Source organism: Pseudomonas sp. gcc21, assembly GCF_012844345.1.
Lineage (GTDB): Bacteria > Pseudomonadota > Gammaproteobacteria > Pseudomonadales > Pseudomonadaceae > Halopseudomonas.
Genome location: NZ_CP051625.1, coordinates 3556972 through 3669372, shown reverse-complemented (window position 1 = coordinate 3669372; position 112401 = coordinate 3556972). Strand labels below are relative to the sequence as shown.

Genomic DNA, 112401 nt, shown 5'->3' with positions numbered 1-112401 from the left:
GCAATCACGTATTTGAGCGGGTCGACACCGATCATTTCCAGACTGGACAACTGCTCGGTAGCCTTCATCAAGCCGATTTCTGCTGTCAGGGCCGAGCCGGCACGCCCGGCAAACAGAAGCGCGGTGACCACCGGGCCGAGCTCGCGCAGCAAGGTCAGTGCGACCATCTGGCCAACCGCCTGTTCTGACCCGTAACCCGACAGAATGTTGTAACCCTGCAACGCCAGGACCATGCCGATGAACAGCCCTGACACCACGATGATCACAAGTGACAACACGCCCACAGCGTACAACTGGCGTACCAGCAGGCCCAGCGCATTGCCGAACCGGGAACGGCCCGCCAACGACTGAAACAGAAAAATACCGGAGCGCCCCAGCGCAGCAACCACGTCCAGGCCAGACCGGCCCAACAGGGCAATCCGGTCAGTCATCGAAGCTTTCATCGGCTCTCCCTGCCCAACAGATCGTCGACGTAGCCATTCGCCGGATAATGGAAGGGCACCGGCCCGTCCGGCTCGCCCTGCATGAACTGGCGGATGCGTGGATTATCCGAGTTCATCAGATCCTCGGGCTTGCCATGCCCCAGCACCTGGCCGTCGCCTACCACATATAAATAGTCGGCAATGCCGGCGGTCTCGGCCAGGTCATGCGACACAACAATGCTGGTCAATCCCAGTGCATCATTCAACAGGCGTATCAAGCGGACCAGTACGCCCATCGAAATCGGGTCCTGCCCTACGAATGGCTCGTCGTACATCATCAACTGAGGATCCAGTGCGATAGCCCGGGCCAACGCAACGCGGCGCTGCATCCCGCCGGACAGCTCGTCGGGCATCAACTGATAAGCGCCACGCAGCCCTACCGCCTGAAGCTTGAGCAAAACAATGTCGCGCACCATGTCTTCCGGCAGTTCGGTGTGAACACGCAGCGGAAAGGCGACATTTTCGAACACACTCAGATCGGTAAATAACGCGCCGCTCTGAAACAGCATGCCCATCTGCTGGCGCGCCTCGAATAATTCGTTGCGGCCCAGCCTGGGGATATTCTGATCATTGACCATGATCGCGCCGCTGTCGGGCCGCAGCTGCGCGCCTATCAGGCGCAACAGCGTGGTCTTGCCACAACCGGATGGCCCCATGATCCCGGTGACTTTGCCCCGGGGAATACGAATGTCGACGTTATCAAAGATCAGGCGTTCTCCCCGCGAGAAGGAAACCTTTTGCATATCAACGATGTAGTCCGGCGATACGGCCATATGAACAAACCTGATCCTGGGATGCCGCAGAGGGTGCGGCAAAAATGAACGCGTTAATATACCAGTTCAACCAGCTCGCCCCAAGCTGCGCGAAAACGGTGTCAATCAGCCCCCTGGTTTCCGGCGCGCACCGCAGTCACCTTATTAGCAACCGTTAACGCGGCGTTATTCAGAAACCGATTTCGGCCGGGGTGAGTTGGGCGAGACAAGGCGTTATACTCGCGGCCTGACCACACCAAGACGCAAACCATATGTCCGAATTCGACTTCATCGCCTCAGCACAGCGCACCATCAGCATGGAGCGCGACGCCGTAAATAGCCTGCTGGGTAGACTGGACCAGCATTTCAGCCGCGCCTGCCAGACTCTGTTGGACTGCAAGGCGCGCATAGTCGTCACAGGCATGGGCAAATCCGGCCACGTCGGCCGAAAGATGGCCGCCACGCTTGCCAGTACCGGCTCGCCGGCTTTTTTCGTGCACCCAGGCGAAGCCAGCCACGGCGACATGGGCATGATCACCCGTGAAGATGTGGTCATAGCTCTGTCGAATTCAGGCAACACCGCCGAGCTGGTTACCCTGCTGCCACTGATCAAGCGCCTCGGCGTGCCCATGATCAGCATTACCGGCAATCCAGATTCCACACTGGCACGCGCCGCAGTGGCCAACCTGCATACCGGTGTGGAGATGGAAGCCTGTCCACTCAATCTGGCACCGACCTCGAGCACCACCACTGCCTTGGTAATGGGTGATGCGCTGGCGATTGCCATGCTTGAAGCGCGCGGCTTCAGCGCTGAAGATTTCGCCTTCTCTCACCCCGGCGGCGCACTTGGGCGACGCCTGTTGCTCCTGGTCGACGACATCATGCACGCTGGTGAGCGTATGCCGATGGTCACACCGGATACACGCCTACGTGATGCGCTTCTGGAAATGACCCGCAAGGGCCTCGGCCTGACCGGCGTCGCCGATGAGAGTGGTGCGCTGATCGGGATATTCACCGACGGCGATCTGCGTCGCACACTCGATCACAACGTGGACATACACAGCGCCAGTATCGCCAGCGTCATGACCCCACGGGCCAAAACCGTGACACAGGGCGCGCTGGCTGCCGAGGCGCTGAAAGTAATGGAGGACGCCAAGATCAACGGGCTGTTCGTCGTCGACGAGGCAGGCAAACCGGTTGGCGCTCTGAACATGCATGACCTGTTACGTGCAGGAGTCGTATGAATCAGCCCCCTGAAATGCATTTGTTTGAACGGGCCCAGGCCATACGCCTGGCGATCTTTGATGTCGACGGCGTATTGACCGATGGACGGCTGTACTTCATGCCGGACGGCACCGAGTTCAAATCCTTCAACACGCTGGATGGCCACGGCATCAAAATGCTCATCGCCTCGGGTGTCGAGACTGCAATCATCAGCGGACGCAACTCCCCTTTGGTACAAAAGCGCGCCGCCAACCTCGGCATTCAGTATCTTATTCAGGGGCGTGAAGACAAGCTCAACGCCCTGGAAGAACTGCGCCAGCAGGTGCAGCTCAAATATCAGCAGATCGCCTTTCTTGGTGATGACCTTCCTGATCTGCCGGTCATGCGTCAGGTCGGGCTCGGCATGGCGGTAGCCAGCGCCGACTCTTTCGTACGCGAGCACGCACACGGTGTTACGCGCAATGCCGGCGGGATGGGCGCTGCGCGCGAATTTTGCGAATTCATCATGCGCGCCCAGGGCACGCTCGATGCCGCGCAGGCTGCTTACCTGTGAGCTTCAATCCGCCTCGTTATCTGGTAGTAGGCGCCATCGTCGGCCTGGCGCTGGCGATCGCCCTGGCGATGGGCTACTGGAACATTCGACCCGGCAGCTTCACTGAAACGGTGCTGGTGGATGATCCAAACCAACCCGACTTTTTCATGGAAAACAGCCAGATCACCATGCTCAATCCCGATGGCACGGTGCGCTATGAACTGACCAGCCAGCGCGCCACGCACCTTGCCAACGAGGACAGCACCCGACTGGAAGCGCCAAATCTCCTGTATTTCCGTGCAGACGAACAAGAGCCCTGGTTAGTAACCTCACGAACCGGGTGGATCACCGAAGGCGGTGACCGGGTTCAGCTGAACGACGATGTATTGCTCAAACAGGACATACCCGATGAGCCGATATCGCAAATGACCACATCGGCGCTGACGGTATTTCCTGCGAGGGATTACGCCGAGACCGATCAGGACGTTAGAATCGAAGCAGTCAGCGGCGTTACTACCGCCACTGGCATGCATGTCTATTTCCAAGACGGCCGCATGCAGCTGCTGTCCAACGTAAGAGGCCTACATGAGGTGCGTTAAACCCCTGGCGCTTGTTGCCCTGTTGCTTGGCCCCTGTTTTCAGGCAGCTGCCCTACCTGAAGACAGCAGCCAGCCCATTCGCATTCAGGCCAATACTGCCAACCTCGATGACCGGCAAAACGTCGCTGTGTATACCGGTGACGTCATCGTGACCCAGGGCAGCATGCGGCTGACCGGTAATGAAGTAACCCTGACCACTGACGCCGAGGGCGAGGTCCGCAAGATTGTCAGTGTGGGCAACCCCGCGACGTTCAAGCAGACGCCCAACCCCGGCAAAGGCCCAGTCAATGCACGCAGCCGCACCATTGAATACTTTGCTGCCGAGGAACGGGTGGTGCTGATCACCAATGCTCATCTCGACCAGGACGGCAACACCTTCGAAGGCGAGTACGTGACCTACAACGTCGCGGAAGAAGTAGTCGATGCCGGGCGTCCTGGCGGCGATGCCGAACAGCCCGAGCGCATCGAAATGGTGATTCAACCGCGCAATCGCAAGCCCGCGCCGGAGCCGGCCACCGATGATTAAGCTACAGGCGCACCATCTGGCCAAAGCCTACAAATCGCGCAAAGTGGTGCGGGATGTCTCCCTGTCGATCACCAGCGGCGAAGTCGTGGGTCTGCTGGGGCCTAACGGTGCAGGCAAAACGACCTGCTTCTACATGATCGTTGGGCTAGTGAAAGCCGACGAAGGAAAGATCCAGATCAATGGAGTAGATGTAACGGGCCTGCCCATGCATGGCCGCGCCCGCCAGGGCATCGGCTATTTGCCTCAGGAAGCGTCGATCTTTCGCAAACTGACCGTGGGCGAAAATATCATGGCAATTCTCGAGACCCGCAAGGACCTCAATCGCAAGGGTCGCGAAGGCAAACTGGAAGCCCTCTTGCGTGAGTTCCATATCCATCACCTGAAGGACAGCAAGGGTATGAGCCTGTCCGGCGGTGAGCGCAGACGAGCCGAAATTGCCCGGGCGTTGGCCACCGAGCCCCGTTTCATTCTGCTTGATGAACCGTTTGCAGGGGTCGACCCGATATCGGTCAACGATATCAAGCAAATCATCCAGCACCTCAAGGACAAGGACATAGGCGTTCTGATCACGGATCACAACGTCCGTGAAACGCTGGATATTTGTGACAAGGCATACATCGTCAACGACGGACACATCATCGCCGAAGGAGATGCGGAAACCGTGCTATCCAATCAATTGGTGAGGGACGTCTACCTCGGTCACGCCTTCCGTCTATAAAAGCCGCTTGGCTTCAGGCATGATCTTAAAGGCAAAGCGCCACGGCGCTTTCACGGTTCTGATTCAGCGCACAAGGTAGTTCACCGGAAAATGAAACCAACGCTCGTCCTCAAGATGGGGCAGCAGCTGACCATGACGCCTCAGCTGCAGCAGGCCATCCGTTTGCTTCAACTTTCCAGCCTGGATCTTCAGCAGGAGGTTCAGGAAGCGCTCGAAGCCAATCCGTTGCTTGAAATGGCGGATGATGGCGATGACGATTTTTCTGGCGATACCAGCAATAACGCGTCCGATCACGATGACGCCCCGGCGGTCACCCTGCCCGAGCCCGTCGCGCTTGATGCCATCGAACAGCACGGCCAGGCGCAGGAAGAAGGTAGCTGGAACGAGCAGATACCCAACGAACTGCCCGTCGACACCCAATGGGAAGACGTTTATCAGACCTCAGCCAGCTCGCTGCCCAGTAACGATGACGAAGACTGGGACTTCACCTCGCGCACCGGCACCGGCGAAACCCTGCAAAGCCACCTTGAATGGCAGCTGAACCTGATTCCCATGTCCGAAACGGATTATCAGATCGCCGTAGCGCTGATCGATGGGATCAACGCTGACGGCTATCTGCAGGAATCGCTGGAGGACATCCTTTCCTCCCTCGACCCTGAGCTGGAAGCAGATCTCGACGAAGTCGAAATGGTGCTTCACAGACTCCAGCAGTTCGAGCCGGTTGGCGTGGCTGCCCGTGACTTGCGCGAATGCCTGCTGCTACAACTACGCCAGTTACCAGCTGACACCCCCATGCTCGAGCAGGCCCGGCGGGTGGTCGACAATCACCTTGAACTGCTCGGAAGCCGCGACTTCACCCAACTGATGCGCCGTTCGAAGCTGAAAGAAGATCAGCTGCGCGACGCCATTGCGCTGATTCAGACGCTCAATCCCAGGCCCGGTTCGGAAATCGCCTCCGGTGAGGCCGAGTACGTTATTCCGGACGTCATCGTGCGCCGCGACAGCAACCGCTGGGTGGTCGAGCTGAACCAGGAATCGGTACCCAAGGTGCGGGTCAATAACACTTACGCCTCCATGGTGCGCCGCGCCGATAGCAGTAACGACAACACCTACCTGCGTAATCATCTGCAGGAGGCGCGCTGGTTCATCAAGAGCCTGCAGAGCCGCAACGAGACGCTGATGAAGGTCGCTACGCAGATCGTCGAGCATCAACGCGGATTCCTCGAGCATGGCGAAGAGGCGATGAAGCCACTCGTGCTGCATGACATTGCCGAGGCAGTCGGCATGCATGAATCGACAATATCGCGCGTCACCACGCAGAAGTTCATGCACACCCCGCGCGGAATATTCGAACTCAAATACTTTTTCTCGAGCCACGTAAGCACCAGCGAAGGTGGCGAGTTTTCATCAACCGCCATCCGCGCGCTGATCAGAAAACTGGTTGCGGCTGAAAACCCGAAGAAACCATTGAGCGATAGCAAGATCGCTGGTTTACTGGAGGAACAGGGTATTCACGTGGCCCGCCGGACTATTGCCAAATACCGGGAATCACTCAACATCGCTCCTTCGAGCGAACGCAAGCGACTGGTTTGACAGTATAAGGAATCAAAGTGGCACCACCGGGTGATCGGGTTCACCCAGTAACATAAAGCCAATCAGGAGAAGCCGTATGCAACTCAATATCAGCGGTCACCAACTCGAGCTCACTGACGGATTACGTGATTACGTCACTGAAAAAATGGCACGCATCGAGCGGCATTTCGACAAGATTACGAACGTCCAGGTCATCCTTGAAGTTGAAAAACTGCGCCAGAAGGCCGAAGCCATTCTTCATGTTTCCGGGGGGGAGGTGGTCGCCAATGCAGAACATACTGACATGTATGCGGCAATTGACATGCTGATCGACAAGCTTGATCGCCAGCTGATCAAGTACAAGGAAAAGAACCTCAATCGCCTACAAGGCGTCAACGACCGCTAAGGCCAACAACGCCGCGTGACCATGCAAATAAACCATATCCTGACCCCCGAGCGCACCTTTGCAGGTGTGCAGGGGGCATCCAAGAAACGTGTGCTGGAGCTGATCGGCAAATTGGTCTCCCAGCACACCAACCTGGATCCCGACGCGATTTTCGAAAGCCTGGTTGCCCGGGAGAAACTCGGCTCGACCGGATTCGGACATGGCATAGCCATTCCCCACTGCCGCATGCCTGGATGCACGCAAGCGATAGGCTCACTGTTACAGCTCGACAGCAAGATCGATTTCGACGCCCTGGATGGCGAACCGGTCGACCTGATATTTGTGCTGCTGGTGCCGCAGGAAGCGACTGAAGAACATTTGCAGATTCTCAAGATGCTTGCAGAGAAGCTCGACCAGCAAGCGCTGCGAGAAGCCCTGCGCCAATCACCCGATGCCCAGACTCTCTATGAAGTGATGGTCGGCACCGACGAGGGGAGTTAACGAACCATGCGCCTGGTTGTGGTCAGTGGCCGGTCCGGCTCCGGCAAAAGTACCGCACTGCATCTGTTGGAAGACAACGGTTTCTACTGCATCGACAACCTGCCCGCCGGGTTGCTTCCCGAACTGGCCAGACAGGCCAACGACACCGACCAACATCTGCCGAAGGTAGCGATCAGTATTGATGCGCGTAACCTGGCGAGCGACCTCGAGCGCTTTCCCGAGATATTACAGAGGGTACGCGATACCGGTATTCGCTGTGATGTGCTGTTTCTCGCGGCTACCGACGAAGTGCTTATCAAGCGCTTCTCGGAAACGCGCCGCAAACACCCGCTGACCGATGAAAGCAAATCCTTGGGCGAAGCCATTGCGGCGGAGCTGCGCCTGCTCGAGCCGATCATCGACCTGGCCAATCTCAAGATCGATACCAGTCATCTGACCTTGTACCAGCTGCGCGATCTGCTTAAACAACGTCTACTCAGCAGCGACGGTAATGCCCCCTCGGTACTGATCCAGTCGTTCGGATTCAAACGTGGCGTACCGGTCGATGCTGACCTGGTGTTCGATGTGCGCTGCCTGCCCAACCCTTACTGGAAAGCCGAGTTACGCCCGTTTTGTGGCAAGGACAAGGAAATCTGTGATTACCTTGAAGGGGAGCAGGAAGTTCAGGAGATGTATCAGGACATTTACAATTTTCTGGCGAAGTGGCTACCCCGCTACGCTGCCGGCGAACGCAGCTATATGAGCGTCGGCATTGGCTGTACCGGCGGGCATCACCGCTCCGTTTATATTGCCGAGCGCCTGGTCCGGGAGCTGAGCGCGCATACCCCCAACCTGCAAATACGACACCGCGACCTGCCCTGACATGCCAAAAGCCAACCTCGAGATCATCAACAAGTTAGGTCTGCACGCACGGGCAGCCGCTAAATTCGTCGGTATAGCGAACCGTTATGACTGCGATATCCGCATCGGTTGCAACGAGGATCAGATGGTCAATGGCAAAAGCATCATGCAGGTGATGATGCTGGCTGCTAGCAAGGGTACCGAGATCTGCATCGCCTGCGAGGGCCAGCAGGCTGACCAGGCCATGCAAGAGCTGACGGCACTGGTCAACAACTACTTTGAGGAAGGCGAGTAGCCGAAACGCGTACTACTCACCACCCACTGTCATGCCATCCACTAGCCAGCTGCCGGTCAGATAATTACCGCGCCGTTCTTCATCCGCACCAACACAGCGCAAATTGGCGAACATGTCCCGCAGATTGCCGGCAATAGTCACTTCCTTCACCGGGAAAGCGATCTCACCGTTTTCGACCCAGAACCCACCGGCGCCGCGGGAATAGTCGCCTGTCACGCCATTCACGCCCTGCCCCATCAGCTCGGTGACCAGCAAACCGGTGCCCATTTCCTTGAGCAAGACATCCATACCACCCGGAACATTGCAGGACACGTGCAGGTTGTTGACACCACCTGCATTGGCTGTGCTCGGCAAGCCCAGCTTGCGCCCGGAATAGGTGCCCAGAATCCAGCTTTGCAACACGCCACGCTCGATGAAGGATTTCTCTCGCGTCGCCAGGCCATCGCCGTCGAAGGCAGTACTGCCCAGCGCCTGCTTCAGATGGGGACGTTCATCAATGGTCACCCACTCGGGGAATACTGGCTGACCCAGCGCATCCAGCAGGAACGTGGATTGCCGATAGACGGCTCCGCCAGCAATGGCGCCGACGAGGTGCCCAAGTAACCCGGCAGCCTGATCCGCAGCAAAGAGCACCGGGACCTTGGCGGTCTTGATCGACCGCGCACCCAGTCGCGACAAGGTACGCTCGGCCGCTTTGCGACCGAGCGCCTCGGCAGTCGGCAAGCGCTGCGCAATCCGGTCGACACCGTACCAGTAATCGCGCTGCATACCCTGCGCATCAGCCGCGATGGTCAGAGTCGCTACGCTGTGCCGCGTTCCAATCGAGCTGCCAATGAACCCGTTGCTGTTACCGTAGACTCTGCAACCCTGGTGGCTGCTTACATGCGAGCCATCGCTGCTCAGCCGGCTGTCCAGCGAAAGCGCTGCCGCCTCGCTGTCCAGGGCACGCTGAATGGCCTCTTCGGCGCCCAGCTCCCAGGGATGGTACAGGTCCAGATCCGGCAGATCCCTGGCCATCAGGTCAGGATCGGCAAGCCCGGCAAAAGGATCTTCAGAGGCGTGACGGGCGATAACCAGGGCGGCTTCGATAGCTGACCGAATAGCCTCATCGGAGGTATCCGATGTGCTGGCAGAGCCCTTGCGCTGACCCGAATACAGCGTAATACCAAAGCCCTGATCACGATTGAATTCAACGTTTTCCACTTCGCCCTGGCGTACGCCGACGGAGAGGCCGGTGTTGTGGCTTACGACCACCTCGCAGGCTGAAGCGCCCTGACGTTTCGACTCGTCCAGAATGAATGCCACACGCTGCTCGAGAGCAGTTTGCAACGCCTGGGGATCATCGTTCCGGGTAGGCAGGTTATCAGTCATAAGTTCTCCTTTGTGGCCGCCATTGTACTCCGGACAGTCGCAGTGTGAACGGGTATCATGGCGCATCGAACAGACCCGGCGAAAGGCCGTAACGGAATCACCATGACAGATTTTCACGACGAAGAGCAGAATGACGAAGACGAGGGCAAAAGCAAAACCCAGGTTAAACGCGAGCTGCACGAGCTGCAGGAACTTGGCCGCCGCCTGACCGAGTTGAAGCCCGCTCAACTGGATAAACTCGAGCTGACCGACAAGCTGCGCCGGGCGCTCGACGAAGCACACCGGCACACTGCACGCGGCGCGCTTAAACGCCACCTTAGCTTTGTCGGAAAGCTGATGCGTGATCAGGATATCGAAGCCATACAGGCCTACGTCGACCGACTGGACAGCAGCAGCCAGGCGCACGCCCAGCACTTTCATCAACTCGAACGCTGGCGTGACCGGCTGCTGACCGGCAAACCGGAAGAACAGGACGCCTTTATCGCACTCTATCCGGAAACCGATCGCCAGCAGCTTCGGCAACTGGTTCGTCAGGCTTCCAAGGAAACGGCAGAGAACAAGCCGCCGGCCGCATCACGCAAGTTGTTCAAGCTGATCCGCGGGATAGTGGAAGACGACGAGTGAGATAATCCCACCAGGCCTGCGTCGATTGGCGAAAGCGGCGCGCGGCTGCTAGCTTCAGAAGTCGTAGACCTGACGCTGAGGCTCCACGTGAATATTGCCCTGCCACTCCCGCGTATAGAAAATGCGTTACACCACGACGAGATCCAGGAAAAAGCCAGCCTGCTCGACGGACTGCTGCAACCCACCGCCCGGATTGATTCCAAATATTTTTACGATGACGCCGGATGCCAGCTGTTCAACCGCATCTGCGAACTCAACGAGTATTACCCTACCCGTGCTGAAGCCGGCATTTTCCGCCGTTATGCCAGCGACATAGCCAACGCGCTGCCAGCCGGCGCGCAGTGGGTCGACCTGGGATGTGGGGACTGCGGCAAGTCGCGTCAATGGCTCCAGCAGGTTTGCCCTGAACGTCTGGTCGGAGTCGATATTGCCGGCGATTTCCTGCAAAGCTCGCTGATTGAAGTGGCCGCTCACAACCCGGATGTCGAATGCATTGGGGTTGTCAGCGATTTCACCCGTGATCTTGAGCTGTCCAACCTGCTCGGCGAATGTCCCGACGCACCGCCGGTATTCTTCTACCCCGGCTCGTCGATCGGCAATTTTGCCCGCCCCGACGCGCTTCGGCTTCTGCGCAATATCCACCGCGACTGCGGCACGCATGGCAGGCTGCTGATCGGTGTTGACCTGGTCAAACCCGTCGAGATCCTTGAGGCAGCCTACGACGATGCGGCGGGTGTCACCGCGGAATTCAACCTGCACGTCCTGGACGTGGTGAATCAGAAAATCGGATCGGACTTTGACCGCGCTAATTTCCGTCACCGGGCCCGGTACGACGGCGCGCACAACCGCATCGAAATGCAGCTGGTAGCCCAGCGAGACCACCGCGTCGAGCTTGGCAACCAGGCCAGCCGCTTTTTCCACGCCGGCGAGCATGTACTTACCGAGTATTCGCACAAGTACACCCCGGACGGCTTTCGCGACATGCTGCGCGAAGCAGGCTTCGCGCAAAGCCGGTTCTGGACTGATCCCTACCGCTGGTTTGGCGTCTTTCTTGCGGAGCCTGGCCTATGAGCATGCATCAACCCGTCACTCGCTCGACCCGGCTCGCGGCGCGCTTTCATGAGGTACGCCAGTACTCCCTGTCTCTGGTTGAAGGCCTGACGGCGGAAGACTGTCAGCTGCAATCAATGGCCGAAGCCAGCCCGGTCAAATGGCACCTGGCGCATACCAGCTGGTTCTTCGAAACCTTCATTCTGTCCGGCATGCCAAACGCACCCGCGACGTTCGACCCTGCGTACAAGGTGCTCTTCAATTCCTATTACGTAGGCGTGGGCGCGCGCCATCTTCGCGCAGAGCGGGGAATGTTATCCCGACCCTCCCTGGACGAAATACTGGCTTACCGCGCCCATGTCGATTGTCATATGCGAGCGGCACTCGACGGCGGCGCGCTGTCTGACGATGCCCTGAACCTGATCGAGCTGGGACTGAATCATGAACAACAGCATCAGGAACTGATACTCACCGACCTGAAACATCACTTCTCATTGAATCCGCTATTACCGGCATGGCGCTCGGGCTCGGCAGACGGAGCGACGAATGATGAGCAGTCGGCCAATACCTTTGTCGCCATTGACGGTGGGCTGGTCGACATTGGACATCGCGGTAAAGCCTTCTGCTTCGACAATGAGCGCCCGCGGCACAAGGTCTGGCTCGAACCCTTTGAACTTACCCGGCGCAACGTCAGCAATGGCGACTACCTCGCGTTCATGGCAGAAGGTGGCTACGAGCGCCCTGAACTGTGGCTCTCGGACGGCTGGGACATGGTCTGCAACACGCAGATGCAGGCTCCCTTGTACTGGCGTCACGATGGCGAAAACTGGCGTCGCTTTACATTGCACGGCGAACAATTGCTCGATCACAGCGCCCCGGTGATGCATATCAGTTTCTATGAAGCCGACGCCTATGCACGCTGGGCCGGTGCGCGCCTGCCTACGGAGGCTGAATGGGAGTTCGCCGCAGCCGCAAACCAAGACCTGCGGGGTCTGTTTGACCAGGTCTGGCAATGGACCAATAGCGCGTACCTGCCCTACCCCGGCTATCAACCCGCGGCCGGCGCGGTTGGTGAATACAACGGCAAATTCATGATCAACCAGATGGTGCTGCGCGGCAGCTCCCTGGCTACACCGCCCGGGCATGCACGGATCAGTTATCGCAATTTCTTTCCGGCGTCGGCGCGCTGGCAGTTCAGTGGGTTGCGGTTGGCGCGATAGATCTCTGCGCCGGACCAACCTGGGGGTGTAGCGCGCCTGCGCTACGCCAAGCCTGCAACAACAGCAAACCTATAGGCGAGCCCCAACGCTGCGGCATACGACCCTTACCAATCTTGGCTGAAATCCACACACAAAAAAGGGCCGTCCCTTACGGGGCAGCCCTTCGAGATACCGCAACCGGCCTTAGTAGCCCAGAGCGAAGCTCTCTTCGTCCATATCCATCAGATTCGCAGAACCGGACAACATGGCGTCAACGTGCATGCGGGTACGCGGCAGGATGCGCTGGAAGTAGAAGCGCGCAGTCTGCAGCTTCGCCTTGTAGAAGGCTTCCTCGGACGTGCCCTCAGCCAGCTTCTCGGCCGCAACGCGGGCCATGTCCGCCCAGAAGTACGCCAGGCATACGTAACCGGAGTACATCAGGTAATCGACAGATGCTGCGCCGACCATTTCACGATCCTTCATCGCCGCCATACCGACCTTCATGGTCAGATCAGCCCACTCCTTGTTCAGCTGCGCCAGAGGTGCAACGAATTCGGCAGTTGCCTGGTTACCTTCCTGCGCCTGACAAAACTTGTGCACGATCTTGGTAAAGCCCTTCAGCGCCTCACCCTGGGTCATCAGGACCTTGCGGCCCAACAGATCCAGCGCCTGGATGCCGGTAGTCCCTTCGTACAGCATGGAGATACGTGCATCACGTACGTTCTGCTCCATGCCCCACTCGGAGATGAAGCCGTGGCCGCCATAAATCTGCACGCCGTGGTTGGCTGCTTCAAAGCCGACTTCGGTCATGAATGCCTTGGCGATCGGCGTCAGGAAGGCTAGTAGCGCATCAGCCTGCTTGCGTGCTGCTTCGTCAGGGCTGTTCTTGACGATATCGACCTGCTTGGCAGTGAAGTACACCATCGCCCGGTTACCCTCGGCGAAGGCCTTCATGGTCAGCAGCATACGGCGCACGTCGGGATGCACGATGATCGGATCAGCTGCTTTTTCAGGCGCCTTCGGGCCAGTCAGAGCACGCATCTGCAGACGTTCACGCGCGTACTTGATGCCACCCTGGAAGCCGACTTCAGCATGAGCCAGACCCTGCAGTGCAGTACCCAGGCGTGCAGTGTTCATGAAGGTGAACATGCAGTTCAGGCCCTTGTTCGGCGGTCCGATCAGGAAGCCGGTTGCCGCGTCAAAGTTCATCACGCAGGTGGCGTTGCCGTGGATACCCATCTTGTGTTCAAGCGAACCACAGGTCACACCGTTGCGCTCGCCCTTGTCGCCGTTGGCGTCAGGCAGGAACTTCGGAACGATGAACAGCGAGATACCCTTGGTGCCGGCTGGTGCGTCGGGCAGGCGGGCCAGTACGATGTGGACGATGTTCTCGGCCATGTCGTGCTCACCGGAGGAGATGAAAATCTTGGTACCGGAGATCTTGTAGCTGCCGTCAGCATTCGGCTCGGCCTTGGTACGCAGCATGCCCAGGTCGGTGCCGCAATGCGGTTCGGTCAGGCACATGGTGCCAGTCCACTGGCCGGACACCAGCTTGCTCAGATAGGTGTGCTTCTGTTCGTCAGTGCCGTGGGCGTCCAGAGTGTTCATGGCGCCGTGGGACAGGCCCGGGTACATGCCCCAGGACCAGTTCGCCTGACCGATCATTTCACTGACTGCCAGACCCAGCGACTCGGGCAGACCCTGACCGCCATGGGCTACGTCGTGTGCCAGGCTCGGCCAGCCGCCTTCAACGTACTGCGCGTAGGCTTCCTTGAAACCGGTAGGAGTAGTCACTCCTTCAGCGCTCCAGGTGCAACCTTCAGTGTCGCCAACACGGTTCAGCGGAGCGATGACCTGCTCGCAGAACTTGGCGCCTTCTTCCAGAATGGCGTTGACCATATCCGGGGTTGCCTCTTCACAGCCCGGCAGGCTCTTGTAGTGTTCTTCATAACCCAGAACTTCGTCGCGGACGAAACGGATGTCACGCAGGGGAGCCTTGTATTCTGGCATGGTAACTTGACCTCAACGGTTATATCGGGATTTCAAGAGCAGACGAACGCTGCAAACAGGGCTGCCAACGGCAGCATTCAAACAGACGTTTGAAACTTACGTTTACCGCACAGACATGTCAAGCCCACTCAGCAGGCATAGACAGGTATTTTTTGAATGGGACGAAGATGCGAATGCCAGACCGCCTGTACAAGACGGCCTGGTCACAGGGATCAGCGAGACTGATTGGATCGGGGGACGAGGCGTTGATTCAGACAGTGACGTCGAGCAGCGTGCCGAGCACTTCATTGGCTGTATCGATGACCGCTGCGCCGGCTTCAACTTCACGTTGGCCTTGCTGCAGCTCGACCAGATTGTCGACCAGATTCACCGGCCGGTTGGAGTCGACTTTGAGGGTCGCGGCAGGCTGGCCACTGGCGGGCTGAACGGGAACAGCCTGGGAGGCTGCAGGATCGGATTCCACACCACTGCGGGCTATTTCCGCCGCCGCTGTGTTCGCACGATACTGTCCCTGTCTGATGCTGTTCATGCCGGAAGATACGAGATCCAAGCTAGCCATGGCACTTTGCCTCCATTCAGCCGATAACGCCATTCAAGCACAGGCCGCAGCAAAAGGGTAGCAAAGCGTTCATAGCAGAACGCTGACATCCAGGTGCGCGGCGATTTCGTCAGCGGACGGCTGGTCAAGCCAGGGAACAACCCCCAGGCACGGCGCCTCGATCATTTGTCTGAGTGTCGCCAGGTTCTCATCCGGCCGGCTCATATCGGGATCTACCCGGTTTGCCACCCAGCCGGCCAGTACCAGACCGTCAGCCTTGATCGCTTCGGCCGTCAGAACCGCATGATTGATACAACCAAGCCGCATACCGACAACCATCACGACTGGAATGCCCAGCAGTCCCGCCAGGTCAGCCAAGGTTTGCTGGCCATTCAAGGGTACGCGCCAGCCGCCTGCACCTTCTACCAAGGTAAGCTCTGCGTTGCGCGCGAATACCGCATTGCAGCGGGACGACAACATCTCGGCCGACAGCGCCACGCCCTCTTCCCAGGCGGCGATATGCGGAGCAATGGCGGCTTCAAGCGCTACCGGGTTGATCAACTCATAGGGTAACGGTGGCTGGCATTGACTCATAAGCGCCAGCGCATCTTCATTGCGCAGTCCATCAGCGGTACGCTCGCAGCCAGCCGCCACGGGTTTGACCGCAGCCGTCGTTCGTCCACTCAGCCGCGCCGCATGGAGCAGCGCGGCCGCGATGGTGGTTTTACCAATCTCGGTATCGGTGCCGGTAATAAAGTAACGCTTGGCCATATTCAGTCCGGCGCCTACGCCGCCCCCTTTCTCAATACAATCTGTGCAACCTGATACGTAGCAGGCAAGCCCTTGTCATACCGGAACTGTTCATACGCTTCGGTTAGCGCGCGCAATCGTGCGCGACCGGTCAAACCGCCAGGGCGCCCCGGATTGACGTTGTGCGCGCCAAGCGCCTTGAGCTCCCGCGTCAATTCTCCCAATTGCTGGTAATGCAGAACATGCTGTTCTATCTCGCAGCCAACCTGCGCGAATCCGGTCCCGCTCAGCAGTTCACGCAACTCCGCTTCGGGCATGAAGCGGTTGACGTGAACGAAGCCATCGACTCGCTCCCAGGCCTGGCGCAGCTCGCCCAGCGAACCTTCAATCAAGGTATTGAATGCCAGGTAGCCGCCTGGGCGCAGCGCTTTATACGCCTCGCTTAAAGCTGACCGCAGGTCGGAGCACCATTGCAAAGCCAGACTCGAGAAGATCAGATCCTGCGAACCGGCGCGCACCGGCAGGGCTTCCGCATCTGCGGCAATCCAGGGGCCGCAACCGGGCGAGGCCATGCGGGCGAAGCGCAACATACCTTCCGCCAGATCAATGCCCAGCACGGGTTGGCCATAACGCTGTTGCAACGCGCGGGTGAAATAACCGGTTCCGCATCCTAAATCCGTGGTGTCTGCCGGATGAAAATCGACAGGCAGGCGCGCCAGCAGATTGCCGCCCACTGTGCGCTGAAATGCGGCGGCCTGGTCATAGGTCTCTGCGGCCCGTCCGAACGAGTCGGCGATACGGCGCTTGTCGATCGCCTGCTCAGTCATCGCCAGCCTGCAGAAACTCAGCGATCTGCTCCGCCAACCAGAGCGGTTGTTCCAATGGCAGGGCATGCCCGGCACCAGGATGTACCGCGACATGCGAATAGTCGTTTAGCTCCTTCAGCGCAGCTTCAACGGCAGCAGGAACCAGTGCATCCTGTGCGCCCAGACAATGCAGAGTTGGCAGCACGGAGCGTCGAAGAATGGCTCGACTATCAAGCACACCCAGAATCGCCAGGGCGTGCAGCCGCTGCTCATGGTCTGCGTCGTCCCACTGCATGGAACGGCTCAGTGCCTTGGGCTGATTGCTGCCCTGAGTAACCAGCAGGGCGAAACGCTTGAGCGTTTTGTCCGGTTCATCCCGGTAGTCAGCGTAAAAGGTCTTGAACGTATCGGCTGGCATCGCTTCGGCCCAGTCACGGCGGGTGACGAAACAGGGATTGCTGGCGATAGTGACCACGGCGCGAAATTTCTCGGGAAACCGGCGCGACAACTGCAGCGCCACCACGCCGCCAAGCGACCAACCGATCAGTACACCCTTCGGCAGCTGTTCACCCAGTTCAGCCAGGTCGGTCTCGATGCTGGACATCTGTAACGCTGGCAGGTCGCAACACTGAACCTGCGACCGAGGCAGGCGCTCAAGCAAGGCGCTGCGTAGCGGCTCCATGCTGGCAGCGGACATCGCCCAACCAGGCAACAGGGAAATATTGGTCATCAATCACACTCCGGAACGGCAGCTATGGCTTGTTTCAGCGCATCAAGAAGTTGCGCTACATCGCTCTCACTGTGCGCTGCGCACAGGGTTACGCGCAACCTGGCCGTCCCCCGCGGCACGGTCGGCGGACGAATTGCCGTAACCAGGATGCCGCGCTCGCGCAGTGCCGCTGACACCGCGACGGCACGCTCGCTGCTTCCAATAATGATCGGTTGAATGGGTGTGGGGCTGTTCATCAATTGCAGGCCCAGAGCGGACACGCCGGCGCGAAACTGCGCGATGAGCCGGCCGAGATGCTCGCGCCGCCAATTCTGCTCACGCAGTATCTGCAGGCTTTTCAAAGTTGCGCACGCAACGGCTGGCGGCTGACTGGTGGTGTAAATATAGGGCCGCGCAAACTGGATCAAGGTCTCGATCAGCTCCTCGCTGCCAGCGATAAAGGCGCCTGCGGTGCCGAACGCCTTGCCCAGCGTGCCGACCAGCACCGGCACCTCCTGCACACCGAGACCGAAGTGCTCGACGATGCCGCCACCTTGTCTACCGAGACACCCGAAGCCGTGAGCATCATCCACCATTACCCAGGCGCCCTTTTCCCGGGCCGCAGCGCACACCGCAGGCAAGTCAGCCAGATCGCCATCCATACTGAAAACGCCGTCGGTCACCACCAGCGTATTGCCGGCGCTCTTGGCCAGACGAGATGAGAGGCTTTGGATATCGTTATGCAGGTAGCGGGAGAAGCGCGCTCCGCTGAGCAATCCGGCGTCCAGAAGCGACGCGTGGTTCAGGCGATCTTCGAGTACCGTATCGCCCTGCCCGACCAGGGCTGTTACCGCACCCAGATTGGCCATATATCCGCTCGACATCAACAGTGCCCGAGGCCGGCCGGTAAATTCCGCCAGCGCTTCTTCAAGTTCATGGTGCGGCGTGCTGTGGCCAACAACCAGATGCGAAGCGCCGCCGCCGACGCCCCATTTGCGGGCGCCGTCGACAAAGGCATCGATCACCTGCGGATCATTGGCGAGGCCCAGATAGTCGTTATTGCAGAACGCGAGCAGCGGTTGCCCGTCGACTACTACCCGCACGCCCTGCGGGGCATCGAGTAGCGGTCTTTGACGATACAAATGCGCCGCCCGGCGCTCAGTCAGCCGGGCAGTCAGATCGAAGGACATGGTGGAAGCTCGTGAAAGGAGTGGTCAGACCGCCGCTGCGTTGGTAAACAGTGCACTGTCACGTTGCTCGACCAGCGCCTGCTCAATGGCTGCCTGATGGACTTCGTCGTCATGTTCTTCGCGCTCTTCAGGCTTGATGCCCAGGCGCTCGAACAGACGCATATCCTTTTCCGCCTGCGGGTTGGAGGTAGTAAGCAGACGATCACCGTAGAAGATCGAGTTAGCGCCAGCGAAGAATGCCAGGGCCTGGGTCTGCTCGTTCATCTGCTCGCGACCGGCTGACAAACGCACGTGCGATGCCGGCATCATGATGCGCGCCACAGCCAGCATGCGAATGAAGTCGAAAAGATCCAGATCCTCAGCGTTTTCCAACGGCGTTCCGGCTACTTTTACCAACATGTTGATCGGCACGCTTTCAGGATGCTCCGGCAGATTCGCCAGCTGAATCAGCAGACCGGCGCGGTCTTCCAGCGACTCGCCCATACCCAGAATACCGCCCGAGCAGATCTTCATCCCCGCGTCGCGCACATAAGATAGCGTCTGCAGACGATCACCATAGGTACGGGTGGTGATGATATTGCCGTAGAACTCAGGCGAGGTATCCAGGTTATGGTTGTAGTAATCCAGCCCCGCCTCGGCCAATGCTGCGGTTTGTTCCTTGGTCAGCTTGCCGAGGGTCATGCAGGTTTCCAGGCCGAGCTTGCGCACGCCTTTGACCATTTCCAGAACGTAGGGCATATCTTTCTCGGACGGATGCTTCCAGGCCGCCCCCATGCAGAAGCGCGTGGCACCGATGGCCTTGGCCGCAGCGGCCTCCTCCAGCACCTTCTGCACCTCGAGGAGTTTTTCCTTGTCCAGCCCGGTGTTGTAATGCCCGGACTGGGGACAATACTTGCAGTCTTCGGGGCAAGCACCGGTCTTGATAGACAGCAATGTCGAGACTTGCACCCGGTTCGCATCAAAATGCTGCCGATGCACCGTCTGCGCTTGAAACAGCAGGTCATTGAAGGGTTGGCGGAACAAGGCCAGTACTTCTGCCGGCGTCCAGTCGTGGCGGGTTTGGGATGCAGTCATCAAAAACATTCCTGGTGTTTGCTTGAAGATCAGTTTGGCTTCAACGTTTGTCGCATCATAGCGACGACACGGATAGCGTCAACCATTGAAACCCAGCATGGTTTACAAGTGGATAATTAATAACCACTCCACATCCTGTCTGCTGTGTCTGTCAATCGGCATGCATTCGCAGCTCGGAATCTGCGAAGCATGCAGGGCTGATCTGCCTTGGTTGGGAAGCCATTGCCGGCAATGCGCGCTGCCGCTTCCTCTGGCTGACGGGCTATGCGGGCAATGCCTGAAGCGTGCACCCGCGTTCAACCAGATCGTTGCGCCTTTTCTGTATCGCTTTCCTGTCGACAGCTTGATCCTGGCCTTCAAGCACCATCATCAACTGACCTACGGCCGGATGCTTGGTCTGCTGCTGCTTGATGCCGTCCGCTTTCATTACCAGGAACGGCAACAGGCATTGCCCGATTGCCTCATTCCCATGCCGCTCCACGGCGCACGCCAGGCCAAACGCGGCTTCAATCAGGCAACGGAGCTGGCGCGCCCGCTTGCCAGACACCTGAGCCTCCCTGTGGCGCACCGCGTACTGCTAAGAGCGCGCGCCACCCAAACCCAGCAGGGCTTGAATGCCAAAGCCCGCCGCCGAAACCTCAAGGATGCCTTCGTTTGCCGCAAGCCAGAACGGATTCTCGGTAAACACATCGCCCTGATCGAGGACGTGGTGACTACAGGGACGACAGTAAGAGAAGCCAGCCGGGTTCTGCTTGATGCCGGTGCTGCGAGTGTCAGTGTCTGGTGCGTGGCGCGTACGGATGCTTGATGTGGTTTCACGCTACGTCGACTGTCGACTCGCTTCACAACCTGGCTGGCGACATCGAAGTCTGGCGCCCACCGACTGTCAGGATTGCGCAAGACGCCGTGAACCCATCCCTGGGGGCTTGGTGAAAACATCCCTGTTTTCAACACTTGCTCCACCCTGACAGCCAGCGGACTTGCTCCAGCATTGGCGTGGCTCGGACATCAAAACCATCAGAAAACACCGAACCAGTTCCCCCCTTGGTAAAAGGGGGGTTAGGGGGGATTGCTCGTCACACATCAATTTGGCTGTCATGAAGCCAGTCGCGGGCGGAGTTCAAGGTGGCGGAAAGCTCGGCGTAGCGCAGGCGCGCTACACCCCCAGGCGAGACCTGCTTTACCTCCGACAACACCAATCTCCATGGCGCAGTGAGGCGACAGGGTCGCGATGACCGTGCGATGACAGGGATGTCATCGACGAGCTTACAGGGACGTACTTGCAGCGTGTCAGCGCGGCCCTGTCGCCTCGCGAAGCTGACTCCATATGCGAACCGATACGCGCCGCCCGCTGACTCCACTTCAGTGCCGCGAAACGCTTGGCGCAGCGCAGGCGCGCTACGCGCCCAGGTGAAAGACGGCTCCAATCCAAACTGACAGCGGACTGGACCGAGTTCGTTGCATTGCTGAAGCACTAACACCGAACCCAAGCGAACTTATCCCTCCCGCCCGTAAATATGACACCATGGACCATTCATAAACTGACGGTGCGACTATGGACAACCAACACCCTTTTGCCCTGCTCACACCTGACACCGTTCTCGATGCGGTGGAATCGCTTGGCTATGTCAGCGACGCGCGCACGCTTACGCTCAACAGCTACGAAAACCGTGTATTCCAGATAGGTATCGAAGGCGGCGAGCCGTTGATTGCCAAGTTTTACCGCCCGCAACGCTGGAGCGATGAAGCCATCCTTGAGGAGCACCAGTACTCTCGCGAACTGGCCGAGCTGGAAATCCCGGTCATCCCCCCCATGCAGATCGACGGGCAAACGCTCTTTGAGCATGTGGGCTTTCGCTTCAGCCTGTTCAAACGCTTTGGTGGCCGCGCGCCTGAGTTTGACAATCCGGACCATCTGCTCATGCTCGGTCGCCTGCTGGGCAGGCTGCATGCGGTGGGCTCCATGCGGCCGTTCAGCCATCGTCCGTCCCTGACCCCTCAGAACTTCGGACATGACAGCATCGCCTGGCTGCGCGAAGCAGACAGCGTGCCGGAGAATCTACGGCCCGCGTATTTCTCGGTGGCGGACGACCTGCTCGAACGTGTCGACGCGATCTACGCCGCCACGCCACATGACACCATTCGCCTGCATGGCGACCTGCATGTCGGTAACTTGCTCTGGCGCGACGAGCTCCTGTATATGGTCGACATGGACGACTGCCGCCAGGGCCCGGCCATTCAGGATCTGTGGATGATGCTGTCCGGTGAGCGCGACCAGCGACAGGCACAGCTCGCCGAGCTTGCTGAAGGCTACAACGAGTTCCATGATTTCGACCCACGTCAGTTGCCTTTGATCGAGTCCCTGCGCAGCCTGCGACTGATCCATTACAGCGCGTGGCTGGCGCGGCGTTGGGATGACCCGGCGTTCCCTAAACACTTCCCCTGGTTTGCCAGCGAACGCTACTGGGCGGACCAGATTCTGACACTGCGCGAACAGCGTGCCGCGCTGGATGAACCGCCGCTTCGGCTGTTCTGATTCGACGACATCAGTGGTATCAATAGGCGTTTGCAGTCATATACGGAACGCATACACTGCCAGCGTTCATTTTCGAGACAAGCGCCATGACAGATACCCTGCTTGATTCACGTAACCTGGCCTTCGAGTTGTACGAAGTACTGGATGCCGAAAGCCTGACCCAGCGCCCGCGGTTCGCTGAGCATAATCGCGAAACCTTCGATGCGGCGCTGGGTACAGCCCGTACCATCGCGGAGAAGTTTTTCGCGCCGCACAATCGCAAGAGCGATGAAAACGAGCCGCAATACGTGGACGGCGCAGCGCAGCTGATTCCCGAGGTAAAACCTGCGGTCGATGCCTTCCTCGAAGCCGGGTTTCTCAACGCCACCCGCACCTTCGAGCAGGGCGGCATGCAGATGCCCAATCTGTTGTCGCAAGCCTGCTTTGCGCACTTCCAGTCGGCCAACGTAGCGACCTCCTCCTACGCCATGCTGACCATGGGCGCCGCCAATCTCATCGAAGCCTTTGGCAGTGACGACCAGAAGCAACGCTTCCTGCAGCCGATGATCGACGGCCGCTTCTTTGGCACCATGGCGCTGACCGAGCCGCACGCCGGCTCCTCGCTGTCCGACATCCGCGCCCGCGCCGAACCCGCCGCCGATGGCAGTTATCGTCTGAAGGGCAACAAGATATTCATTTCCGGCGGCGATCATCCGCTGTCAGACAATATCGTGCATATGGTCCTCGCCAAGTTGCCCGACGCGCCAGCCGGTGTAAAAGGCATCTCGCTGTTCATCGTGCCCAAATTTCTGGTCAAGGATGACGGCTCCCTCGGCGAGCGCAACGACGTGACCTTGGCCGGCCTGTTCCACAAGATGGGCTGGCGTGGCACCACTTCGACTGCGCTGAATTTCGGCGACAACGATAACTGCGTTGGCTATCTGGTGGGCAAGCCGCATCAGGGACTGCCATACATGTTCCAGATGATGAACGAAGCGCGCATCGGCGTCGGCATGGGGGCGGTCATGCTCGGCTACGCAGGGTATCTGTATTCGCTGAACTATGCCCGCGAGCGCCCGCAGGGTCGTTTGCCCGACGGCAAGGATCCGACATCGGGTCAGGTGCCGATCATTCAGCACACCGATGTGAAACGCATGTTGCTGACACAGAAAGCCTACGTGGAAGGCGCCTTCGATCTTGGCCTGTATGCCGCGCGCCTGTTCGACGATACCGAAACCCTGGAAACCGAGGAACAGCGCCAGACAACGCTGCAGCTACTGGATCTGCTCACGCCGATCGTCAAGGCATGGCCTTCGGAGTTCTGTCTGAAGGCCAACGAGCTGGCCATCCAGATACTCGGCGGCTCCGGTTATACCCGCGAGTATCCGGTTGAGCAGTACTACCGGGACAACCGCCTGAACCCGATTCACGAAGGCACCAACGGCATCCAGTCGCTGGATCTGCTCGGGCGCAAAGTGGTGATGAACAATGGCGCAGCCTTGAAGCAACTCTCAGCACTTATTCAGGACTGTTGCCGCCGTGCCGGCGAATTCGATGAGCTGACCGCACTGCGCGAACCCCTGGAAGCCCTTCACGCCCATATCGGCAAGGTCACGCTGGCACTGCTGGGTGACATGGGCAAAGGCCAGGTGAACCAGGCACTGGCGAACTCCGCGCTGTATCTGAATGCATTTGGGCACATGGTGATCGGCTGGCGCTGGCTGGAACAGGCGATACGTGCGCAACAGGGACTGGCTAACGGGTCGGCAAGCGATCGCGAGTTCTATCAAGGCAAATTGCAGGCGGCCCGCTTTTTCCTGACCTGGGAAGTGCCAGGCTGTCACCACGCGCTGACCGTGCTTGAGCGCCGCGACACCACCTGCCTCGATATGAACGACGAATGGTTCTGATCAATTTGTGAACTATTCCTGAAATCCCATCTCTGAATAGACCGCCCTCCCGGGCGGTCTGCTTACATTCGCTTTCACTCCTGTCATTCTGGCACCTTCCCATGAACTACCTGCAGGATTAACCTGCGCCACCGACCCTAGTAACCTGTATTGTGGATACATCCTTCATGTCCCGGCTTCTCGCGCTCTCCGTCGGCTTGCTGCTGGCGTTTCTCGTCATGTTCGCTGCGCCCCTGCATGCCCAGGACGGTCTCACTGCGGCCATCGAATCCCTGCGCACTGATATCCAGGCGCTTGATGAAGCCTCATTGGGCGAAGCGGAAAAGACCGAACTCCGCGAGATCTACCAGCAAACACTGACCCATCTGCAACGGACCGAGAAACTGACCGAACAGCTGGCCGAGCTCCAGACGCAGAAGCAGGAGGCACCTGGTCGCATTCGCAGCGCAAGACAGGAACTGGAAGAAATAGAAGTCGCGGATCTCGACAAGATGCGCGCCGGCTTTGAGAAAAGCGAACTCGGAGAACTGGAAAGAGCGCTGGGCGAAAAGGTGGCGCGTATGTTCAATGCGCAGAATGAACTGACCGCCATCAACAGCGAGCTGATCGCCGCGCAAACCCGACCAGAGCGCACCCAGGCCAGCATTTCCAGGAACCAGACCCGGGAAAACGAACTCAACGACCAGATCCGCGCTTTGCAGCGGGAGGGAGAGACGCCGGTAAACCAGGCGCGCATTCGTTTGCTGCGCGCCGAACAGCAAAGCCTGCAGTATTCAAGCGACCTGCTGCGCCAGCGTCTCTCAGCCAACAACATTCTTCAGGATCTGGCCGCACAGCAGCGCGACCTGCTGGCCCAACAGATAAGCAGTTTCGAAGTCGAGATTCAGGTCCTGCAGGACGTGATCAATGAAAAACGTCGCAGCCAGTCCGAGCAGACGGTCACCGAAGCCACCGAACAGGCATTGCAGGCCAGCAATCACCAGTTACTGAGCGATCAGGGCGCCATCAACCGGCAGCTCAGTGAGGAGTTGCTCCGCGCTACCACTCAGGTCGGCGAGCTTACCCGCAAGGGCATCCAGACCAAGCAACAGGTCGACAGCCTCGGCCAGATTGAAAGCGCTCTGGAACAGCAGATCGATGTGCTGGAAGGCAGCGTGCTGCTGTCTCGTATCCTGCATCAACAGAAATCCGCGCTGCCCAACGTCCGATATGACACCACTCTGGCCGACCAGATTGCCGATCTGCGGCTACGCCAGTTTGAGTTGAACCAGCTACGGGACGAAATCGTTAATCCGGCTGCCTACCGCGACCGCCTGATCAACCGTTTGCCGGAGGAGCAGCGTGAAGAGCTGCAGGACGAATTCGAAGGCCTGGTGAGCAGCCGGATCAGCCTGGTCGACAAACTGAGCGACAACATCAATACCCTGCTGAGCCTGGCTATCAGCGTGCAGATCAACCAGCGCCAGGTAGAAAAGCTCAGCGATGATCTGGAGCGCCGCATTGATGACCAACTCTTCTGGGTTGCCAGCAACCGCCCGGTGGATCGCGCCTGGCTGCTCGATCTGCCGCGCAAGGCGGTGGAACAGTGGAACGTCATCGACCCGCTGGTACAGCTGAAAAAACTCGGCAACATCCTGCTCGACCATATCATCTGGCTGATCCTGTTGGCCCTGATGCTGGGCTTCTATAACTGGCGTTTGCCTGCGCTGCGTGAACAGCTGCGCAATCTGCACGAGGACGTCGGACATTTCCGGCGCGACAGCGTGCACCACACCCCGCGGGCATTGATGCTGACGGCGCTAACCATCATCCCGGTACCCATGGTGCTGATATCTGTGGGCTTGTTGTTGAGCCTGGGTGATGAGCCGGCTATGCCCGCGCTGGGTCAGGGTCTGAGCGAGCTGGCGCTGGCCTGGTTCATTATCCATCTGCTGTATCGCGTGTTCGACCCACAGGGCATTGCCACACGGCATTTTCGCTGGGAGCCAGGTCAGGTTTCGCGTCTGCGCCGCCTCACGCGCCGCTCCGCGTGGATTCTGTTGCCGCTGGTGCTGGTCGTCGCGATAGGTGAAATCCTCCCCGAACAGATTGGCGACGACGTCATGGGCCGCTTGTTCATGCTGGTTGGCATGCTCGGGCTGGCCTGGCTATTGGGTCGGATGATGCAACGCAGCGAGCCGCTGTATGACTCCCGCGTGCTGCACCTGCTGGCAGCGCTGATCCTGACGCTGGCACCGCTGGCGCTGGCCGGGCTTGTCGCCTGGGGCTACAACTACACGGCAATCAAACTGGCCGACCGGTTCATCAGCACCCTTTACCTGATCACCCTCTGGATGCTGTTCGAGGGCACCGTGGTGCGCAACCTCAACGTCGCCGGCCGTCGCCTTGCCTATCAGCGCGCACTGAGCAAACGTCAGGCTGCCGAACAACCACACGAATATCCGGAACCGGAAGCCACTATCGAAGTGCCCGAGATGGACATTCAGCAGATCAACCAACAGTCCTTGCGTCTGGCCCGACTCGGCCTGACCATTCTGTTCAGCGTGCTCGTGTATTTCACCTGGTCCGATCTGATCAGCGCTGCGTCCTATCTGGAATCGGTGACCATGTGGGAGTACAACGCTGGCACCGCGGACCACCCGCAGATGGCGCCCATCAGCGCCGGCGATTTGCTCGGCGCGCTGACCATCGTCGCACTCACCTTCACCTTCGGCCGCAACCTGCCGGGTCTGCTGGAAATGCTGGTGCTGTCGCGCATGGAGCTGCGTCAGGGCAGCAGTTATGCGATTACCACCCTGCTCAGTTACACCATCGTCAGCTCGGGCATTTTCTTTGCGCTGTCAGCACTGGGCGTGAGCTGGAACAAACTGCAATGGCTGGTCGCAGCGTTGGGTGTCGGTCTGGGTTTTGGTCTGCAGGAAATCTTCGCCAACTTTGTTTCAGGGCTGATCATTCTGTTCGAGCGACCGGTGCGCATCGGCGACGTGGTGACCATCGGCCCGTTGTCCGGAACAGTGAACAAGATTCGCATCCGCGCGACGACCATTACCGATTTTGATCGCAAGGAAATCATCGTCCCCAACAAGACCTTCGTCACCGAGCAGCTGATCAACTGGTCACTGGATGACACCATCACCCGCGTGTCGCTGAAACTGGGCATCGCTCACGGCGCTGATCTGGCCAAGACCAAGGAACTGCTGATGCAGATCGCCGACGACAACCCACGGGTGCTCAAAGATCCTGAGCCCATGGTGCTGTTCCTGAATTTTGGCGACCACCGACTGGAACATGAACTGCGTATCCACGTGCGCGAATTGATGGACCGCAACTTCGCCATTGATGAAATCAACCGGGAAGTCGACCGGCAGTTCCGCGAGCACGGTATCGTTATCGCCTACCGTCAGCTGGATATCAATCTGCGCAACAGCGAAGGCCTGGAGCGACTGATCAACAGCCGGACGCTGCCCGCCGGCCCTGTACAACGCGCAGCCAACGGTGAGACGCAGCCCGATCAGGCTCATGACAGGGCGGTTTCTGTTGCCGAAGATCAGCCTCTATGGAATCAACGCGGGCCGGACGGCGCCTGAGAGCACTGAACGGCCGCCTGCGCAGACGCTTGCAGCGGCCGGCTTGCCCACTGCAGAATACCGACTGCATCAATCATGAGTCAGCCCCATGCCCAGAGCCTCAGAACTGAAAAAAGGCCAGATCGTTCAGATCAATGGCCAGCCTTACATCGTCTCGACTATCGATGTTAAAAGCCCTTCGTCGCGCAGTGGCACGACGCTGTACAAGGTTCGCTTCAACCATGTACAGACCAAACAGAAGCTGGATCAGAGCCTGACCGGTGACGATATGCTCGCGCCCATCGATTTCCAGAAGCGCGCCGTCCAGCTGCTATATCGCGATGCTGACGGTTACACCTTCATGGATAATGAGGACTTCAGCCAGTTCACGCTCAGCCCTGACCAGCTCGAAGAGCAGATTCCCTATCTCGCCGACGGCGTACCCGGATTGTTCGGTTTGATCGTTGAGGGCAACATGGTCGGCGTCGAATTGCCTGCGGTTGTGGAGATGGCCATCGAAGAAACGCCCCCCGCCATCAAGGGCGCCTCGGCCAGCGCACGCACCAAGACCGCCCGCTTCGCTACCGGGCTCGAAATTCAGATTCCCGAATACCTCGCCACGGGTGAAATCGTCCGTATCAATACTGACACCGGCAAGTTCATGTCCCGGGCCTGAACGGGCCAGGCGCTGATAAAGGAGAACGACCATGAGCCAATCCCCATTGATCATCGACCCACCTGGCAAGGCAGACGCCTGCGTTATCTGGCTGCATGGTCTGGGCGCTGACCGGTACGATTTCGTGCCGGTGGTTGAAGCTCTGCGGTTACCGCCCGGGCATGGCATCCGGTTTATCTTCCCCCAGGCCCCTACCCGACCGGTAACGATCAACAATGGCTTTCCGATGCCCTGCTGGTTTGACATTCTCGGCCTGGCACCCGCACGTATCATCAATACCGGGCAAATGGACGAGTCGGTACACCCGGTGCTTAAACTGGTCGAAGAGCAGCGCGAACAAGGCATCTCCGTCGAGCGCATCATTCTTGCGGGCTTTTCCCAGGGCGGCGCCGTGGTACTGCATGCCGCGATCGAGAGCTGTCTGCCATTCGGCGGGATCATGGCACTGTCTACTTATGGCCCGACGCTGGAAGCTGTGCTGAAAGAGGCAACCGCCGATCCGCAGCTGGACATATTCTTCGCCCATGGACGCTATGACGACGTACTGCCCGTACCGATGGGCCGCGACGCCCACGATCGCCTGGCGGCGCTGGGCCACACAGTGCATTGGCGGGACTACGATATGTCGCACGAAGTGTGCCCCGAGGAGATAGTTCATATACGCGCCTGGCTGGATCAACGCCTGGGGCTTTAGGAGGCGGCTCCTGTCCATCCGATAAAAACATTTTTTAGCGGGCGCTGGTTGACAAAGCGCCCAAGGCTTCGCTAAGCGACAGGCTTGCTTTACACTGGCGAAATATTATTCACACGCCAGATCGAGAGACGCCTGTGCTCAAAGCACTAAAGAAGTTGTTCAAACCCGGAGAGACGCCCGCGCCGCATGCCGAGTCGGCCACCGCAACGCCTCAAGCCGCACCGGTAACCCGTCAGCCCAAGGACGCGGCAAACACCGAATCCTCCGCTTCGCCCAAGCCCAAGCCCAAGCCCAAGCCCAAGCCCAAGCGTGACGCTGTGCCGCGTCCCCGACACCAGGCCGCACCCGTCGAAGCCAAGCCCTGGTCCCTCGCAGACTTCACCGTGGAACCGATGGAAGGCAAAACACGCTTTCATGATTTCCCGCTACCTGACAGCCTGATGCGCGCCATCAGCGAACAGGGCTTCAGCTATTGCACACCGATTCAGGCAGCAGTGCTGGGCAATACCTTGAAAGGTCATGATGCCATCGGCCGCGCCCAGACCGGCACCGGCAAAACCGCTGCGTTTCTTATCTCGACCATCACCCAGCTGCTGGAAACACCGCCGCCGGACGAGCGCTTCATGGGCGAACCAAGGGCGCTGATCATCGCGCCGACTCGCGAGCTGGTGATGCAGATAGCCAACGACGCCGAAGGTCTGACCAAGCATTGCTCGCTGAATGTCATGGGCTTTGTCGGCGGTATGGATTTCGATAAACAGATCCGCCAGCTGGAAAAGAGTTACTGCGACATTCTGGTCGCTACGCCGGGGCGTTTGCTGGATTTCTGCAACCGCGGCGAAGTCCATCTGGATCTGGTAGAAGTGCTGATCCTCGACGAAGCCGATCGCATGCTCGACATGGGTTTCATCCCGCAGGTACGCCAGATCATCCGCCAGACTCCACGCAAGGGCGACCGGCAGACACTGCTGTTCTCTGCGACCTTCAGTGACGACGTAATGAATCTGGCCCAGCAATGGACTGACAACCCGGCTGTGGTCGAAATCGAGCCTGAACGCCCCGCTTCCGAAAACATTACCCAGAAGGTCTATGCAGTCAGCGGCAAGGACAAGTACACGCTGCTCTACAACCTGGTCACTCAGCTGGAACTGGAGCGGGTCATGGTATTTGCCAACCGCAAGGACGAGGTTCGCCGCATACAGGAACGGCTGGTACGCGACGGCATAAACGCCGCGCAGCTATCGGGTGACGTACCACAACACAAGCGGGTCCGTACGCTGGATAATTTCCGCGATGGCAAGCTACGGGTGTTGGTCGCTACAGATGTGGCGGGCCGTGGCATTCACATCGATGGCATCAGTCATGTTATCAACTACACCCTGCCGGACGATCCCGAAGATTACGTGCACCGCATCGGCCGTACCGGCCGCGCCGGGGCCAAGGGCACCTCTATCAGTTTCGCCGGGGAGGATGATGCGTTCCAGGTACCACCGATTGAGGAAATGCTCGGTAGCAAACTGGAATGTCTGCCGCCTGAAGAGATGTATCTGAAACCCGTGCCGCGTCGCAATCAGACGGCTGAGGAAAAGGCAGCCAGCGATGCGAATGAAGCCGAGCAAGGCGCCGCGGCGGCAGCCAATCGCAAGCGGGCAAGGGCGTCTGGGGATAGGCAGCGTAGGCGTTAAGGGCGAGCATTAAAGACAGGGCGTCCTGCGGACGCCAATCGCGGCGGGTCGCCCCTCCACAAATTACTCCGATTAATGCACTGAAACTTTGGGAGATTGCTCGGAGTTCTGGCACTGATTGCGGGAGGCGCGATCGGAACGCCGAACCGCCGCGGCGATCTGGCTGCAGGCCAGCCAAATAATGCCAGCCCACGCAGATTTAAGTTGATGCCTGGACCCGACCTGGCCCACCAATATAGCGCGCAAACGCAACCGCTGAATATCGCCGCTTGTCCATTTGCCGTTTTATTTCACAAACATCTTTCTCGTGCTTGTGAATGTCATCTTTCCTGCGCTATACACAAATTAACCGACCGGAAGCCTGACGGTGATCCCATGATACTGACAGGCTCCCCAGAGTCGGCCCTACGGACTGCCAGGTGCAGATTCGGCACCTGATACAGCCACGTATATTCGGCCTGCGAGGTGATGGCATATGGAAGCGTCCGGACCAACCCGACACTCCTACTACGTCCTAGATACCAACGTCCTGATACATGATCCCAATGCGGTACTGAACTTTGAAGAACACCACGTCATCATCCCGATGACTGTCCTGGAAGAACTCGACAAACTGAAATCCGGCAAGACCAGCACAGCAGCAGATTGTCGTCAGGCCATACGCCAGATAGACCACACACTGGCAGATTCTCCCCCCGACCTGGTTGAACAAGGCGTACCCATTCAACGCGGTAAACTCGGCAACATCGGCACCCTCGCAATACTCATGGACAAGGCACCCATCCCCTCCCACTGCCTGCCCAACGACATAAACGACAACAAGATCATCAACCAGCTGTGCCAGCTTCAGCAGCGCCACCCCGACAACCGCATCGTACTGGTATCCAAGGACATCAACATGCGCCTCAAGGCCCGCGCATGCGGCATTGATGCCGAGGACTACCAGACCGACAAATTGCTCGATGATATCTCGCTGCTTGCGCGCGGCTATCATGAGATCGAGGGTTCCTTCTGGGATGGCGTGACCAAGGTCGAGACCCAGCAGCGCATGGGCAGGACCATGCATCAGGTGGAACTCAATGCGCCTATTCCGGGCCTGCACATCAACGACTTCATCATTGATGGGCAGGGCTTTGTCGGCTGGGTGAGATCCCGCGAGGGCGGACGACTGATGTTGCAGGACCTGCATCAGGAACCGTTGTTGCACCAGGAAGCATGGGGTCTGCGCCCACGTGACGTATTCCAGTCGCTGGCGATGCTGGCCTTGCTTGATCCGGACATTCACCTGGTCAACCTTACCGGCGCTGCCGGTTCGGGTAAAACCATTCTGGCGCTGGCGGCCGCCATCGAGCAGACCATGGTCAGCAAGACCTACCGGCGGATCATCGCCACCCGCAGTACCCAGGGACTGGACGAGGACATCGGCTTCCTGCCAGGCACCGAGGCGGAAAAAATGGAGCCCTGGCTGGGCGCCATCACCGATAACCTCGAGGCATTGCACATGGATGACGAGTGCACCCATGGCAGCGTGGATTACATACTCGACCGGGTGCCCCTGCAGTTCAAATCACTCAACTACATTCGCGGACGCAGTTTTCAGCAGAGCTTCATCATCATCGACGAGAGCCAGAACCTCACCCCGCATCAGATCAAGACCATCATCACCCGCGCCGGCGCCGGCTCCAAGGTGGTATGTCTCGGGAATCTGGCGCAGATCGATACCCCTTACCTGAACGCCACCAGTTCGGGTCTCACCTACCTCACCGAATGCTTCAAGGATTTCCCCCACGGCGTGCATATCCACCTGCAGGGCGTGCCGCGTTCGATACTGGCGGAGTACGCCGAAACCCACCTCTGACAGGAAAACCCCGCAGGTGCCGGCATCGACCGGCACCTGCGGAGGCGTCATAGTCACCGCCTATCACCGGCATAAGCTTTGATTGCGCCCATCATCCGGCATAATGGCCGGCATTATGTGATGAGGAGCTGTCTGTCATGCTGATGGTGATATCCCCCGCCAAGACCCTGGATTATGAAACGCCGCCCACAACGAAGCGCCACGCGTTGCCGCGACACCTTGAGCACAGCAAGGAGCTGATCGATATTCTGCAGGACAAATCCGTGCAGGACATCGCCAAGCTGATGAAGCTGTCGGACAAGCTTGCCGCGCTCAATGTTGCCCGCTACGGCAGCTGGAGTGAAAAGTTCACCAAAGAGAACAGCAAGCAGGCGCTGCTGGCGTTCAAGGGTGATGTATATACCGGGCTGGCAGCCGAGGATTTCAGCGAGGCGGACTTCGACTTCGCCCAGAAACATCTGCGCATGCTCTCCGGCCTGTACGGACTGCTTCGCCCGCTGGATCTGATGCAGCCCTACCGCCTCGAGATGGGCACCAAACTGGCTAACCCGCGCGGGAAGGATCTATACGCCTTCTGGGGAGAACGCATCAGCGAATCGCTGAACAAGGACCTTGCCGAGCAGGGCGACGATATAGTGCTGAATCTCGCTTCCCAGGAATACTTCGGCGCGGTGAAACCGCGAGCGCTGAAGGCTCGAGTGATCGACACCATATTCAAGGACCGCAAGAACGGCGAATACAAGATCATCAGCTTCTACGCCAAGAAAGCGCGCGGCCTGATGGCGCGTTATGTCATCAAGGAACGGGTGACTGATCCCGAAGGGCTGAAGGATTTCGACCTGGACGGTTACCGCTTCGACCCCGCCAGCTCATCACCGGATAACCTGGTTTTTTTACGCGAAGAACAGCGCTGAAATAAAAACGCGCCGCAGGGCTCGCGGCGCGTGTTTGCGCATAGAGGTGGCTCAGGCCGCTTCAGCTTTTTCCGAACGGAAGTCCAGATAAGCCGCCAGCACCTGCTCCGGTGCCTCGACCTGCGGATAATGACCTATGCCGTCCAGCAGGACGGTATCAGCCCGGGTAATCAGCTCGCGATACCGGGCAACCATGTGCGCTCCCGAAACCGGATCTGCCGCGCCGTCGATTACCCGCATCGGCACCCGAGTCTTCTGCATGGCTATAACCCAACGATCCCGGTGCACCTTGCGCTCGGGCATGTACCGGATCAGCCGGTGCATGATTGCCTGCCCGTTGTTACAGGCTATCATCTCCCAGAATCCGGCAAGCTCGCGCTCCGAAGGTTGCGTATCCGGACCGAACACACGGCCGAAATTCTGCCTCAGCTTGTCCTGATTGAACCCCTTGCCAACCAGAAAACCGAACGGGCTCATCAGCAGCTTCTGCACCAGAACCGGGCGATGCGTTTCAGGAAACAGGCCGCCGTTGAGGAAACACAGGCTGGCCAGAAACGACGGCCCGGCCCCGTCCCGCGCCAGCAGCTCCTGCGCCACGCTGTCGCCGTAATCATGCGCCAGCACGTGATAGCGGCGAATACCGAGGTGGGTCATCAATGCCTGCTGGATGTCTGCCTGCTCAATCAGGCTGTAGCGGTGCCCCCGGGGCTTGGCGGAAAAGCCAAAGCCGAGCATGTCACAGGCTATTACCCGATACCGTTGCGCAAGTGGCCGCCACAGGTGCTGCCAATCCCAGGAGCCGGAGGGAAAGCCGTGGATCAACAGCAGCGGCTCGCCCTCGCCTGCTTCCCAATAGCGCAGCGCGTGGCCCTGAAACTCAAAGACTTCGCTCTGTTCGACCCAGCTGCTCAGGTCGATACCTTCAACCGACTGGCTCAAACATCGAACCCCGGATTAACGCGCTGGATCTTGCGCAGCAAGGCAGGCCAGGCAATGCCGCTGCCGGCGCCACGGGTGACCTTGCGCATGCTTTCCACCGCGCCGTTGAGAATGGTCTGCGAGATAGTGGTCAGTTCACTGCCACCAGCCTGCGCGGCGACCTGAATTTCACAACACCGCTGCAGCGTGTACATGGTCAGGAAAGCATCGGAGATGCGGCGGCCGCAGGTCAACAGACCGTGATTGCGCAGCACCAGGTTGTTGGCGCGGCCGAGGTGGGCCTGCAGCCTGCTCTTCTCGTCTTCGTTCAGCGCGACGCCCTCGTAATCGTGGTAGGCCAGACTGCACAGAACAAACAGTGCCTGCTGCGAAATCGGCAGGATGCCTTCCTTCTGGCAGGAGACACCGACGCCCTCCGGCGTATGAGTATGCAGGACGCACCCGGCGTCGTGCCGCGCTTCATGTACGGCGCTGTGGATCGTAAAGCCGGCCGGGTTGATCTCGAAGGGCGACTCCATCAGCTTGTTACCCTGCAGATCAATCTTCACCAGGCTGGAGGCAGTAATTTCCTCGAACATCAGCCCGTAGGGGTTGATCAGAAAATGCTCGGTGCCTGGGATCTTTGCCGAGACGTGGGTGAACACCACATCATCCCAGCCATACATGGCAATCAACCGGTAACATGCCGCAAGATCTACCCGCGTTTGCCACTCTTCGGCGCTGACCTGCGATTTTACATCAAGGCTCTGAAGGGACTGGATTGCATTCATGAATCGTTCCTCTTGTTCATAGAAGCCGGGCGCCGAACGGCGTCTTGCGGCATACTCGCGATGATTAACAGTAGCAGGAGTCTAGAGGGTGGCAGGAAAGAGAACTGTCAGGCGGACGACAGTGTCTGGCGGCGCAGCTGGCCGCTATGAATCCCTGATACAGCGCAACCGTTGGCTGCGCGAACTGCCCGCCGACGGCCTGGGAGACATGCTCGGTCTGGCCCGCGTGCGCACACTTGGTGACGGCGAACGCCTGCATGCCAAGGATGATCCCCCGGACGGGCTCTATGGTGTCATTTCCGGCGCGGTGAGAATCAGCAGCACCGGCGCCGATGGCCGCGAAGCCTTGTTGACGGTACTCAGTCCCGGCAGCTGGTTTGGCGAGATATCGCTGTTCGATGGCCTTCCAAGAACCCACGATGCACACGCCAGCGGAACCACGGAGCTACTGATGATTCCGCGCCAGGGTTTTCATCAACTGCTCGAACGGCGGCCGGAGTTGTATCCGCACTTCATGCGGCTGTTATGCCGGCGGCTGCGGCTGTCATTCAGCATGCTGGAAGACAGTGCTTTGCTGCCCTTGCCCGCGCGACTGGCCAAGCGACTGCTGACCCATGCGCATGCCTATGGCGAGACCCGAAACGACGAAGCGCTACCCTCGATCCAGTTATCACAGGAGGCGCTCGGATTGATGCTCAACAGCTCGCGCCAGAGCATCAACAAGCTGCTCAAACGTCTGGAACAGGCGGGCTGGCTGCAAATCAAGTACGGCGAGATCGTGATTCTTGACGAACCCGCGCTGACCCGGCTGGCGGTCGGCAGCGCTACGCTGCAAGAAATCGAATAGCGCCTGTCAGGCGCTTTTCAGGTGGCTGATAAACTCATCCAGCCAGGGCAAAGCGTCGGTCTCGGGTGTGACGGTCTCGCTGGCGTCCAGCTCCAGCATTGCAATCGCCTCACTGGCCTGTAACTCCTGCAACAACTCCCGAACCTGCTGACCGCCCTGGCAGAAGGTATCACCGTAGCCAGCGTCGCCCAGAGCAATCACGCCAAAAGGCACACCCGTCAATAACGGAAAGCGCTCCTGCATTTCCAGGTAGAACGGCATCAGGCTGTCGGGAATTTCGCCCATGCCAGTGGTCGAGCAGACAACCAGCAGCGCATCCACCGCGGCGCCAACCAGCGTGTCGACCGTCGGTTGTTTGATGCGGGTTACCTGCAGCCCGGCTGCTTCACAGTGTGTGGCTGCTTCATCGGCAACCAGATCTGCCGTGCCGAAAACCGAACCGCTTATTATCCCCAGGTGCATCGCTCCCCCTGTCGCTTTATGGAAAACGGGCATTATGCCGGAAATAGCACCTCGGGAGCCTCTGAAGAACGTAGCGAGCGAAGGTCAGGCAAGGCGAAATCCGACGAAAAAGCGGAGTTTACGTGTTGTAAATGAGCATTTTGAGGAGGATTTCAACGCAGCATGGCCGAGCGCAGTAGTTATTCAAAGGCTCCCTCGTCGCATCAGCCCTTCCGGACAAGGCATGGTAATATCCCCGGCCGATGTAATGACCAGCGACACCGGCGTAGCCGATGCACAGCAGGGAGAGACGGCAATGAGCAACAGGGCAACTGTTGTTATCACAGGAGGCGCGCAACGGATCGGCCTGCACTGCGCGAGGCGGCTGGTCGAGGACGGCTTCCATGTGATCATCACCTGTCGCCATTTGCGTCCGGAATGGCAGACGACTCCCTTGCAGGGAATCGAGGTCATCCAGGCGGACTTCTCCACGCGTAACGGCATTCAGGCGTTTATCGATGAACTGACAACGCGTCAGATCCGACTGCGGGCGCTGATCCACAACGCCTCGCTGTGGCTTGGCGATGATCAGCCCGACGCGCTGGAGCAGATGTTCATGGTGCATATGCAGGCGCCGTATATGCTGAATAACGCCTGTGCCAGCCTGTTCGAAGCCGGCAAGCCTGCCGACATTATTCATATAACTGATGACGTAGTACGCCGCGGCAGCGCCAAGCACACTGCCTACTGCGCGAGTAAGGCAGGGCTGGAGTCATTGACGCTGTCCTTTGCCGCACGGCTGGCACCGGACATCAAGGTCAATTCGATTGCACCGGCGCTGATCATGTTCAACCAGCACGACGACGCAGCGTACCGCGCCAAAGCCCTGGGCAAATCTGCCCTGGGTATCGAGCCCGGACCCGACGTGGTGTATCAGTCCGTCCGCTACCTGATGGACGCCCCCTATACAACCGGTACCTGTCTGCAGCTGAATGGCGGCAGGCACCTCAAATGAGTGAATGAGAGCACCTCGATGAGCCTCGAAAAACTGACACAGAACTACCACGAGATCCTCACTAACCTGGGCGAAGATCCCCAGCGCGGCGGATTGAAAGGCACCCCCCAGCGTGCAGCCAAGGCGATGCAGTTCCTCTGCCGCGGCTACGAACAGTCCCTCGATGAGATTGTTAACGGCGCCCTGTTCGAATCCAACAACGATGAGATGGTCATCGTGAAGGATATCGAGCTGTATTCGATGTGTGAGCACCACATGCTGCCGTTCATCGGCAAAGCGCACGTGGCCTACATGCCCACTGGCAAGGTGATCGGCCTGTCCAAAGTCGCGCGTATCGTCGACATGTATGCGCGCCGGTTGCAGATTCAGGAAAACCTCACCCGGGAGATTGCCGATGCCCTGCAGAGCGTCACCAACGCCGCCGGAGTCGCGGTCGTTATTGAAGCCAAGCACATGTGCATGATGATGCGAGGCGTGGAGAAGCAGAACTCCTCCATGCATACCTCCGTGATGCTCGGCTCCTTCCGCAGCTCCGGGACAACCCGCCAGGAATTCCTGCAACTGATCGCGAGGTAAGGTTATGCACAGCCTAACGCCCGGCCAGGCGCGCATCCGCATCAAGGACCTGCGCCTGCGTACATTCATCGGTATCAACGACGAAGAAATACGCAACCGGCAGGATGTCGTGGTCAACGTCACGATCCTCTACCCGGCTGTCAGTGCCGTGCAGGTCAACGAGATCGAGCACGCGTTGAACTACCGCACCGTTACCAAGGCGCTGATCAGCCATGTCGAGGAAAACCGCTTCGCCTTGCTCGAGCGTCTGACGCAGGAGCTGCTGGATATCGTTATGCAGTATCCGCAGGTACAGTACGCCGAAGTGGAGGTCGACAAGCCGCATGCGCTACGCTTTGCCGAGTCGGTTTCGATTACGCTCAGCGCCAACAGGGAATAGGCAGCCGTAACGGACGGGGCCTCGTTCGACGCCTCCCAAGAAGCGCTGGCGAGTGATTGCTGACCGCACAGTCCGTCAGTATCATCCGAGCAAGCACGCCCTGACCCCATCCGGAGTAGAACCATGACGAAGCAAGAGCGCCTCGAAGTAGAAGCCGCAGCTTTCCGCAATCTGGTGAGCCATCTGAGCAGCCGCAAGGATGTACAGAACATCGACCTGATGAATCTGGCCGGGTTCTGCCGCAACTGTCTTGCCAAGTGGTACAAGAACGCCGCCGACGATATGGATATATCCATCACGCCCGACGAAGCACGCGAGGCCATCTACGGCATGCCCTATGCCGAGTGGAAAGCCAAGTATCAGAAGGACGCGACGCCCGCCCAGCAGGCCGCATTCGACCAGTCAAAACAGGACCAGGCATGACTCCGGCAGGTTTTCTAGCACAGCTCGGCACACCGCAGCATCAGTTTGCCGACACCCTCGCGTTTATCGACGAGCATTACGACTACCAGCCCAGCGCCTTTGATAACGGCGCTGTTCACAACACTGCCGAGCAGAATCAGGGCTCGTGCAAGGTACTGGCCATGGCGCTGGATATGGGTCTGAGCGATGAACAGGCCCTGCAGTGCTTTGCCGAGCATTACCGCTCGGTACTGGCTGATCCCGATGGCGACAGCCATGCCAATATCCGCGCCTTGATGCAGCAAGGCCTTGCCGGTGTCTCCTTTGAGCGCCAGCCGTTAAGCCGGCGGTAACCAGAAACGGAGTCCGCATGGCGGTCAAGCAGTTGTTACCCGCTGGAGATTATCCGGCGCCTGGTTTGCTACGGCGTATAGCCAGCACCTTCTATGATTTTTTGCTGGGCCTGGCGATGGTCATGGTGCTTACCCTGATCTATCAGCAGGGCATTCTGCGTCAGGTGTACGGCGCTGAAACCCTGCAGGGCATGGCCGAATCCGGTGCGCTGGATCAGGACCCGGTCCTGAGCGCAATCATCCTGCTGAGCCTGCTGGCTTTCTTCGGCCTGTTCTGGACGCTCAAGGGCCAGACCCTCGGCATGCAGGTGTGGCGCTTGAGGGTACAGCAGCCAGGCGGGCTTTCGATTACGTGGAAACAGGCAGTCATCCGTTTTCTGGTCGCCATTCCCGCATGGCTGTGCGGCGGCGTGGGTGTGCTCTGGGCGCTGTGGAACAAGGATGGACGCAGCTGGCAGGATATTGCCTCGGGTACGCGGCTCGTTCTGTTGCCCAAACCACCTAAAAAAGCCTGAACGTCTTACCCTTAATCACTCCCGAGCGGCGCGCCTGCCGCTCTGATAATGCGCTGATAACCCCTCCAATACCTGGCGCATGGCCTGCCAGTGGGTCCCCTCCCAGAACACGCGCCCGCACTGCTCACAGGTAAAAAAGTGCTCGTGACGCTCCCGCACACGCGGCGGGAGACGGTGTAGTACTGCCTGTTTTGCAATGCTTCGCAGCGGCCTGTTGCAGTCCATGCATAGCGTGAACGGCCGGGCGCTGGAGGCCAAGTCGAGCCGCTCATATAGCTCCTTCAACTGCGCCGCGGGTTTCATAGCATGCACGAAGCAGCCATGGGCGACGGCCCGCCGCTTGAGCAGCTCGCGATCGCGGGTCAGCAGGGTGCGCTGCTCCGCGCTGGCCAGCTCGACAATTGCCGCATCGGCATAGTGATTGTCGTACAGCGTATCGAACCCGGCCATGCGCAACATCCTGGCCAGCCCGCCAAGGTGCGAATCGGCCACAAAGCGTGGCGCACCAGGCAGCCGCTCTGCACTTACGCTGATGTCAGCGACATCCAGCGTCTCGAACTTAGGATAAAGCGCGATCCGGTCGCCATCCTCGAGCATCCGACCCAGCCCCGCTGGCTCTCCGTTGGCCAGAATCAAAACGACTTCGGTATGCGGTACGCCGAGCGCCTCAATCATGTGCTTGATTGTTGACTGCTCGGCACAGGTGACCTCGCATGCGCGCCCCCTGCAATCAGGAGGAAGAAAGTGATTCAGCCGGGCATAGAAGCGAAAAGTTGCGCGAGTCATAAGGATACTATGGCAGCGATTTCAGGCGCCTGCCTGCACAGACGACCATCCCCTCAAGCGTCGCGCTAACCTCCTGTAGCAGGGTGTGGGGCGGAGGCGCTAGAGTGGTCAGCACGAGCATCGTATAACTGCGACGAAGCGGCGCAACTGCTCGAGTCGCTGCGCTATCGGGAGCCCTCGCTTGGATCTGTTATTTCTCGGCACTTCATCCGGCACGCCCACCCGCTCGCGGAATGTCAGTGGGTTGGCACTGACTGAAGCGACCGGAAAAAACTGGTACCTGATCGACTGTGGCGAGGCCACCCAGCACCAGCTCCTGCGCACGCCGCTTTCGGTGCATTCTCTGCGCGCCATTTTCATTACCCACGTGCATGGCGATCACTGCTATGGCCTGCCCGGCTTGCTGGCCAGTGCTGGCATGTCCGGCAGAACCCAGCCCCTGGCAATCATTGCACCGGAAGGCATAGAGCAATGGATTGCGATGACATTGCGCATGAGTCAGACCTACCTGCCCTTCGAACTGATATTCCACGCCACTGAAACCCTCGGTGAATGGCGTAACAACAATCTGCGCGTCGAATCCGTGCCCCTTTCGCATCGCGTGCCCTCCTACGGTTATCGCTTCACCGAAGCCAGACCTGATCCACAGCTGAACACCGGCAAACTGGATGCCGACGGCATACCCCGCGGGCCGCTCTGGGGTCAGCTGGCGCGCGGATCGGACGTCGAATACGAAGGCCGCACGCTACTCAGCGATAACTATATGCTGTTCAACCGTACGCCCCGACGCATCGTCGTGGGCGGCGACAACGACACACCGGCACTTCTGGCGCAGGCCTGCGAAGGGGCTCAGGTATTGGTTCACGAAGCCACCTATACCCAAGCCGTTGCGGAAAATGCCCGAGCCGATTTCGGCCACAGCACCGCGGCTGCGGTCGCTATCTTCGCCGAGTCAGCCGGCATTTCGAATCTGGTGCTGACGCATTTCAGTGCCCGCTATCAGGCCAATCCGGCGCGCAGCCCATCCATTGAAGAGGTCCGCAGCGAGGCGGCTGCTTATTATTCAGGCCGTTTATTTCTGGCGGAGGATTTCGCACGCTATCGATTAACCACAGATGGAACGCTGGGGTTGGTGGACGTGTGACCAATTCCGATTGCAGTCGGGATGTCAGCACCTGTGGTTTTGACCAAGCGGTGCGGGCAAGCCCTACCCATACCACCGCTAATCAGTAAAAATGGCGCCCCAGAGCGCCCGTCGCCATAATGACCGGCCTCGCCGCTCCCGCTGCGGCACTTCTTCCATCCACGATACAAGCAGCCCATGTCCGAAGCCACCGCTACAACCGCTACTGCGCCAGCGCCCGCCAACTCACGTTCGCGTGTCATGCTGGCAAGCCTGGTCGGCACCACCATCGAGTTCTACGACTTCTACGTATACGCCACCGCTGCCGTGCTGGTGTTCCCGCACCTGTTCTTTCCGCCAGGCAATGAAACGACCGCCCTGCTGGCGTCCTTTGCCATCTTTGGCGCTGCGATGATCGCCCGCCCGTTGGGCGCGGTGTTTTTCGGGCATCTGGGCGACAAGGTAGGCCGAAAGACGACACTCATTTACGCCCTGCTGACGATGGGCATCGCGACCTTCGTCATCGGGTTACTGCCGACCTATCACAGCATCGGCTGGTTTGCGCCGCTGGCGCTGGTCATCCTTCGCCTGGCGCAGGGTTTTGCAATCGGCGGCGAGTGGTCCGGCGCGGCGCTGGTCGCTACTGAAAACGCACCAGCGGGTAAACGCGCGTTGTTTGGCACCTTTCCCCAGCTGGGTGCGCCGCTGGGTTTCATCATCGCGAATGGTCTGTTTTTGGCCGTCGCGGCAATGCTGCCCTCGGATAATCCGTCGCGTCCATCCGAGGCCTTCCTAGATTGGGGCTGGCGGATCCCCTTCCTGTTTTCTGCGGTGATGGTGATTATTGGCTTGTGGATTCGCCTTAACCTCGTGGAAAGCACCACTTTTGCCAAAACCGTGTCTTCGGGCAAGGTCGTCAAGCTGCCACTGGGTGAAGTCGTACGCAAAAACTGGCGCGAGCTGATCCTTGGCACCTTCTACATGCTCGCCACCTACGTCCTGTTCTATCTGATGACAACCTTCTCCCTGAGCTATGGCCGGGCGCCGGTCGACCCGGCGCCAGGTCAGCTATCGGGTCTCGGCTACAGCTATAACGACTTTGTACTGATGCTGATCTTCGGCGTTGTGTTCTTCGGCATCTTCACCCTGCTGTCCGGCGTGTTGGCCGACCGCTGGGGCAGACGCAAAACACTGATTGTCGTGACGCTGGCGATCATTCTGTTCGCTCTGCTATGGGTGCCCCTGTTGTCGATGGGCTTTGTAGGCGTGATGCTCTGGCTGGTGCTGGGCTTCAGCCTGATGGGTATGACGTTCGGCCCGATGGGGGCATTGCTGCCTGAGCTGTTTCCGACCAATGTGCGTTATACCGGCTCAGGCATCTCCTACAACATATCGTCCATCCTGGGCGCCGCAGTGGCTCCCTTTATTGCCGTTTGGCTATGGAGTCTGGGCGATGGCAGCCCCTTCCTGGTGGGCGTCTATCTCGCCTCGATGGCAGCCATTACCTTGCTCGCGCTGGTCATCGGCAAGGAAACCAAGAACGTGGATATAAACGACTGAGTATCCGCATGGCCCGCCGCGTCGGGCAGGCATGCTCCTTTCGCGCTCTACGTCACGACTGCGGGTGGCGCGTGAGCGCACCCGGAGCTATGTTTACCGATGCCTTCCCTCGTTCAGGTTGGCCGGGTTAACGCCCGAAGCCTGCCCGAATCGTCCAGGAGAAAGGGTCATGAATATATCAGTCACATCACTGCTGCTGGGCACCTGCCTGAGTCTGGCTGCCGCAACGGCGAGCGCGCTGGAAGTAGGCGACATGGCCCCGGACTTCACACTGCCCGGCTCCGATGGCGAAACACATCGGCTGGCTGACTATCGTGGCGAACAGGCGGTAGTGCTTGCCTGGTTTCCGCGCGCGTTCACTTCCGGCTGCACAATCGAGTGCAAGTCTCTCGCGGAAAACGGCCATCTCATTCGCGAGTACGACGTAACTTACTTCATGGCGAGCGTCGACCCGCTGGCGAAGAACAAGGGCTTCGCGGCGGAAACCGGCGCCGATTTCCCGCTGCTGAGCGATGAAAACAAATCGGTCGCCGAGGCTTATGAAGTACTGCATATGCTGGGCTTCGCCAAGCGGCATACTTTCTATATCGGCGAAGACGGGCGCATCCTGAAAATCGACACCGAGGTCGAGCCCGCCACATCAGCCGAGGATATGGCCGCTACGCTGGGCGAACTGGGCGTGGAGCGCCGAGCGGACAAGACCACTGCCAGCGCACCCTGAGCAGCCGTCAACACAACCTAATAGCTCTTGTAAGGCAGAAACTTGCCAGACATCACCACGTTTACCCGATCGCCTTTGGGATCAGGCTGACGTTGTATGTCCATGGAGAAATCAATCGCGCTCATGATGCCGTCGCCGAACTCCTCATGTATAAGCTCCTTGATCGTCGTACCGTACACATTAACGAGCTCGTACCAGCGATAGATGAGCGGATCGGAGGGCACTGCGGTAGGAAGTGAACCTTTATAGGGCACGATCTGTAGCCAGGCGACCGCCTCATCGCTTAGCTCGAACAACGACCCCAGCGCCTCCGCCTGAGTCTTGTCGAAGGTCATCTGGCCAAGACAGCCCGCCGTTACGAACTCCTTGGACAGCCCCAGCATTTCCGCTGCGTCGCGCCAGCGCAGGCCTTTGCGCACCTTGCTGGAAAGGATCATGGCGGTCACTTCTTCCCGACTCGAAATCATATTGCGCTCCTCAGTTAGCCGTCTGGTTCGCCCCGGTCAGCCTGCAACGACTGAAGGGCATAGACTGAGCAGCAATTAGCGGGCCACCGCTCCGGCGGGCGGACACGAGCGCGTCAGACTCAAGGATTCATTGCACTCAGATTGGCACCATTGCGAACTACCGTCTCACCGACGGCAAAGTGATCTGCACTGGCGGTTCGCAGCCGCGTCAAGCTGCCATCTTCGGCCCGGATCACATATAGCGTCTGATCGAGCCCCGCTGCTTGCTGAGCTTGCGCGCCACCAAAATAGCCGAGACCGCCGCCTACCAGCGCCCCTATCGGACCGCCCACCGCGCCGCCGACCATAAACCCGGTCAAGCCGCCAAATCCGCCACCCACCATGCGGTCGGCCCTGGTTTCTACCACTTGGTCTGCCTGAACCAGAGTACTTGACAGCAACACCGCAGCAGCGACCGATGAAATTGATTTCTTCATGAGACTTCCTCGAAATGGATGTACCGAGTCAACAGTCATGAAGCGTGCCAATCAGTTAATTTGATATTAATCAATGCATTAAAGTCAGCATGGTTCTATCAACCCGATAGCATCTGGGTCAACCAACCCATCCGCCGGGTATAAAAAACCTGCTTTACTAACTCAGGTGGAGCAATGGACTCAGACAAAAAAAGGGCTGAACCTCTACGGGCCAGCCCCTTTCATCACGCGTGACCGTTCAGATTACTGGATGCCCTTTTTCTGAACCTTCCACTCGCTGCTGGTGCACAGCTTGCAATCGGCACCATAGAAAGTGCTTTCAGCGTTCTGGTCACCCATCAGGTGATAGCGATACCAGGCTGTGGATGGGCCGCGGTAGCCGCCGCCGTTGAAGGCCGGAACAAAGTGGCTGGCCCCCTGCAACTCGCCCCAGAACACCGGCACATTGGCATTATTGAAGACCGGGCGGCCATTCGCCTCGGAGCTGGCCAGGGTGTCGGCGCTGCCAGTCATCAGGAACATGGGGCCATTCTGATTCGATTGTGAAGCCCGACGGTGACCCAGCCCCAAAGTGTATGGCTGGAACGGCGCGGTCGCAGTAATGCGGCTGTCCTGACCGGCCATGATCGAGCCGCCACCGCCCTGCGAGTGACCGGAGGAACCAACAGCGTCCAGATTCAGCTTACCGGCATAAGTGCCGGAGCCGCGGCCATTCTGTTCGGCCAGGTAGTCCAGGCAGGCGAGCATTTCCGCGCCGGAGCCAGCGTTGGTGGTATTAGCGGCAGCGACCACGAAACCATGGCTGGCCCAGTGGTTAAGCAGCGCAGAATAACCACTCGGCGAGGTCCCTGTGCCGTTGCCCCAGAGGATGATCGGGTGTTTCAGGTCATTTTCGCCCAGCGTACGTGGACGGTAGATCGTGCAGGAAGGGCCTTCAGATGCATTGGTGGTAGCAAACGAGCCGGAAGCCTCAAAATTCCCGACGGATGGGAAGCCGGATTCGACGGGTTGATCGCCGCCTGGGTTGCTCGGGCCTCCGGGATTGCCCGGGTTGAAGGCATAAGCGCCAGCGGCAAATACGAGGCCGAGTGTCAGGGTGCTGAGTTTCAATAGGGGTGAATTCATTATCGCCTCTGAGTTGGGTTTCATGAGTTGAGCTCAATGGCGGGACCAACAACAGCGCTCATCGCGGGGCAGAAAGTAGCGGATAACAGAGGCGGTTTATCTCACCCGATTGGGTAAATGATAACTGCTCCCATTTATATCATATTGATATCAAATGAGTTTTTTTGCGGGTGGGGTCGCGATTGTGGCTGCAGAAACCTGATTGGCGCCGAGACAGCTATCGTATTGGCTGGCCTGGCAGACAGATCGCGGTGACGCTTGGCTTCCCGAGCCCCCTCCTACAGAAATTCACCGTTGAAGATGGTTTTTGTGGGAGGGCCGACCCGGCGCGATAGCAGCCTCTCCAGCCATGCAGAACCCGCCAGACTCACCCAGCCCGGCGAATCAGAACCACGCCCATCAGGATCAACACCAGAATCGGCAATAACACGGCGATCAACGGCGAAAATCCGAAAACGAGGCTGGAGGGTCCGAGCAAATCCTGAACAATCCGAAAGCTGAAACCCACCAGTACGCCGGTAAACACGCGCTGGCCCAGCGTGACCGAACGCAGGGGTCCGAAGATGAAGGATATCGCGACAAACACCAGGGCTGCAGTCGTGACCGGCTGGAAAACCTTCTTCCAGAACGACAGCCAGTAGGCATTGCTATCGAGCTCCTGCTCACCAAGATATTGCTGATAGCGCCACAGGCCACTGATGGGCAATACATCCGGATCGAGCAGCACCACCCGCAGAAGTTCATGGGACAGCCCGACATCCCAGCGTTGCTGCTCCAGCGTATCCACCTCGCTCAGCCCTGTTTCAAGGAAACGGGTCAGCCGTACGTCCTCAAGCAGCCAGTCATCCTCTTGAACTGTCGCGCGGGCGGCAAAGCTGGATTCCTGTAACTGGCGTTCATCATTGAAGCGGTAACGGGTAATTCCATACATCTGTCCGTCGGGCTGAACCGCGTTGATATGGATGAAATCGTTGCCTTCCCGGTGCCACAAGCCCTTGGACTTGATCGCCTCACCGCTGCCGACGGCGATGGCGCGCCGGCTCTCCGCCAGGCCTTCGGTATACGGCGCCACATACTCGCCCAGCAGCACACCGCCCAGCATCACCACCACCAGAGGCTTCATTACCGCACCGATGATGCGCGCAACGGAAACCCCTGCAGCGCGCATGACAGTCAGCTCGGAATTGCTCGCCAGCGTACCCAGCCCGACCAGACAACCAACCAGTACCGCAACAGGGAGCAGGTCATACAGCCGGCGCGGCAAAGTCAACACAACGTAGCCCAGCGCTTGTACGGCGCCGTAACCGCCCTCAAGGTCCTCCAGCTCACCGATATAAGCGAACAGCAGATCCAGGCCGAGCACAATCAGCGACACCAGCAGCACACTCGACAGCACCGAGTTGCCGATATAGCGATCAAGCCGCCGCATAGTTGCGCCTCCTTGGGGTACTGCGAGCAAACAGCGAGCGGTAATTCAGCCCCACGCCAACTGCCAGGAACAATAGATGCACCCACCAGAGCCCCAGAGCGGGAGGAATACGGCCCGATTCCATCCAGCCCCGCGCACTGATCAACAGCGCCAGATAGGACATGTACAACAGCACCGCAGGCAATAATTTGAGGAAGCGTCCCTGGCGCGGATTGACCCGCGCCAGCGGCACGGCGAAGAAGGCCACGATAGGTACCAGAAGCGGCAAGGCTATGCGCCATTGCAGCTCGGCGCGGGTACGCAGGTCCGGGTCGCCGATCAGCTCCCGGGTGGGGATTGCCTCACGGTCAGTGATTTCGGTCACCACCTCCGGCTTGGGCAGCAGTACGCCGTAGGTCTCGTACTCGATCCGACGGAAATCCGCCTGCCCCGGCGTGCCGTCATAGCGGTAGCCGTTGTTGAGCACCAGATAACGGCTGCCGTCCGGGTTCATCTGCTGGCGCCCCCCCTCGGCAATCAGCACGCCGATATTGCTGTCGGTGCTCGTGCCAGACCTTTCGGCAATGAACACCTGTTGTAACTCGGTGCGGTCGTCCGACAGGCCACCGGCATAGGTCACGCGCTGCGCATCCTTACCCACGGATTGGAAGCGCCCTGCGGCCAGGGTATCGAATTCGGTCATGGCGTCCTGTTCATTGAACAGCTGCTGCGTCTTGACCACGCCCGCCGGTGCAATCCAGAGGCTGAGCAGGGCGACTAGCAGCGCCACCAGCAGCGCCGGGCCCTGGGTATAACCAAGAATCTTGCGGTCGCTGATGCCGGTTGCAGAGAGAACCGTCATCTCACTCTCGAGATGTAATCGCCCATAGGCCAGCAGAATGCCGAGAAACATGCCAAGCGGCACGATAAGCACCATGAACCCGGGCAGCCGGTAGGCCATGATGACGAAGAGAACACCGGGGTCCAGCTGCCCGGCCGCGGCCTGGGCAAGATATTTGATGAAACGCCCGCTCATGATGATCAGCAACAGCACGCCGCTGACCGCGGTGAGCGTCATCAGGACCTCACGGCTTAAATAACGAAAGACAATCACAGTAACTTCCTTGGTTCCAGGGCTTTATGGGCACACGGGAATAGGCCAGAATGCAGGGAAAGCACAGCTGGTTGCAACACACGTCCAGCCGGATCTCGGGCTGGTGAAGGGCTGCATTATCAGTCAAACCACACGATTTGTCTTGAGGAGCACCATGGAGTTCAACGTCAAGCACGGCACACTGGAAACGATTAAAACCGGTTGCGTAGTGGTAGCCATCAACGAGTCGGGCAAACTCAGCGGCGCGGCTGCGGAGCTCGACCGTGCCTGTGGCGGCCAGATCAGCCTGGCGGTCAAGCACGGCGACATCGGTGGCAAGCCCGGCCAGACCCTGATGCTCTTCGGTCTTCCTGGTATCTCCGCGCAGCGCGTGCTGCTGGCCGGATACGGTAAAGATGAAGAACTGAACGACCGCAGCTTCCGCAAGCTGGTACAGAAAGTCATCGGCGTGCTCAAGGATGGGGGCGCTACCGACGCCCTGTTTACCTTTGCCACCCTGCCGGTCAAACAGCGTGATCTCTATAGCCGCACCCGCCTGCTGGTCGAAACCGCACGTGAAAGCCTGTACCAGTTCGATCATTTCAAGAGCAAGAAGGCGACCAAGCCGCGCCTGAAAAAAGTTCTGATCTGGTCGGCAGACAACTCCGATGGCGACGCGCTGACCCGTGGTGTTACCCATGGTCAGGCCATCAGCGACGGCACCGACCTGACCCGCACACTGGGCAACCTGCCCGGCAACGTCTGCACTCCGACCTTCCTGGCGAAAGAAGCCAAAGTCCTGGGCAAGCAGCACCCCGAGCTTGATATCGAGATTCTCGACGAGAAGGACATGAAAGCGCTGGGCATGGGCTCGCTACTATCAGTCAGTGCCGGCAGCGCAGAACCCGCCAAGCTGATCCGTTTCAGTTACCAGGGCGGCAAGGCCAAGGACCAGCCACACGTGCTGGTTGGCAAGGGCATCACCTTCGACACCGGCGGCATCAGCCTCAAGCCTGGCGCCGGCATGGACGAAATGAAATACGACATGTGTGGCGCAGCCACCGTGTTCGGTGTGCTCAAGGCTGCAGTGAGCATGCGCCTGCCGATCAATATCGTGGGTCTGATTGCCGCGGCGGAGAACATGCCCAGCGGCACCGCGACCAAGCCGGGCGACATCGTTACCAGCATGTCCGGGCAGACCATTGAGGTGCTCAATACCGACGCCGAAGGCCGCCTGGTACTGTGCGATGCGCTGACTTATGCCGAGCGCTTCAAACCGGCCAGCGTCGTGGATATCGCCACCCTCACCGGCGCCTGCATCGTCGCCCTCGGCAGCCACACCACCGGGCTGCTGGGCAATAACGACGAGCTGATCGGGCAATTGCTCGACGCCGGCAAGCAGTCGGATGACCGCGCCTGGCAATTGCCGCTGTTTGATGAATATCAGGAACAGCTCGACAGCCCCTTCGCCGATATTGCCAACATCGGCGGGCCCAAGGCTGGCACCATCACCGCCGCCTGCTTCCTGTCGCGATTCACCAAGGCTTATCCCTGGGCGCACCTGGACATTGCCGGTACCGCCTGGATCAGTGGAGGCAAGGAAAAAGGCGCCACCGGACGTCCGGTACCCTTGTTGACCCAGTACCTGCTGAATCAGGCGCAACTGTAAGACCGGGGGCGGGAAGCGGAAAGGCGATTACCAGGCACGCCTGACCGGTTCCCGTTTGCCCCACCTTTTCGAGTATCTGTTGGCGAGGATCATGACCCGAATCGATTTTTATCTTCTCTCCAGCGATCAGCCCAGCGCGCGACTGGAGTACGCCTGCCGGCTGGCCCACAAGGCGTGGGGCAAGGGCCACAAGGTGTACCTGCACTGCGCCAGCGAAGAGCAAGCGGGCGAGCTGGATGCGTTGCTATGGTCGTTTCGCGCCGACAGCTTCGTGCCCCATGGCTTGCACAGCGACTATCCGGACGAACCGGTAGTCTGTGGCTACAGCGAGGATCCGTCGCCCCATCACGATCTCCTGATCAATGTGACGGACGCCACCCCGCCGTTCTTCAGCCGTTTCAGCCGTCTCGCAGAGATCATCGTCGAGGATGATTCGGTTCGCGTTCCCGCCCGGGACCGCTTTCGTTTCTACCGCGAACGGGGCTATCCTCTGAACTCCCATCCAATTCGCATGGCGCAGTGATCATGACGCACGATTCCGACGAACCCTCACGCCTGCTGCAGGACCTAGAGTCCATCCGCACGCTGCTGGATGAACACCCGGACGTGCATTCCGAGGAGGGGTTGGACCTGTCGGAACTCGACATACCGCTATTGCAGGATGTATTCATCGAATCTGAGAGCACCGAGGCGCCCACCCTAGCGGTCTCGCCCCCCTTCGAACTGACCCCCATCGCCGCTGAGCAATCAGCCAATCCCTTCCTGCCCTACGACTCGCTTGCCCGGCTGGCCCAGGAGCGCGTACATCTCGACAAGCTGATGTCCGATTTCATGCCTCAAACCGAAGCGGCCGACACGCCTGAAGTGGTCGAAAGTGTAGCTACGGGGGCAAAGGAATATCGACTGGAAGAGCGCATTCGCTCGGAAGTGCAGCTGGTCCTGCAGGACGTCATCGACGACATGATTCCCACCATCGAAGCTGAACTGCGCAATCGGCTCCGTGGCAAGGTTGAAGAAATAGTACGCGAGCAACTGAAGTAACGGACATGACGTGTCCGCCATCCGTCCCCACGCGCCCCAGCGCAGGGCGCTGACGCGCCAGATCAACGCACGGAGCCTGCGTCAATAGCGCCAGAAAGAGTTCCCGGTGCGCCTGCATCCCGCATGATGCGGGGGTTGCTGATACTGGTACAGAATCTGCTTTACCGTTCGTCGGCAGGTCACGTTAAGAACAGACACTCATTGCGTGCCTTGCCCTTCCAGGACGAATCAGCGGAGACAAGGATTGATGATAGCCGAAGCACAATTCGACAGGGCTACTCTGGGCTGCATGATCACCTTACGCAGACGCCTCAAGCAGACCACGGGCATGACAGTCCATCTCGCTGAGCACGATGCCGTTGAGCAGCTGATCGATTTCAGTGTGGCCTGCAAAGAACAGGATGTGCGCGAGCTTGGCTTGCAACTGGCGGAGATGGTGGCGCGTCAGCCCTGCGCCGATGCGGTATCCCCCGCTCCAAAAAGCCTGATTGCGAGCATGCGCGAACGGCTCAACACACCTCCGATGGACCGCCCGGAACACACCAGGCTGACTGCGGATGATCAACACTCCACTGCGTCAGTGCGGATCTACCGTGGGCATATCGTCCGCAGCTAAGCTTCGAGTTCCTGCCGCGCCGCCTAGCCGAACTTAGGCGGCAGCCCTTCCACGATGATCATGTTCGCGCTTGCGGCGCGCTGACGCAGGGGAATCGTCGCAGCGTACTCCGGCGATGCGTACCACTTCTTCGCCTGCTCGATGGAATCAAACTCGACAATGACGACCGATTGCGGCTGGATCATTCCCTCCATGACTTCCAGGTTGTTCCCCGAAACCAACGGCCGCCCGCCAAAGGGCTCGATGGTTGGAAACGCCGCTGCCTATACTCAGCAAAGGCCTCTGGATCTGTGACGTCGAGGTAGGTGATTACATAGGCTGCCATGGAATATTCCCGTTGGGACGGGTAGTCAAAAAAATGAGGTATCCAAGGCTGGACGAGCCTTGAGTCGAGATCAAGCAGCCTCGAAGTTTGCGGATGAGACCTTCAGGATTGATCGTACCTCGAGCAACCGATAGATCATACGTATCCGGCATCACCGGCCAGCTTTACGACGTCCGTCCACGCACCTCAGAGAACCGCAAACGCCTCAGCGCTAGTCGGCAGCGCTAGAAAGTCCGGCTGTTGGTGCTCACTCTCATCAGGTCAACCGGGTGCGACTCGTACTCCACGCCCAGCCCATTAACTAGCCAGGTTCCGCTCACTCTAACCGATCCGCACGAAACGGTGCCATATCGATCGGCGTCTGCTCACCATCCATCATCTTTGCCAGCAACTCTCCGGTCGCAGGGCCCAGGGTAAAGCCCTGATGACCGTGCCCGAAGGCCAGCCATAGCCCGGGTTTGTCCGGTGCCGGGCCGATTACCGGCTTCATATCCGGCATGCAGGGGCGTGCGCCCTTCCAGGGTTCGGCGTCGCGTCGTTTGCCGAGCGGGAACAGCTCCCGAGCGGCACGCTCTGCGGCAGCCAGCTGCCGGTACTGCGGAGGCGAATCCAGATCCGCCAGTTCAGCGCCGGTGGTCAGGCGAATCCCCGCGCGCATGGGTTCCAACAGAAAGCCCTTCTCCGCATCCATCACCCAGTGGTTCAGGCTGGCGCCTTGTTCGGTGGAGTAGTGCATGTGGTAACCGCGTTTAACGAACAGCGGCACATGAATACCGATATCCGAGAGCACCTTGCCCGACCAGGGCCCCATGGCGATCACAACCTGCTCTGCATCGAGCGTTTCTTCACTGGTCACGACGCGCCGACCCGCGCCCTCCTGTCGGATCTCCTCGACACTGGCCTGTAACAGACGGCCGCCCTGCTGCTCAAAATTGCGAGCATAGGCCTGCACCAGCCCGCCCGGATCCGAGACCATCCAGGGCTGGGTCCAGTGGATGGCGCCCACCAATCCTTCGCCCAGATGCGGCTCCATGGCATACAGCGCGGCGGCATCCAGCACGTCAAACTCCACACCGAAGCGCCCCTGATCCATCCGGGCTTTTTCAACTCGCTCATCCAGCGCTTTACGCGTGCGGTAAAGCTCAAGCCAGCCACCCTTGCGCACGAGGTCCCCGGCTTGTGCAGCCTCGATCATCGGTTCGTGGGCGTCCTGACACCGCATGATCAGCGACGCCCATTCGTTGATGATCCGCTCGTACCGTTCGCCACCCGAGTTGATCCAGTACTGAAACAGGGGTCCGGCTGCATTCAGCATGCCGAACGGTCGATAACGGATATCCACCTCATGATTGGGCAACACCCGCAGCAGCGTGCTCAAATCACGCGGGAACGCATAGGGTCGCACTGCCTCGCGCTGAATGATGCCGGCATTGCCGAAGGATGTTTCACGGCCCGGCTCGCGGCGGTCCACCAGCGTCACGCTATGACCCCGACGCACCAGATGCCAAGCTACGGAAACGCCAACCATGCCGGCGCCAAGAACGATGATATTGCGTGACATAAGCCTCTCTCCGCCGTGCAGGGGAACCCGATCAACGGGACTACCTGCCATAGAGTCTAGCAAGCCTTCATCAATCACTGGCTATCGAATACCTGCGCCTGCCACTTTGTGAAAAAAACGGTGACTAATGCGTGAACGAGAGACCGGTGCACTGGCTACTGATGATCGTGCCCGCGCTGGCGCTCGCCGGATTGCCGTTGACCAGCGGCGCGGCGGTCAAGGCGCTGCTCAAGGAGGGCGTCGATGCCAGCGCCGTGGCGGACTGGCTGCCCCTGCTTACCGCCGGCTCGGTCGGCACCACGCTGCTGGTGCTGCGCGCCCTGTGGCTGATGCGCGAAAGCCAGCAGCAGAACGCATCGCTGCCCACTGCACCCGCTGGTCAAATAATTCCCTGGGCGCTGTTGTGCCTGATGCCGGTCACCCTGCCCTGGCTGTGGCCGCCCCTGCGCGAGGCGATGCTGGATAGCCTGCCGCTGTACGCCATCTGGGCGTCGCTATGGCCGGTACTCGTGGCCGCAGCCATCGCCGTGCTAGTAATGAAGATGGATTGGACAATCCCTCCGGCGCTGACCCGCTTGCCCAGCCCGTCGCTGCAGGCATCACTCCGCCTGAAACGTCTACTGCAGCGCCCGCCCCTTCCACCCACCAAGCCTCATGTGGACAGCGACCGCTGGCGACGCTACGAACGACCTTGGAATCGCCTCTGGAAACCCGGCACCGTCGCCCTCAGCGCCTGGATTATCGGCGTGCTGTTGATGCTGGGTTGGTTGGGGTGAGGTCGCGTACTTAGTTGAAATAGTAGGGAAGGAGGGGTTCAGCTCGATGAGATCCCGAACGACCCGAGCCGATTGGCGCTACACGCTACCGAAACTTGCGTACATACGCGTCCCGGACATTAACGGATATAAAACCGCTGAGCCCCTTCCCCGCCCGCGCCAGACGATGCATCGTTGCAATGGCGGAAGCTCCAGCGCTCTCGTCGGTGTACTCGTATTTCCAACCATTGTTGAATTGCACAACGATGGCGCCTGGCGAGAGCTCATAGGCAATTACCCCGGAATCTTCACTCAGGTTTTTATAGCGATCCATTGGCGTCTCCCCAAGTGCGATAACCCATGCACCGAGGATAGTAATCCATAGGAACAATGGAAAATCACGGCAGCTTCTCTGCCGCAGCTTGAGCAAGGGGATGATCACACCGGTTTTTCTGAAGGCCATTTCGGTAAAGTCCGATGATCTGGCGTCCAGTCAAAAATCCCGCGAGCATGGTTATCTGCGCTCCAGCATATATGTGCGAAGTTCCTGTTCGACCCGCATCACATACAGGATGAGCACACTTCTTCCCTCTTCCCGGTAGAAAATACGACACGGTGGTGCGACTACTTCCCGATAAACGGAATCGGGTAGCTCGGGCGGGATGCGTCCGGACTGCGGAAAATCTTCCAATCGCGCGGTTCTTTTAAAAACGTCCTCGACCAAATTGCGCGCCGCGGAAGGATTATCCAGAGCGACGTATTCAGCGATGGCATCCAGTCCCTGCAGAGCTGGCTCGGTCCAGATTATTTGAGCCATTTACTCATCTTTTCCCTCGCCTCGCTCTGACTGTAGGTCCTACCCTCAAGCACGGCCCGCTCTCCCCGTGAGAGACCATCAAGCAGCGCCAGCCGACGCTGCATGAACTCATAGTCGTGCACATCGACCAGATAAGCGGAGGGTTTGCCATGCTCGGTGATCAGGACGGCCTCCTTCGACTCATGCAGGTCGGCCAGAATCTTCGTAGCCTGACGCTTGAGGTTGGTAACAAGCTCAACTTTCATAAAAGAACCCTCGATTCAGCTAAGTGACACTATAGTGTCACTTTTCTCCCTGGGCAATTATGTTTTGGGCTGCGCCGCTGCTCTGATTCATCTGAATTGGTTTTCTCGCAAAATCGCTCACTGCACGCCTGACGCCGTTCCCCTTTCTGGATATCAACCTCAGTCACTCAGGATCAAATACAAACCCACTGCCGCCAGGATAATCACCATCAGGCCGACCAACGAAACCCACCCGCTTGCATTCGAATCTTCAAACCTGCCTAGGGACACTGCCTTCAAAAACCAGTAGCCGACGAAATACAGCACTCCCTCAACTACAAAATCCACAACAAAACTGAGCAAAAAATCCATAGCCCTCCCTGGGCTAAGCCCCGATTCTTCCAAAGAATTCAGTTTCTACCTCGAGCGCCAGCAAGCAGATACCACATGGAGCTGCGCGTGAAGCAGGCCGTGAGCCAGGTGATATAGGCGGTCCTCTAAAGAAGTGGACCCTGTAAGCGCGTCACACTTTGGCCCGGCTTTGTCCCGCCCCCGGGATATTCAGCTGAGCGCCACGTCACCGCCCGCCGTATCCCGATAACGCGCCGGCGTGACACCCTGCCAACGCCGGAACGCACGCACGAACGCGCCTTCATCCGAAAAGCCCAGCCGTTCGGCAATCTCTGCGACCCGCTGTTCTCCACGCAACGCGCGACAGGCCATCTGCTGCAAGACACTTTCGCGCAGGCTCTTGAATGACAGTCCTTCCTCGGCGAGACGGCGATTGAGATGCCGGCCGCTTATCTCCAGCTCGGCTGCGACCCGCTCCTTACCCCAGCGCGGATGCTGTCGGACCAGGCGCTGCACTTCGGCCGTCAGGCTGTGCTGGCCGAGCGCAGCCAGCGTCTGGTCGGCCAGCTGGCGCAGGTGTTCACGCAGCGAACTGTTGGCCTGAATCAAGGGTAAATGGAGCTGCTGCGCTGCAAACTCCAGGCTGTTATGCGCCGCGTCAAAATGCAGTGGACAGTCGATCAATTGCGCATAGCTGTCCAGCTCGGCAAGCGGTGCGTGGCTGAGCCAGAGGCCGGCGGCACGAAAGCGTCCACCGGTAGCCCAGCGCGTCAGATTGAGCTGACTGGCGAGCACCGCTTCGACCCGCTCGGCCTGGCGTACGGAATAGTCCGGCTGATAATCGATAAACACCTGCTCACCGGCGTGGCGCACGCTGAATTCGCCGCCATCACCGACCACCGGCGCATATTCCACCAATTCGTCCAGCGCCTCGCCAAGGGTGTCGGAGGTCACCAGCAACATGCCAACGCTGTCCAGATGGCCAATCTGCATTTCCAGCCCCAGACGCAGGCCAGCCAGAGGATCGGCGCTGGCGGCGCAAAAAGCGTCCCACAGGGCGTCCTGCCGGGCCAGCGGCACGCGCTGATCGGAGCGAAGTTCTGCCAGCAATTGCGCTGGTAACGTCAGGCCCTGACGTTCAGCCGCCTGCACGATCGCCTGGCTATATAGCGGCGTAACGCTGTGTTCGGAAATATCGCCCATGGCCTGAATTGCCGGTCCTTTGTCCCGTTTGGTGCGATACGCATTTCAGCGCATCCCTTAGACTGGCAAGCATAACAACAAGACTTCCGAGGTAGCACCATGTATGCCGTGATAGGAGCAGGTCCGATGGGCCTGGCCGCAGCCCGTAATCTTCAGAAACTCGGCATTCCCTTCACCGGGTTCGATCTGCACAGCGATGTCGGCGGTTTGTGGGACATCGATAACCCGCACAGCACCATGTACGAGACCGCGCACCTGATTTCATCCAAGCGCATGACGGAGTTCAAGGAATTCCCGATGGCGGATGACGTCGCGCCCTATCCGCACCACAGCGAACTCAAAGCCTACTTCAGGGATTTCGCCAGCCATTTCGCGCTGCGCCGGCACTATCAATTCAATACCCGCGTACTCAGCGTCGAACCCGCTGGCGCGCAATGGAAACTCACTACCGAGCGAGCCGGCGAGCAGCAATCGCGCCTGTTCGATGGCGTGCTAATTGCCAACGGCACCCTGCATAAGCCGAACATGCCGACGCTGCCGGGTGACTTCAGCGGCGAGCTGATGCATTCCTGTGATTACCGCACCCCCGACGTATTCAAGGGCAAGCGGGTATTGATTGTCGGCTGCGGCAATTCCGGCGCCGACATCGCCGTGGATGCCGTTCACCACGCGCAATCGGTGGATATCAGCCTGCGCCGTGGCTATTACTTTGTTCCCAAGTTCATCAAGGGCCGGCCGGTCGATACCCTCGGCGGCAAAATCAAACTGCCGCGTGCGATCAAGCAACGCGTCGATGGCGCGATGATCCGCATGGTTATCGGCAAGCCCTCTGACTATGGCCTGCCCGACCCGGACTATCGGCTGTACGAATCCCACCCGGTGATCAACTCGCTGATCCTGCATCATCTCGGCCACGGGGATATCCACGCGCGCCGCGATATCAGCCGGGTCAGCGGCAAGCAGGTCACCTTCGCCGATGGTCAGAGCGCGGAATATGACCTGATCCTGATGTCCACCGGCTACTTGCTGGATTATCCCTTTATCGAGCGCCAGCATCTGAACTGGCCAGACGGGCAGGATGCGCCGCAGTTGTACATGAACGTGTTCCATCCCAGGCACGACAACCTGTTCATGATGGGCATGATCGAAGCCGCAGGGCTCGGTTGGGAGGGCCGCAACCAGCAGGCGCGGCTGGTGGCGCTGTACATCCGTCAGCGCCAGCAGAACGCGGAAGCTGCCAAGGCGTTCGACGCGATCAAGCGCGAGCGCGCCGGTGTGACGCTCGACGGTGGCTACGACTACATCAAGCTGCCGCGCATGGCCTATTACGTGAACAAGGATGAATACCTGAAGACGCTGGCCGAGCACATCAGCGCTTTGCAAAGCGGGCTCAGCGTTGACGAACCCAAGCCGGTGCCCGCAGCGTGAGCGGTGCGTTGCCGATCCAGTTCGACCCGGCCAGTCTGATCATGCTCAACGTCATCATGGCGTGCATGATGTTCGGCGTATCGCTGAGCCTGCGGCTGGAGGATTTCAAGCGCATCGCGCTGGCACCCATCGCGCCGCTGGCCGGGCTGTTCGCCCAGTTTCTGCTGCTGCCGCTGGCAACCTGTCTGTTCACCTGGGCGCTGCAGATTGATGCTGAGCTGGCGCTGGGGATGATTCTGGTGGCCTCCTGCCCCGGCGGCAGTTTCTCCAATATCATGACCTGGCTGGCCCGCGGTAACGTCGCGGTGTCGGTCAGCATGACGGCGGTGTCCAGCCTGGCCGCCACGGTGCTGACGCCACTGAACTTCGCCTTCTATGGCTGGCTCAACCCGCACACCCGCGAATACCTGACGCAAATCACCCTGGAACCGGGCGGCATTCTATTACTGGTGCTGCTGGTTCTGGCGCTCCCTCTGGTACTGGGAATGACCATCGGCCGGCGATTGCCCGGCCTGGTCGCCCGCAGCGAAAAGCCCCTGCGGATCATCTCTCTGCTGGTCTTTCTGGGCTTCGTCGCAATCGCCTTCACCAACAATTTCGACCTGTTCCTTGAGCGCTTCCACAGCTTTTTCTGGCTGGTGGTCGCCCATAACCTTCTGGCCCTGTCGCTGGGTTACGGCATGGGGCTGCTGCTCAGGCTGCCCGTGGCGGACCGCCGGGCAGTCACCATGGAAGTCGGCATCCAGAACTCGGGGCTCGGCCTGGTCATCCTGTTCACCTTCTTCCCGGAGGCCGGCGGCATGATGGTGATTACTGCCTTCTGGGGCGTCTGGCATCTGGTGTCAGGCATCACTCTCTCGCACATCTGGGCGCGGACTGCACATGACTAAACGCATACTGATCACCGGCGCGGCCGGTTATATCGGCCACCAGCTGGGTAACCGCCTGGCGGAGCACTTTTCAGTAATCGGGACCGATTTGCGTGCGCGTAACGATCTGCATATTCCGCTGAAGATCGTCGATGTGCGCGACCCGGCCCTGGCCGAGCTGCTACAACGCGAGAAGATTACCCATGTCGTGCATCTTGCCTCGGTGCTCCAGGCCTCGCCGGACCGCGCCCGTGATTACGACATCGACGTCAACGGCACCCGCAACGTGCTCGATTGCTGCATCAAAGCCGGCGTGCAACACCTGACCGTCACCAGCTCCGGCGCTGCCTATGGATACCATGCGGACAACCCGGCCTGGATCGACGAACAGGACGCCCTGCGTGGCAACCCCGAGTTCGCCTACTCCGACCACAAGCGGCTGATCGAAGAGATGCTCGCCGATTACCGCGAACGCCATCCGCAACTGCGCCAGCTGATATTCCGCCCCGGCACGGTGCTGGGCACCGACACACGCAACCAGATCACTGATCTGTTCATGGCCCCGCGCATTCTCGCGCTCAAGGGCAGCGATTCGCCCTTCGTGTTCATCTGGGATCAGGACGTGATCGGCGCCATGGCGATGGGCATCAGGCAAGACAAGACCGGCATCTTCAATATGGCCGGCGATGGCGCGCTGACCATGCAGGATATCGCCCGTCGCCTGAACAAGCCGCTATTGACCCTGCCGGTATGGCTCGTCAAAGCCGGGCTACAGATCGCAAAATGGCGCGGCAAACCCACCGGGCCGGAGCAGGTCAACTTCCTGCGTTTTCGCCCGGTACTCAGCAATCGTCGTTTGAAAGAGGAATTTGGTTATCCGCTGGCAAAAACATCGGTCGAAACCTTCGAGTATTTCGTCGAGAGCAATGGGTTGCGCAATCATTGATACAGAGAGACAGCCTATGTACGTCACCCTGATCACCGGCGCCGCCTCTGGCCTCGGTTGGGCCATGGCGCGTCACTGGTTTGCCGCCGGACACAGCCTGGTGCTGGCCGACGTCGACGCAGAAGGCCTGACCGCCTGCGCTGAAGAACTAGGCGACCCGGAGCGGGTGCTGACGGTCACAGCGGATATTACCCAGGCAGCCGACATCTGTTTTCTGATCGATGAGGTACGCTATTGCTTCGGCCGGCTCGATTTGCTGGTCAACAATGCCGGCATCACCCACCGCTCCCCCGCCCATCAGACCCACCCGGACGTCTTTCGCAAGGTCATGGCCGTGGATTGGCAGGGCCCGGTGGAGCTGACCATGGCGGCGCTACCGCTACTGCGCGAATCGGGTGGGTCGATCGTCTGCATCGGCTCGATGGCCGGCTGGATGCCGGTCCCCGGCCGCGCTGCGTATTGCGCCGCCAAAGGTGCGCTGACGCAGTTCTTCGAGGTGTTACGCCTGGAGCTGGAGCCCGATGGCATCCACATACTCATGGCCTACCCGAGCTTTCTCGACACACCCATCGAACACCACGCACTGGGCCGCGACGGCAGCACCGCCCAACACCCCCGCTCGATGGTCGGTGGGATGCGCAGCGCCGAATGGATGGCCAAACTGATTGATGACGGACTGCAACGGCGCAAGCGCTGGATACTGCCTGAACCGGTCTCACGTTTCGGCAGCCTGCTCTGGCGCATCGCGCCGTCACTGTACCTGCGCCAGGTACGTAAGCGCTTCGCTGGTGAGTTACGCTAACGCCATATCGCGATACCCTGTACTGGGAAGGTCGAGTTCCACCTCGACCAGCGGAGTCTCGGAAACCGGCTTTCATCGAGATGGAACTCGACGGTCCCAGGCCGCGCTCCCTAGGGACGGCCGAGCTCCACCTCGGCCAGCGCGGCCTGGCTTACCCCATTTTCAAATAAGGCATTAGAAATGCTGCTTGATCCCTGGCTATGGCTCGGTTTGTTCATATTGTTGGCCTACACCATTGAAGCCGTAACCGGTTTTGGCAGCCTGGTGATTGCTCTGTCGTTGGGCGCGCTGATTCTGCCGATTCCAGAAATGATGCCCGTGGTCGTGCCGCTTAACGTGCTGATGACCGGGTATCTGGTGTGGCGCAACCGCAGATATATCTACTGGCCGGTACTGCTCAAGCTGATCCTGCCGCTGATGTTATTGGGCACGGCGGCGGGTTACCTGTTGCGTCCCTGGCTTGGCGATGACCTGTTGAAACTGCTGTTCGGCATGCTGGTGCTGTGGTTCGCCAGCCGCGAACTCCTGCGCATGTACCGCGGCACCAAAATCACGCCGCACCCGCTGATGCTCAGCCGCGCCCTGACCTTCGGCGCTGGCATCACCCACGGCTTGTTCGCTTCCGGCGGCCCGCTGCTGGTCTACGCTATCGGCGGCATTCAGCTCGACAAAAGCCGCATGCGCGCCACCTTGCTGGTCGTTTGGCTCACCTTGAACAGTTGCCTGACTGCGCTGTTTCTATTCGACGGCACCCTGATCCCCAGCCTGCCCCGCCTGGTGCTCTATCTGCCACTGTTGGTGGTTGGTGTGCTGCTCGGCGAATTCCTGCATCACCGCCTGAACGAACAACGGTTCCGGCAGGTGGTGTATGGGTTACTGGTAGGCACGGGGGTGTTGCTGATTTTCAAGGCCGTCGAGGGGGCCGGATTCATAGCGTCCTGAATCCGGTTTGGCTCATGTGAAGCGTGCTAGGACACCGTCTCGTCGAAGCCCACAAAGGTCGCTACGTCATCGACGGCACGACGCTTCGATACGACGGCATTGGCAGGAAAGTCCTCATCCGGATAGCCCATCGCAACGCAGATCATGATGACCTGATCATCAGGAATGCCCGCATGCTCGCGCACCACCGGGGAGTGCATGATGCCCTGACTGTTCACCACACAGCCCAGACCGCGGGACCAGGCTGCGTTGACCAGGCCATTGACCAGGGCGCCACAGTCGAACTGAGCGATGTCGCCATCGCGCAACACACGGTCATAGGTCACGACCACGGAAACCGGCGCATCGAACTGACGGAAGCCGCGCAATATCCAGTCCTGACGCTTGTCCTTGTCATCGCGAGCGATGCCCATGGCCTTGAACAGTTGCACCGCAATTTCCACCTGCCGATCCCGGTGCTCGCCTTCGTAGGCGTGGGTGCCGCGGCTTTCCTTGGATGGCGGCACACCGCCCAGCATACGTTCGGTATTTTCCGCGCGAATCCGGTCCAGCGGCTCGCCCGTCAGCACATGCAGATGCCATGGCTGGGTGTTCATCGAAGACGGCGCCCGAAGGGCCAGCGCAATAACCTCTTCGATCAGGCTGCGCGGAACCGCTTGCTGCTTGAACGCACGAATGCTGCGCCGCCCTGATACCACCTCGTCATAATTCACCCGTCAGTCTCCTCATAGGCTGTGGCAGCTGCGATGCGCGCATACCAACGCTCGCCTGCAATGTGGATCTGACACTAGCATATTCGCAGCGGCGCCCAAGGTGACTATGCATCGACTGAGCGATACATCAGGATCGCTTATAAGCGGTGATTAATGGGAGTTAAAGAGTTATAGGCCATCCTGCGGTTGCAACGTCCTCAGTTGTAGATCGGCCTGAGATTTGCGTTGCCAAACACGCCAATATTTCTGCTGTTTCGAAATGACACTGTCTCTATTCGCTCCGTACCAGGCGCGGGCGTTCGGTGTCATTGCGGCAAGTTTGGTCTTCTGTCTCCAATCTTGAAAATCATTGCTATCGAGACGGTACTTCGAGCCTGACTGCTTGATGGGCCACATTGAAAACCGGGCTTTCCATGCTCCCGTCCTGGGCGTGACGATGCTGTAGTACGTTTTGCCTGCGCTCAGATCGGCTTCCATGAAATCAGCTGCCTCTGACACAACCATGAAGGTGTGTTTACCGGGCAATGTGTTATAGGCGACCTTTGTTCCGTTGTTCAGTATTCCGATGAAAACCGGCTCGTTACCGGAGACATCGTAGATTGAAGCACTGACCGCACTGCCTACAAATGAATCGCGCATAAACAGTACTTGTGCCTGATCGCCGCTCGGTCGCTTCGCCGCTACATCAGAAGAAACTGACATGGGATTCGAAGCGCATCCGACTAAAAACAATCCATATAGAACAACCGCGACCTTTAATATTTTCATTTCATTCCCCTGAGCGTTGTTTCAAGAGGAATAAGGCTAACTACCTCATAGAGCAGATTGACCGCATTCCCTTGCGTCAGCCAAGGTAATGCATATTGATAGCCAGTAGCCATAAAAAATCATCGGGTGAAAGCGATTCACGCACGTTCCGTCTTCTAACTCACCGGCATACCTGTCAGCGTCAGCTCGCCACCCAAGGCCTGAATCACGGTCAACGTCAGGCCCAGATGTGCAGTTGGCTTGCCTGCTTCAAGGTCCCCAATAAAGCGCACTCCCACGCCTGCAGCCAACGCCAATTGCGATTGCGTGAGCCCGAGTTGTTTACGGGCCTGCTTGATAGCTGCACCCAGCTCAACGGGGGTTTTGATCACAGAGATCGTCGCTCCAAAAGATTACCGAGCGGGAAGATTAAGCGCTTTTGAAGGACGATTCAATCGAATATTACCGAACGGGAAGATTTGGCCGTCACCCAACAATATTTATGTGTTTTATTCCCGTACGGGAATACTGCCCCGCCGCGAGAGTTCGCAAAATAGATGATCATTGGTCCTCGGGTGCGCACTCGCACACACCATCATGTACCCGCCATATTGCCCCGAAAAATAAAGAAAACTGCGCCCAGAATACACAGGCCCGCCCACAGATAATCCAGCCTGAGCGGCTCCTTCATGTAGTACACCGCGAAGGGCACGAACACCGAGAGCGTGATGACTTCCTGCAGGATCTTGAGCTGCCCCAGCGACAGCACGCCATAGCCAATTCGGTTGGCGGGCACCTGCAGCATGTACTCAAAGAAGGCGATGCCCCAGCTGATCAGCGCGGCGATGATCCAGGGCTTGGAGCTGAGCTCCTTGAGGTGGGCGTACCAGGCGAACGTCATGAAGACATTGCTGAGGGAAAGTAACAGTACCGTTAGGCCAATTTCGCGCATTTTGCACCGGTCGCAAGGAGATGATCGAATCGATCTTCAGGGCGGACAGGTGCAGACCATGCAGACAGGCGTGCCGTTAGATGCCGCTAGAAGAAAACACGAAAATCTATCCCCTTGCCTGCGCTTTCACAAGAGAAATGCCACGCCTCCTGCGATGCCGGCAAACAGAACAGATAAACCGATCAGAACCTTCCAGGGGAATGATTTCGGAGGTGGCTCTACCTCAAGCTGCGTGTGCAGATAATCCCTTAACAATCGCGTATTGCGTGTGTTGGCCTTGAACACAGCATCGAAGGCATCCCCCACCACCGGGATCAGGCCGCCTACAAAGTCGATGCCGATATTCCGCAACATGCGCCGCTTCACCTCACCGCTCGCACCAGCGCGCTGCGCCTCCAGAAGCACATAGCCTGCCATGCCCAAACCAAGCAGATCCCCGATACCCGGGATCAGGCCTACGATGGCCTCGACCCCAATCTTGAACCGTGTAAAAGGCAGGCCGATGCTGCTGTCAGTGAAACGGCTGAATTTGTCCAACCGCTGGAGTATCGCTCGTTGCTCGGCTTCGGTCGGTTGTCTTGGCATTGCATCTCCGGGTGATGGGCCTCTGGTGTGCGGTTTTGCCCTATCAACTGAAGAGTGCGCGCGGTCGAGAGAAGTTCAGAAAGCATCAGTTCATGCGAACAGCAATGATCGACTGTCTCAACCCCATCACCGCGTCTCACCGGGAGACTTATCAGCCTTTGGCATGATGCGTAAACAACAGCTTTGATTCAGGCAAAACTGGCCTGCGGCGTTGGTATTCTCTGTCCACGGCGGAGCGCAGCATTGGGCAGCGCCCATCGCTCAGGAGCAAGGTTTTATGGATTCAGCGTTTTCGGGCAAGGTCGTATTGATAACGGGCGCCGCCGCTGGCATTGGCAAGGCCACCGCAGAAGCCTTTGCCGCACAGGGTGCACGCCTGGTACTCGCAGACATCGACGTCATCAATGGCGAAGCAGTCGTGGCGGATATTTGTGGGCGCGGTGGAGATGCCGTATTCAGTACCTGCGACGTAGCCGATGCGAGGCAGGTCAAGGCACTGCTGAGTATGATCGAGCGCGAGTATGGCCGCCTGGACTGCGCCTTCAACAACGCCGGTGTCGAGTTTGAACAACATAAGCTAGCTGATGGCGACGAAGCTGTGTTCGACCGCATCATGGGCGTGAACGTAAAGGGGGTCTGGCAGTGCATGCGGTTCGAGATTCCGCTGATGCTCAAGCACGGCGGCGGCTCCATCGTTAACACCGCCTCCATCGCCGCGCTGGGCGCAGCCCCCAAAATGAGCATCTATGCCGCCAGCAAGCACGCTGTACTAGGCCTGACGCGCTCAGCCGCCGTTGAATACGCCAAGAAGGGCGTGCGAATCAACGCCGTTTGCCCGGCGGTAATCGACACCGACATGTTCCGCCGCGCCGCAGAAACAGACCCACGCAAAGCCGAATTCGCCGCCGCGCTGCATCCTGTCGGCCGCATCGGCAAAGCCGAAGAAATAGCCGCGGCCGTACTGTATCTATGTTCAGAGGGAGCCGCGTTTACCACCGGCATCGCACTGCCGGTGGATGGCGGGAGCACCTGTATCTGAGCCATCGTTACGGCAAAGGCTGTGGATGCAGGCAATTTCGATAACATGTGTGCCCATGCGGGATGAAGTTGCTATGCAACCAACCCCGCCGATGCCAATTGCCAGACCAGTAACCCAAGCATGGCCATCAGCGCCAGACAGCCAGCCAGAAAGAGCCGCAGCCTCACCGGTACGTAGTTCGAACTCACGTGCACATAGGCATGGACGTAACGGCCGGCCACAAATATCCACGCCAGGGTAACCGCGATCGTACCTGCGGCATTGATCGAGTAGGCGACCAGACAAAGAACATAAAACAAGATCGGCGCTTCGAACTGATTGGCGATATTGTTGGATACCTTGACCACATCCTCCGGCCATACCTTATTGTCCAGAGCGGCCTGTTGTCGGTTCACCGCACCGGTTTTAATAGCACTGGCCTTCCTCATTCCGAGCACTATGTACATGATAAGCGTCAGTAGTATCTGTGCCAGAACCGGCCAGAAAATATGACTGGGATGCATCCGTAATTCCTTCTGGTTAAGTGCGTGGCGCCGGGAAGATCCGGCGTACCATGCGACTGGCCAACACTCGTTCCTAAACGATAGCGGTTACAATAAGTGCCTTGTAACCACCCAACCCCAGACTAACCAATAGCGGCAGAAACAGGATCATCTGGCCGGCAATCTCAAAACCTTTACCGACTTCCTCATCCTCCCCAGTTGCAATCTCCTCGGGATCTTCTGAGCCAGGTGCAAAAACCAGATAAAGCGTGATGAGCACGCCCGCACCGACCGAACCGATGTATATAAGTTGGCTTGTGCTGGATCCCAGCGAATAGAAGTACGCGGCAAGCACGCCGATGGCGATGACATGCACCAGGGTGGTTAGCAGGAACGTCAGATCCAGTTTTGATTCACGCATGAGGTCTTTGTAGATAGCACTGTAAGCAAGCACCATCCATATGATGAGCAGGCCGCCCCACCATTCAATCTGCGTCAGCATAATGCTTCCTCCCCGACATCATCCGTGTCGTCCTTGAAAACAGCGGCTACTTTGGACACGTACAAGAGAGGCAACAACACCAGCAGGACCACGGTCAGCCCCACCCATAGCCAGAGCCCTTTGAACAGCAGCACGGTAAGCACGCCAAACACTATGGCTTGCAACAGGCCTTTCCCTACGGCGCGCAGAACCAAAGCGGATCTTGCAAGCTCCAGAGGATGAGCGCCGGTTTGCCGGGATGCGACGCCCAGGCTCATCATCGCCTCCAGCATCTCCTTACCACGGGCTTCATTCTCCTCCCGTTGCCTGATCAGTTGAGTGATCGTTGCGGGAAGTTGATATCCGTGGCGCGCCTCATTGCCCAGGTCGCATTCAAATTCCTGTTCGACGATATCAGCAAGCCCTGCCTGTTTGCCGAACATAACATCCGGCGCTACCAACTCACCCTCTGTAAAGAAGAACTGGGCAAACTCTCCGACCTGATCGTAGAAGATCTCCAGACAGGCTGTTTTCAATCCCGCTTCAAACAGTTGCTGCAGCAGCTCTAACGGCAACTCGTAACGGGTAGCTGTTTCATAGTTCAGGCGGATGAAGGTATGCGCCGGGGCCACACTCTGATTGAACCACTCGCCATCCCACTCCGCAGCCAGATCAACGCCCCACTCTTCACCCAGATCACGGGCCTCTTCACTGTCCGCCTCTTCGAGTAGTCGGAGTATTTTCAAACAGGTTCGGTAGTTCTGCTCGCCCTCGAAAAAGAGCAAAAGGGAGTGGGCATTCTGAGACATGGACAATCCTTATCATCAACGCCACCATCTTTTGCGTGGCGCAGCACTATTGTTGTTCTGTATGAAGACGAGGGATAGGCGGGCAATCAATAACCGCTACCCCTCGCAAGCGCTAAACATTAATGGGAGTTCAATATCATTGCAATATTGAACAAAGCCGAATTCGCACGCACTAGCGTGCAGGCACTTACTCCGACGCGACTGCAGTGCGGCTTTCACGCACTATTTCTATCAAGGCATTAAGAGCATCAGTCGCTGTAAAAATGCCCACCAACTCTCCCGCATCATTTTTGACGATTACACTGCCGACCTTCCGTTCGGACATGGCATAAGCCACTTCATCCAGAGGCGTACTCGCCTTAACGCACAGCGGTTCTTCGGCCATGATGTCGGAGGCCTGTACCAGAAACTTCTCCGCAGCGCTCAACCCTGCCGACAGGCGCACATCCCGATCACTGACGACGCCGACCACCGCCGAGCCGCGAACGATGGGCAGGTGACGGATGCCATTCTCCTCCATGAGTTCTCGCAGATCGTCGACCGGCATGTTCTCGTCCGCTGTGATGGGATCGGGCGTGGTGAACTCGTCCACCGGAACACTGATGGGTAGCATGACAGCCTCCTGTAAATCACTCGCGGAATGCGGGTGTAACTGCATAGGATGCTTCACCATATCGCCCAATAGATCAAGGCATGCTCGCCTGCTTCTGGATCAAGGGTCCTTTATCGCCAGTTCACCTCCAGGGCAGACGCGAACGCCATTGAATCAGCTGCTCTTTCGTTCATAGGCAGGCTGGTCATACTTGTCGTAGTTGATCACCGAGTCCTGCCAGAGCGATCCATGCTCCACGCGCCTTTGCTCAATCGTTTTGCCGAAGACGGTCAGGTGAGCCCTTTCCATCAATTCGGCCATATCCTGGCTGGTCGCAAAACCCAGAAAGGCCGCCCCCTGCATGAACCCCTCCAGGCGGTGGCGATCTTCCGCCGGCGCTTTGTAACCTTCCCGCGATGCGGAAAAATGCTTGAGTAAGCGTCTTTCTATTTCGGCCAGATAACGTTCTTTATTCATGGTCCACTCCTTTGCCCGTGCTGCGCTTCCCGTCCGGGATCAGCGTTCATCTGACCCCGGCATTCGTATAATGCCCGCCCAACCTGAATTATTTGAACAGTATCCGCTTGCGCCAGCCACCCCAACGGTAATAGCCCAGGGAAAACAGCGAACTGATCATGAAGCTGATACCTATCCCCAAGGCCACGCCGTTATCGCCAAACAGGGCCGTCGCACCGTAGGCCAGCGGCACCCGCAGAATCCATAGCGAGATGACGTTCAGCGCCAGCACCGCAAACATTGCACCCGCTCCACGCACCACGCTGTTGAAGACAAAGTTAAGTCCGATAAACGGATAGAAGAAAGCAATCGTGCGCAGATAGCGGGTGCCAAAGTCCACGCTGGCCTCATCCTGAATGAACAGCATCACCAGCGGTTGCGCCCAGATATAAAGCACTGTGGCCAACAGCAGCATGACGCTGGTGGTATAGAGGATGCCCGCCCGGGTGATCTGGGTAATGCGGGGCCATTGTCCGGCTCCGATATTCTGCCCGGCCATGGCAGTAATGGCCGTTCCCAGCGCTACCGCCGGCAACAATATGAGGTGATCCAGCCGCTGGGCAGCCCCGAAACCGGCCACCGCATGCGCCCCCAGACTGTTTACCAGCGACAATATGACCGTGGTGCCGGAATGTATTACGACCATCTGCAATCCGGAGGGCACCCCTAAACGCAGAATGGTCTGCACCTCGGTCCAGCGCGGCAGTTGCAACCGAAAACCATGGCCGGGAAACTTCCGCGCCAGATGCACCAGGCTGTAGAGAAAGGCCCCGCCCTGGGCCGTCACAAACGCTAACGCCGCTCCGGTGATGCCCCATTGGAAAACACTGATGAACAGGGGCGACAACACCGTGATCAGCCCTGTGGCCAGAAGCACGAAGTACAGCGGCGTGCGGCTGTCACCAAAGGCACGCAGAACCGTACTGATAAAGTTGTAACCCACCAGCAGCAGGGTTCCGGCAAAAGTGATCTGCAGATATATCTGCGCCTCGTCGATAATCGCCGGCGGCGTATTGAGCAACCCCAGCAGTACATCGGCAAAGCCGTAGCCCGCCAGCCCGATCAACGCTGAGAGCAACATCAGGATAATGACAAAGGTACTCAGATAGGTACGGATCGCCCCTGCGTCGCCCCGCCCACGCAGCTGGGCAAAGATGGTCAGGGTGGCCTGATTGAGCCCCATGACAAAAGCGAGCACGACCATCATCAGGATGGTACCGACCGTGACCGCACCAAACGCCGCGCTGCCCAGCAGGTTACCCACCCACAAACCATTGATCAGCTGGATGGACACCTGCAACAGGCTGGTAACAACAATCGGGAGGGAAAAACGCCCTAGGTGTCGGGCGATCGAGCCTTCAGTAAAATTTTTCAGTGCAATACCAACCCAGTCAAAATGTGCATGACTGCAAGAGGTTAGCATCGACTGAGCTGTTCCGGCCCAGTTCGGCACAACGTCATGGTTGCCGTCAGGCCTCGCCGCAGCTGGTGAGGCAGGCAATTATGGGAGCGCAAAAAAGCCGCACCTTTGAACGCCCAGATGCGGCTTCATGTTGCTAAGCGCTCATCGACAAACCAATGAGCGCTCAGGCCTCACTCCTGCTCGAAATCATTGAAGCTCAGGGTGATGCGATGTTCGTGTGACGCCCAGTTAGGCACATTGAACACCTGCTGCTGTTCCGTATTGCCACGGGGCGTGCTGACGACGGTGATGGTGCCATCCGGCGGCGTCGTTGCAGGCATGTTTATATCGACGCCCGTCTGGAAGGGTCGATCCGGGAAATAAGGCAGCAATTCTCCCGAGGTGACGGCCGGACGGGATTCCGCGTCGTGCACGTGAATACCAATCACATCCGGGGCATCGACGTTAGTCATGACATTGAAGGCCGGCTCTTCCCCCCAGAGCGCACTGGTGGTTGAGATCTCCAGCACGTCATTCTGCTCACCCCTATTCCCCAGAACTCCTTGTCACGGCTGATTACCAATGCCGAATGATCAGGTGAAGTGTGTGTGTTGGTCTCGATATCCGAGCCCGCCGGCGACGTGTTCAAGCGGACCAGTCGGCTCTCGCGCAGGAACGGCTGGCGATAGAAATGCTGGGTCGAGCGGCTCGGACGTAGCAGCTCGAACTCGTAACGAGCGCCCACTTCCAGCTCGAAGGGCCCCCAGACACCCGTCGCATCGATTGCGGCAGTAGCCAGAGGCTCTTCCTGTGTCCGCACACCGGTCTCTTCGTCGATAGACCAGACATTCAACGTGGTGCCCTCTGCACCGGAATTGGCCGGGAAATTGACCGCTCGCCCGGACACCGCAACCGTGCCTTCTTCCGCAAGGATCTGGGTGCGAGCCGGCGCTACGCCGGTAAAGAACTCGAACTGCCCAGCAAAGGAGGCTTCGGACGTAGCGACCTGAACATGCGCTTCGTCTTCCAGGTAGAGGTTATCTGCGCCAAGGGCACGCGCCCGAGACACGAATATTCCCTTGCACGGCACTCCTCCGGGACAGTCGGCGGCGACAGTGCCGTCAACTCCGATAAAGCCTGCCACCTTGGCTGCGCGATCAGCATCGCCCAGGTAGCCGGAACACACGAATGTGCCCAGCGAATGGCAGACCAGATATACCTGCTCAGCCTCGTGTTCGGTCAACACATTATCGACAAAGCTATCGAGAGGGGCGTTTTGCGAACCGACAGCTGCGGCACGCACCAGCGCTTCGCCATCGGTTGAGTATTCATAGGCATGAATGATCTCGTCCGGATAGCCATTGCTGGCGAACCGTAACGCCTGTGTCTGGTATTGCGATGCACTGCCGGCCACGCCATGAACGAAGATGATCGGCAGAACGCGGGTAGGATCCAGATCGGGCATTTCAGCGCCGGATTCGATCGACCCCGCCCCGGCATCAGGCGCAGGGCCGTCGTCTGAGGATGAACCTGAGGAACTCAGGCACCCGGTCAGGCCTAACGAAAGCATCGCAATAGCCAAAGGTGAGAAACGGGATAAACGTAAAAGCGAGCGGACAGGACGGTACATAGCGGTGAGACCCATGAGCTGTTTCCTTGTTTTTATTGATCTGCAGTAAACACAGGAGTGATACACAACGCAGGGGAGCCTTCAGAAGGCGCAAAAAACCTTATCACCCCACGACGAGCCACTCAACAGGATTGACTCACAGGTCACGCTGGGCGCTCCGAGTCCACGATTGGTTCTATTTCGCAGGCGCAGCAGGCAGAAGCTGGGGTCGCTGCGGACCTGGTCGCACGCAGCCAACTCAGCCGCGCAAGGTTAAAAACAACCGCAGGTCGAGTTCCAGCTGGTGATAATCCGGCTCCATATGCTCGCAGAGCTGGTAGAAGGCCTTGTTGTGTTCCTTTTCGCGCAGGTGCGCCAGCTCATGCACGACGACCATACGCAACAGGGGTTCAGGCAGGGTTTTGAAGATAGCGGAGACTTTGATTTCATTTTTGCGCTTGAGCTTGCTGCCCTGCACACGACTGACAAACTGGTGTTGACCCAGGGCGTTGTCGATCACATGCATCCGGGTATCGAAATACACTTTGCTCACAGGGACGCTGCTGCGCAGGTGCTGTTGCTTGAGACGCTGGGTGTAGTCGTACAGCGCAGCATCGCTCTGAATCAGATGTAGGGTTGCTGGCGGGTAACGCTGCTCAAGCCAGGGCCCGAGTTTCTGAGTATCGATCAGCTGCTGTACCCGGCTGCGCAGATCCGGGCTGTAACCGCTCAGGTATCTGAGTGCCGCCAATGCTGAGCTCCGCTTAATAAGATGGGCCTACAAGTTTACGGGGTTGTTGAGGATAGTGCTTAAACCAGCGTGTCTGACCTGATCAGGTGTAGCCCCGGCTGTCCGGCAATAGCCGCCTCCAGCAACGCTCTGGCGATATTTTCAGCCGGGTTGACGCGCATTTTCCGCGGCAGAACGGGCGCCAGGGCCTTCAAAACGCATTCGGCCGTTCGCTCCCCAAGCCGAAACTCCCGGCGCTGGCCGCTGATCAAACCGGGCCTAACGAAGGTGAGCGAAGCAAACCCACAGCCGGCCAGGTCCCGCTCCACCTCGCCTTTGACCCGGTTATAGAATACCCGTGAATCTGCGTCGGCGCCGATGGCAGAGTTGAGAACATAGGTCTGCGTGCCATGCTGTCGCGCGAGCTTCGCCACATTCAACGGGTAATCGTGATCCACGCGCCTGAACGCTTCTCTGGATCCGGCCAGCTTCATGGTGGTGCCGAGGGCACATATCACCGCATCAGCCAGCCACCAATCGGCATCTGCCGGCAGATTCTCGAAATCAACCACGGGCGCGCGCAGCTTTGCATGTTCATCCAACGGACGACGGGACGGTGTCACCACTTCACTGATACGCTCATCGGCCAGCGCGCGGCGCAGCACATGACTGCCGACCAACCCGCTCGCCCCCACCAGCAATAACTTCATTAGGGATTCTCCTTGTCGACGGGATTATTCCTCTGGCCTCGAGCTCTCGCCGGGCTAATGCTCAACTAACCCGTCGCTGGTTAATCGATGAGCCGCGCCATCGCAGGGTTCTGCCCTCCTTCACCGCTCTCCAGGCCAGCCTTGACACCGGCCCGATTTCTCTCTGGCTGGTTCTGACTGGCTTTCAGCTTACCCGTCAGCGTTTCGATTTGGATCTCCACGCCCACGATGGCCCGCATCATGCCCTCAGTGAAATCGGCTGGCGCATCATCCAGCGACCAGGGTGCGGCCATCTGCGATTCATGCTGATCGGTTAATTGATGGAGATGGTGCCTGAGCCAAGTCTGATCCTCGACGATCCGAGCGCTGCCCTGGGCATGGACCGCCAAATAATTCCATGTAGGAACCGCCCGCCCAGTCTGCTGTTTGGTTGGGTACCACGAAGGGGAGATATAGGCATCTGGCCCCTGAAATATGACCAGCACTCGCGCTCCGTTGCGCATCCGTTGCCACACCGGGTTATTGCGAGCCAGATGACACTGGAGATGTCCGAGAGCACCGTCTGCCGCCCCGCTCAGATGAAAAGGAACATGATTAGCCTCAATCCCTTCATCGTCCGCTATAACGAGTAAGCCGAAGCTGTAATCGCGGATGTACTGCTGAAGCGTTTCCTGATCGTCTTCCTTGAAATGATTCGGGACATACATCGATTCGTGCTCCTCATTCGCGATTAAGGCAATGTGACAGGCGTGCGCGTTTGTTTGTGTTTCACCGCGAGGGCCTTGCATCACTGTAGATCAGCACCCGCACACCGTGCCCCCGGGACTCGGCATAGGCACACACATCCGCCATCAGCTGGAGCCAGTCCGCCAGATCCGCCTCATTCACCTCAGCCGCGCCGTCAATTGAAAACCGCCAGAGCGCTGGCTCGGCCAACTGCTCCACCTCATCGAGCAACAAGTCATAGGCTGCATCCCAGTTCTCGCCGAAGTAATCCGGGAAATTGAAAGACTCACGCAGCGCCTGCAGGATGCTGGCCTTATCCAGCCTGTTATCTGCATCCAGCGCGATGGCGGGCTGATCAAGCTGATCCCAGGATTGCCAGATGATGGCCGATGACGGGCTGGCTGCTGTGCTCATCTTCAATGCCCCTTGATGCGGGTGAAGGAACGGTAATGATCCTCTGTGTAATAGAACTCCACTGGAGGATTGCCGCCCGTCACTACCCGCCGGGGGCCACGGTGTGACAGGCCGGGCGTGTCCACCGTGTATTCCCGGTAATACCCCCTCGGCTTGCTCGGCAACAGCCGCTCACGATTCTCGAAGGTGATGCCATCGCGCTGGTACGGGAACGGCCCATTCTTCCGAATCCGCTCCAGCGTGTTGTACAGCTCCTGTTCCTGCGCAGACAAGTGCGATTGGTTTTCAGAGCCGGATTGGGTAAAGCCCGCGCCATCAAGATAGGCATCGAGATGCCCGCCCTGCTGCAGTTGGAACAGGCCGAAGGCAAAGGCCAGAACAATGAGGATCTTTTTCACGGGATGGGCTCGAGCTCTCTGTAAAAGTGACGGGCTGAGCCGCTTAATCGAACACGTTATAGAGAATATCGGCGATCACGCCGGTGACCACTGACACCAGAATCAGCTCGGTGCCCGCAGTGCGCCATTCGTAGCCCGGATGACGCGGCAAGCGATCAAGAAACGCGCCGGAGTGCACCTTCTTCGCGATGCCTGGGGGCAACGGCTTGCCCCGCTGCAGGTTCTTGCGAATGCCGGGCGGCAATTCAGCGTACCCAGTGAAACCGGCACCGCGTGCGTACTCGCGGGCAATGGCTGCGGTAATGCCAGCATCCACCAGCGATTCCAGAATGTCCCGGTCGCGATGGTGACCGTCGCGATCCCGTCCACCCTGCCCTTTGCCCGAATTACCCTTGCCGGGATGGCCCGCATGCTCGCCAGCATGCTTATGATGCGGCCCCTTGCCCTCCGGCGGAGCAGCATGCGCAGCGATCACGAACAGGCTCGTAACCAACAGAGTCACCAGTGTTTGCAGTCCTTTCATAGTGCGATTCTCATTCAAGTTAGTTTTCGTCCGACTCCGAGTCCTGCACCTTTCGTCCCTCGGTGGTCGGCATCAATGGTTTTATCGTTATCATCCGTATTGAACAGACAATAACCGCCGGCATCAGCCTTTTGCTGGGGACATCTGTTCAGGAGGCCCGCATGAAACGTACCGATGCTTTCAATTCCGGCTTGAGCGAGAACGATATCACCGACGAGTCGGTATTTCTCAATCGTCGCCAACTACTTCGCCAGCTGGGTTTTATCGGAGCGGGCGGCCTGCTGGCCAGCGCGTCCACCCATGCCAGCGCCGGGCTGTTTGATCTGCTGGGCATTACCGATGCCCCCATAGAAAGTGGCTTTAGCGCCGAGCCGCTCACGTTTGCAGCCGCGGACCGCAGTCCCGGGCAAGTGCTGACCACCGAGGACAAGGTCACTGGCTACAATAATTTCTACGAATTTGGCACAGACAAGGCCGACCCGCGCCGCAACGCTCAGGCTCTGCAAGTCAAACCCTGGACCTTGACCGTGGGCGGAGAAGTCAACCAACCGCTAACGCTGGATTACGACGACCTGTTCCGCTTTGAACTGGAAGAGCGCATATACCGACTGCGCTGCGTCGAGGCCTGGTCGATGGTCATTCCGTGGGTCGGGTTTCCGCTCGCGGCGTTATTGAAACGAGCCGACCCCACCTCGAATGCCCGCTATGTGGCGTTCGAAACGCTGCATGACCCGGAAAACATGCCCGGCCAGCGCAACCGCTTTGCCGGCGGCGGTCTCGACTATCCCTATGTAGAAGGGCTGCGTCTTGATGAGGCCATGAATCCGCTGACGCTGGTGGCGGTGGGTCTGTACGGCAAGACGCTGCCTCCTCAGAACGGCGCGCCGGTGCGGCTGCTCGTTCCGTGGAAATACGGTTTCAAGAACATCAAGTCGGTCGTCAGCATCCGGCTGGTGAAAGACCAACCGCTCACCAGCTGGAATCTGGCTGCACCCGGCGAGTACGGCTTCTACGCGAACGTAAATCCGCAGGTCGATCATCCACGCTGGAGTCAGGCCAGTGAGCGACGCATCACCCGGGGCGGACTGGGCAGCGATGAACGCATTCCCACGCAACTGTTCAACGGTTACGCAGAACAGGTCGCGCACCTGTACAAGGACATGGACCTCAAGCGTGCCTTTTAAAGCCTTGCGGTTGCTGGTCCACGGGCTGAGCCTGGCGTGGCTGGGGTGGGTGTATTACCTGGGTTTCTCGGACCAGCTGGGCGGCGATCCGGTGGAGGCGATTATTCATTACACCGGCAAAGGCGCGCTGCATCTGTTGATGCTGACCTTGCTGGTCGCGCCGTTCAGCCGCTGGTTGAAACAGCCACGGCTGATGCGTCTGCGCCGCCCACTGGGCCTCTACGCCGCGCTCTGGGCGGTCGCACATGTCAGTAATTACCTGACCTTTGATCTTCAGTTTGACTGGGGCCTGATAGCTTCAGAACTGGTGAAGCGACCCTACATTGTCGTCGGGCTGACAGCCCTGGTGATACTGCTGGTGCTGGCCGTCACGTCGCTGCCGAAGCTGGTAAAAAAACTGGGCCGTCGTTGGCGCACCCTGCACAGTGGAATCTATCTGGCTCTGGTGCTGGTGTGCGTGCATTTCTGGTGGTCGGTCAAAGGATTCGAGCTCGAACCGCTGATCTATGGCCTGGTCGCGCTGGTACTGTTGTCGCTCAAGCGGCGGCCATTGTGGCGGTTGGCGGTGCGTGCGCAGAGCGCGTCCTCAGGATGAATACTAATTTTGAGAAGAAAACGCATCGGGGATAGCGCGGTCAGAAGCGGCGGCATTGAACAACTATCACGGATCAACAAGGCAATCGAAATTGGATGCTATTCCTAGGGAAGTGGGCTTGACCTAAATCGGAACGGAAGAAAGCTATCTCACTGATTAGTCGGCTATTGCCGCGCGATAGAGCGCTCCACCGCAATGGAGCACACCAACTGCAGGAATAGGAAAGAATTTTGAAATTACAGGAAAACATCGTCCGGTATTGGCATGCCGTTGAATTGCTACAACCTCAGTCTGCCCCCAAGTTGAAGAAGCGCAGCAGCTCCTACGGTGCGTTCATTCACGACACTCCCATCGGGCAGCCTATCCCACCATGGTCAGCAGCCAGTATTGTTTCAAAACAGCATTTACCCAAGCGGCGCGTCTGGAGTCACACGCTCTTCGCTCATCTCTATGACAGTCGGCGTGTTGCTGAACACCTCAAAGACTTGTATGGCGCAGATCAGGGCTATCGAGAGCCGCAGTTTCGAGAATCGGCACTCTTCGCTGCGAAATTCACCATGGCCGGCCAGTTGGTCGATGACAGTTTTGTGCTCTCCAGCGAAGCATGGTTTCTGGGGCGCGTTTTGGCGGGGAAAGATTGGACCAGTGGTTTCGAGGACGATCAACGAGCGATCGGCGATCGAGCGAAAGAGCTATTCGTGGGCCAAGTATCCGGGGAGGCGCTGCGTGAGCTGACCCGCTGGATTCTCACGTACATTGGCGTAGCGAGTTTCTTTGACGACATGGATGGCCAGATGTTTCGATTCCGCTCCCAGCCTGTCAACCCCAATAAGCGAGAGTCAGAAGACGATCCGCTCAATAGTTTTCTGCTCGATGATCTTGCCACCGTCGCCGGCAGCATCGCCAATAGCGGGAAAAGCGAACCGCTGAATCACTATCTGCGCCGGCACGATACGTGCGAGCGGCTGCATGTAGACGATGACCGCGCATCGCTGCAACTCATCAAACGTCTGATGCCAGACGCCTACGCCATGGGCTGCTGGCCGTCGGAGCGGCATCTAGGACTGGTGCATTCCCAGCAGCTAGCCGTCAATACGATCTTGGCCACGCTTGGCGATTCCCAGGGGTTGTTAGGCATCAATGGCCCCCCGGGCACAGGCAAGACGACACTGCTAAGGGACTTGATTGCCGCTATCGTGACCAGCCGGGCCGATGCACTTTCCAAGCTACGCCGTGCCTCCGACGGGTTCGTCAATAACGGACGCGAAGCTGCCAATGATGCCGGCAAGCAACAGACTTGCTTCAAACTCAATCCAGCGCTGTATGGCTTCGAGATCGTCGTCGCTTCGTCTAATAACGGAGCGGTAGAAAACGTCACGCTCGAATTACCCCAGCGCGACAAGATCGACGAAAGCTGGCTGCCCGAGGCGGAGTATTTTGCCGAGCTGGGCGAACTGGTTACCGGGAAGCCTGCGTGGGGGTTGATTTCTGGCGCGCTGGGCAGCAAAGCGCGGCGAACCAAATTTGTGGACCGCTACTTCTATGGGCAGCGCCCGTACGGTAACGAGGACAAGGAGGACCCTGGGGCCATTGATGAGGCCGAGTTCGATGCCGAAATTGATGATGTTATGAATGCCTTGTCTTCTGCGGCCTCTATGACAGAGGAAAATCCTAGTGCAGGCGAGGAGCATGCGGATGCACCTTCGGACAAGGAAGCAGGGCCGAAAGGCTTTATCGGATGGCTCGGTACACGCGTCGAGGCTAATTCGGGTCGTTCTTCGGAACAACGCCAAGCCTTGTGGCAGCAAGCCATCGCCGATTACGAAGCGGCAAAAACAGAGGCGCGCAAGAGAGGTGCTTCTGCCAGTCGCATCCGCGAATCGATTCAATCTCTCGATAACACAAGAACGCAAATTGCGAAGCAGTCTGAAGCGCTAGACGTTATCGAGAAGAAGCTGGCCGATGCGACCGATCAACTCTTCCGCCTGGATTCGGAGGAGAGCCGTCCTGCCGGTATGGCGCTCAAACAGTACTTGGATGCACTTGAAGAGCATCATGCAGACAAGCCAGGATTTTGGGCGAAAATCTCCAGTTTGTGGCGCGCGCAGCGAGAGTGGTATGCGAAGCAGAAACGACTTGAAGGCCAGCACGACTTAGCCAAATCCGAGTTCAGACGTATAGAACGCCTCACAAAGCAACTGGATGCCTCGCGTGAGAGTTTGGAAAAGCAACGCGCCGAAATGCAATGTGCACTTGAGCGTTTGCGCGGCCAGTGCCAAGCGCAAACGCAAGAAGCCATACACATGGCAAGGGACGGCCAAGCCGATCACCTGCTTGCTTGGCTGCAAGGCGGCGCTATCGGTCGCGGCGATGCCATCGAACTGGCCGAGCCTTGGCAGATTGAAGGCTGGCGCCAAGCACGTGCCCGCGTATTCATTCAGGCGCTTAAGCTTCATCGAGTATTCTTTGAATTGGAAGCGTCAAGGATGCGCTCCAACCTCTTCCTCATCAACGGGATGCTGACTGGCGCACGCTACAAAGGCTTTTCGCGCGATGCTATTCGCTCGGCCTGGGCATCGCTGTTCATGGTGGTACCGGTATTAAGCAGTACCTTCGCGTCGTTTGCGCGCTCATTCGGCTCGCTGGAAGCCGGCGAGATTGGCTGGCTACTGGTGGACGAGGCCGGCCAGGCTTCACCCCAAGCTGCGGTCGGCGCACTGTGGCGATCCCGGCGCGCATTGCTGGTGGGCGACCCCCTGCAACTCAAGCCAATCGTCACCGTTTCCGACGCCGTACTGGAACATATGCGCACGCGCTATCAGGTCGAAACACACTGGCTCCCCAATCGACAATCCGCGCAGACGCTGGCCGATGAAGCCACCCGTTGGGGGCGAATGGCGGGCCCTGCTGACAACAAGACATGGGTAGGATTGCCGCTGGTCGTGCACCGCCGCTGCGACAAGCCCATGCACGCGTTAGCCAATCGCATCGCCTATGATGGCGCGATGGTGTATGGAACGCTTGCACCACGCCCCGACAAGGAAACACCTGCCGGTCTCCCGACAGGATGGATTCATGCCAGCGGAACGTCGCAGGACAACTGGGTGCCTGCCGAAGGCAAAGCCCTTCAGGAATTGCTTTCACTGCTGCATCAGAATGGCGTGAAAGCCAAAGATATTTCAGTCATCACCCCCTTCAAAGCCGTCCAAGAGAATCTCAAGCGCATGCTCCGCGACAAGATGATCTCCGGCACAATCCATACCATGCAGGGCAAGGAAGCGCCTGTCGTAATTTTGGTGCTAGGCGGTAATACGGCTGGCTCGGGAGCCCGCAACTGGGCAGTTTCGGAGCCAAACCTTCTGAATGTAGCGGCAACGCGCGCCAAGCGACGCCTCTACGTGATAGGTGACAGAAACGACTGGAAGAATCGAGCGTTGTTTTGCGATGTCATGGATCTTCTACCATTACAGACCATTTCGGCACGCGAGCAGAAACAGGCGTGAGTTTCTCGTAGTGCAAAACTTGCCGAGATGCGACGCGGAACAAATCGGTGTCAGCGGACGGTTTCTAATCCATGTGCATCTGGCCCTTTTTTTCAGGCTCAAGGCCCATCAGCACTGGAAACCAGACCCCTATGCTAAAATCGCCGCTACATTCAATCCGGAAATCCCAATGCTTATATACCTGCTGATCGCCTGCGACCGCCTTGAAGAAAAGCGCGAGAAGAAACTGAGGCAGAGCCTGCCAGAGCTGCAAGCGGCTTTGCAGGCGTACGTTGAGGCCAACGCAGCCAACCATGTCACGCTGATCAACGAATGCGAGAGCGACGATTGCGAAGACTGGCAGCTCGGAATCAGCCAGCAGGTGAAGAAGAACATTCACCTCAATTTGCCCGTAAACCTGTTCAACAGCCTGGCCGAACAATATGGCATCGATTGCGAGGTGGGTTATATAGAAGACGATGCCCGCGAGCCGGTCAGTTATTTCGGCAAGCACGAGGGCAAGGGTGAGGCGTTTTTGATAGCAGAGTATCTGGGGTTATAGCGGCGCACCCGCCGTGATGATGGTGGCGATGGTCATGTTGTCACCCCTGACAAGGTCGTGCGGTGGCGGGCACAAGCCGCGGAAAATCAGCGATTTTGGCCAACTTCCGCGAGCCCGATTTCTGCTAGAAACGTTACTTACTAAAGTATGTTTTGGCGTGCTGTATCTCGTCGGGGGTTGGCCTGTAGACAGACCAGGCTTCAGACGGCTTTTTCCTGTAACGAATCTCCTGCTTCTCTGCATCTATCTGGTAATGCGGGAAGACCTCTCGCAGATTGAAAAAAAGTGCTGGCGCAAAAAACAGGATATCCGCCGCCAGATACCCGCCATTGAACTTCAGCGGCAAGATACCGTACATGGGGTCCTGCCCAGGCTGCTCAGCCTTGAACTTGTACTGCCCGAAACTTGTGGTTGGATAGGTATGCGATTGCGCAAGATTCAGCGGAGAGCCTTCGTTCACGCGCAATGACAAGTCCGACGGACTGGATTGGAAAGAAGTTGTTGCTGAGCACCCGGCCAGCCCTGCGGCCAGGGCCACTGCCATCAATTTCATCCTGTTCATTCAATACTCCCTTTGAATTATCGTAAAAATCACTAATGCATAGAAAACAAGTCCTACTGCGAGAGCGCTTCGAAGCGCACTTCGTCAGCCTCGCATAACTGTCGCACTCAGTGCCTGCAATCGCGGTCATTGTAACCATGTCGCGCCCGTCCACGTAATGGCCATGCGACATTACGACGCCGATTCTGATCTAGATCAAGCCGCTTCTTGCCAGAACGCCGTAAGATCAAATCACCATCATGCCTACGCTAGTGGAGTTTGCATGGGTATCCCGGAGCGCAGCCCATCTGCCGGGCTGCAATCTGCCAATCACCATCCCTGTGGAGTCGTCATGCTGGTAACTGACAAGACACAGCTTGCAAACCATTTGAAGCGACATGGTTCGGAGCTGCCCGAGCAACGGCTCGGCGAGATCCTGCTGCAACATAAGTTGATCAGCTCCACGCAGCTGGATGCGGCCCTTACGCTGCAGCACGAGACACCCGAATCCGGTCGGCTCGGAGCCATTCTGCTCTCGATGGGCATCATCCAGCCTGCACAGCTACAACAAGCGATTGCCGAACAGTTGAACGTGGCAGAGGTGGACCTGGATACCTTCGACTTCGACCTCGACCAATTGCGCAGCCTTCCCGAGCAGGTCGCCCGGGAGTGCAAGGTGATGCCGCTAATGGAGCACAACGACTTCCTCATCGTCGCCTGCGCCGACCCCACCCAGCACGAACTGCTGCACCTGCTCAGTTTCATTGCCGGCAAGCCGGTGGACGCTGTCTACGCCGATGCCCGCTCGATCGAACGTGCCATCAACGAGCACTATGGCTCGGTTACAGTCGAAACCCTGCCAGAGGACGAAAAAGACGACCCTGCCCTGTCCCTGGAACAGATCAAGGCACTGGCTGAGCATAAACCCACCGTGCGCTTTGTCGACAATCTGGTAGAAGACGCCATTAACCGTCGCGCTTCGGATATTCACCTGCGGCCCGGTGAGAAGGATGTGGTGGTACAGCTGCGCATCGACGGCCTGCTGCAGGATGTGCGGCATATCAAGCGCTCCACCCTGCCGGCCATCGTCAGCCGGATCAAGATCATTGGCGGCATGAACATAGCCGAACGGCGACTGCCACAGGATGGCCGCTACATGGTCAAAATCGCCGGACGCACCGTCGACCTGCGCCTGTCGATCATGCCGACGGTGCATGGCGAAAGCGTGGTGATGCGTATTCTGGATACCGGGCAGAGCCTGCGAAGCCTTGAGCAGCTGGGTTTCAGCGACACCGATGCCGCACGCTTTCTGCGGCTGGTCAGCCTCAACCAGGGCATAGTGCTGGTCACCGGCCCCACCGGTTGCGGCAAGAGCACCACCCTGTACGCCGCGATCAACGATATCCGCAAGAGCGGCGTGAACATCATCACCGTGGAAGACCCTGTGGAATTCCAGATTGAAGGCATTCGCCAGATCCAGGTGAACGCCTCCATTGGCTACACCTTTGCCCGCGCCCTGCGGCACATATTGCGCCACGACCCGGACGTGATCATGGTCGGCGAGATCCGCGATCAGGAAACCGCTGTCATGGCCAGCGAAAGCGCGCTGACCGGGCACCTGGTACTCAGCACCCTGCATACCAACAGCGCCGCCAGCTCCGTGACGCGACTGCTGGAAATCGGCATCCCTCCCTACCTGGTCAACGCCGCCCTGACAGGCGTCCTCGCGCAACGCCTGGCGCGACGCAACTGCCCGCACTGCCTGGTCGATGAAGCGGTACCTGACCACGTTCGTGAAAGTCTGGGACTGTGCAGTAACGAGCGTTTCAGCGTCGGTAAAGGCTGCGCCCGATGCGACAATCGCGGCTTTGCCGGGCGTATCGCCGTATACGAACTGCTGGAAGTGACTCAAGGAGTGCGCCGCTTGATCAAGGCCAATGTCGCGGCGCAGGATATCGAAGAGCAGGCCCGCCGGGACGGCATGCGCCCACTGACCGAAGGTGCCCTGGAACTAGCGCGCAAGGGCACCATCTCCCTGGCCGAGGTCTACCGGATACGGCTCGAGTAGCAGTCGACGGCTGACAGGGCCGGCTGCAAACAGTTCGGATGAGCTGCAGCCATACCAAAAACGACGCTCAGGAATTTGGGGTCAGATGAAGATTTCTCGATTAATGTTCATCTGAGCCCAATTTCGAAGACCCCACTTTCGAATGTAAGCAAAAAGCCCGCAATAGACCAACCGCAGAAATCACAGGACGTGTCTTGCGCGGCCACGGGCCTCACGTGGTTGCGTCGGTATGTAACGCTGGTTTCTGACTGGCTTTTCCTACCGCCCGATGGCATAAACTTTTTTCCGCACCGAACCATCCGTTCGGGCCGCGGTCACCGAACACCAGTACTGATGGGATGCGTAGATGCGAATTGGAATTGACTTTGGAACAAGCTATACGGCTGCAGCCGCTGTCGTAGAGGGCGCTATCGAGCACATTAGCTTCCATGGCGACAGCCAATTCCGCACGGTGGTGTTCATTCCCGAAACGCCTGTCGACATGAGCCAGTTCGATGAATCAGTCTACGAGCTGGAGGTCGCGAACATCGTCAGGAGTGAGAAGAGTAGCTATCGCGCCAGGTTGAAAGAATACGAGCAAAGGGCGAGCCAGATTCGAGTGACCTATCGAAAGCAGGCGCGCGACGGTGATATCTCAGACGAAGCCGCACGCCGACAGACCGAAGTGGCGCTTTCAGCATTGAACCAGCCGGTGCTCCAGTCAGATGAAGCACTGAAAACCGCTGCGGTTGCAGCGATCCGCCGTCAGTGGGTCCAGGACCAAATCACAGCAGGCCGCGAGCGCTCGATAACAGTGGACGAATCGGCAGTATTCGGCGAAGCGGCTATAGAGGAATTCTTTGCATACGAAGCCGGCCGATTGATCCAGTCTCCGAAATCTCTTCTCGGGTACAAGTTGGGCGAGCCGCAACGCATTGCAATCGTACGTATCGTGGCGAATGTATTGCGCCACGTCCGCCAGGCAGCAAGCTCTCAACTAGGAGTCGAGGTGACTGAAGCTACGATCGGTCGCCCCGTCACGTTTCGAAGCTCAATGGGCGACGCCGGAAGCAAACAAGCCATTGCTTTGCTGCGCGAAGCGGCGACGCAAGCCGGCTTTGACGCGGTAGAGTTTCTAGCCGAGCCGGCAGCGGCGGCGATCAATTATCACGCCCAGTCAGCTGCTGCGCATGAGGTTGTCGTTGTAGATGTCGGGGGCGGTACCACCGACATCGCACTTGGCGTCATCGGCGGCGTCGCCAACGAGCCGCAAATCGAAGCGACCTGGGGAATGGGCAAAGGAGGCACCGATGTTGACCTGGGACTCTCCCTGATGGCCGTGATGCCGAAATTCGGCAAGGACAATTGCCGCCTACTGGCCCCTGTCTATGTCAACGCCGCCATGGTCAGCGATCTGAATCGGCAGCTGGATTTTCGCAAGACGCGACTGGACGGTGTACCAGAACCGTTTACGAGCCGCCTGCGTACCTTGCAGCGTAATGGCGTGGCCATTCGGCTTAACCAGGATGTCGAGCGACTCAAGATCGCACTGAGCACAGAAACCAAGGCGGCGGTGACGCTCGACTATATCGAGCCTGACCTGCGGGCTACTGCAGACCGTTCGCACCTCGAACAAGGGTACGAAGCCTTCCAACGTTCATTCTCTGACCTGTTGCGTCAAGTAAGCCAAGAGACCGCCGGCCGAACCCCCGCAGTATTTCTCACCGGGGGCATGTCTCGCGCACCCTACATCGCTGAAGCAGTGCGCGAGCACTTCCCTGATAGCAAATTGGTCCATGGCGACGCATCCCTGGGTGTCGTGGGCGGCTTGGCCTTACACGCCGCCATGCAGCGCTCACTGGTGAACCGGCCCTCCTCCGAGCTAGCTTCGACGCAATGAGCAAAACGATTCGGGCAGGTTTCGTGGGAAAGAAAGGAGGAATAAATCGGGTTCAGATGACGGCTTCTGATTAACGTTCATCTGACCCCAATTTTGACCCGATTTTGCCCCGATTCTCCATTAATAACCGTCGTCCTTCCACTGCTCCCCCCTCACGTCGATTGTTTTCGGGGAGGGAGTGACCTGCTCGTCAGTGATCATGTAGCCCGGCATTTCGGATATGGAGGGGGCTAGCACTCGCTCGATAAGTTCAACGGTCTGGGTTCGCTTCTGTTCACAGCCTTCACGATACTGTAAATACCATTCGTTCCTTTGCGCGTATGGAAACGAAAAATCAGGAATGTTTGTTGTGACGTTAGGATCCTTTTTCGTCCAGTCAATACGGAGTGCATCAGCCATTTCGGATATGACTTCTTCGATTTCTGTTGAGCTTCGGTCGCCCCAGTCAAACACCACTTTCTGTATACAGTCCTGTCTTGAATAGAGCGGCTCATCGGCGGCGTCAGAAAAGAAAAATAGACCCGTAGCAAGAAGCGCGAGCAGTATCACAGTAACGGCGGCCTTACCGACCATAGATATCTATCCTGTAGCCCGCAGAGTTTTGATGAATCTGTTCCTGCGGCGGTATCTTGATGAACCAACGAAAACCGTTGGCATTTACGTAGGGAGCCTGAAACTCAAGATTCATCCCGGTTCCAAAGCCTGCAGTAAAGCTACGCCGCATATTGCCGTCGTCTGCCAGCTGGTAGATACCATCGAAGCGGCCCATAGGCGGCACAACGACATTCAACGCATCAGCGGTACTTGCCAGTTCCCCGGACTCATCCAAGGGATGCGGCTTCACATCGACATAGAACCCTTCCAGTCCCAGCGTAATGCTATGTGCCTGCAGTTTTATGTCCTGTCCGGCGTCTAAAGCGATGCTTTTTTCAACACGCCCACCTCCCGCGTCAATAGACCCTATCAGCTTCCAACGCTCCTCTTCGCTGGCGCTCTCTACGCTCTCATTCTCATTCTGGTAATCCTCAGCGAATGCCTGATCAGACAACTTCTCGCTGCTCTGCTGCACCAGAGTCCTAGTGTTTTCTATTGATTGGGGTGGCGGTGTCAGCGATGTCTTCGTATCCCTAGGAGCAATGCTGGAATGACCACGGTGCTGAGCATGGTCGAGATATGCAGCAACTTGATTAGAGGCTGAACCGTTGTCGATACTGATCGACCCAGGCGCCACCAGTACGTTAGCACCGGGCGAGCAACCACAAGCCACATAATCACCCGCTCTGGCGGCCGGACCTGCTGGCAGGTCCACGGTGCGGGGACCGACTGCGACGATGGGGCCGATGCCTTTTTTGCAGGCCGGACAGGTGGCTTTATGGCCGACGGAGCTGGCGACCAGCCCATCAAACATGACACCACCGTTGCCTTCGATAACGGCGCCTCCGGTAGAGGTTTTCGAGCCTATCCCTATGCTGTGCATCTATGCCAACGCTCCTTGTTGTTTCAATCCGACCAGTGCCGAACGAGGCATCCTAGCCAATTGCGCGCCACGCGACTGATACCTGCGTAACAAACTGGGTCAGATGAAGGTTTATCTGAATTAATGTTCACCTGTCCCCAACTTCTCTTTTTCCGCATTGTTCATAGTTCAACTGTGCGAAGGACGATAAATCTCGCCAAATAAAAAGCAGTAATCGTTGCGACCACACTGATAACTACGAAAACGGGGAACATCGGAGGAATGATCGCCTGCGATACGAAAAAAGCGGCTTTAATCGAGCCCCAATAATGCGCTATTTCGGCCATTAGCAATGCTACCGATGACAGCTTAATGGATCTAGAAACGTCGAAATTACGAACAATAAAAAGAAGTAAGAGTGAAGCCAAGCCGAAGCAATAAAAAGGGACCAGGAAATTGATTGCCAACTCTGCAACAAACTGCCAGTCAGAACTAATATTGGTATTGGCCATCCCCCACAATACCACCGGAATAGCTGCTTTCTCGATCAGCCCATGAATCCATGAAAGCACGACACCCAGAGCCATTGCGGGTCCATACACAGTAAGCGGCCTGGAAGAGTGTAAAAGACTCATGGTTTCCCTTGTCCCTACGGCAACCGGACCAGATAAGCGGAAGATCACGGTCAGGTCTTGCTTTTTCTGCCGTCTTAATCAGCAGGTGATAATGATTGCCCATTGAGCAATAATGCATGGTGCAACCGGTTATGCTACCGACTCGATTATACTCATCTGACCCCAATTAATTTCAATTAATTTGAACGAGGCATCCTAGCCAGTTACGCGCCGCGCGACTGATACTTGCGTAACAAATTGGGCCAGATGAACGTTTATCTGAATTAATGTTCATCTGACCCCAATTTCTCGTTGGTAGGAAAAGGAACGAGGTTGCCTATAAATACAGCGCCGGGCAACCGCCCATGCGGGGGTGGGCAAAAAGCAAGACTTGACCCGGTTTCCTCAAGACTCTTTGCGAATTCACTCACTAGTGATATTGTTTTGACGCCAACTTTGCGAGCCCTGAAGATGCTTAAGAGCCTTCGTTCGACCCTGCTTGAAGTCATCGCCGCGCCGATCACGCGGATTACCGACGCAATCGATCCTCTGACAAATACCTCCATTTCGAATCGGCTCAAGCGAGACGTGTTCGAGGAATCGTACGTTCGATCGCTTGATAAAATCAGCCAGAACAAGAACTTGTATCCGGGCAATGTTATGCGCGTATCGCGGCGAGGCTATTGGCACTACGGTGTTTATGTCGGCAACGATGAGGTAGTACATTTCACGTCGAAAGAGAGCGACACCTCCGACGACAATTCGATTATGAAAACTCCCATGGAGGGCTTCCTTAAAGGCGAAAAGCTATTCGACATCCTCGGTTTTCCTGATACCGTCGAAAACACAAAAGTCCTCTCGAAAGAAGATACGCGGGACAGAGCATTGTCCCAAATCGGAAAGGCGAGCTACTGCCTAAAGCGGAACAACTGCTAGCACTTTGCACTCTGGTGCAAAACCGGACGCAAATTGTCTTGCCAGACGTTGATGGTCGATGACGGCTCGATTATTGGACATGCTGTGCAAGGAATCGCCACCATAGCTTTAAGCAAGACGCCCGACCATCTCTATCTTTACGACATCAGCGTCTCGCGCCGGCTATTCGGCAGTGACTATGTACCTCGCTGATATTGCTAACTCTCGCCAACCCCTCTCGGGGGTCTTGTTTTTGCTTTTGAGTGAAAAGACCTACAAACAAGACTTGAACTGGCCCGTTTTAGGGGGAATTGGGGTCAGATGAAGGTTTCCGATTAATGTTCATCTGACCCCAATTTCTCCCCTGCGGGCTACTGCAGACCGTTCGCACCTCGAACAAGGGTACGAAGCCTTCCAGCGTTCATTCTCTGACCTGTTGCGTCAAGTAAGCCAAGAGACCGCCGGCCGAACCCCCGTAGTATTTCTCACCGGGGGCATGTCTCGCGCACCCTACATCGCTGAAGCAGTGCGCGAGCACTTCCCTGATAGCAAATTGGTCCATGGCGACGCATCCCTGGGTGTCGTGGGCGGCTTGGCCTTACACGCCGCCATGCAGCGCTCACTGGTGAACCGGCCTTCCTCCGAGCTAGCTTCGACGTGACCAATTGGGGTCAGATGAACATTAATCAGAAACCTTCATCTGACCCCAATTTCTTCTTAGCATTTAGACCCAAAGGATTAGCATGGTTTTTAGATTCATTATCCTTCATAACTGTTCCTTTGGAAGTTGATGTGCTGAAATTTTAGGGATACTCAAAACGTATAACGCTTGTGTAAATTGCGCATTGAAGCGAAGCGTAAATGCGTCAATTTGACACACTTGTTAGCATTTTTGCCATTCGCTCTAGCTCGCTCGCAACATCGTTAAACCCGAAGTAATTTGTCGGATGCTCATACATCATGTCGTGATGTCTCTCTAAAGGTTCGTAATCGGGAAGTCGAGACCTAAGCTCATCTCGCAGCATGATGGCATCGACGCGAAAACGACGATCATATTCTGCGTTCCGTTCATTTGAGAGTCGCATGGTTTCGTTTGTGTGTCGCTCCCAAGCTGCATTACGTTCTTCTTCGGTTTGAGCTGAGCGCATAGCGGAACGCTCAATAGCACTCATACGGTCATCCTCGCGTTTATGCCTCTCAATAAACTCCCGTAGGTTTTTCACAACCTCCAATGTTCTTTCCTTCAAGGCTACGGCATCTGAGTCGACGACCTGCTGTACTTTCTCATCGTACTTGAGGGCTCGATCTTTATATGACTCGGCCTGCTCCGACTTTAGATGCAGGCGGTCTTTTAGAGCCTCATTCGATACTTTTGTCTGATCGATTACGGCTGTAAACCTCCATTTTGCAGCCAGGTACGCCAAGCCAAACATGATTGCTGCAAGAATAAGAAAAGCAAATGGTGCCTGTGAGACTACCGACCATTCCTTTGCTATGTATTCGAATAGCTTATCCACGATGCTTCCTGATTAATGCTAACGCAGAGTTCAGCCGCGGCGAAGCCGTCGGCTGCAACTAATGGTTAGATTTCTTCAATAGGATTAGGAATATCTTCAAGGATCTCTTCGCGATCACAGTGTCTCAGGAAGAAGTAAAGGGAGGAGTCAATTATTTTAAGAACTTTGCCGCCGCGATCGTAATCCACGAATGGTGGTTGAATCCGCTTCGCTATCTGATGCTGAGTTAAGTTATGCAGAAATTGCCCCAGATCACTCGACCTAACATCTTCAGGTCGATGGTGGATTTTTCTGATCTCATCGAGCAGGCGCCCCCGCGTTAGCCCTTTTTGAATGTCTTCGAAATCCTGAGTTAGGAGCAACCTTACAAAATAGTATGGGTACGCCAGCGATGGCTTCCCGCTCTGGGCGCTCTTCCGAACTCTAACATCCACAAAAGACTCGAAGTTACGGACATGGCGAACACCGTATTCATTGGCTTTGTCTTTCTTCGCTTTGTCCAGATTCGCCTTGGTTATTGCCACTTTGCTTGCCGACGTCTCTTTCACACCCGCATCAAGGCAGCAAAGCTTGCACAACTCTTGAACGACGCCAACGCTGTCGAATGACTCGGCAACCAACTCTTCTCTAACCTCTGAGAAGTCTACATTAAGCAGAGCCTCCCCTTTCTCGAGAACCGAGAAGAAGTCTGCTTTATCCCAAGGCTCAACGGGCACCTCTGTCACCCGATCTAGCAGGTCACCATTGAACTGAACGAGCCTATTGGCCTCACGCCATATACCAAGAACAATAAACACAAAATGATGGTCTTGAAAAATTCGAAGATCGTATGCAAGCGCCTCTTGCACTTCGTGAGGCAGGTAATGAAAGTTCTCTAAAACAACGAACTTACTAAAGCTATGCGTCTGTAAAAGTTCTGAAACGTCCTGTGCCAAGGCGAGATTGTATTCAATGTGAGTCTGCGTGCGGGAAGTGCCATCCTTCGCTCTGTCGGATAGCTCGGCTTTGACGTCACCGCTCCCGAAGAAAGGAACTTTTACCTTAAAGCCGCCGCCAACCTTGCCTCCATGCTCGTAGCTTGCTTCGACACTTTCAGATTCGAGAAACGTGACGCCAAGCTGACGAAGAACGGATTTGTAGATGTCAATCGTGGTGGTTTGCGGAGAGCACTCGACCTTGATGTAATCCTCCGGCCTGAGGTGCTTAAGGATTAGAGAAGTTTTACCCTGCTTGGACGAGCCGTACACAATTACTTCGTTTCCGCTGCTAAGCGCTTCCCGGAAACGTTCATCGACAGTCTCACGCTCAACATAGGATTTTATAAGGGTACTCTTTACGCCAAAAACATCGATAGTCTTATGTGTCACACGCTATTCTCCCAAAATTTAACAGTGATTATATGGAATTCCCGCTATGGAATATTCGTTACTTCCCGATAACAACCCAACCTGACCTATCCGTCAAAGCTTAAACCTTCTCCAGACCCAAAACTTAACGGTGGCGCTCCAAACAGACACAAAATCGCTTGAATTCCGCATTTGTCGATTCCAGACCCACTGTCTCCCCCACGCCCCACCAGCCACGCTACCGCCCGACTCTCATGTGGCAGGCAAGCCGGTACGCATTCAATTCGGATATGGAAGGATGGCCGTCCTTGCCCCTCGGGCGGGAACTGCTGCAATCCATCGCTGAACCCGCAACATAGCCCAGGCAGATGGCACTTGGCTATAAGCCAAAAGCCGCAGGGCTGATACAACGGCCATGTGGCGCGCCACCAAACCAGAAGACAAGCCGAACACCAAGCGACTAATGATGCCTCCCCCGCCCCACCTCGTTATAATGCGCGTTTGCGAAAATGCACCAATGCGCCAACCGCCCATGGCATCCGCTGGTTTCTGCGCTTGCGCCCGTCCGTTCACAGGGCGACCTGCAGGCTATGCGTGGCATGCTGTGGTACCGCGTTAAAGTCGCCAGCCATCACCGGACAGCCAAACACCCATGGAAAAAACCTACCAGCCGCACGCCATCGAATCTTCCTGGTACCAGACCTGGGAGCAGAATAATTACTTTGCTCCGCAGGGCTCCGGCGAGTCGTACACCATCGCGCTGCCGCCGCCGAACGTGACCGGCAGCCTGCACATGGGCCACGGGTTCAACAACGCGATCATGGATGCGCTGATCCGCTTCCGCCGGATGCAGGGCCGCAACACGCTGTGGCAGCCTGGTACCGATCACGCCGGTATCGCGACGCAGATGGTGGTTGAGCGCCAGCTTGCTGCGCAGGGTCAGTCCCGTCATGACCTGGGCCGCGACAAGTTTCTGGAAAAGGTCTGGGAATGGAAGGCAGAGTCCGGCGGCAACATTACCCGCCAGATTCGCCGGCTGGGCAGTTCGGTGGACTGGAGCCGTGAACGCTTCACCATGGATGAAGGCATGTCCGAGGCGGTTCAGGAAGCCTTTGTGCGTTTGCATGAAGACGGCCTGATCTACCGCGGCAAGCGTCTGGTGAACTGGGACCCGAAACTGCACACCGCGATTTCCGATCTTGAAGTGGAGAACCACGACGAGACCGGTTCGCTGTGGAATCTGCGTTATCCCCTGGCCGATGGGGCGACCACTGCTGATGGCAAGAACTATCTTATCGTTGCCACCACGCGTCCGGAAACCATGCTGGGTGATACAGCCGTCGCGGTGAACCCTGAAGACGAGCGTTATCAGGCGCTGATCGGCAAGTTCGTCGAGCTGCCGCTGGTTGGCCGGCGCATTCCGATTGTCGGCGATGATTATTGCGACCCTGAGTTCGGTACCGGTTGCGTGAAGATCACCCCGGCGCATGACTTCAATGACTATGAAGTCGGCAAACGCCACAAGATGCCGCTGATCAACATTCTGGACAAGGACGCGGCGGTACTGGCCCGCGCCCAGGTGTTCAATATCGATGGCAGCGTCAATGATGAAGTGGATGCCACCCTGCCCGCCGCCTATGCCGGACTGGATCGCTTCGAGGCGCGCAAGCGTATCGTCGAGGACTTCGACGCCGCCGGCCTGCTGGAGAAGATCGAGCCGCACGCACTCAAGGTGCCCAAGGGCGACCGCTCCGGCGTGGTGATCGAGCCCTGGCTGACCGATCAGTGGTATGTGTCCACCAAGCCGCTGGCCGAGCCTGCGATCGCCGCCGTGGAAGATGGCCGCATCCAGTTCGTGCCCAAGCAGTACGAGAACATGTATTTCAGCTGGATGCGCGACATTCAGGATTGGTGTATTTCCCGCCAGCTGTGGTGGGGTCACCGCATTCCGGCCTGGTATGACGAAGCCGGCAATGTGTATGTGGGCCGCAACGAGGCCGAAGTGCGCGCCAAGCACAACCTCGGCGACGCCACGCTGCGCCAGGATGAGGACGTACTGGATACCTGGTTCAGTTCCGGCCTGTGGACCTTCTCAACCCTCGGCTGGCCCGAGCAGACCCAGGCGCTGAAGACCTTCCACCCCACCGATGTGCTGGTGACGGGTTTTGACATCATCTTCTTCTGGGTTGCGCGGATGATCATGCTGACCATGCATCTGATGAAGCATGAGGACGGCAGCGCGCAGGTGCCGTTCAAGACTGTCTATGTGCACGGTCTGGTGCGCGATGGTCAGGGTCAGAAGATGTCCAAGTCCAAGGGCAACGTGCTGGACCCACTGGATATCGTGGACGGCATCGACCTGGAGTCGCTGGTGGCCAAGCGCACCAGTGGCATGATGCAGCCCAAGCTGGCAGCCAAGATCGAGAAGCAGACCCGCGCCGAATTCCCCGAGGGCATCGCGCCCTACGGTACTGACGCGCTGCGTTTTACCAACCTGTCACTCGCTTCGACTGGCCGCGACATCAAGTTCGACATGGGCCGCGTTGAGGGCTATCGCAACTTCTGCAACAAGATCTGGAACGCCGCGCGTTACGTGATGATGCAGTGTGAGGAAAACGACACGGGGGTTGATGGGGAGCCGGTTGAACTGACGCTGGCTGACCGGTGGATTATCTCCCAGCTGCAGCGCACCGAGGCGGAAGTAACCCGCCAGTTGGATCAGTTCCGTTTCGACATGGCCGCCCAGGCGATTTATGAGTTCATATGGAACCAGTACTGCGACTGGTATCTGGAGCTGTCCAAGCCGGTATTGTGGGACGAGAACGCACCGGCCGAGCGCCAGCGCGGTACGCGCCGCACCCTGGTGCGCGTACTGGAAACCGCGCTGCGTCTGGCCCACCCCTTCATGCCCTTTATCACTGAAGAAATCTGGCAGCGTATCGCGCCGCTGGCGGGCCGCATCAAGGCCGCAGAGTCGGGCCAGACCATCATGCTGCAGCCCTGGCCGCAGAGCGATGACAGCCGCGTCGATACCGTCGCCGAAAGCGATATTGAATGGCTCAAGGGTCTGATCATTGGCGTGCGGAACATCCGCGCGGAAATGAACATCGGCCCGGGCAAGCCGCTTGAGCTGCTGCTGCGCAAGGCCAACAGCGAAGATCAGCGTCGCCTGAACGAGAACGAAGCCTTCCTGAAGAAGCTGGCGAAGCTCTCTTCTATTACTGTGCTTGGCGAATCTGACGAGGCACCCTTGTCGGCTACTGCGCTGGTTGGCGAGCTGGAAGTGCTGGTGCCCATGGCCGGGCTGATCGACAAGACCGCCGAACTGGCGCGTCTGGACAAGGAAATCGGCAAACTCGAAGGCGAGGTCAAGCGCATTGGTGGCAAACTGTCCAATGCTGGCTTTGTCGACAAGGCGCCGCCTGCAGTTATCGACAAGGAGCGCGCCAAGCTGGCCGAGGCGGAAAAAGCGCTGGCCCAGCTGAGCGAGCAGCGCGCGCATATTGCCGCGCTGTAAACCGAGACAACGGAACAATAACCAACTGGCCTGTGCCTGCGTATAAGGAAATTAAAATGAAGTCACCCATCAGTAAATGGCTGTCCCTCGGAGCTCTGGCTGTGGCCCTGGCTACCCCGTTCTCCAGCGTCGCCGCCGAGACCAAATCGGTCGCGGCTACTGCCATCGTGGAGCACCCGGCGCTGGACTCGGTACGTGACGGCGTTCGCGCCGCCCTTGAGGAGGCCGGCTATACCGTGGGCGACAACCTCAAGTGGCAATACCAGACAGCCCAGGGCAACACCGCCACGGCAGGTCAGATCGCGCGCAAGTTTGTCGGTGACAAGCCCGACGTAATCGTCGCGATCGCCACACCCTCCGCGCAGTCCGTCGTAGCCAGCACCAAATCCGTACCCGTAGTGTTTGCTGCGGTGACCGACCCGGTTGCTGCCCAGCTGGTACGTAATTGGGAAGCCTCCGGCAGCAACGTCACCGGCGTATCCGACGAGCTGGAACTGGACCGTCAGATGGAGCTGATCAAGCGCGTGCTGCCAGAAGCCAAGCGCGTGGGTATGGTCTACAACCCCGGCGAAGCCAACTCCGTGGTCGTGGTCGAGCGCCTGCGCGAGCTGCTGCCGACCCTGGGCATGACCCTGGTTGAAGCGGCCGCTCCGCGTACCGTGGATGTCGGCTCCGCAGCCCGCAGCCTGGTCGGCAAGGTCGACGTGATCTATACCAGCACCGACAACAACGTGGTGTCGGCGTATGAGTCGCTGGTCAAGGTGGGCATGGATACCAAGACCCCGCTGATCGCCTCCGATACGGACAGCGTCAAGCGCGGCGCCATTGCCGCCATGGGCATCGATTACTACCAGCACGGTGTGCAGGCCGGCAAGCTGGCAGTGCGTGTGCTGGAAGGTGAAGCCCCAGGCACCATCGCACCGGAAAAAAGCGGTGAGCTGAGCCTGTATATCAACCGCTCCGCCGCCAAGGCTCAGGGTGTGACCCTGTCCCAGGAGCTGGTGGACTCGGCCGCCGAGATCATCGACTGATCTGTTTTGCGCCGGTGCACACGCGCCGGCGCAGCCGCTCACCAAAGGCTTAACATCCCATGTCATTGTTTTCCCTGTTTGGCGCCCTTGAAGTCGGCCTGATCTTCAGTCTGGTGGCGCTGGGTGTGTTCATATCGTTTCGTCTGCTGCGCTTCCCCGATCTGACCGTGGACGGCAGCTTCCCTCTGGGCGGCGCGGTCTGCGCGGTACTGATCGCCAGCGGTATGGACCCCTTCCTGGCCACGATCATTGCGACCCTGGCTGGCGCGCTGGCCGGTATGATCACTGCGGTGCTCAACGTGCACCTGAAGATCATGGATCTGCTGGCCAGTATCCTGATGATGATTGCGCTGTATTCCATCAACCTGCGCATCATGGGTCGCCCGAATATTCCGCTGATCATGGAGCCCACCATGTTCAGCATCCTGCAGCCCGAATGGCTGACTGATTATGTTGCGCGGCCGCTGATCCTGCTGGTCATTGTCATCCTGGCCAAGCTGCTGCTGGACGCTTATTTCGCCACCCGCCAAGGCCTGGCCATCCGCGCGACCGGCTCCAACCCGCGCATGAGTCGCGCCCAGGGCGTGAATACCGGCGCCATGGTGATTCTTGGCATGGCTATCTCCAATGCGCTGGTCGGCCTGGCCGGCGCACTCTTCGTGCAGACCCAGGGCGGCGCGGATATCTCCATGGGTATCGGCACCATCGTGATTGGTCTGGCGGCGGTCATCATCGGTGAGAGCATCATTCCCGCACGGCGCATCTTCTATCTGACGCTGGCGGTGGTGATCGGCGCGGTGATCTACCGCTTCTTCATCGCGCTGGCCCTGAACAGTGATTTCATTGGTCTGCAGGCTCAGGACCTGAACCTGATTACCGCAGTGCTGGTGGTGATCGCGCTGGTCATTCCGCTGATCAAGCAACGTCTGACCCGCAGGAGATATAACTGATGCTCAGCGCACAGAACCTGAAGATCACCTTCAACCACGGCACGCCCATCGAGACCAAGGCGCTGCAGGGGTTGTCGCTGGAGATTCCTACCGGGCAGTTTGTGACCGTGATCGGCACCAACGGTGCGGGCAAGTCGACCTTCCTCAATGCAGTGTCCGGCGACCTGCCGGTGGACAGCGGCACGATCCTGATCGATGGGGACGACGTGACCCGTCTGCCGGTCTGGAGCCGCGCCGACCGCGTGGCCCGGGTTTTCCAGGATCCCATGGCGGGCACCTGTGAAGACCTGACCATTGAGGAAAACCTCGCCCTCGCTCAACAGCGTGGCGGCCGCCGCGGTCTGCGCCGGGCGGTGCAAAAGGAAATGCGTGACGAATTCCGTGGACGCCTCTCCACTCTGGGGCTGGGTCTGGAAAATCGCCTGACCGACCGTATCGGTCTGCTCTCCGGTGGTCAGCGTCAGGCCGTCAGCCTGCTGATGGCGGCGATACAGCCATCGCGCATTCTGCTGCTGGACGAACACACCGCAGCCCTCGATCCGCGTACCGCTGACTTCGTTCTGCAATTGACCGCGCGCATCGTAGAGGAAAAAAAGCTCACCACCATGATGGTCACCCACAGCATGCGTCAGGCACTGGATGTGGGCGACCGCACGGTAATGCTGCACCAGGGCCAGGTGGTTCTGGATGTGGCCGGTGTCGAGCGCAAGGGTCTGGATGTGCCTGACTTGCTGCAGATGTTCGAGAAGGTGCGCGGAGAGAAGCTCTCGGACGACGCGTTGTTGTTGAGTTGAGTCGATAACCTTGCTGCACATTGACCAGCTGACCTTTGGTTACCGCCAGCAGCCTGCTCTACTGGCTGACGTCAGTCTGCGGCTTGACGAAGGCGACATGCTTGGGCTGCTGGGCCCCAACGGCGCTGGCAAGACCACCCTCGTGTCGCTGATCACCGGTCTGTTGAAACCGGCGCAGGGCAGCATCCTGCTCAATGAAACCCCGGTACGCCTGGGTGATCGCCGCATCGCGCTGGTCCCTCAGGAATATGCCTTCTATCCACGCCTGAGCGGTCGGGAAAACCTGAACTACTTTGCCGGCGTGCAGGGCTTGACCGGCAGAGCGGCGAAACAGGCGGTTGATCATGTATTGGCGCAATGTGCGCTGGCCTCCGAACAGCACCAGCGTGCCGCCCAATACTCCGGCGGGCTCAAACGCCGGCTGAATTTCGCCATTGCCCTGCTGGCCCGTCCGCAATTGCTGATTCTGGACGAGCCTACCGCCAACGTGGACCCACAGACGCGCAAGCTGCTGCTGGACACTGTCCGCGAGCTGAATCATGAGGGCGTGGGCATCATCTATACCTCGCACCTGCTGAGCGAAGTCGAGCACCTGTGCAACAAGGTTGCCGTGCTGCATGAAGGCAGGCTGGTACTGCACGGCGATATGGACTCGCTGCTCGAAGATGCCCAGCAACAGGTGTCGCTCAAGCTGTACAAAGTGCCGCCGGTACAACTGGCCAGGCGCTTCAACGCCTGCCAGCTGGCCAATCACTGGTGGCGTTTCGAACTGCCACCGGGCACGAGCGTCGCTGCCTTGCTCGGCATGCTCGAAGAGGCCGGCCTGCAGTACACCCATATCCGCTATGGCACCCAGGCGCTTGAGGACATCTATCTGGCGCTGACCAGCACGCCTAAAACGAGCGCCGCGTCATGACCGCCTTCGCCGCTTCGCTACGCAAGGAGCTGCGGTTACTGCTGCGTGACTGGCATGCGCTGTTGCTGCTGTTTCTGATGCCCGGTGCTTTCGTAGTCATCATGTCACTGGCGCTGGCCGACTATTTTGGTGACAGTCAACCGCTGCAGTTCAAGGGCTATCTGGTCACGCCCGAGACGCCTTCCGAAGCCAGCGAAGACTTCCTCGCTACCCTGCGCGCAACCGCACTTTTCGACCTGCAACCCGGCACTGCCGAGTCGCCGTTGAAGCTCAGCGGGCGCAGTTTTGTGCTGATCGTGGCTGATGATTTTGAGTCCCGCTTGGATACGCCCGGCGCCAGTGGCCTGAGCCTGGGCTTTGCCGCCGATCTGGGGATGCGCGAGCGCGAGCTGATTCGCGCTGCCACACATCAGGCATTTGCCGAGTACTACACGCGCCTGATTGCGTACGAGCTGGGTTACGACGACGCTTATGCCCGCGAGGAGCTGCTGCGCAAGGACTTCATCAGCGAACTGCCCGGCACTTCGACCAGCAGCCCCAACGCTGTGCAGCAGAACGTCTCTGGCTGGCTGATTTTCGCCATGTTCATGATCGCCATTCCGTTGTCCACGACCGTTATTCAGGATCGTAGCGAACGCACCCTGATGCGCCTGCAGACGCTTGGCGCTTCACTGCCGACCATCTATCTGGCAAAGCTGTTGCCCTATGGCATCGTCAATCTGCTGCAACTGGCGCTGATGCTGGCTCTGGGCGCATGGCTGTTGCCGCTGCTGGGCTCACGCGGGCTGTCGCTGCAGGTCAGCCTGCCCGCCTTGCTGTTGATAGGCGTCGCCACCAGCTTTGTCGCCCTGTCGGTCGCCAGTCTGGTCGCCGCCACCGCACGTACGGTGGAGCAGGCCACGGTTATCAGCGGCGGCGTGAATATTCTGCTGGCCGCCCTCAGCGGCATCATGATCCCGACCTTTCTGATGCCATCGGCAATGCAGGATATTGCCGCGTTATCGCCGATGAATTGGGCACTGGAAGGCTTTCTTGAGGTGCTGGTCAGACAGGGCACGCCGGGGGATATCATCGGCTACTGTTTTCGTTTATGTATGTTTGGCGTCCTTATGGGAACGCTGGCAACACTTTTGCTGAGGAGAAGCAATCATCATGGATGAGTCAAACACCGAGCTGAAACGGGCTCTGAAAGCATTGATTATCGAAGAGTGCGACAAGCCTGAGTTCAGCCCGGAAGACATCACGGATGACGAGCGCCTGCTCGGCGGCAAGCTGGATCTGGACTCACTCGACGTGCTGCAGATTTGCATGGCGATCAAGGCCCAGTATGGCGTGCGCATCGAAGGCTCCACCGATGCGCGCAAGGCCATGGCGTCGATCAATACGTTGGCGAAGACCATCCAGGACCGCCGCGGCTGATGCACGCTTGCCTCACAGCATTCGACGCTTATTGCGCGCTGGGTCGCGGTGTCGAGACCTGTGTCGATCAGCTACTGGCTGGCGGCGTGGCGGTCGGTCAGCGCCAATTTGATCAGCTCAACGAGCCCCTGACGCTACCCTACTTCGCCATCCCTCAAGCCGATGCCAGCGAGTCGGACAGCGAGCCGGACGTTTACCGCAGCCTGCATGAGATTGCTGCCGGTGTGCTGGCCAAGGGCGGGCTGGACGCGCCGGCCAGGCAGCGCACCGCGATACTGTTGGGTTCCTCGTCCTTTGACGTACACGTCTCCGAACAGCTCTATCAGAACGACTTGCTGCAACGCGGCGACGCTGCGGTGCCCATGGCGGTTATCGGCTACGGCAGACTGGTCGAGAACCTGGGCAATGAGCTGGGCTTGGGTGCATACCGCTTCAGCTACAGCACTGCCTGCACGTCAAGCGCCAACGCCCTGCTTTATGGCCAGCGGCTGATCAGTGCCGGGCTGGTTGATCACGCGCTGGTTATCGGGCTGGAATGGAGAAATCTCACCAGCATCCTGGGCTTTGCCGGACTGGGGCTGCTCAGCCCTTCAGAGCGTATGCGCCCGTTCGAGCGGGACCGCGACGGCCTGCTGCTCGGTGAGGCGATTGGTTGTGTGCTGCTCAGCCATCCGCAACAGGCTGCGACAAACGCGCCGCGGCTGATTGGTGGCGCCATTGCCACCGATAACCACAGCCTGACCGCTGCCAATGTCGACGGCATGGAACTGGCCAAGGTCATCCGGCAGGCATTGCAGGACAGCGGCATAGACAGCGCACAGATCAAGGGCATCAAGGCACATGCCACCGCTTCATTGAAGAATGACGAAGCCGAAGCCAGCGCTATACGACAGGTGCTGGGCGCTAGCCCGCCACCCCTGTTTGCGCTGAAGCCTTTCTGTGGCCACACCCTGGGCGCCAGCGGGGCACTGGAGCTGGCATTGATGCTGGGCTGCCTGTCACGCGGCGTGCTGCCCGGCAACCGGAGCGTGGAGTGCGATGACTCGCTCGGCATCAGCCTGCTCGAGAGAACCACCACAGCCGAGAGCGGCTATTACCTGCTCAACAGTTTCGCCTTCGGCGGCAACAATAATGTGCTGGTGATTCACTACCCCGGCAACGAGGCGGCAACATGCGCATCCTGATCAGCAGCCACTACAGTCTGCTACACAGCATTGATGCAGCTGACCCACAGCTGGTGGATCTGACTGCGCTGATCGCACGCTGGCATCCGGAACGCATCCGCCGCATCGACCGCTATATCCAGCTCTGCCTGGCGGGTGGACTGAACTGTGTGGCCGGTCGCCAATTGCCTGCCGATACCGGCGTGTACCTGAGCACCAACTCCGGCGCGATCAGCACACCCTCCGCCACCATGCGGCATATCCAGCAGCAGGGTGAGCTGCCCAAGCCCCTGCACTTCGTTAATACCCTTTCGAACTCCGCCGGCTATTACCTGACCCGCCTGCTGCAGCTCAATGGCAATGCGGTGATGGTCTCGGACTCGGACACCTCCTTTGAGGCGGCCCTGCTGCATGCCGGTATGGACTTGCTGGCTGGGCGTGTGAGCACGGCGCTGGTCGGCGCGTTCGATGATATCGCCATGCCCATAGCGCAGCAGCTGGAGCGGATGCATGCGCCCGCCGATACCGCGAGTGTGTACGAGGGAAGCCATTGGTTATTGCTCGAGCTGGCACATGACAGCGCGGCGCAGACCCAAATGGAGCTGCCCTGCTATCTGAATGGCGCGGGGCAACTGGCTGCGTGGCTGGAGCAAAACGATGGGCTGCCTATTCAGCTTGGTTTCAGCCCGGATTCAGGGGAGCAGGAGCTGCTGGCGAACAGGCGTTGGCAGGCATTTCCCGCACAGGCTTTGCCCCACGGGGTATTTTCAGGCGCGGCACTGACCGCACTGGTGGCCGACAACCAGTCAGCCATTCACCTGGGCAAAAAAGCCAGCGGTCAGTACTGTGCAGTCGTGATTAGCGCGGCGCCTTGACCCAGCGTTTCAGGTCCTGCCAGACGGCAGCTTCCTGCTCGGCACAGTCGCGTAACTTGTCAGCAAGCAGCTGGCGTCCGCCCTGCTGACCGCTCTTGCACTGTTTGGCCACCAGTAACGCAAACTCTCGCCAGGTGTCGCCCACCGCTGTCATCATCTCTGATGCATCGGCCAGCCTCTGGTCACCCAGTTTGGTCGCGGCTTCCTGCAGGAACGAGGCATAGATAAACCGGAATCCAGCGCCGCCAGTTCCGATCTCTTCCTGCATGCGCACGATATGCCCGAGAAACAGCCGCTGCTCCTGCTCGGTGCCCTTCAGCCGCTCGATCTTGCCCGCCAGATAGCGGATGCCGCGTATGCCGATTACCGGCAAGGGCGCACCGGTCATGACCTTGACGTTCTTGCCGATTGCATCGCGGATCAGCCGGGGATAATCCAGCTGCTGCGGCACGGATGTGATGCTGTACATCATCCCGTTGGGCGCCAGCGGGCCGCGCACAAAGCGCGCCTTGTTCAGATCGCGCAGGCCAATCCGGGTGGGTTCTTCAAATATCGGGTCGCTGACCAGGTACTGGTTATCTTCCTTGCCATATACCAGCAAATTATGCGCGTTGAAGTGGAAGCGCATCTCTTCAGGAAAATACGGCAGGTAATACACCGACGTCTGCAATCCCACCGGGGTGTCGGCCGCCAGCATATCGTCCAGCGCATGGGTCGCCTGCAGCGGGTCCTTGAATGTGTGGAAACCTACCTGCACGCCCAGCCGTTTGCAGAGATTCCGGATGATGAAGCGTGGCGGCAGGCGATAGGCAATCAGCGGCTGGCCGCCCAGCTTGACGATCGGGACGTAGGCAAACGCCAGTGCATTGGCCAGACCAAACGCCATCGGCTCGGAGATCGGCAAACCGTGATGGGTCAAAAGTGCCGAGATGGCGCCGCTTTCGCAGTGAGCCGACTGGGTGTGCTGAAAATTCATGGGCGCGGTTCCGGCAGGGCTTTGAGTTCGCTGATCGTCTTATCCATGGCCTTCGCATAGCGCGACAGCACCGATTGGCTCAAACCGGCAAAAACCTTCGGCTTGAAATGGCGCCTGATTCGCCAGCGCCACAGCCCGGTCAGCTGGGCAAGTAATGGCAGGTCCATGCGACAGTCATACATGTGGAAATACAGCGGCGATTTCCGGCCGGCTTGTACCTCTGCCCGGGCCTGGTCAGCAAGGGCTCTATAAAGCGCGACAGCATCCAGCGTTGCATTCGCCTCGGCTTCCCAGCCGGAGGACTGCACACCTGTGTAAGCACCGGACGGATCCTTGGCGTACAGCAGTTTCTTGTGCCCGGCATAGGTGCTGGACTGGTCCTGCGGCACCTCATCAATGCGCATGGTGTTAAACGACCGTCAGCAACATATAGGAAACCGAGAAACGCCCGCTTTCAGGGATGTAACACAGAATCTTCTCGCCGGGCTGCAGGCGGCCGCTTTTGAACAGCTCATCGATCATGATGTAGATGGACGCGGCGCCGGTATTACCCTTCGCCGACAGATTGGTGAACCAGCGAGACTGGTCGATCCTAAAGTCGACTGCCCTCATCGCCTCATCCAACCGGCCACGAAAATAATGCGACGAATAATGCGGCACGAAATGATCTATCTGCCCCGCTTCAAGCGCGTGTTTTTTCTGCAGCACAGGCAAGGTACGGGTAACGGTGTAGAAGGTGATGTTTTCGTTGAGCTGCTTTACGTCCTGCTTGATGGCCAGAAAGCTCTCGCCATTGCAGACAGTCCGGTCCACCGCCTGCCAGCCGGTGAGCGAGCCATCCGCTTCCTTGCGGGCACCGGCATACATGCAGGTGCTTTCTTCGTTGGCGTAGGACAGGTTGTCTATCCAGTCGATTCGCAGCGCCAGCCCCTCAGGCTGTTCCGACTGCATCAGCACTGCGCCAGCGCCGTCTGACAGCATCCAGCGCAGGAAATCCTTCTCGAAGGCGATTTCGGGATTGGTTTCCAGCGCAGCGATCTTGTGCTCCAGCTCGGGCTCGAAGTTCTCCGCCTTCATCGCATAGGAAGGCGCTTCGGAAGCGGCCGCCACAGCCGTAGAATGCTGCCCGGCGGCAACGTTGAGCCAGGCGTATTTCATGGCTGTCATGCCACTGACACACACCCCTGAGACACTGGCGATCTCACAGGGAGGCGAGCCCAGCTCGCCATGCACCATGGACGCATGGCCCGGCATGATCTGGTCGGGATAACTGCTTGCCGCCGCCAGGCATTGCATATCGGCAGAGGTAATCGTTTCGTCGAACAAACCGCGCACGGCCTCGGCACACAGCTGCGCGTTGCTGTAATTGTGTTTGCCGGTCAACGGATCGATGGCGTAGTAACGGGTCTTGATCTGGTTGTTGCGCAGAATCAGTCGGCGCGACCGTGATGGACGACTGCCGACCTGTCCGAGAATCTGCTCCATGTCGTCGTTATCGACTGGCGCATTGGGCAGGAAACTGGCCGTACGGGTGATATAAACGGACTGTGCTGGCATTGTTTCTATAACATCCTGATTTTATTAGAGAATCCGTGAACACTGCTGCGCTCGAACACGCCGCGTTGTTCAGGGGCTCTTAGTCTCCAGCAGACTCGGCTGATCCGGCGTAATAGGCCTTTTGCCGGGCAATGCGCTTTTTCAATAAGGGCGAGAACAGCCACTTCAGCACTGCGGTTATCGGTACGACAGTCACGATCATCAACAGCAGAAACACGGTATACAGGGCAGCTAGGGGCGTGCGAATCATACTGTCCGGCCCGCCGCAGGCCAAAAACAATTTGCCCCATAGATAGAAACTGCGGGTGCCTATTTTCTCACTGAGGATTAGCTTGTCGTTAACCGGAGCGGCATCCAGCCCGTCCAGTACATCGCCTTCCAGCGGCATGGAACCGAGCAGTCGCTGGCGTAGCGTCTCGCCAAAACGCTGTGCGCCATCAACATCCTCCTGACTCACCCCCGCGCTGGGCACCAGCCCGAACCAGTGCGGCCCCTTGCGTCCGGTGAGTACCCATAGGGGTGTGGCAAAGAAGCTGGCAATACTGCCTGCGGCATCGACCAGCGCAATATTGCCAACCAATCTGGCGCCGCATCGCTGCAGATGCGCCTTCACTTTTTCCTGTGCCTGCAGCCACATGTTGCGGCAGGCAATCACGGTCACGACCGGGGTATCGGCCAGCAGTCTTGCTGCCGTATCCGATTGCAAGAAGGAAGAGATGGGAATGGACGGGGCCAGGTACCACACCTGATAAGCCAGGATCACCAGATCGTAGCCTGGCTGCAAATGCTCGGCCTGCACATCCAGCGGACAGGGGACCTGATGTGCGGACTCGGGAAAGGTGTTGATGAATTGCAGAAATGGCCAGGGAAAGGGATAGGCCTCGACGGGCCTGACGGGCAGGAAATCCACCAGCACAGCCTCATCATCGAGCAAGGGCGCGGCAACCGATTGCGCCACGCGATCCAGCTGGCCTGTCTGCGAATAATGGATCACCAGCACACGCTTTTTACTAATCGAATCCGGCAAAACTATCCTCTCCCTGGGTCGCGTCGGCCGATAAATAGCGGGGCAATGAGCCATGCTAGACTGCGCGAAATTCTAACATGACTTGAGTGAATCACCGGGAACTGCATGCGCGATCGAACAGCTTGGTTGAAAGCACTGCATATCTTCGTGACCGGCATCACTATCCTGTTGGTATGCGGTCCGTCCACTGCGAGCCCGTTTCAGCTGCTGGTCGCTGGCAATGACTCGCCGGGGCTGCCGCTTTACACCGCGGTTTATCCGGCCAGCGCTGAAGGCTGGGAGGGTGAACCCGCCCTGCTCCTGCGCACCCAGTTGCCTGAATCAACCACGGCAGAAATCGGGCTGAACATTCCGCCCGGCGATTATGCCATCCGCGCCTTCGTTGATCAGGATGGCAATGAAGCGCTCAACCTGAGTGGCAGAGGTCGTCCGACGGAACCCTATGCCAGCAGCCTGAGCCCTGACCGCAAACGGCGCAGCCAACGCTTCGAGCATGCCATCGTAAGGCTCTCCGCAGAGCAGCCAAGCGTCACTATTGAGCTCAACTATCCCCGCGAATCCAGAGACTAAACAGACGCCATCACAAACGAGGCGTCCAGGATCGGCACGGGCTCTGCCGCTTGATCCAGGCGCTGTATGCTCGCCTGCACACGCGGCCAGCGGCTGTCATCCACACTGATCTGTGCTGGCTGGTCAGGTAGCAGTGGCGCAAGAAACTTGACCTTCTTTACTTCTTCCACGCGGCAATCCGGGTAGCGGGCCAGTAATGTAGCGTGCACCTTGCCCAGTAGCCAGGCACCGGGCACCACTGGCATACCCGGAAAATGCCCCTGCACGCAGGGCGCATCAGCTGCGACGATAAACGACTCAGACATGGGCTATGATTGCTCCTTTCTCCACGACACCACCTGATTGATTCCATGCATACCCACCGCTCCCCTGCTCCCATGCCGCCAATTGCCGACCTCCTGCCCCATAACGCCCCGATGGTCCTGGTGGATTCCATCATTCGTTGGGATGAGCAGAGTATTCACTGCCAGAGCAGGAGTCATCTGCAGCGGGATAACCCGTTGCGCGATGCCGGCATGTTATCGGTATTTGCCGGCGTCGAGTATGCCGCTCAGGCCATGGCCGCCCATGCACGGCTGCTCCTGTCAGACACGACAGACGCACGGCCACGCAAGGGCTTTATCGCCGTAGCCTCAAAACTCGCTGCCCATGTCGATACGCTCGACAGTATTGCGGGCTCCCTGCATATCGAAGCAAGGATGCTCGCCCACAATGCCGACAGCTCGCTTTATGCCTTCACTCTGAGCACCGGCGACCAGACGCTGCTGACCGGGCAGCTGACCGCCGTCACCATCAGCGACGAGGGCGCGGATCTGTAGCCCTGCAGATCAGAACATGGGCAGAAACATGCCGCTGCGTTTTGAGTAATCTCGATAGCAGGGGCCGAAAAACGCGTGGTTTTCCTGCTCTTCCGCGCGTGCCGTGAGATACAGCGCAGCCGACACCACCAGCGCAATGACGATGGCGTCAGGCTCGGCCCGTTTCAGCACCAGCCCCCAGTTCAGCAGGAGCAGCGAGGTGTACATGGGGTGGCGGATATAAGCGAAAACGCCCTGGGTCACCAGCGTGCTGGTGTTTTCAAAAGCGAAATTCTCCTCCGCTTGCTGCCTGACACTCGCGCCGCCGTGACGACGCAAAGCGTGCACGCCACCTGCCACCAGACCCAGCGCCAGTAGCATCAGCAACAGGGATGCTATCTGCGCCATGGAGAACATCTCGTGATGCCAGAGCGGCAGCGCATTGAGGAACAGCCAGAGAATGCCTTCAAAGGCGAAAAACCGGTAGAACCCATGACACCGTGGATTCAGTAACTGTCGGCGGCACACCCAGGCCAGCGCAATACTGAGCAGTATAAAGAGCGGCAGAATGGCCGCTTGCAGGTGTAACTCTGCGGTCATGTCAATTGCCCCAAGATTTGAATATCAGCAGTGAACGAATACCACCCGCGACAATATCGCCGTTGATAAAGCCTGGTTTTTCGGTCATCCAGATGTGCCCTGTTCTTTGTAACAAACCCGAGCCTTGCATTGCGGGCCGCATCAGGCAGCCACCAGACGCAGCAGCGTATGCCCCAGACCTATCCCGTTCACCTGCTCGGCAACGCTGAAGCCAGCCTCTCTGACGATGTCCAGAAACTCATCGCTGCGGTAGAAGCGGCTGTTGCCGTTGGCCAGACAGGTGAAATACAGCGAGGTGGCGTTGAGGCTGTAGGCAGCGGCCTCGAAGTCCTGGCAGTCCCAGAACATTTCGAGAATGTAGACGCTGGCATCGGCTGGCATGGCGGTGCGCACGCGACGCAGAATGCCGAGAATTTCCATCGGCGAGAAGCAATCCAGGAACTGACTCATCCACCAGACATCGCCATGCGTGGGTAATGGTTGCCGCAGGTCGAGGATATCCAGCGGATGCCCGTGGATGCGGTCAGCATAGCCAGCTGCGTGGGCGTTATTCATCGCAAGGTCGATCTGACCCGGCAGGTCAACGATGGTCACCTGCACCTGCTCATCGTGAGCACAGCACTGCAGCGCCCATTTGCCGGTATTGCCACCAATATCGATCAGGTGCGCAGGCCGCTCACCCAGTACCTTTTTAAGCAACCTTGGAAAAGCCCGGTCACTGTAGAAATGATCAAAGTCGAGCCAGCTCTGGCGAATCTCTGCAGGCAGCCGCGAGAGACCTTCGTAGATGGTCGGCCAGTCACCCAGCTCCTTGAGCCCGGCGGGCGTGCCGCTGCGTATGGCTTCGCTCAGATGGGACATGGCGCGATAACACACGTCAGCGGTGAAACCCATGTTGGCGCGGGTCATGCCGTCGTGCAGCAGAAAATGCCCGAGCCGGGCCAGGTGATAGCGGCGTTCACTGTCCTGCGTCACGATCTGAGCACTCAGCCCCATATCGAGCAGCACCGCCACCCCGTATTCGGATACCCCGCAACGCGCCGCAATCGCCGCTGCGTCGAGGCCGTCGGAGGCGCCATCCAGTTCGGTGAGGATACCCAGTTCATCCAGGCTGCGGGCCGCCTGGAAAGCGATGGGAGCGAAAGCCAGCTTCTGTGCCTGCTCCTTGGCCTGTAGTGCGGTCAAAGTGTCCTTTTCGTACCAGCTCACCAGCTGTCTCCTTGCAAATCTGCGGGCGGGTAGCATAGCCGATACTGACGGCTATCGGGCCAGCTTAAAGTGATAACCGCATACCGGTACGCCTGAGACCTCCTGGCCGTGATCCTGTACTCTGAATCGCTCTTCATACTGGCTCGACGGAAGAACGTTTTGAACGCTCAGCTCACTGTCACCCTCGTTCTGCTGCTCATCAGCATGGCGCTGTTCGTGCGCAACAAGCCGCGCATGGATGTCGTTGCCCTGCTGGTGATCGTTGCGCTGCCGCTCAGCGGCATTCTCACCATCAACGAAGCCATCGCCGGGTTCAGCGACCCCAGTGTGCTGTTGATCGCGGCATTGTTCGTGATTGGTGACGGGTTGGTGCGCACCGGTATTGCCTATCAGCTGGGCGACTGGCTGGTGCGGCACGCTGGCAAGAGCGAAACGCGGCTGGTGGTGTTGCTGATGCTGACGGTGGCCGGGCTCGGTTCGGTGATGAGCTCCACCGGCGTGGTCGCCATATTCATACCTGTGGTGCTCAGCGTCGCGGTGCGCATGGGCATTCCTGCATCGCGCCTGATGATGCCGCTCAGCTTCGCCGGCCTTATGAGCGGCATGCTGACGCTGGTCGCCACGCCGCCAAACATGGTGGTCAATAGCGAACTGGTGCGCACCGGTCTGCCGGGTTTTTCCTTCTTCAGCTTCACGCCGATTGGGCTGGTGATCCTGGTCGCGGGCGTGCTCTACATGCTGGTAGCACGGCGCTGGCTGGGCGGCCGGGCGGCGGAGCTGGATGAGCGCGAACCACGTCACAGCCTGGCCGATCTGGCCAAGGCCTACCGCCTGACCGAGCGTGAGCGCCGCCTGCGCGTACGCCCCGGTTCACCTTTGGCAAACAAGCAACTGGTTGAGATGGAGCTGCGTCAGCAGTACGGCATTAACGTCATCGCCATCGAACGCCAGCGTCGGTTCCGCACGATACTGGAACTGGCCACGGGCAAGACCCTGCTGCAGCCCGGCGATGTGTTGCTGGTCGATCTGGCCAGCCCGGCTATCGCGCTGCTTGGTGCCTATGACGAACTCGGGCTGGAATCGCTCCCGCTGGAAACCTCCTACTACAGCCTGTATTCCCATCAGATGGGGCTGGCTGAGGTCGCGCTTCCTCCCGACTCGCGCCTGCCCGGCCAGACCATTCAGGAGTTGGCGTTTCGCAGCCGCTTCCGACTCAACGTGGTGGGTCTGCGCCGACGTGGCGAGGCATTGCCAGGCTTGCTGGTGGATGAAAAGCTCAAGGAGGCCGATACCCTTCTGGTGGCGGGAGACTGGAAGGACATCAATCGCCTGCACGGCCTGAGCCGGGATTTTCTGCTGCTCAGCGTGCCCACCGAAATCGACGAAGTTGCCCCGGCGGCGCGCAAGGCGCCCTACGCCCTGTTCAGCCTGGCAGTGATGATCGCATTGATGGTCAGCGGGCTAGTGCCCAACCTGCTCGCTGCCCTGATCGCCTGTCTGCTGATGGGCGTCTTCCGCTGCATCACCATGGATTCAGCCTACAAGGCGATCCACTGGCCGAGCCTGATACTGATCGTCGGCATGCTGCCCTTTGCCCTGGCACTGCAGAAAACCGGCGGTATTGATCTGGCGGTAAGTACCTTGCTGCAGCTGTTCGGCGATGCAGGCCCGCGTGCGCTACTCGCCACGCTGTTCATCTGCACGGCTGTCACCGGCTTGTTCATTTCCAACACAGCGACGGCAGTGCTCATGGCACCGGTTGCGATTGCCACGGCGCAGGCCATGGATGCCTCGCCCTACCCCTTTGCCATGATTGTTGCGCTGGCCGCATCTGCGGCGTTCATGACGCCGGTTTCCTCGCCGGTGAATACGCTGGTACTGGATCCGGGGCGTTATCGTTTTACAGATTTCGTGCGCATCGGCGTACCCTTCACGCTGCTGGTACTGGTCATCAGCGTGACGCTGGTGCCCTGGCTGTTTCCCTTGTAACAGGCCGGCATCGCACCCGGTTTACGCCACGCGACAACTGGGTTACCTTGCCGGCCTGCGCCACCTTCCCTTGAGTTTGCGGATATCACCATGCCCATCGACAACAGCGTTGTTCATCAGATTCACAAGAAGCCCGACGGGCAGCCTGCCAGCCTCACCCTGCGTGATGCTGAACTGGCCAGCTCCGAGGCGCTGGAACAACTGCTGGCGGGACTGATCGAGGCCTATAACAGCAAGCCGAACAAGGCCTGGGGCTATTTCCAGACGGAGAGCGGCGCCTATCCGTTCAGCGGCTGGTTACAGCAGCTGCTGGATGAGGAGCTGGATTTCCTGCGCTTTTCCACCCAGGCCACCGAGCACCTGAAAACGCTGATGGAGGGCTCCAATCTGGCGCTGGGCGGACACGTGCTGTTTATCCGCTACCGCCAGGGCATGACCGCCTTTCTGGTCATCGCCCTGTTGCACCATACCGAGGGCGTGACCGTTACCGATGACCTGAACGTAGCGGCGGCGCGGCATCTGGATCTGTCCAGCCTGAACATGGCGGCGCGCATCAACCTCACCGAGTGGAAACAGAACGCCAGCTCCAAGCAATACATTTCCTTCATTCGTGGGCGCAGCGGCAAGCGCGTGTCGGACTACTTCCGCGACTTTATCGGTTGCGTTGAAGGTGCCGATCCAGAGCAGGAAACCACCACCCTGCTGCAAGCCTTTCAGGATTATGTGGGCGAAGCGGATATGCCGGCGGACGAGCTCAAGGGCAAGACCAAGGCCATGAGCGGTTACGTCAGCGGCCAGGCGCGTCAGGGCGAGCAGGTGGCGCTGGAAGAGCTGTCTGGTGTGATTGATGAGGAACAGCCCCGCGCCTTCTACGACTACATCCGCAACAAGGATTACGGCCTGAATGCCGAGATCCCGCCGGACAAGCGCACTCTGAACAACTTCATGCGCTTCTACGGCAAGGCTGATGGCATGTCGATAAGCTTCGAGGCGCACCTGCTGGGCGAGCGCGTTGAATATGACGAATCCGACGACGCGCTGGTGATCAGGCATCCACCCAAGGGTTTGATCGAGCAACTGAAAAAGAAGAAGCGCTGATCACCGGCTGCGCTTTCATCCGGCAACACTGCGACATCAATTCGCCCTATCTGGACAGGGCCTTGCAGGAACTTCACTGAAAACCCGGGGGTCGCTTGGTGAGAGGCGGCACGTCGCCGATCACCCCGGGAGTATCAATGGCGCAACCTATCGAAGACTATGCATTGATCGGCGATCTGTGCACCGCCGCATTGGTCAGCCGTAGCGGCAGCATCG

Annotated in this window: 120 protein-coding genes and 2 pseudogenes (2 of these 122 cut by a window edge); 64 read left to right on the top strand and 58 right to left on the bottom strand. The window is 58.5% G+C overall.

Annotation, left to right across the window (positions count from 1 at the left end; all coding sequences use genetic code 11):
- Together mlaE and HG264_RS17075 are read right to left on the bottom strand one after the other, a co-directional pair.
- Window positions 1–443: the 5' portion of a lipid asymmetry maintenance ABC transporter permease subunit MlaE gene (gene mlaE, locus HG264_RS17080; protein WP_169408722.1), read on the bottom strand. Its footprint begins 343 nt before the window's first position; the window shows 443 of its 786 coding nt (coding positions 1–443); it begins with the start codon at window positions 441–443; its stop codon lies off the left edge, out of view.
- Window positions 440–1255 (bottom strand): ATP-binding cassette domain-containing protein, encoded by an 816-nt coding sequence (locus tag HG264_RS17075; protein ID WP_169408721.1) that lies wholly within the window; start codon window positions 1253–1255, stop codon window positions 440–442. Before HG264_RS17075 ends, mlaE begins: the two co-directional genes overlap by 4 nt.
- Window positions 1256–1506: 251 nt before the next feature.
- Between HG264_RS17075 and HG264_RS17070 the strand changes: the two genes are divergently transcribed.
- The 10 genes from HG264_RS17070 (at window position 1507) to HG264_RS17025 (ending at window position 8426) form a co-directional block, all read left to right on the top strand.
- Window positions 1507–2478, top strand: coding sequence for a KpsF/GutQ family sugar-phosphate isomerase (locus HG264_RS17070; RefSeq protein ID WP_169408720.1), 972 nt, complete (start codon window positions 1507–1509; stop codon window positions 2476–2478).
- Window positions 2475–3011, top strand: coding sequence for an HAD family hydrolase (locus HG264_RS17065; RefSeq protein WP_256663712.1), 537 nt, complete (start codon window positions 2475–2477; stop codon window positions 3009–3011). Before HG264_RS17070 ends, HG264_RS17065 begins: the two co-directional genes overlap by 4 nt.
- The gene (gene lptC / locus HG264_RS17060; RefSeq protein ID WP_169408719.1) at window positions 3008–3589 is read left to right on the top strand and encodes an LPS export ABC transporter periplasmic protein LptC; all 582 of its coding nucleotides are present in this window, start codon (window positions 3008–3010) and stop codon (window positions 3587–3589) included. The genes HG264_RS17065 and lptC overlap by 4 nt, the downstream gene beginning before the upstream one ends.
- Window positions 3576–4115 carry a lipopolysaccharide transport periplasmic protein LptA gene (lptA, locus tag HG264_RS17055; protein ID WP_169408718.1) on the top strand — a complete coding sequence of 180 codons (540 nt, stop codon included), beginning with the start codon at window positions 3576–3578 and terminating at the stop codon, window positions 4113–4115. Before lptC ends, lptA begins: the two co-directional genes overlap by 14 nt.
- A complete protein-coding gene (gene lptB / locus HG264_RS17050) occupies window positions 4108–4833 on the top strand; it encodes an LPS export ABC transporter ATP-binding protein (RefSeq protein ID WP_169408717.1) in 726 nt (241 codons plus the stop codon). The genes lptA and lptB overlap by 8 nt, the downstream gene beginning before the upstream one ends.
- 90 nt (window positions 4834–4923) lie before the next feature.
- On the top strand, window positions 4924–6426 hold the full coding sequence (locus tag HG264_RS17045) for an RNA polymerase factor sigma-54 (protein WP_169408716.1): 1503 nt from the start codon (window positions 4924–4926) through the stop codon (window positions 6424–6426).
- 76 nt (window positions 6427–6502) lie between these two features.
- Window positions 6503–6811, top strand: a complete 309-nt coding sequence (gene hpf, locus HG264_RS17040) for a ribosome hibernation-promoting factor, HPF/YfiA family (protein WP_150302816.1) — start codon at window positions 6503–6505, stop codon at window positions 6809–6811.
- Between the two features lie 21 nt (window positions 6812–6832).
- Window positions 6833–7291 (top strand): PTS IIA-like nitrogen regulatory protein PtsN, encoded by a 459-nt coding sequence (gene ptsN, locus HG264_RS17035; protein ID WP_169408715.1) that lies wholly within the window; start codon window positions 6833–6835, stop codon window positions 7289–7291.
- Between the two features lie 6 nt (window positions 7292–7297).
- On the top strand, window positions 7298–8152 hold the full coding sequence (gene rapZ / locus HG264_RS17030) for an RNase adapter RapZ (protein WP_169408714.1): 855 nt from the start codon (window positions 7298–7300) through the stop codon (window positions 8150–8152).
- Between the two features lies 1 nt (window position 8153).
- Window positions 8154–8426, top strand: a complete 273-nt coding sequence (locus tag HG264_RS17025) for an HPr family phosphocarrier protein (protein ID WP_169408713.1) — start codon at window positions 8154–8156, stop codon at window positions 8424–8426.
- A 12-nt stretch (window positions 8427–8438) separates the two neighbouring features.
- Here the strand turns inward: HG264_RS17025 and pmbA are convergent, their stop codons facing one another.
- A complete protein-coding gene (pmbA, locus tag HG264_RS17020; RefSeq protein ID WP_169408712.1) occupies window positions 8439–9797 on the bottom strand; it encodes a metalloprotease PmbA in 1359 nt (452 codons plus the stop codon).
- 102 nt (window positions 9798–9899) lie between these two features.
- Here pmbA and yjgA point away from each other — a divergent pair, with 102 nt between their 5' ends.
- From yjgA to egtB, 3 genes are all read left to right on the top strand, one after another.
- The gene (gene yjgA / locus HG264_RS17015; protein ID WP_169408711.1) at window positions 9900–10421 is read left to right on the top strand and encodes a ribosome biogenesis factor YjgA; all 522 of its coding nucleotides are present in this window, start codon (window positions 9900–9902) and stop codon (window positions 10419–10421) included.
- 87 nt (window positions 10422–10508) lie between these two features.
- Complete coding sequence (gene egtD, locus HG264_RS17010; RefSeq protein WP_169408710.1) at window positions 10509–11492, top strand: L-histidine N(alpha)-methyltransferase; 984 nt, start codon at window positions 10509–10511, stop codon at window positions 11490–11492.
- Window positions 11489–12691: an ergothioneine biosynthesis protein EgtB gene (egtB, locus tag HG264_RS17005; protein WP_169408709.1), complete on the top strand. Its 1203-nt coding sequence runs from the start codon at window positions 11489–11491 to the stop codon at window positions 12689–12691. Before egtD ends, egtB begins: the two co-directional genes overlap by 4 nt.
- A gap of 183 nt (window positions 12692–12874) precedes the next feature.
- Here egtB and HG264_RS17000 read toward each other — a convergent pair whose 3' ends face one another.
- From HG264_RS17000 to bioB, 7 genes are all read right to left on the bottom strand, one after another.
- Window positions 12875–14680, bottom strand: a complete 1806-nt coding sequence (locus HG264_RS17000; protein WP_169408708.1) for a phenylacyl-CoA dehydrogenase — start codon at window positions 14678–14680, stop codon at window positions 12875–12877.
- Between the two features lie 250 nt (window positions 14681–14930).
- Window positions 14931–15239, bottom strand: coding sequence for a flagellar basal body rod C-terminal domain-containing protein (locus HG264_RS16995; RefSeq protein ID WP_169408707.1), 309 nt, complete (start codon window positions 15237–15239; stop codon window positions 14931–14933).
- Between the two features lie 69 nt (window positions 15240–15308).
- Window positions 15309–15989 (bottom strand): dethiobiotin synthase, encoded by a 681-nt coding sequence (gene bioD, locus HG264_RS16990; protein ID WP_169408706.1) that lies wholly within the window; start codon window positions 15987–15989, stop codon window positions 15309–15311.
- 14 nt (window positions 15990–16003) lie between these two features.
- Window positions 16004–16795 (bottom strand): malonyl-ACP O-methyltransferase BioC, encoded by a 792-nt coding sequence (bioC, locus tag HG264_RS16985; protein WP_169408705.1) that lies wholly within the window; start codon window positions 16793–16795, stop codon window positions 16004–16006.
- Window positions 16788–17504 carry an alpha/beta fold hydrolase gene (locus tag HG264_RS16980; RefSeq protein WP_169408704.1) on the bottom strand — a complete coding sequence of 239 codons (717 nt, stop codon included), beginning with the start codon at window positions 17502–17504 and terminating at the stop codon, window positions 16788–16790. The genes bioC and HG264_RS16980 overlap by 8 nt, the downstream gene beginning before the upstream one ends.
- Window positions 17504–18673 carry an 8-amino-7-oxononanoate synthase gene (gene bioF, locus HG264_RS16975; protein WP_169408703.1) on the bottom strand — a complete coding sequence of 390 codons (1170 nt, stop codon included), beginning with the start codon at window positions 18671–18673 and terminating at the stop codon, window positions 17504–17506. The genes HG264_RS16980 and bioF overlap by 1 nt, the downstream gene beginning before the upstream one ends.
- 24 nt (window positions 18674–18697) lie before the next feature.
- Window positions 18698–19747, bottom strand: a complete 1050-nt coding sequence (gene bioB / locus HG264_RS16970) for a biotin synthase BioB (protein WP_169408702.1) — start codon at window positions 19745–19747, stop codon at window positions 18698–18700.
- Window positions 19748–19844: 97 nt separating this feature from the next.
- On the opposite strand from bioB, the gene HG264_RS16965 reads away from it, so the two are divergent.
- The 9 genes and pseudogenes from HG264_RS16965 (at window position 19845) to yaaA (ending at window position 33565) form a co-directional block, all read left to right on the top strand.
- Window positions 19845–20555 carry a ComF family protein gene (locus tag HG264_RS16965; RefSeq protein WP_169408701.1) on the top strand — a complete coding sequence of 237 codons (711 nt, stop codon included), beginning with the start codon at window positions 19845–19847 and terminating at the stop codon, window positions 20553–20555.
- 747 nt (window positions 20556–21302) lie between these two features.
- Window positions 21303–22283, top strand: coding sequence for a serine/threonine protein kinase (locus HG264_RS16960; protein ID WP_169408700.1), 981 nt, complete (start codon window positions 21303–21305; stop codon window positions 22281–22283).
- A gap of 86 nt (window positions 22284–22369) precedes the next feature.
- On the top strand, window positions 22370–24172 hold the full coding sequence (locus tag HG264_RS16955) for an acyl-CoA dehydrogenase (RefSeq protein WP_169408699.1): 1803 nt from the start codon (window positions 22370–22372) through the stop codon (window positions 24170–24172).
- A gap of 167 nt (window positions 24173–24339) precedes the next feature.
- Window positions 24340–27759: a mechanosensitive channel MscK gene (mscK, locus tag HG264_RS16950; protein WP_169408698.1), complete on the top strand. Its 3420-nt coding sequence runs from the start codon at window positions 24340–24342 to the stop codon at window positions 27757–27759.
- A gap of 88 nt (window positions 27760–27847) precedes the next feature.
- Window positions 27848–28414 carry an elongation factor P-like protein YeiP gene (yeiP, locus tag HG264_RS16945; RefSeq protein WP_169408697.1) on the top strand — a complete coding sequence of 189 codons (567 nt, stop codon included), beginning with the start codon at window positions 27848–27850 and terminating at the stop codon, window positions 28412–28414.
- A 31-nt stretch (window positions 28415–28445) separates the two neighbouring features.
- Window positions 28446–29108, top strand: coding sequence for an alpha/beta hydrolase (locus HG264_RS16940; protein WP_169408696.1), 663 nt, complete (start codon window positions 28446–28448; stop codon window positions 29106–29108).
- Between the two features lie 134 nt (window positions 29109–29242).
- A pseudogene (gene rhlB / locus HG264_RS16935) lies at window positions 29243–30679 on the top strand (ATP-dependent RNA helicase RhlB); the annotation flags it as partial.
- A 589-nt stretch (window positions 30680–31268) separates the two neighbouring features.
- Window positions 31269–32651: a PhoH family protein gene (locus HG264_RS16930; RefSeq protein ID WP_169408694.1), complete on the top strand. Its 1383-nt coding sequence runs from the start codon at window positions 31269–31271 to the stop codon at window positions 32649–32651.
- Between the two features lie 137 nt (window positions 32652–32788).
- On the top strand, window positions 32789–33565 hold the full coding sequence (yaaA, locus tag HG264_RS16925) for a peroxide stress protein YaaA (protein ID WP_169408693.1): 777 nt from the start codon (window positions 32789–32791) through the stop codon (window positions 33563–33565).
- A gap of 51 nt (window positions 33566–33616) precedes the next feature.
- Here the strand turns inward: yaaA and HG264_RS16920 are convergent, their stop codons facing one another.
- Both HG264_RS16920 and HG264_RS16915 read right to left on the bottom strand, forming a co-directional pair.
- Complete coding sequence (locus HG264_RS16920) at window positions 33617–34504, bottom strand: alpha/beta fold hydrolase (protein WP_169408692.1); 888 nt, start codon at window positions 34502–34504, stop codon at window positions 33617–33619.
- Window positions 34501–35274 (bottom strand): class II aldolase/adducin family protein, encoded by a 774-nt coding sequence (locus HG264_RS16915; RefSeq protein WP_169408691.1) that lies wholly within the window; start codon window positions 35272–35274, stop codon window positions 34501–34503. The genes HG264_RS16920 and HG264_RS16915 overlap by 4 nt, the downstream gene beginning before the upstream one ends.
- Before the next feature lie 121 nt (window positions 35275–35395).
- On the opposite strand from HG264_RS16915, the gene HG264_RS16910 reads away from it, so the two are divergent.
- A complete protein-coding gene (locus HG264_RS16910; RefSeq protein WP_169408690.1) occupies window positions 35396–36121 on the top strand; it encodes a Crp/Fnr family transcriptional regulator in 726 nt (241 codons plus the stop codon).
- 6 nt (window positions 36122–36127) lie between these two features.
- Here HG264_RS16910 and HG264_RS16905 read toward each other — a convergent pair whose 3' ends face one another.
- On the bottom strand, window positions 36128–36583 hold the full coding sequence (locus HG264_RS16905; protein WP_169408689.1) for a flavodoxin domain-containing protein: 456 nt from the start codon (window positions 36581–36583) through the stop codon (window positions 36128–36130).
- Between the two features lie 295 nt (window positions 36584–36878).
- On the opposite strand from HG264_RS16905, the gene folM reads away from it, so the two are divergent.
- The 6 genes from folM (at window position 36879) to HG264_RS16875 (ending at window position 39802) form a co-directional block, all read left to right on the top strand.
- Window positions 36879–37577, top strand: a complete 699-nt coding sequence (gene folM / locus HG264_RS16900) for a dihydromonapterin reductase (protein ID WP_169409188.1) — start codon at window positions 36879–36881, stop codon at window positions 37575–37577.
- A gap of 18 nt (window positions 37578–37595) precedes the next feature.
- Window positions 37596–38153: a GTP cyclohydrolase I FolE gene (folE, locus tag HG264_RS16895; RefSeq protein ID WP_169408688.1), complete on the top strand. Its 558-nt coding sequence runs from the start codon at window positions 37596–37598 to the stop codon at window positions 38151–38153.
- Between the two features lie 4 nt (window positions 38154–38157).
- Complete coding sequence (folX, locus tag HG264_RS16890) at window positions 38158–38532, top strand: dihydroneopterin triphosphate 2'-epimerase (RefSeq protein ID WP_169408687.1); 375 nt, start codon at window positions 38158–38160, stop codon at window positions 38530–38532.
- A gap of 123 nt (window positions 38533–38655) precedes the next feature.
- Window positions 38656–38955: a DUF1244 domain-containing protein gene (locus HG264_RS16885; RefSeq protein ID WP_169408686.1), complete on the top strand. Its 300-nt coding sequence runs from the start codon at window positions 38656–38658 to the stop codon at window positions 38953–38955.
- A complete protein-coding gene (locus HG264_RS16880) occupies window positions 38952–39287 on the top strand; it encodes a HopJ type III effector protein (RefSeq protein WP_150301250.1) in 336 nt (111 codons plus the stop codon). Before HG264_RS16885 ends, HG264_RS16880 begins: the two co-directional genes overlap by 4 nt.
- A 17-nt stretch (window positions 39288–39304) precedes the next feature.
- On the top strand, window positions 39305–39802 hold the full coding sequence (locus tag HG264_RS16875; protein WP_169408685.1) for an RDD family protein: 498 nt from the start codon (window positions 39305–39307) through the stop codon (window positions 39800–39802).
- Between the two features lie 15 nt (window positions 39803–39817).
- Here the strand turns inward: HG264_RS16875 and HG264_RS16870 are convergent, their stop codons facing one another.
- Window positions 39818–40588, bottom strand: a complete 771-nt coding sequence (locus HG264_RS16870; protein ID WP_169408684.1) for a Mut7-C RNAse domain-containing protein — start codon at window positions 40586–40588, stop codon at window positions 39818–39820.
- A 181-nt stretch (window positions 40589–40769) separates the two neighbouring features.
- Here HG264_RS16870 and HG264_RS16865 point away from each other — a divergent pair, with 181 nt between their 5' ends.
- From HG264_RS16865 to HG264_RS16855, 3 genes are all read left to right on the top strand, one after another.
- A complete protein-coding gene (locus tag HG264_RS16865) occupies window positions 40770–41732 on the top strand; it encodes a ribonuclease Z (RefSeq protein WP_169408683.1) in 963 nt (320 codons plus the stop codon).
- A 177-nt stretch (window positions 41733–41909) separates the two neighbouring features.
- The gene (locus HG264_RS16860; RefSeq protein ID WP_169408682.1) at window positions 41910–43271 is read left to right on the top strand and encodes an MFS transporter; all 1362 of its coding nucleotides are present in this window, start codon (window positions 41910–41912) and stop codon (window positions 43269–43271) included.
- A gap of 169 nt (window positions 43272–43440) precedes the next feature.
- Complete coding sequence (locus HG264_RS16855) at window positions 43441–43992, top strand: peroxiredoxin (protein ID WP_169408681.1); 552 nt, start codon at window positions 43441–43443, stop codon at window positions 43990–43992.
- Between the two features lie 17 nt (window positions 43993–44009).
- On the opposite strand, the gene cynS is transcribed toward HG264_RS16855, so the two are convergent.
- The 5 genes from cynS to lptF all read right to left on the bottom strand — a co-directional run bounded on the left by cynS (window position 44010) and on the right by lptF (window position 48582).
- Window positions 44010–44459, bottom strand: coding sequence for a cyanase (gene cynS / locus HG264_RS16850; protein ID WP_169408680.1), 450 nt, complete (start codon window positions 44457–44459; stop codon window positions 44010–44012).
- Between the two features lie 119 nt (window positions 44460–44578).
- Complete coding sequence (locus tag HG264_RS16845) at window positions 44579–44935, bottom strand: hypothetical protein (protein ID WP_169408679.1); 357 nt, start codon at window positions 44933–44935, stop codon at window positions 44579–44581.
- Between the two features lie 243 nt (window positions 44936–45178).
- Window positions 45179–46060: an alpha/beta hydrolase gene (locus HG264_RS16840; RefSeq protein WP_169408678.1), complete on the bottom strand. Its 882-nt coding sequence runs from the start codon at window positions 46058–46060 to the stop codon at window positions 45179–45181.
- 367 nt (window positions 46061–46427) lie between these two features.
- Complete coding sequence (gene lptG / locus HG264_RS16835; protein ID WP_169408677.1) at window positions 46428–47489, bottom strand: LPS export ABC transporter permease LptG; 1062 nt, start codon at window positions 47487–47489, stop codon at window positions 46428–46430.
- On the bottom strand, window positions 47476–48582 hold the full coding sequence (gene lptF, locus HG264_RS16830) for an LPS export ABC transporter permease LptF (protein WP_169408676.1): 1107 nt from the start codon (window positions 48580–48582) through the stop codon (window positions 47476–47478). The genes lptG and lptF overlap by 14 nt, the downstream gene beginning before the upstream one ends.
- A gap of 154 nt (window positions 48583–48736) precedes the next feature.
- On the opposite strand from lptF, the gene HG264_RS16825 reads away from it, so the two are divergent.
- The 4 genes from HG264_RS16825 (at window position 48737) to HG264_RS16810 (ending at window position 51887) form a co-directional block, all read left to right on the top strand.
- A complete protein-coding gene (locus tag HG264_RS16825; RefSeq protein ID WP_169408675.1) occupies window positions 48737–50230 on the top strand; it encodes a leucyl aminopeptidase in 1494 nt (497 codons plus the stop codon).
- A 91-nt stretch (window positions 50231–50321) separates the two neighbouring features.
- Entirely contained in the window at window positions 50322–50753 is a 432-nt protein-coding gene (locus HG264_RS16820) for a DNA polymerase III subunit chi (protein ID WP_169408674.1), read from the top strand.
- A 2-nt stretch (window positions 50754–50755) separates the two neighbouring features.
- A complete protein-coding gene (locus HG264_RS16815) occupies window positions 50756–51271 on the top strand; it encodes a hypothetical protein (RefSeq protein ID WP_169408673.1) in 516 nt (171 codons plus the stop codon).
- 247 nt (window positions 51272–51518) lie between these two features.
- Complete coding sequence (locus tag HG264_RS16810; RefSeq protein ID WP_169408672.1) at window positions 51519–51887, top strand: hypothetical protein; 369 nt, start codon at window positions 51519–51521, stop codon at window positions 51885–51887.
- Between the two features lie 23 nt (window positions 51888–51910).
- On the opposite strand, the pseudogene HG264_RS16805 reads toward HG264_RS16810, so the two are convergent.
- Window positions 51911–52135, bottom strand: a pseudogene (locus tag HG264_RS16805) (DUF1330 domain-containing protein); the annotation flags it as partial.
- Window positions 52136–52528: 393 nt separating this feature from the next.
- Window positions 52529–53773 (bottom strand): FAD-binding oxidoreductase, encoded by a 1245-nt coding sequence (locus HG264_RS16800; protein ID WP_169408670.1) that lies wholly within the window; start codon window positions 53771–53773, stop codon window positions 52529–52531.
- A gap of 131 nt (window positions 53774–53904) precedes the next feature.
- Between HG264_RS16800 and HG264_RS16795 the strand changes: the two genes are divergently transcribed.
- Window positions 53905–54549: a hypothetical protein gene (locus HG264_RS16795; protein WP_169408669.1), complete on the top strand. Its 645-nt coding sequence runs from the start codon at window positions 53905–53907 to the stop codon at window positions 54547–54549.
- An 85-nt stretch (window positions 54550–54634) separates the two neighbouring features.
- Here the strand turns inward: HG264_RS16795 and HG264_RS18665 are convergent, their stop codons facing one another.
- From HG264_RS18665 to HG264_RS16770, 5 genes are all read right to left on the bottom strand, one after another.
- Complete coding sequence (locus tag HG264_RS18665; protein WP_256663711.1) at window positions 54635–54991, bottom strand: hypothetical protein; 357 nt, start codon at window positions 54989–54991, stop codon at window positions 54635–54637.
- 51 nt (window positions 54992–55042) lie between these two features.
- Window positions 55043–55345 carry a type II toxin-antitoxin system RelE/ParE family toxin gene (locus HG264_RS16785; RefSeq protein WP_169408668.1) on the bottom strand — a complete coding sequence of 101 codons (303 nt, stop codon included), beginning with the start codon at window positions 55343–55345 and terminating at the stop codon, window positions 55043–55045.
- Window positions 55333–55590, bottom strand: a complete 258-nt coding sequence (locus HG264_RS16780; protein ID WP_169408667.1) for a type II toxin-antitoxin system Phd/YefM family antitoxin — start codon at window positions 55588–55590, stop codon at window positions 55333–55335. The genes HG264_RS16785 and HG264_RS16780 overlap by 13 nt, the downstream gene beginning before the upstream one ends.
- 159 nt (window positions 55591–55749) lie before the next feature.
- Window positions 55750–55941, bottom strand: coding sequence for a hypothetical protein (locus HG264_RS16775; RefSeq protein WP_169408666.1), 192 nt, complete (start codon window positions 55939–55941; stop codon window positions 55750–55752).
- A 189-nt stretch (window positions 55942–56130) separates the two neighbouring features.
- Window positions 56131–57123 (bottom strand): AraC family transcriptional regulator, encoded by a 993-nt coding sequence (locus tag HG264_RS16770; protein ID WP_169408665.1) that lies wholly within the window; start codon window positions 57121–57123, stop codon window positions 56131–56133.
- Window positions 57124–57222: 99 nt separating this feature from the next.
- Between HG264_RS16770 and HG264_RS16765 the strand changes: the two genes are divergently transcribed.
- The 5 genes from HG264_RS16765 to HG264_RS16745 all read left to right on the top strand — a co-directional run bounded on the left by HG264_RS16765 (window position 57223) and on the right by HG264_RS16745 (window position 62110).
- On the top strand, window positions 57223–58551 hold the full coding sequence (locus HG264_RS16765; protein WP_169408664.1) for an NAD(P)/FAD-dependent oxidoreductase: 1329 nt from the start codon (window positions 57223–57225) through the stop codon (window positions 58549–58551).
- Window positions 58552–58592: 41 nt separating this feature from the next.
- Window positions 58593–59441 carry a bile acid:sodium symporter family protein gene (locus HG264_RS16760; RefSeq protein ID WP_169409186.1) on the top strand — a complete coding sequence of 283 codons (849 nt, stop codon included), beginning with the start codon at window positions 58593–58595 and terminating at the stop codon, window positions 59439–59441.
- Window positions 59434–60366 carry an SDR family oxidoreductase gene (locus tag HG264_RS16755; RefSeq protein ID WP_169408663.1) on the top strand — a complete coding sequence of 311 codons (933 nt, stop codon included), beginning with the start codon at window positions 59434–59436 and terminating at the stop codon, window positions 60364–60366. Before HG264_RS16760 ends, HG264_RS16755 begins: the two co-directional genes overlap by 8 nt.
- Before the next feature lie 16 nt (window positions 60367–60382).
- Window positions 60383–61168, top strand: a complete 786-nt coding sequence (locus tag HG264_RS16750) for an SDR family oxidoreductase (protein WP_169408662.1) — start codon at window positions 60383–60385, stop codon at window positions 61166–61168.
- Between the two features lie 180 nt (window positions 61169–61348).
- Window positions 61349–62110, top strand: a complete 762-nt coding sequence (locus tag HG264_RS16745; protein ID WP_169408661.1) for a sulfite exporter TauE/SafE family protein — start codon at window positions 61349–61351, stop codon at window positions 62108–62110.
- A gap of 26 nt (window positions 62111–62136) precedes the next feature.
- On the opposite strand, the gene HG264_RS16740 is transcribed toward HG264_RS16745, so the two are convergent.
- The 5 genes from HG264_RS16740 to HG264_RS16720 form a co-directional block, all read right to left on the bottom strand.
- Window positions 62137–62823, bottom strand: coding sequence for a nitroreductase (locus HG264_RS16740; protein WP_169408660.1), 687 nt, complete (start codon window positions 62821–62823; stop codon window positions 62137–62139).
- A 168-nt stretch (window positions 62824–62991) separates the two neighbouring features.
- The gene (locus tag HG264_RS16735) at window positions 62992–63591 is read right to left on the bottom strand and encodes a hypothetical protein (protein WP_169408659.1); all 600 of its coding nucleotides are present in this window, start codon (window positions 63589–63591) and stop codon (window positions 62992–62994) included.
- A 155-nt stretch (window positions 63592–63746) separates the two neighbouring features.
- Window positions 63747–63962: a helix-turn-helix transcriptional regulator gene (locus HG264_RS16730; protein ID WP_218573016.1), complete on the bottom strand. Its 216-nt coding sequence runs from the start codon at window positions 63960–63962 to the stop codon at window positions 63747–63749.
- A 203-nt stretch (window positions 63963–64165) separates the two neighbouring features.
- On the bottom strand, window positions 64166–64522 hold the full coding sequence (locus tag HG264_RS16725) for a DMT family protein (protein ID WP_169408658.1): 357 nt from the start codon (window positions 64520–64522) through the stop codon (window positions 64166–64168).
- Window positions 64523–64648: 126 nt separating this feature from the next.
- Window positions 64649–65107 carry a DUF4112 domain-containing protein gene (locus HG264_RS16720; protein ID WP_169408657.1) on the bottom strand — a complete coding sequence of 153 codons (459 nt, stop codon included), beginning with the start codon at window positions 65105–65107 and terminating at the stop codon, window positions 64649–64651.
- A 277-nt stretch (window positions 65108–65384) separates the two neighbouring features.
- Between HG264_RS16720 and HG264_RS16715 the strand changes: the two genes are divergently transcribed.
- On the top strand, window positions 65385–66146 hold the full coding sequence (locus tag HG264_RS16715) for an SDR family oxidoreductase (protein WP_169408656.1): 762 nt from the start codon (window positions 65385–65387) through the stop codon (window positions 66144–66146).
- A gap of 71 nt (window positions 66147–66217) precedes the next feature.
- Here HG264_RS16715 and HG264_RS16710 read toward each other — a convergent pair whose 3' ends face one another.
- The 14 genes from HG264_RS16710 to HG264_RS16645 all read right to left on the bottom strand — a co-directional run bounded on the left by HG264_RS16710 (window position 66218) and on the right by HG264_RS16645 (window position 75538).
- The gene (locus HG264_RS16710; RefSeq protein WP_169408655.1) at window positions 66218–66649 is read right to left on the bottom strand and encodes an MAPEG family protein; all 432 of its coding nucleotides are present in this window, start codon (window positions 66647–66649) and stop codon (window positions 66218–66220) included.
- Window positions 66650–66722: 73 nt separating this feature from the next.
- Window positions 66723–67130, bottom strand: a complete 408-nt coding sequence (locus HG264_RS16705) for a hypothetical protein (protein WP_169408654.1) — start codon at window positions 67128–67130, stop codon at window positions 66723–66725.
- A complete protein-coding gene (locus tag HG264_RS16700; RefSeq protein ID WP_169408653.1) occupies window positions 67124–67918 on the bottom strand; it encodes a hypothetical protein in 795 nt (264 codons plus the stop codon). Before HG264_RS16700 ends, HG264_RS16705 begins: the two co-directional genes overlap by 7 nt.
- 187 nt (window positions 67919–68105) lie before the next feature.
- Entirely contained in the window at window positions 68106–68531 is a 426-nt protein-coding gene (locus tag HG264_RS16695; protein WP_169408652.1) for a CBS domain-containing protein, read from the bottom strand.
- Window positions 68532–68684: 153 nt separating this feature from the next.
- A complete protein-coding gene (locus HG264_RS16690) occupies window positions 68685–68987 on the bottom strand; it encodes a hypothetical protein (RefSeq protein WP_169408651.1) in 303 nt (100 codons plus the stop codon).
- Window positions 68988–69075: 88 nt separating this feature from the next.
- Window positions 69076–70449 (bottom strand): MATE family efflux transporter, encoded by a 1374-nt coding sequence (locus tag HG264_RS16685; RefSeq protein ID WP_218573015.1) that lies wholly within the window; start codon window positions 70447–70449, stop codon window positions 69076–69078.
- Between the two features lie 170 nt (window positions 70450–70619).
- Window positions 70620–70901 carry a hypothetical protein gene (locus HG264_RS16680; RefSeq protein WP_169408650.1) on the bottom strand — a complete coding sequence of 94 codons (282 nt, stop codon included), beginning with the start codon at window positions 70899–70901 and terminating at the stop codon, window positions 70620–70622.
- A complete protein-coding gene (locus tag HG264_RS16675) occupies window positions 70898–72073 on the bottom strand; it encodes an alpha/beta fold hydrolase (protein WP_169408649.1) in 1176 nt (391 codons plus the stop codon). The genes HG264_RS16680 and HG264_RS16675 overlap by 4 nt, the downstream gene beginning before the upstream one ends.
- A 223-nt stretch (window positions 72074–72296) precedes the next feature.
- Entirely contained in the window at window positions 72297–72788 is a 492-nt protein-coding gene (locus tag HG264_RS16670; RefSeq protein WP_169408648.1) for a M48 family metallopeptidase, read from the bottom strand.
- Between the two features lie 59 nt (window positions 72789–72847).
- The gene (locus HG264_RS16665) at window positions 72848–73477 is read right to left on the bottom strand and encodes an NAD(P)H-binding protein (RefSeq protein WP_169408647.1); all 630 of its coding nucleotides are present in this window, start codon (window positions 73475–73477) and stop codon (window positions 72848–72850) included.
- An 80-nt stretch (window positions 73478–73557) separates the two neighbouring features.
- Complete coding sequence (locus HG264_RS16660) at window positions 73558–74265, bottom strand: FMN-binding negative transcriptional regulator (RefSeq protein WP_218573014.1); 708 nt, start codon at window positions 74263–74265, stop codon at window positions 73558–73560.
- Entirely contained in the window at window positions 74246–74617 is a 372-nt protein-coding gene (locus HG264_RS16655; protein WP_169408646.1) for a barstar family protein, read from the bottom strand. Before HG264_RS16655 ends, HG264_RS16660 begins: the two co-directional genes overlap by 20 nt.
- A gap of 2 nt (window positions 74618–74619) precedes the next feature.
- Window positions 74620–75015, bottom strand: coding sequence for a ribonuclease domain-containing protein (locus tag HG264_RS16650; RefSeq protein WP_218573013.1), 396 nt, complete (start codon window positions 75013–75015; stop codon window positions 74620–74622).
- A gap of 43 nt (window positions 75016–75058) precedes the next feature.
- Window positions 75059–75538, bottom strand: a complete 480-nt coding sequence (locus HG264_RS16645) for an anti-virulence regulator CigR family protein (protein ID WP_169408645.1) — start codon at window positions 75536–75538, stop codon at window positions 75059–75061.
- 161 nt (window positions 75539–75699) lie between these two features.
- Here HG264_RS16645 and msrP point away from each other — a divergent pair, with 161 nt between their 5' ends.
- The 4 genes from msrP to HG264_RS16625 all read left to right on the top strand — a co-directional run bounded on the left by msrP (window position 75700) and on the right by HG264_RS16625 (window position 81361).
- Window positions 75700–76722 carry a protein-methionine-sulfoxide reductase catalytic subunit MsrP gene (gene msrP / locus HG264_RS16640; protein ID WP_169408644.1) on the top strand — a complete coding sequence of 341 codons (1023 nt, stop codon included), beginning with the start codon at window positions 75700–75702 and terminating at the stop codon, window positions 76720–76722.
- Window positions 76712–77317, top strand: coding sequence for a sulfite oxidase heme-binding subunit YedZ (locus HG264_RS16635; RefSeq protein ID WP_218573012.1), 606 nt, complete (start codon window positions 76712–76714; stop codon window positions 77315–77317). Before msrP ends, HG264_RS16635 begins: the two co-directional genes overlap by 11 nt.
- Window positions 77318–77547: 230 nt before the next feature.
- On the top strand, window positions 77548–80820 hold the full coding sequence (locus HG264_RS16630; RefSeq protein WP_169408642.1) for an ATP-binding protein: 3273 nt from the start codon (window positions 77548–77550) through the stop codon (window positions 80818–80820).
- 169 nt (window positions 80821–80989) lie between these two features.
- The gene (locus HG264_RS16625; RefSeq protein WP_169408641.1) at window positions 80990–81361 is read left to right on the top strand and encodes a hypothetical protein; all 372 of its coding nucleotides are present in this window, start codon (window positions 80990–80992) and stop codon (window positions 81359–81361) included.
- Window positions 81362–81494: 133 nt separating this feature from the next.
- On the opposite strand, the gene HG264_RS16620 is transcribed toward HG264_RS16625, so the two are convergent.
- Complete coding sequence (locus tag HG264_RS16620; RefSeq protein ID WP_169408640.1) at window positions 81495–81923, bottom strand: hypothetical protein; 429 nt, start codon at window positions 81921–81923, stop codon at window positions 81495–81497.
- Window positions 81924–82185: 262 nt separating this feature from the next.
- Between HG264_RS16620 and HG264_RS16615 the strand changes: the two genes are divergently transcribed.
- Both HG264_RS16615 and HG264_RS16610 read left to right on the top strand, forming a co-directional pair.
- Window positions 82186–83970, top strand: coding sequence for a GspE/PulE family protein (locus HG264_RS16615; protein WP_218573011.1), 1785 nt, complete (start codon window positions 82186–82188; stop codon window positions 83968–83970).
- Between the two features lie 346 nt (window positions 83971–84316).
- Entirely contained in the window at window positions 84317–85849 is a 1533-nt protein-coding gene (locus tag HG264_RS16610) for an Hsp70 family protein (RefSeq protein ID WP_169408638.1), read from the top strand.
- Between the two features lie 120 nt (window positions 85850–85969).
- On the opposite strand, the gene HG264_RS16605 is transcribed toward HG264_RS16610, so the two are convergent.
- The 3 genes from HG264_RS16605 to HG264_RS16595 all read right to left on the bottom strand — a co-directional run bounded on the left by HG264_RS16605 (window position 85970) and on the right by HG264_RS16595 (window position 87892).
- Window positions 85970–86422, bottom strand: a complete 453-nt coding sequence (locus HG264_RS16605; RefSeq protein ID WP_169408637.1) for a hypothetical protein — start codon at window positions 86420–86422, stop codon at window positions 85970–85972.
- Window positions 86412–87326 (bottom strand): PAAR domain-containing protein, encoded by a 915-nt coding sequence (locus HG264_RS16600; RefSeq protein WP_169408636.1) that lies wholly within the window; start codon window positions 87324–87326, stop codon window positions 86412–86414. Before HG264_RS16600 ends, HG264_RS16605 begins: the two co-directional genes overlap by 11 nt.
- A 161-nt stretch (window positions 87327–87487) precedes the next feature.
- Entirely contained in the window at window positions 87488–87892 is a 405-nt protein-coding gene (locus HG264_RS16595; protein WP_169408635.1) for a hypothetical protein, read from the bottom strand.
- Window positions 87893–88252: 360 nt separating this feature from the next.
- Here HG264_RS16595 and HG264_RS16590 point away from each other — a divergent pair, with 360 nt between their 5' ends.
- The gene (locus HG264_RS16590; protein WP_169408634.1) at window positions 88253–88855 is read left to right on the top strand and encodes a lecithin retinol acyltransferase family protein; all 603 of its coding nucleotides are present in this window, start codon (window positions 88253–88255) and stop codon (window positions 88853–88855) included.
- Window positions 88856–89700: 845 nt separating this feature from the next.
- On the opposite strand, the gene HG264_RS16580 is transcribed toward HG264_RS16590, so the two are convergent.
- Both HG264_RS16580 and HG264_RS16575 read right to left on the bottom strand, forming a co-directional pair.
- Window positions 89701–90351 carry a hypothetical protein gene (locus HG264_RS16580; RefSeq protein WP_169408633.1) on the bottom strand — a complete coding sequence of 217 codons (651 nt, stop codon included), beginning with the start codon at window positions 90349–90351 and terminating at the stop codon, window positions 89701–89703.
- A 65-nt stretch (window positions 90352–90416) separates the two neighbouring features.
- Window positions 90417–91718 carry a hypothetical protein gene (locus HG264_RS16575; protein WP_169408632.1) on the bottom strand — a complete coding sequence of 434 codons (1302 nt, stop codon included), beginning with the start codon at window positions 91716–91718 and terminating at the stop codon, window positions 90417–90419.
- A gap of 631 nt (window positions 91719–92349) precedes the next feature.
- On the opposite strand from HG264_RS16575, the gene HG264_RS16570 reads away from it, so the two are divergent.
- Genes HG264_RS16570 through HG264_RS16530 form a run of 9 tightly spaced genes read left to right on the top strand, consistent with a single transcriptional unit; the run spans window position 92350 to window position 102362 of the window.
- Window positions 92350–95214, top strand: coding sequence for a valine--tRNA ligase (locus HG264_RS16570; protein WP_169408631.1), 2865 nt, complete (start codon window positions 92350–92352; stop codon window positions 95212–95214).
- 56 nt (window positions 95215–95270) lie between these two features.
- The gene (locus HG264_RS16565; RefSeq protein WP_169408630.1) at window positions 95271–96245 is read left to right on the top strand and encodes an ABC transporter substrate-binding protein; all 975 of its coding nucleotides are present in this window, start codon (window positions 95271–95273) and stop codon (window positions 96243–96245) included.
- A gap of 59 nt (window positions 96246–96304) precedes the next feature.
- Window positions 96305–97195, top strand: coding sequence for an ABC transporter permease (locus HG264_RS16560; protein ID WP_169408629.1), 891 nt, complete (start codon window positions 96305–96307; stop codon window positions 97193–97195).
- Window positions 97195–97989 carry an ABC transporter ATP-binding protein gene (locus HG264_RS16555; RefSeq protein WP_169408628.1) on the top strand — a complete coding sequence of 265 codons (795 nt, stop codon included), beginning with the start codon at window positions 97195–97197 and terminating at the stop codon, window positions 97987–97989. The genes HG264_RS16560 and HG264_RS16555 overlap by 1 nt, the downstream gene beginning before the upstream one ends.
- A 10-nt stretch (window positions 97990–97999) precedes the next feature.
- A complete protein-coding gene (locus HG264_RS16550) occupies window positions 98000–98905 on the top strand; it encodes an ABC transporter ATP-binding protein (RefSeq protein WP_169408627.1) in 906 nt (301 codons plus the stop codon).
- Entirely contained in the window at window positions 98902–100065 is a 1164-nt protein-coding gene (locus tag HG264_RS16545; protein ID WP_169408626.1) for an ABC transporter permease, read from the top strand. The genes HG264_RS16550 and HG264_RS16545 overlap by 4 nt, the downstream gene beginning before the upstream one ends.
- Window positions 100058–100324: a phosphopantetheine-binding protein gene (locus tag HG264_RS16540; protein ID WP_169408625.1), complete on the top strand. Its 267-nt coding sequence runs from the start codon at window positions 100058–100060 to the stop codon at window positions 100322–100324. The genes HG264_RS16545 and HG264_RS16540 overlap by 8 nt, the downstream gene beginning before the upstream one ends.
- Entirely contained in the window at window positions 100324–101508 is a 1185-nt protein-coding gene (locus HG264_RS16535) for a beta-ketoacyl synthase N-terminal-like domain-containing protein (RefSeq protein ID WP_169408624.1), read from the top strand. The genes HG264_RS16540 and HG264_RS16535 overlap by 1 nt, the downstream gene beginning before the upstream one ends.
- The gene (locus tag HG264_RS16530) at window positions 101496–102362 is read left to right on the top strand and encodes a beta-ketoacyl synthase N-terminal-like domain-containing protein (RefSeq protein ID WP_169408623.1); all 867 of its coding nucleotides are present in this window, start codon (window positions 101496–101498) and stop codon (window positions 102360–102362) included. Before HG264_RS16535 ends, HG264_RS16530 begins: the two co-directional genes overlap by 13 nt.
- Here HG264_RS16530 and HG264_RS16525 read toward each other — a convergent pair.
- The 4 genes from HG264_RS16525 to HG264_RS16510 form a co-directional block, all read right to left on the bottom strand.
- Window positions 102346–103338 (bottom strand): BtrH N-terminal domain-containing protein, encoded by a 993-nt coding sequence (locus HG264_RS16525; RefSeq protein WP_169408622.1) that lies wholly within the window; start codon window positions 103336–103338, stop codon window positions 102346–102348. The two genes, HG264_RS16530 and HG264_RS16525, sit on opposite strands and share 17 nt — an antisense overlap.
- Window positions 103335–103742 carry a hypothetical protein gene (locus HG264_RS16520; RefSeq protein ID WP_169408621.1) on the bottom strand — a complete coding sequence of 136 codons (408 nt, stop codon included), beginning with the start codon at window positions 103740–103742 and terminating at the stop codon, window positions 103335–103337. Before HG264_RS16520 ends, HG264_RS16525 begins: the two co-directional genes overlap by 4 nt.
- A 4-nt stretch (window positions 103743–103746) precedes the next feature.
- Window positions 103747–104895 (bottom strand): beta-ketoacyl-ACP synthase III, encoded by a 1149-nt coding sequence (locus tag HG264_RS16515; RefSeq protein WP_169408620.1) that lies wholly within the window; start codon window positions 104893–104895, stop codon window positions 103747–103749.
- Window positions 104896–104974: 79 nt separating this feature from the next.
- Window positions 104975–105922, bottom strand: coding sequence for a dialkylrecorsinol condensing enzyme (locus tag HG264_RS16510; RefSeq protein ID WP_256663710.1), 948 nt, complete (start codon window positions 105920–105922; stop codon window positions 104975–104977).
- A gap of 105 nt (window positions 105923–106027) precedes the next feature.
- Here HG264_RS16510 and HG264_RS16505 point away from each other — a divergent pair, with 105 nt between their 5' ends.
- Entirely contained in the window at window positions 106028–106492 is a 465-nt protein-coding gene (locus tag HG264_RS16505; RefSeq protein WP_169408619.1) for a DUF2141 domain-containing protein, read from the top strand.
- Here the strand turns inward: HG264_RS16505 and HG264_RS16500 are convergent.
- Complete coding sequence (locus HG264_RS16500; RefSeq protein ID WP_169408618.1) at window positions 106489–106797, bottom strand: hypothetical protein; 309 nt, start codon at window positions 106795–106797, stop codon at window positions 106489–106491. The genes HG264_RS16505 and HG264_RS16500 overlap by 4 nt on opposite strands.
- 45 nt (window positions 106798–106842) lie before the next feature.
- Between HG264_RS16500 and HG264_RS16495 the strand changes: the two genes are divergently transcribed.
- Window positions 106843–107310 carry a hydroxymyristoyl-ACP dehydratase gene (locus HG264_RS16495; protein WP_169408617.1) on the top strand — a complete coding sequence of 156 codons (468 nt, stop codon included), beginning with the start codon at window positions 106843–106845 and terminating at the stop codon, window positions 107308–107310.
- A gap of 9 nt (window positions 107311–107319) precedes the next feature.
- On the opposite strand, the gene HG264_RS16490 is transcribed toward HG264_RS16495, so the two are convergent.
- The gene (locus HG264_RS16490) at window positions 107320–107889 is read right to left on the bottom strand and encodes an isoprenylcysteine carboxylmethyltransferase family protein (RefSeq protein ID WP_169408616.1); all 570 of its coding nucleotides are present in this window, start codon (window positions 107887–107889) and stop codon (window positions 107320–107322) included.
- A 141-nt stretch (window positions 107890–108030) separates the two neighbouring features.
- Window positions 108031–109098 carry a methyltransferase gene (locus HG264_RS16485; RefSeq protein WP_169408615.1) on the bottom strand — a complete coding sequence of 356 codons (1068 nt, stop codon included), beginning with the start codon at window positions 109096–109098 and terminating at the stop codon, window positions 108031–108033.
- 204 nt (window positions 109099–109302) lie between these two features.
- Between HG264_RS16485 and HG264_RS16480 the strand changes: the two genes are divergently transcribed.
- The 3 genes from HG264_RS16480 to HG264_RS16470 all read left to right on the top strand — a co-directional run.
- Entirely contained in the window at window positions 109303–111087 is a 1785-nt protein-coding gene (locus HG264_RS16480) for an SLC13 family permease (RefSeq protein WP_169409180.1), read from the top strand.
- Window positions 111088–111177: 90 nt separating this feature from the next.
- The gene (yejK, locus tag HG264_RS16475; protein WP_169408614.1) at window positions 111178–112185 is read left to right on the top strand and encodes a nucleoid-associated protein YejK; all 1008 of its coding nucleotides are present in this window, start codon (window positions 111178–111180) and stop codon (window positions 112183–112185) included.
- A 137-nt stretch (window positions 112186–112322) separates the two neighbouring features.
- Window positions 112323–112401: the 5' end (the start) of a glycoside hydrolase family 15 protein gene (locus tag HG264_RS16470; protein ID WP_169408613.1), read on the top strand. The gene runs 1730 nt beyond the window's last position; the window shows 79 of its 1809 coding nt (coding positions 1–79); it begins with the start codon at window positions 112323–112325; its stop codon lies off the right edge, out of view.

Excerpts from the sequence above, each read along its gene's own strand:
- HG264_RS16540 (WP_169408625.1), top strand. The coding sequence starts at position 100,058 with ATGGATGAGTCAAACACCGAGCTGAAACGGGCTCTGAAAGCATTGATT.
- HG264_RS16840 (WP_169408678.1), bottom strand. The coding sequence starts at position 46,060 with ATGAATTCACCCCTATTGAAACTCAGCACCCTGACACTCGGCCTCGTA.
- HG264_RS16700 (WP_169408653.1), bottom strand. The coding sequence starts at position 67,918 with ATGTCTCAGAATGCCCACTCCCTTTTGCTCTTTTTCGAGGGCGAGCAG.
- HG264_RS16660 (WP_218573014.1), bottom strand. The coding sequence starts at position 74,265 with ATGCAAGGCCCTCGCGGTGAAACACAAACAAACGCGCACGCCTGTCAC.
- bioC (WP_169408705.1), bottom strand. The coding sequence starts at position 16,795 with ATGACTGAGCAGGCGATCGACAAGCGCCGTATCGCCGACTCGTTCGGA.
- HG264_RS16685 (WP_218573015.1), bottom strand. The coding sequence starts at position 70,449 with ATGCTAACCTCTTGCAGTCATGCACATTTTGACTGGGTTGGTATTGCA.
- HG264_RS16815 (WP_169408673.1), top strand. The coding sequence starts at position 50,756 with ATGACGCACGATTCCGACGAACCCTCACGCCTGCTGCAGGACCTAGAG.
- HG264_RS17000 (WP_169408708.1), bottom strand. The coding sequence starts at position 14,680 with ATGCCAGAATACAAGGCTCCCCTGCGTGACATCCGTTTCGTCCGCGAC.
- HG264_RS16745 (WP_169408661.1), top strand. The coding sequence starts at position 61,349 with ATGCTGCTTGATCCCTGGCTATGGCTCGGTTTGTTCATATTGTTGGCC.
- HG264_RS16535 (WP_169408624.1), top strand. The coding sequence starts at position 100,324 with ATGCACGCTTGCCTCACAGCATTCGACGCTTATTGCGCGCTGGGTCGC.
- yjgA (WP_169408711.1), top strand. The coding sequence starts at position 9,900 with ATGACAGATTTTCACGACGAAGAGCAGAATGACGAAGACGAGGGCAAA.
- HG264_RS16930 (WP_169408694.1), top strand. The coding sequence starts at position 31,269 with ATGGAAGCGTCCGGACCAACCCGACACTCCTACTACGTCCTAGATACC.
- HG264_RS17075 (WP_169408721.1), bottom strand. The coding sequence starts at position 1,255 with ATGGCCGTATCGCCGGACTACATCGTTGATATGCAAAAGGTTTCCTTC.
- HG264_RS16955 (WP_169408699.1), top strand. The coding sequence starts at position 22,370 with ATGACAGATACCCTGCTTGATTCACGTAACCTGGCCTTCGAGTTGTAC.
- HG264_RS16690 (WP_169408651.1), bottom strand. The coding sequence starts at position 68,987 with ATGAATAAAGAACGTTATCTGGCCGAAATAGAAAGACGCTTACTCAAG.
- HG264_RS16870 (WP_169408684.1), bottom strand. The coding sequence starts at position 40,588 with ATGACTCGCGCAACTTTTCGCTTCTATGCCCGGCTGAATCACTTTCTT.
- HG264_RS16515 (WP_169408620.1), bottom strand. The coding sequence starts at position 104,895 with ATGCCAGCACAGTCCGTTTATATCACCCGTACGGCCAGTTTCCTGCCC.
- HG264_RS16655 (WP_169408646.1), bottom strand. The coding sequence starts at position 74,617 with ATGAGCACAGCAGCCAGCCCGTCATCGGCCATCATCTGGCAATCCTGG.
- bioB (WP_169408702.1), bottom strand. The coding sequence starts at position 19,747 with ATGACTGCATCCCAAACCCGCCACGACTGGACGCCGGCAGAAGTACTG.
- HG264_RS17045 (WP_169408716.1), top strand. The coding sequence starts at position 4,924 with ATGAAACCAACGCTCGTCCTCAAGATGGGGCAGCAGCTGACCATGACG.
- HG264_RS16775 (WP_169408666.1), bottom strand. The coding sequence starts at position 55,941 with ATGGATTTTTTGCTCAGTTTTGTTGTGGATTTTGTAGTTGAGGGAGTG.
- HG264_RS16915 (WP_169408691.1), bottom strand. The coding sequence starts at position 35,274 with ATGAATGCAATCCAGTCCCTTCAGAGCCTTGATGTAAAATCGCAGGTC.
- yejK (WP_169408614.1), top strand. The coding sequence starts at position 111,178 with ATGCCCATCGACAACAGCGTTGTTCATCAGATTCACAAGAAGCCCGAC.
- HG264_RS16720 (WP_169408657.1), bottom strand. The coding sequence starts at position 65,107 with ATGCCAAGACAACCGACCGAAGCCGAGCAACGAGCGATACTCCAGCGG.
- HG264_RS16940 (WP_169408696.1), top strand. The coding sequence starts at position 28,446 with ATGAGCCAATCCCCATTGATCATCGACCCACCTGGCAAGGCAGACGCC.
- HG264_RS17070 (WP_169408720.1), top strand. The coding sequence starts at position 1,507 with ATGTCCGAATTCGACTTCATCGCCTCAGCACAGCGCACCATCAGCATG.
- pmbA (WP_169408712.1), bottom strand. The coding sequence starts at position 9,797 with ATGACTGATAACCTGCCTACCCGGAACGATGATCCCCAGGCGTTGCAA.
- HG264_RS16735 (WP_169408659.1), bottom strand. The coding sequence starts at position 63,591 with ATGAAAATATTAAAGGTCGCGGTTGTTCTATATGGATTGTTTTTAGTC.
- ptsN (WP_169408715.1), top strand. The coding sequence starts at position 6,833 with ATGCAAATAAACCATATCCTGACCCCCGAGCGCACCTTTGCAGGTGTG.
- HG264_RS16780 (WP_169408667.1), bottom strand. The coding sequence starts at position 55,590 with ATGAAAGTTGAGCTTGTTACCAACCTCAAGCGTCAGGCTACGAAGATT.
- HG264_RS16755 (WP_169408663.1), top strand. The coding sequence starts at position 59,434 with ATGACTAAACGCATACTGATCACCGGCGCGGCCGGTTATATCGGCCAC.
- HG264_RS16765 (WP_169408664.1), top strand. The coding sequence starts at position 57,223 with ATGTATGCCGTGATAGGAGCAGGTCCGATGGGCCTGGCCGCAGCCCGT.
- HG264_RS16845 (WP_169408679.1), bottom strand. The coding sequence starts at position 44,935 with ATGAAGAAATCAATTTCATCGGTCGCTGCTGCGGTGTTGCTGTCAAGT.
- HG264_RS16760 (WP_169409186.1), top strand. The coding sequence starts at position 58,593 with ATGCTCAACGTCATCATGGCGTGCATGATGTTCGGCGTATCGCTGAGC.
- yaaA (WP_169408693.1), top strand. The coding sequence starts at position 32,789 with ATGCTGATGGTGATATCCCCCGCCAAGACCCTGGATTATGAAACGCCG.
- HG264_RS16960 (WP_169408700.1), top strand. The coding sequence starts at position 21,303 with ATGGACAACCAACACCCTTTTGCCCTGCTCACACCTGACACCGTTCTC.
- HG264_RS16620 (WP_169408640.1), bottom strand. The coding sequence starts at position 81,923 with ATGAACAGGATGAAATTGATGGCAGTGGCCCTGGCCGCAGGGCTGGCC.
- HG264_RS16645 (WP_169408645.1), bottom strand. The coding sequence starts at position 75,538 with ATGAAAGGACTGCAAACACTGGTGACTCTGTTGGTTACGAGCCTGTTC.
- bioF (WP_169408703.1), bottom strand. The coding sequence starts at position 18,673 with ATGTCCTTCGATCTGACTGCCCGGCTGACTGAGCGCCGGGCGGCGCAT.
- HG264_RS17065 (WP_256663712.1), top strand. The coding sequence starts at position 2,475 with ATGAATCAGCCCCCTGAAATGCATTTGTTTGAACGGGCCCAGGCCATA.
- HG264_RS16545 (WP_169408626.1), top strand. The coding sequence starts at position 98,902 with ATGACCGCCTTCGCCGCTTCGCTACGCAAGGAGCTGCGGTTACTGCTG.
- bioD (WP_169408706.1), bottom strand. The coding sequence starts at position 15,989 with ATGGCCAAGCGTTACTTTATTACCGGCACCGATACCGAGATTGGTAAA.
- HG264_RS16495 (WP_169408617.1), top strand. The coding sequence starts at position 106,843 with ATGCATACCCACCGCTCCCCTGCTCCCATGCCGCCAATTGCCGACCTC.
- yeiP (WP_169408697.1), top strand. The coding sequence starts at position 27,848 with ATGCCCAGAGCCTCAGAACTGAAAAAAGGCCAGATCGTTCAGATCAAT.
- folX (WP_169408687.1), top strand. The coding sequence starts at position 38,158 with ATGCACAGCCTAACGCCCGGCCAGGCGCGCATCCGCATCAAGGACCTG.
- HG264_RS16785 (WP_169408668.1), bottom strand. The coding sequence starts at position 55,345 with ATGGCTCAAATAATCTGGACCGAGCCAGCTCTGCAGGGACTGGATGCC.
- HG264_RS16625 (WP_169408641.1), top strand. The coding sequence starts at position 80,990 with ATGCTTATATACCTGCTGATCGCCTGCGACCGCCTTGAAGAAAAGCGC.
- HG264_RS16530 (WP_169408623.1), top strand. The coding sequence starts at position 101,496 with ATGCGCATCCTGATCAGCAGCCACTACAGTCTGCTACACAGCATTGAT.
- HG264_RS16705 (WP_169408654.1), bottom strand. The coding sequence starts at position 67,130 with ATGCTGACGCAGATTGAATGGTGGGGCGGCCTGCTCATCATATGGATG.
- HG264_RS16565 (WP_169408630.1), top strand. The coding sequence starts at position 95,271 with ATGAAGTCACCCATCAGTAAATGGCTGTCCCTCGGAGCTCTGGCTGTG.
- folE (WP_169408688.1), top strand. The coding sequence starts at position 37,596 with ATGAGCCTCGAAAAACTGACACAGAACTACCACGAGATCCTCACTAAC.
- HG264_RS16505 (WP_169408619.1), top strand. The coding sequence starts at position 106,028 with ATGCGCGATCGAACAGCTTGGTTGAAAGCACTGCATATCTTCGTGACC.
- mscK (WP_169408698.1), top strand. The coding sequence starts at position 24,340 with ATGTCCCGGCTTCTCGCGCTCTCCGTCGGCTTGCTGCTGGCGTTTCTC.
- hpf (WP_150302816.1), top strand. The coding sequence starts at position 6,503 with ATGCAACTCAATATCAGCGGTCACCAACTCGAGCTCACTGACGGATTA.
- HG264_RS18665 (WP_256663711.1), bottom strand. The coding sequence starts at position 54,991 with ATGGCCTTCAGAAAAACCGGTGTGATCATCCCCTTGCTCAAGCTGCGG.
- HG264_RS16770 (WP_169408665.1), bottom strand. The coding sequence starts at position 57,123 with ATGGGCGATATTTCCGAACACAGCGTTACGCCGCTATATAGCCAGGCG.
- HG264_RS16820 (WP_169408674.1), top strand. The coding sequence starts at position 50,322 with ATGACCCGAATCGATTTTTATCTTCTCTCCAGCGATCAGCCCAGCGCG.
- cynS (WP_169408680.1), bottom strand. The coding sequence starts at position 44,459 with ATGATTTCGAGTCGGGAAGAAGTGACCGCCATGATCCTTTCCAGCAAG.
- HG264_RS16715 (WP_169408656.1), top strand. The coding sequence starts at position 65,385 with ATGGATTCAGCGTTTTCGGGCAAGGTCGTATTGATAACGGGCGCCGCC.
- HG264_RS16875 (WP_169408685.1), top strand. The coding sequence starts at position 39,305 with ATGGCGGTCAAGCAGTTGTTACCCGCTGGAGATTATCCGGCGCCTGGT.
- folM (WP_169409188.1), top strand. The coding sequence starts at position 36,879 with ATGAGCAACAGGGCAACTGTTGTTATCACAGGAGGCGCGCAACGGATC.
- HG264_RS16825 (WP_169408675.1), top strand. The coding sequence starts at position 48,737 with ATGGAGTTCAACGTCAAGCACGGCACACTGGAAACGATTAAAACCGGT.
- HG264_RS16800 (WP_169408670.1), bottom strand. The coding sequence starts at position 53,773 with ATGTCACGCAATATCATCGTTCTTGGCGCCGGCATGGTTGGCGTTTCC.
- HG264_RS16980 (WP_169408704.1), bottom strand. The coding sequence starts at position 17,504 with ATGACCAATATTTCCCTGTTGCCTGGTTGGGCGATGTCCGCTGCCAGC.
- HG264_RS17025 (WP_169408713.1), top strand. The coding sequence starts at position 8,154 with ATGCCAAAAGCCAACCTCGAGATCATCAACAAGTTAGGTCTGCACGCA.
- HG264_RS16570 (WP_169408631.1), top strand. The coding sequence starts at position 92,350 with ATGGAAAAAACCTACCAGCCGCACGCCATCGAATCTTCCTGGTACCAG.
- HG264_RS16665 (WP_169408647.1), bottom strand. The coding sequence starts at position 73,477 with ATGAAGTTATTGCTGGTGGGGGCGAGCGGGTTGGTCGGCAGTCATGTG.
- HG264_RS16750 (WP_169408662.1), top strand. The coding sequence starts at position 60,383 with ATGTACGTCACCCTGATCACCGGCGCCGCCTCTGGCCTCGGTTGGGCC.
- HG264_RS16675 (WP_169408649.1), bottom strand. The coding sequence starts at position 72,073 with ATGGGTCTCACCGCTATGTACCGTCCTGTCCGCTCGCTTTTACGTTTA.
- HG264_RS16885 (WP_169408686.1), top strand. The coding sequence starts at position 38,656 with ATGACGAAGCAAGAGCGCCTCGAAGTAGAAGCCGCAGCTTTCCGCAAT.
- HG264_RS16595 (WP_169408635.1), bottom strand. The coding sequence starts at position 87,892 with ATGGCTCTGGGTGTCGTGCTTTCATGGATTCATGGGCTGATCGAGAAA.
- HG264_RS16880 (WP_150301250.1), top strand. The coding sequence starts at position 38,952 with ATGACTCCGGCAGGTTTTCTAGCACAGCTCGGCACACCGCAGCATCAG.
- HG264_RS16860 (WP_169408682.1), top strand. The coding sequence starts at position 41,910 with ATGTCCGAAGCCACCGCTACAACCGCTACTGCGCCAGCGCCCGCCAAC.
- HG264_RS16680 (WP_169408650.1), bottom strand. The coding sequence starts at position 70,901 with ATGACTAACGTCGATGCCCCGGATGTGATTGGTATTCACGTGCACGAC.
- HG264_RS16605 (WP_169408637.1), bottom strand. The coding sequence starts at position 86,422 with ATGGTCGGTAAGGCCGCCGTTACTGTGATACTGCTCGCGCTTCTTGCT.
- HG264_RS16905 (WP_169408689.1), bottom strand. The coding sequence starts at position 36,583 with ATGCACCTGGGGATAATAAGCGGTTCGGTTTTCGGCACGGCAGATCTG.
- HG264_RS16855 (WP_169408681.1), top strand. The coding sequence starts at position 43,441 with ATGAATATATCAGTCACATCACTGCTGCTGGGCACCTGCCTGAGTCTG.
- lptA (WP_169408718.1), top strand. The coding sequence starts at position 3,576 with ATGAGGTGCGTTAAACCCCTGGCGCTTGTTGCCCTGTTGCTTGGCCCC.
- HG264_RS16555 (WP_169408628.1), top strand. The coding sequence starts at position 97,195 with ATGCTCAGCGCACAGAACCTGAAGATCACCTTCAACCACGGCACGCCC.
- HG264_RS16615 (WP_218573011.1), top strand. The coding sequence starts at position 82,186 with ATGGGTATCCCGGAGCGCAGCCCATCTGCCGGGCTGCAATCTGCCAAT.
- HG264_RS16965 (WP_169408701.1), top strand. The coding sequence starts at position 19,845 with ATGGTTTACAAGTGGATAATTAATAACCACTCCACATCCTGTCTGCTG.
- HG264_RS16500 (WP_169408618.1), bottom strand. The coding sequence starts at position 106,797 with ATGTCTGAGTCGTTTATCGTCGCAGCTGATGCGCCCTGCGTGCAGGGG.
- HG264_RS16600 (WP_169408636.1), bottom strand. The coding sequence starts at position 87,326 with ATGCACAGCATAGGGATAGGCTCGAAAACCTCTACCGGAGGCGCCGTT.
- HG264_RS16560 (WP_169408629.1), top strand. The coding sequence starts at position 96,305 with ATGTCATTGTTTTCCCTGTTTGGCGCCCTTGAAGTCGGCCTGATCTTC.
- HG264_RS16520 (WP_169408621.1), bottom strand. The coding sequence starts at position 103,742 with ATGCGCATTGATGAGGTGCCGCAGGACCAGTCCAGCACCTATGCCGGG.
- msrP (WP_169408644.1), top strand. The coding sequence starts at position 75,700 with ATGAAACGTACCGATGCTTTCAATTCCGGCTTGAGCGAGAACGATATC.
- HG264_RS16610 (WP_169408638.1), top strand. The coding sequence starts at position 84,317 with ATGCGAATTGGAATTGACTTTGGAACAAGCTATACGGCTGCAGCCGCT.
- HG264_RS16490 (WP_169408616.1), bottom strand. The coding sequence starts at position 107,889 with ATGACCGCAGAGTTACACCTGCAAGCGGCCATTCTGCCGCTCTTTATA.
- HG264_RS16995 (WP_169408707.1), bottom strand. The coding sequence starts at position 15,239 with ATGGCTAGCTTGGATCTCGTATCTTCCGGCATGAACAGCATCAGACAG.
- HG264_RS16710 (WP_169408655.1), bottom strand. The coding sequence starts at position 66,649 with ATGCATCCCAGTCATATTTTCTGGCCGGTTCTGGCACAGATACTACTG.
- lptG (WP_169408677.1), bottom strand. The coding sequence starts at position 47,489 with ATGCGGCGGCTTGATCGCTATATCGGCAACTCGGTGCTGTCGAGTGTG.
- HG264_RS16525 (WP_169408622.1), bottom strand. The coding sequence starts at position 103,338 with ATGAATTTTCAGCACACCCAGTCGGCTCACTGCGAAAGCGGCGCCATC.
- HG264_RS16810 (WP_169408672.1), top strand. The coding sequence starts at position 51,519 with ATGATAGCCGAAGCACAATTCGACAGGGCTACTCTGGGCTGCATGATC.
- lptB (WP_169408717.1), top strand. The coding sequence starts at position 4,108 with ATGATTAAGCTACAGGCGCACCATCTGGCCAAAGCCTACAAATCGCGC.
- HG264_RS16480 (WP_169409180.1), top strand. The coding sequence starts at position 109,303 with ATGGCGCTGTTCGTGCGCAACAAGCCGCGCATGGATGTCGTTGCCCTG.
- HG264_RS16695 (WP_169408652.1), bottom strand. The coding sequence starts at position 68,531 with ATGCTACCCATCAGTGTTCCGGTGGACGAGTTCACCACGCCCGATCCC.
- HG264_RS16725 (WP_169408658.1), bottom strand. The coding sequence starts at position 64,522 with ATGCGCGAAATTGGCCTAACGGTACTGTTACTTTCCCTCAGCAATGTC.
- rapZ (WP_169408714.1), top strand. The coding sequence starts at position 7,298 with ATGCGCCTGGTTGTGGTCAGTGGCCGGTCCGGCTCCGGCAAAAGTACC.
- egtB (WP_169408709.1), top strand. The coding sequence starts at position 11,489 with ATGAGCATGCATCAACCCGTCACTCGCTCGACCCGGCTCGCGGCGCGC.